The sequence below is a fragment of the Streptomyces sp. NPDC006435 genome, from assembly GCF_040612315.1.
GTDB lineage: Bacteria > Actinomycetota > Actinomycetes > Streptomycetales > Streptomycetaceae > Streptomyces.
Map to the genome: position 1 here is coordinate 1 of NZ_JBEXPY010000003.1, position 115,078 is coordinate 115,078.

92 protein-coding genes and 3 pseudogenes (1 of these 95 cut by a window edge) are annotated in these 115,078 nt (G+C 72.3%); 48 read left to right on the top strand and 47 right to left on the bottom strand.

The features are described from left to right. The 9 genes from ABZZ04_RS04295 to ABZZ04_RS04335 form a co-directional block, all read left to right on the top strand. A partial coding sequence (locus ABZZ04_RS04295) for an ADP-ribosyltransferase (RefSeq protein ID WP_356930669.1) occupies window positions 1-1,437 on the top strand: 1,437 nt, incomplete at its 5' end. Next, a complete protein-coding gene (locus tag ABZZ04_RS04300; protein WP_356930670.1) occupies window positions 1,437-1,838 on the top strand; it encodes a hypothetical protein in 402 nt (133 codons plus the stop codon). The genes ABZZ04_RS04295 and ABZZ04_RS04300, both read left to right, overlap by 1 nt. 2 nt (window positions 1,839-1,840) lie before the next feature. Continuing rightward, on the top strand, window positions 1,841-2,635 hold the full coding sequence (locus tag ABZZ04_RS04305; protein ID WP_356930671.1) for a DUF6508 domain-containing protein: 795 nt from the start codon (window positions 1,841-1,843) through the stop codon (window positions 2,633-2,635). A 191-nt stretch (window positions 2,636-2,826) separates the two neighbouring features. Next, window positions 2,827-3,138, top strand: a complete 312-nt coding sequence (locus tag ABZZ04_RS04310; protein ID WP_148839336.1) for a hypothetical protein — start codon at window positions 2,827-2,829, stop codon at window positions 3,136-3,138. Window positions 3,139-3,240: 102 nt separating this feature from the next. Continuing rightward, the gene (gene eccD, locus ABZZ04_RS04315) at window positions 3,241-4,614 is read left to right on the top strand and encodes a type VII secretion integral membrane protein EccD (RefSeq protein ID WP_356930672.1); all 1,374 of its coding nucleotides are present in this window, start codon (window positions 3,241-3,243) and stop codon (window positions 4,612-4,614) included. Window positions 4,615-4,667: 53 nt separating this feature from the next. Then, a complete protein-coding gene (locus ABZZ04_RS04320) occupies window positions 4,668-6,260 on the top strand; it encodes a MinD/ParA family protein (RefSeq protein ID WP_356930673.1) in 1,593 nt (530 codons plus the stop codon). Between the two features lie 62 nt (window positions 6,261-6,322). Next, window positions 6,323-10,294 carry a type VII secretion protein EccCa gene (eccCa, locus tag ABZZ04_RS04325; RefSeq protein ID WP_356930674.1) on the top strand — a complete coding sequence of 1,324 codons (3,972 nt, stop codon included), beginning with the start codon at window positions 6,323-6,325 and terminating at the stop codon, window positions 10,292-10,294. Window positions 10,295-10,378: 84 nt separating this feature from the next. After that, window positions 10,379-11,797 (top strand): DUF6177 family protein, encoded by a 1,419-nt coding sequence (locus tag ABZZ04_RS04330; protein ID WP_356930675.1) that lies wholly within the window; start codon window positions 10,379-10,381, stop codon window positions 11,795-11,797. 560 nt (window positions 11,798-12,357) lie between these two features. Then, window positions 12,358-13,365, top strand: a complete 1,008-nt coding sequence (locus ABZZ04_RS04335) for a terpene synthase family protein (RefSeq protein WP_356930676.1) — start codon at window positions 12,358-12,360, stop codon at window positions 13,363-13,365. A gap of 106 nt (window positions 13,366-13,471) precedes the next feature. Here the strand turns inward: ABZZ04_RS04335 and ABZZ04_RS04340 are convergent, their stop codons facing one another. Further along, a complete protein-coding gene (locus ABZZ04_RS04340; RefSeq protein ID WP_356930677.1) occupies window positions 13,472-14,746 on the bottom strand; it encodes a helix-turn-helix domain-containing protein in 1,275 nt (424 codons plus the stop codon). Window positions 14,747-14,938: 192 nt separating this feature from the next. Between ABZZ04_RS04340 and ABZZ04_RS04345 the strand changes: the two genes are divergently transcribed. Then, window positions 14,939-16,441 (top strand): long-chain fatty acid--CoA ligase, encoded by a 1,503-nt coding sequence (locus ABZZ04_RS04345; protein WP_356930678.1) that lies wholly within the window; start codon window positions 14,939-14,941, stop codon window positions 16,439-16,441. 66 nt (window positions 16,442-16,507) lie between these two features. Beyond that, window positions 16,508-18,028: a carboxylesterase family protein gene (locus tag ABZZ04_RS04350; RefSeq protein ID WP_356930679.1), complete on the top strand. Its 1,521-nt coding sequence runs from the start codon at window positions 16,508-16,510 to the stop codon at window positions 18,026-18,028. Between the two features lie 67 nt (window positions 18,029-18,095). On the opposite strand, the gene ABZZ04_RS04355 is transcribed toward ABZZ04_RS04350, so the two are convergent. The 11 genes from ABZZ04_RS04355 to ABZZ04_RS04405 all read right to left on the bottom strand — a co-directional run bounded on the left by ABZZ04_RS04355 (window position 18,096) and on the right by ABZZ04_RS04405 (window position 29,406). Further along, on the bottom strand, window positions 18,096-18,311 hold the full coding sequence (locus ABZZ04_RS04355; RefSeq protein WP_283854128.1) for an EF-hand domain-containing protein: 216 nt from the start codon (window positions 18,309-18,311) through the stop codon (window positions 18,096-18,098). A 210-nt stretch (window positions 18,312-18,521) separates the two neighbouring features. Beyond that, on the bottom strand, window positions 18,522-19,715 hold the full coding sequence (locus ABZZ04_RS04360; protein WP_356930680.1) for a hypothetical protein: 1,194 nt from the start codon (window positions 19,713-19,715) through the stop codon (window positions 18,522-18,524). Then, window positions 19,715-20,551, bottom strand: a complete 837-nt coding sequence (locus ABZZ04_RS04365; RefSeq protein WP_356930681.1) for a polysaccharide deacetylase family protein — start codon at window positions 20,549-20,551, stop codon at window positions 19,715-19,717. The genes ABZZ04_RS04360 and ABZZ04_RS04365 overlap by 1 nt, the downstream gene beginning before the upstream one ends. Window positions 20,552-20,915: 364 nt before the next feature. Next, entirely contained in the window at window positions 20,916-21,431 is a 516-nt protein-coding gene (locus ABZZ04_RS04370) for an ATP-binding protein (protein WP_356930682.1), read from the bottom strand. 251 nt (window positions 21,432-21,682) lie between these two features. Beyond that, window positions 21,683-22,450: an enoyl-CoA hydratase-related protein gene (locus ABZZ04_RS04375; protein WP_148839325.1), complete on the bottom strand. Its 768-nt coding sequence runs from the start codon at window positions 22,448-22,450 to the stop codon at window positions 21,683-21,685. Window positions 22,451-22,544: 94 nt separating this feature from the next. Beyond that, on the bottom strand, window positions 22,545-23,789 hold the full coding sequence (locus tag ABZZ04_RS04380; protein WP_356930683.1) for an Ig-like domain-containing protein: 1,245 nt from the start codon (window positions 23,787-23,789) through the stop codon (window positions 22,545-22,547). Between the two features lie 329 nt (window positions 23,790-24,118). Then, a complete protein-coding gene (locus tag ABZZ04_RS04385) occupies window positions 24,119-25,360 on the bottom strand; it encodes an Ig-like domain-containing protein (protein ID WP_356930684.1) in 1,242 nt (413 codons plus the stop codon). A 182-nt stretch (window positions 25,361-25,542) separates the two neighbouring features. Continuing rightward, window positions 25,543-26,193 (bottom strand): response regulator transcription factor, encoded by a 651-nt coding sequence (locus tag ABZZ04_RS04390; protein ID WP_356930685.1) that lies wholly within the window; start codon window positions 26,191-26,193, stop codon window positions 25,543-25,545. An 89-nt stretch (window positions 26,194-26,282) separates the two neighbouring features. Continuing rightward, window positions 26,283-27,647: a sensor histidine kinase gene (locus ABZZ04_RS04395; RefSeq protein ID WP_356930686.1), complete on the bottom strand. Its 1,365-nt coding sequence runs from the start codon at window positions 27,645-27,647 to the stop codon at window positions 26,283-26,285. Between the two features lie 51 nt (window positions 27,648-27,698). Then, complete coding sequence (locus ABZZ04_RS04400; RefSeq protein WP_356930687.1) at window positions 27,699-28,502, bottom strand: ABC transporter permease; 804 nt, start codon at window positions 28,500-28,502, stop codon at window positions 27,699-27,701. A 1-nt stretch (window position 28,503) separates the two neighbouring features. Next, the gene (locus ABZZ04_RS04405; protein WP_356930688.1) at window positions 28,504-29,406 is read right to left on the bottom strand and encodes an ABC transporter ATP-binding protein; all 903 of its coding nucleotides are present in this window, start codon (window positions 29,404-29,406) and stop codon (window positions 28,504-28,506) included. Window positions 29,407-29,580: 174 nt separating this feature from the next. Between ABZZ04_RS04405 and ABZZ04_RS04410 the strand changes: the two genes are divergently transcribed. The 4 genes from ABZZ04_RS04410 (at window position 29,581) to ABZZ04_RS04425 (ending at window position 35,448) form a co-directional block, all read left to right on the top strand. Beyond that, a complete protein-coding gene (locus ABZZ04_RS04410; RefSeq protein WP_356930689.1) occupies window positions 29,581-31,512 on the top strand; it encodes an ABC transporter ATP-binding protein in 1,932 nt (643 codons plus the stop codon). After that, window positions 31,509-33,374, top strand: coding sequence for an ABC transporter ATP-binding protein (locus ABZZ04_RS04415; RefSeq protein ID WP_356930690.1), 1,866 nt, complete (start codon window positions 31,509-31,511; stop codon window positions 33,372-33,374). Before ABZZ04_RS04410 ends, ABZZ04_RS04415 begins: the two co-directional genes overlap by 4 nt. A 182-nt stretch (window positions 33,375-33,556) precedes the next feature. Further along, window positions 33,557-34,963: a serine/threonine-protein kinase gene (locus ABZZ04_RS04420; RefSeq protein ID WP_356930691.1), complete on the top strand. Its 1,407-nt coding sequence runs from the start codon at window positions 33,557-33,559 to the stop codon at window positions 34,961-34,963. Window positions 34,964-35,049: 86 nt separating this feature from the next. Beyond that, window positions 35,050-35,448 (top strand): hypothetical protein, encoded by a 399-nt coding sequence (locus tag ABZZ04_RS04425; protein WP_356930692.1) that lies wholly within the window; start codon window positions 35,050-35,052, stop codon window positions 35,446-35,448. 121 nt (window positions 35,449-35,569) lie between these two features. On the opposite strand, the gene ABZZ04_RS04430 is transcribed toward ABZZ04_RS04425, so the two are convergent. Both ABZZ04_RS04430 and ABZZ04_RS04435 read right to left on the bottom strand, forming a co-directional pair. After that, complete coding sequence (locus ABZZ04_RS04430; protein WP_356930693.1) at window positions 35,570-35,857, bottom strand: ferredoxin; 288 nt, start codon at window positions 35,855-35,857, stop codon at window positions 35,570-35,572. A gap of 3 nt (window positions 35,858-35,860) precedes the next feature. Continuing rightward, window positions 35,861-37,066, bottom strand: a complete 1,206-nt coding sequence (locus tag ABZZ04_RS04435) for a cytochrome P450 (RefSeq protein WP_356930694.1) — start codon at window positions 37,064-37,066, stop codon at window positions 35,861-35,863. Window positions 37,067-37,251: 185 nt separating this feature from the next. Here ABZZ04_RS04435 and ABZZ04_RS04440 point away from each other — a divergent pair. Both ABZZ04_RS04440 and ABZZ04_RS04445 read left to right on the top strand, forming a co-directional pair. Beyond that, a pseudogene (locus ABZZ04_RS04440) lies at window positions 37,252-37,464 on the top strand (helix-turn-helix domain-containing protein); the annotation flags it as partial. Window positions 37,465-37,575: 111 nt separating this feature from the next. Next, window positions 37,576-37,929 (top strand): annotated as a pseudogene (locus tag ABZZ04_RS04445) (helix-turn-helix domain-containing protein); the annotation flags it as partial. 24 nt (window positions 37,930-37,953) lie between these two features. Here ABZZ04_RS04445 and ABZZ04_RS04450 read toward each other — a convergent pair. Then, window positions 37,954-39,315, bottom strand: coding sequence for an MFS transporter (locus tag ABZZ04_RS04450; RefSeq protein ID WP_356930695.1), 1,362 nt, complete (start codon window positions 39,313-39,315; stop codon window positions 37,954-37,956). Window positions 39,316-39,449: 134 nt separating this feature from the next. Here ABZZ04_RS04450 and ABZZ04_RS04455 point away from each other — a divergent pair, with 134 nt between their 5' ends. Continuing rightward, window positions 39,450-40,385, top strand: a complete 936-nt coding sequence (locus ABZZ04_RS04455; RefSeq protein ID WP_356930696.1) for a LysR family transcriptional regulator — start codon at window positions 39,450-39,452, stop codon at window positions 40,383-40,385. 79 nt (window positions 40,386-40,464) lie between these two features. Here the strand turns inward: ABZZ04_RS04455 and ABZZ04_RS04460 are convergent, their stop codons facing one another. Next, window positions 40,465-40,776: a sulfurtransferase TusA family protein gene (locus ABZZ04_RS04460; RefSeq protein WP_356930697.1), complete on the bottom strand. Its 312-nt coding sequence runs from the start codon at window positions 40,774-40,776 to the stop codon at window positions 40,465-40,467. A gap of 242 nt (window positions 40,777-41,018) precedes the next feature. Here ABZZ04_RS04460 and ABZZ04_RS04465 point away from each other — a divergent pair, with 242 nt between their 5' ends. Continuing rightward, window positions 41,019-42,302: an MFS transporter gene (locus tag ABZZ04_RS04465; RefSeq protein WP_356930698.1), complete on the top strand. Its 1,284-nt coding sequence runs from the start codon at window positions 41,019-41,021 to the stop codon at window positions 42,300-42,302. Window positions 42,303-42,368: 66 nt separating this feature from the next. On the opposite strand, the gene ABZZ04_RS04470 is transcribed toward ABZZ04_RS04465, so the two are convergent. Together ABZZ04_RS04470 and ABZZ04_RS04475 are read right to left on the bottom strand one after the other, a co-directional pair. Next, window positions 42,369-42,908 carry a hypothetical protein gene (locus ABZZ04_RS04470; protein ID WP_356930699.1) on the bottom strand — a complete coding sequence of 180 codons (540 nt, stop codon included), beginning with the start codon at window positions 42,906-42,908 and terminating at the stop codon, window positions 42,369-42,371. 314 nt (window positions 42,909-43,222) lie between these two features. Further along, window positions 43,223-44,341 carry an NAD(P)/FAD-dependent oxidoreductase gene (locus ABZZ04_RS04475; RefSeq protein WP_356930700.1) on the bottom strand — a complete coding sequence of 373 codons (1,119 nt, stop codon included), beginning with the start codon at window positions 44,339-44,341 and terminating at the stop codon, window positions 43,223-43,225. 54 nt (window positions 44,342-44,395) lie between these two features. Between ABZZ04_RS04475 and ABZZ04_RS04480 the strand changes: the two genes are divergently transcribed. Further along, window positions 44,396-45,088: a TetR/AcrR family transcriptional regulator C-terminal domain-containing protein gene (locus ABZZ04_RS04480; protein ID WP_356930701.1), complete on the top strand. Its 693-nt coding sequence runs from the start codon at window positions 44,396-44,398 to the stop codon at window positions 45,086-45,088. Between the two features lie 121 nt (window positions 45,089-45,209). Here ABZZ04_RS04480 and ABZZ04_RS04485 read toward each other — a convergent pair whose 3' ends face one another. Next, window positions 45,210-47,363, bottom strand: a complete 2,154-nt coding sequence (locus tag ABZZ04_RS04485; protein ID WP_356930702.1) for an MMPL family transporter — start codon at window positions 47,361-47,363, stop codon at window positions 45,210-45,212. A gap of 75 nt (window positions 47,364-47,438) precedes the next feature. Here ABZZ04_RS04485 and ABZZ04_RS04490 point away from each other — a divergent pair, with 75 nt between their 5' ends. Next, window positions 47,439-47,945, top strand: a complete 507-nt coding sequence (locus ABZZ04_RS04490; RefSeq protein ID WP_356930703.1) for a MarR family transcriptional regulator — start codon at window positions 47,439-47,441, stop codon at window positions 47,943-47,945. Between the two features lie 242 nt (window positions 47,946-48,187). Here the strand turns inward: ABZZ04_RS04490 and ABZZ04_RS04495 are convergent, their stop codons facing one another. Both ABZZ04_RS04495 and ABZZ04_RS04500 read right to left on the bottom strand, forming a co-directional pair. After that, entirely contained in the window at window positions 48,188-48,400 is a 213-nt protein-coding gene (locus tag ABZZ04_RS04495) for a DUF397 domain-containing protein (protein ID WP_356930704.1), read from the bottom strand. Next, window positions 48,400-49,239 (bottom strand): helix-turn-helix transcriptional regulator, encoded by an 840-nt coding sequence (locus tag ABZZ04_RS04500; protein WP_356930705.1) that lies wholly within the window; start codon window positions 49,237-49,239, stop codon window positions 48,400-48,402. Before ABZZ04_RS04500 ends, ABZZ04_RS04495 begins: the two co-directional genes overlap by 1 nt. A 93-nt stretch (window positions 49,240-49,332) precedes the next feature. Here ABZZ04_RS04500 and ABZZ04_RS04505 point away from each other — a divergent pair, with 93 nt between their 5' ends. From ABZZ04_RS04505 to ABZZ04_RS04515, 3 genes are read left to right on the top strand one after another with little or no spacing between them, the layout of a single operon-like run. Further along, window positions 49,333-49,593: a hypothetical protein gene (locus tag ABZZ04_RS04505; RefSeq protein WP_356930706.1), complete on the top strand. Its 261-nt coding sequence runs from the start codon at window positions 49,333-49,335 to the stop codon at window positions 49,591-49,593. Then, window positions 49,590-50,015 (top strand): hypothetical protein, encoded by a 426-nt coding sequence (locus ABZZ04_RS04510; RefSeq protein WP_356930707.1) that lies wholly within the window; start codon window positions 49,590-49,592, stop codon window positions 50,013-50,015. The genes ABZZ04_RS04505 and ABZZ04_RS04510 overlap by 4 nt, the downstream gene beginning before the upstream one ends. A 40-nt stretch (window positions 50,016-50,055) precedes the next feature. Continuing rightward, window positions 50,056-50,682, top strand: a complete 627-nt coding sequence (locus ABZZ04_RS04515) for a helix-turn-helix transcriptional regulator (protein ID WP_356930708.1) — start codon at window positions 50,056-50,058, stop codon at window positions 50,680-50,682. Window positions 50,683-50,777: 95 nt separating this feature from the next. Here the strand turns inward: ABZZ04_RS04515 and ABZZ04_RS04520 are convergent, their stop codons facing one another. The 4 genes from ABZZ04_RS04520 to ABZZ04_RS04535 all read right to left on the bottom strand — a co-directional run bounded on the left by ABZZ04_RS04520 (window position 50,778) and on the right by ABZZ04_RS04535 (window position 54,419). Further along, window positions 50,778-51,125: a YciI family protein gene (locus ABZZ04_RS04520; RefSeq protein ID WP_356930709.1), complete on the bottom strand. Its 348-nt coding sequence runs from the start codon at window positions 51,123-51,125 to the stop codon at window positions 50,778-50,780. Between the two features lie 83 nt (window positions 51,126-51,208). Beyond that, window positions 51,209-52,108 (bottom strand): virginiamycin B lyase, encoded by a 900-nt coding sequence (locus ABZZ04_RS04525; RefSeq protein ID WP_356930710.1) that lies wholly within the window; start codon window positions 52,106-52,108, stop codon window positions 51,209-51,211. A gap of 5 nt (window positions 52,109-52,113) precedes the next feature. Next, on the bottom strand, window positions 52,114-52,770 hold the full coding sequence (locus tag ABZZ04_RS04530; RefSeq protein ID WP_356930711.1) for a CatB-related O-acetyltransferase: 657 nt from the start codon (window positions 52,768-52,770) through the stop codon (window positions 52,114-52,116). A gap of 176 nt (window positions 52,771-52,946) precedes the next feature. Continuing rightward, window positions 52,947-54,419: an MFS transporter gene (locus tag ABZZ04_RS04535; protein WP_356930712.1), complete on the bottom strand. Its 1,473-nt coding sequence runs from the start codon at window positions 54,417-54,419 to the stop codon at window positions 52,947-52,949. A 151-nt stretch (window positions 54,420-54,570) separates the two neighbouring features. On the opposite strand from ABZZ04_RS04535, the gene ABZZ04_RS04540 reads away from it, so the two are divergent. Both ABZZ04_RS04540 and ABZZ04_RS04545 read left to right on the top strand, forming a co-directional pair. Continuing rightward, on the top strand, window positions 54,571-55,137 hold the full coding sequence (locus ABZZ04_RS04540; protein ID WP_356930713.1) for a TetR/AcrR family transcriptional regulator: 567 nt from the start codon (window positions 54,571-54,573) through the stop codon (window positions 55,135-55,137). A gap of 94 nt (window positions 55,138-55,231) precedes the next feature. Continuing rightward, a complete protein-coding gene (locus tag ABZZ04_RS04545; protein ID WP_356930714.1) occupies window positions 55,232-56,071 on the top strand; it encodes an arylamine N-acetyltransferase in 840 nt (279 codons plus the stop codon). A gap of 106 nt (window positions 56,072-56,177) precedes the next feature. On the opposite strand, the gene ABZZ04_RS04550 is transcribed toward ABZZ04_RS04545, so the two are convergent. Next, window positions 56,178-56,678 carry a DinB family protein gene (locus tag ABZZ04_RS04550; protein WP_356930715.1) on the bottom strand — a complete coding sequence of 167 codons (501 nt, stop codon included), beginning with the start codon at window positions 56,676-56,678 and terminating at the stop codon, window positions 56,178-56,180. A 533-nt stretch (window positions 56,679-57,211) separates the two neighbouring features. Here ABZZ04_RS04550 and ABZZ04_RS04555 point away from each other — a divergent pair. Then, on the top strand, window positions 57,212-59,242 hold the full coding sequence (locus ABZZ04_RS04555) for a M4 family metallopeptidase (RefSeq protein WP_356930716.1): 2,031 nt from the start codon (window positions 57,212-57,214) through the stop codon (window positions 59,240-59,242). Between the two features lie 106 nt (window positions 59,243-59,348). On the opposite strand, the gene glgP is transcribed toward ABZZ04_RS04555, so the two are convergent. Next, on the bottom strand, window positions 59,349-61,955 hold the full coding sequence (glgP, locus tag ABZZ04_RS04560) for an alpha-glucan family phosphorylase (RefSeq protein ID WP_356930717.1): 2,607 nt from the start codon (window positions 61,953-61,955) through the stop codon (window positions 59,349-59,351). A gap of 551 nt (window positions 61,956-62,506) precedes the next feature. Between glgP and ABZZ04_RS04565 the strand changes: the two genes are divergently transcribed. The 4 genes from ABZZ04_RS04565 (at window position 62,507) to glgB (ending at window position 70,380) form a co-directional block, all read left to right on the top strand. Continuing rightward, window positions 62,507-64,549: an alpha-1,4-glucan--maltose-1-phosphate maltosyltransferase gene (locus ABZZ04_RS04565; protein ID WP_356930718.1), complete on the top strand. Its 2,043-nt coding sequence runs from the start codon at window positions 62,507-62,509 to the stop codon at window positions 64,547-64,549. Further along, entirely contained in the window at window positions 64,546-66,252 is a 1,707-nt protein-coding gene (treS, locus tag ABZZ04_RS04570; protein WP_356930719.1) for a maltose alpha-D-glucosyltransferase, read from the top strand. The genes ABZZ04_RS04565 and treS overlap by 4 nt, the downstream gene beginning before the upstream one ends. A 232-nt stretch (window positions 66,253-66,484) precedes the next feature. Beyond that, window positions 66,485-67,891, top strand: coding sequence for a maltokinase (locus tag ABZZ04_RS04575; RefSeq protein ID WP_356930720.1), 1,407 nt, complete (start codon window positions 66,485-66,487; stop codon window positions 67,889-67,891). 62 nt (window positions 67,892-67,953) lie between these two features. Beyond that, window positions 67,954-70,380, top strand: a complete 2,427-nt coding sequence (glgB, locus tag ABZZ04_RS04580; RefSeq protein WP_356930721.1) for a 1,4-alpha-glucan branching enzyme — start codon at window positions 67,954-67,956, stop codon at window positions 70,378-70,380. A gap of 18 nt (window positions 70,381-70,398) precedes the next feature. On the opposite strand, the gene ABZZ04_RS04585 is transcribed toward glgB, so the two are convergent. Together ABZZ04_RS04585 and ABZZ04_RS04590 are read right to left on the bottom strand one after the other, a co-directional pair. Further along, complete coding sequence (locus ABZZ04_RS04585) at window positions 70,399-71,454, bottom strand: RICIN domain-containing protein (protein ID WP_356930722.1); 1,056 nt, start codon at window positions 71,452-71,454, stop codon at window positions 70,399-70,401. A 290-nt stretch (window positions 71,455-71,744) separates the two neighbouring features. Further along, window positions 71,745-73,103, bottom strand: a complete 1,359-nt coding sequence (locus tag ABZZ04_RS04590) for a cation:dicarboxylase symporter family transporter (RefSeq protein WP_356930723.1) — start codon at window positions 73,101-73,103, stop codon at window positions 71,745-71,747. Window positions 73,104-73,272: 169 nt separating this feature from the next. Between ABZZ04_RS04590 and ABZZ04_RS04595 the strand changes: the two genes are divergently transcribed. From ABZZ04_RS04595 to ABZZ04_RS04605, 3 genes are all read left to right on the top strand, one after another. Beyond that, on the top strand, window positions 73,273-74,979 hold the full coding sequence (locus ABZZ04_RS04595; protein ID WP_356930724.1) for a sensor histidine kinase: 1,707 nt from the start codon (window positions 73,273-73,275) through the stop codon (window positions 74,977-74,979). Next, the gene (locus ABZZ04_RS04600; RefSeq protein WP_356930725.1) at window positions 74,976-75,650 is read left to right on the top strand and encodes a response regulator; all 675 of its coding nucleotides are present in this window, start codon (window positions 74,976-74,978) and stop codon (window positions 75,648-75,650) included. Before ABZZ04_RS04595 ends, ABZZ04_RS04600 begins: the two co-directional genes overlap by 4 nt. 196 nt (window positions 75,651-75,846) lie before the next feature. Beyond that, window positions 75,847-76,497 carry a helix-turn-helix transcriptional regulator gene (locus ABZZ04_RS04605; protein ID WP_356930958.1) on the top strand — a complete coding sequence of 217 codons (651 nt, stop codon included), beginning with the start codon at window positions 75,847-75,849 and terminating at the stop codon, window positions 76,495-76,497. Window positions 76,498-76,568: 71 nt separating this feature from the next. Here the strand turns inward: ABZZ04_RS04605 and ABZZ04_RS04610 are convergent, their stop codons facing one another. Both ABZZ04_RS04610 and ABZZ04_RS04615 read right to left on the bottom strand, forming a co-directional pair. Beyond that, window positions 76,569-77,573 (bottom strand): XRE family transcriptional regulator, encoded by a 1,005-nt coding sequence (locus ABZZ04_RS04610; RefSeq protein WP_356930726.1) that lies wholly within the window; start codon window positions 77,571-77,573, stop codon window positions 76,569-76,571. Between the two features lie 242 nt (window positions 77,574-77,815). Further along, window positions 77,816-78,841 carry an ATP-dependent 6-phosphofructokinase gene (locus ABZZ04_RS04615; protein WP_356930727.1) on the bottom strand — a complete coding sequence of 342 codons (1,026 nt, stop codon included), beginning with the start codon at window positions 78,839-78,841 and terminating at the stop codon, window positions 77,816-77,818. A gap of 295 nt (window positions 78,842-79,136) precedes the next feature. On the opposite strand from ABZZ04_RS04615, the gene pta reads away from it, so the two are divergent. The 3 genes from pta to pyk all read left to right on the top strand — a co-directional run bounded on the left by pta (window position 79,137) and on the right by pyk (window position 83,969). Further along, the gene (pta, locus tag ABZZ04_RS04620; protein ID WP_356930728.1) at window positions 79,137-81,209 is read left to right on the top strand and encodes a phosphate acetyltransferase; all 2,073 of its coding nucleotides are present in this window, start codon (window positions 79,137-79,139) and stop codon (window positions 81,207-81,209) included. Window positions 81,210-81,213: 4 nt separating this feature from the next. Then, a complete protein-coding gene (locus tag ABZZ04_RS04625) occupies window positions 81,214-82,464 on the top strand; it encodes an acetate kinase (protein WP_356930729.1) in 1,251 nt (416 codons plus the stop codon). Window positions 82,465-82,538: 74 nt separating this feature from the next. Beyond that, a complete protein-coding gene (gene pyk, locus ABZZ04_RS04630; RefSeq protein WP_356930730.1) occupies window positions 82,539-83,969 on the top strand; it encodes a pyruvate kinase in 1,431 nt (476 codons plus the stop codon). 82 nt (window positions 83,970-84,051) lie between these two features. On the opposite strand, the gene ABZZ04_RS04635 is transcribed toward pyk, so the two are convergent. The 4 genes from ABZZ04_RS04635 to ABZZ04_RS04650 all read right to left on the bottom strand — a co-directional run bounded on the left by ABZZ04_RS04635 (window position 84,052) and on the right by ABZZ04_RS04650 (window position 88,170). Then, window positions 84,052-85,299 (bottom strand): hypothetical protein, encoded by a 1,248-nt coding sequence (locus tag ABZZ04_RS04635; RefSeq protein ID WP_356930731.1) that lies wholly within the window; start codon window positions 85,297-85,299, stop codon window positions 84,052-84,054. Next, a complete protein-coding gene (locus ABZZ04_RS04640) occupies window positions 85,289-85,855 on the bottom strand; it encodes a DUF6114 domain-containing protein (RefSeq protein ID WP_356930732.1) in 567 nt (188 codons plus the stop codon). The genes ABZZ04_RS04635 and ABZZ04_RS04640 overlap by 11 nt, the downstream gene beginning before the upstream one ends. A gap of 97 nt (window positions 85,856-85,952) precedes the next feature. Then, entirely contained in the window at window positions 85,953-86,594 is a 642-nt protein-coding gene (locus ABZZ04_RS04645; RefSeq protein WP_356930733.1) for a DUF6230 family protein, read from the bottom strand. Between the two features lie 601 nt (window positions 86,595-87,195). Further along, window positions 87,196-88,170 (bottom strand): tetratricopeptide repeat protein, encoded by a 975-nt coding sequence (locus ABZZ04_RS04650; RefSeq protein WP_356930734.1) that lies wholly within the window; start codon window positions 88,168-88,170, stop codon window positions 87,196-87,198. Window positions 88,171-88,507: 337 nt separating this feature from the next. On the opposite strand from ABZZ04_RS04650, the gene ABZZ04_RS04655 reads away from it, so the two are divergent. Further along, window positions 88,508-89,137 (top strand): TetR/AcrR family transcriptional regulator, encoded by a 630-nt coding sequence (locus tag ABZZ04_RS04655; protein ID WP_356930735.1) that lies wholly within the window; start codon window positions 88,508-88,510, stop codon window positions 89,135-89,137. A 94-nt stretch (window positions 89,138-89,231) separates the two neighbouring features. Here the strand turns inward: ABZZ04_RS04655 and ABZZ04_RS04660 are convergent, their stop codons facing one another. The 4 genes from ABZZ04_RS04660 to ABZZ04_RS04675 all read right to left on the bottom strand — a co-directional run bounded on the left by ABZZ04_RS04660 (window position 89,232) and on the right by ABZZ04_RS04675 (window position 93,423). Continuing rightward, entirely contained in the window at window positions 89,232-90,932 is a 1,701-nt protein-coding gene (locus ABZZ04_RS04660; RefSeq protein ID WP_148839272.1) for a methylmalonyl-CoA mutase family protein, read from the bottom strand. 115 nt (window positions 90,933-91,047) lie between these two features. Further along, window positions 91,048-91,380: a DUF3817 domain-containing protein gene (locus ABZZ04_RS04665; RefSeq protein WP_148839271.1), complete on the bottom strand. Its 333-nt coding sequence runs from the start codon at window positions 91,378-91,380 to the stop codon at window positions 91,048-91,050. 122 nt (window positions 91,381-91,502) lie between these two features. Further along, window positions 91,503-92,012: a MarR family transcriptional regulator gene (locus ABZZ04_RS04670; protein WP_356930959.1), complete on the bottom strand. Its 510-nt coding sequence runs from the start codon at window positions 92,010-92,012 to the stop codon at window positions 91,503-91,505. Window positions 92,013-92,022: 10 nt separating this feature from the next. Then, window positions 92,023-93,423: an MFS transporter gene (locus ABZZ04_RS04675; RefSeq protein WP_356930736.1), complete on the bottom strand. Its 1,401-nt coding sequence runs from the start codon at window positions 93,421-93,423 to the stop codon at window positions 92,023-92,025. A 72-nt stretch (window positions 93,424-93,495) separates the two neighbouring features. Here ABZZ04_RS04675 and ABZZ04_RS04680 point away from each other — a divergent pair, with 72 nt between their 5' ends. Beyond that, window positions 93,496-94,482: a DUF5937 family protein gene (locus tag ABZZ04_RS04680; RefSeq protein WP_356930737.1), complete on the top strand. Its 987-nt coding sequence runs from the start codon at window positions 93,496-93,498 to the stop codon at window positions 94,480-94,482. Between the two features lie 50 nt (window positions 94,483-94,532). On the opposite strand, the pseudogene ABZZ04_RS04685 reads toward ABZZ04_RS04680, so the two are convergent. Next, window positions 94,533-94,863: pseudogene (locus tag ABZZ04_RS04685) on the bottom strand (thiamine-binding protein). After that, a complete protein-coding gene (locus ABZZ04_RS04690) occupies window positions 94,860-95,210 on the bottom strand; it encodes a DUF3817 domain-containing protein (protein ID WP_356930738.1) in 351 nt (116 codons plus the stop codon). The pseudogene ABZZ04_RS04685 and the gene ABZZ04_RS04690 overlap by 4 nt, the downstream one beginning before the upstream one ends. A 305-nt stretch (window positions 95,211-95,515) precedes the next feature. On the opposite strand from ABZZ04_RS04690, the gene ABZZ04_RS04695 reads away from it, so the two are divergent. From ABZZ04_RS04695 to ABZZ04_RS04710, 4 genes are all read left to right on the top strand, one after another. Then, on the top strand, window positions 95,516-96,148 hold the full coding sequence (locus tag ABZZ04_RS04695) for an AIM24 family protein (protein WP_356930960.1): 633 nt from the start codon (window positions 95,516-95,518) through the stop codon (window positions 96,146-96,148). Further along, entirely contained in the window at window positions 96,148-96,798 is a 651-nt protein-coding gene (locus ABZZ04_RS04700; RefSeq protein ID WP_356930739.1) for an AIM24 family protein, read from the top strand. The genes ABZZ04_RS04695 and ABZZ04_RS04700 overlap by 1 nt, the downstream gene beginning before the upstream one ends. Beyond that, window positions 96,795-97,604 (top strand): AIM24 family protein, encoded by an 810-nt coding sequence (locus ABZZ04_RS04705; RefSeq protein ID WP_356930740.1) that lies wholly within the window; start codon window positions 96,795-96,797, stop codon window positions 97,602-97,604. The genes ABZZ04_RS04700 and ABZZ04_RS04705 overlap by 4 nt, the downstream gene beginning before the upstream one ends. A 117-nt stretch (window positions 97,605-97,721) precedes the next feature. Next, on the top strand, window positions 97,722-98,198 hold the full coding sequence (locus ABZZ04_RS04710; RefSeq protein ID WP_148839266.1) for a MarR family transcriptional regulator: 477 nt from the start codon (window positions 97,722-97,724) through the stop codon (window positions 98,196-98,198). Window positions 98,199-98,242: 44 nt separating this feature from the next. On the opposite strand, the gene ABZZ04_RS04715 is transcribed toward ABZZ04_RS04710, so the two are convergent. Beyond that, complete coding sequence (locus tag ABZZ04_RS04715; RefSeq protein WP_356930741.1) at window positions 98,243-99,703, bottom strand: HAMP domain-containing sensor histidine kinase; 1,461 nt, start codon at window positions 99,701-99,703, stop codon at window positions 98,243-98,245. Then, window positions 99,700-100,362, bottom strand: a complete 663-nt coding sequence (locus ABZZ04_RS04720) for a response regulator transcription factor (RefSeq protein WP_356930742.1) — start codon at window positions 100,360-100,362, stop codon at window positions 99,700-99,702. The genes ABZZ04_RS04715 and ABZZ04_RS04720 overlap by 4 nt, the downstream gene beginning before the upstream one ends. A 118-nt stretch (window positions 100,363-100,480) precedes the next feature. On the opposite strand from ABZZ04_RS04720, the gene ABZZ04_RS04725 reads away from it, so the two are divergent. Continuing rightward, window positions 100,481-101,113, top strand: coding sequence for a PepSY domain-containing protein (locus tag ABZZ04_RS04725; protein WP_356930743.1), 633 nt, complete (start codon window positions 100,481-100,483; stop codon window positions 101,111-101,113). A gap of 24 nt (window positions 101,114-101,137) precedes the next feature. On the opposite strand, the gene ABZZ04_RS04730 is transcribed toward ABZZ04_RS04725, so the two are convergent. The 4 genes from ABZZ04_RS04730 to ABZZ04_RS04745 form a co-directional block, all read right to left on the bottom strand. Next, complete coding sequence (locus tag ABZZ04_RS04730) at window positions 101,138-103,471, bottom strand: protein kinase (RefSeq protein WP_356930744.1); 2,334 nt, start codon at window positions 103,469-103,471, stop codon at window positions 101,138-101,140. A 28-nt stretch (window positions 103,472-103,499) separates the two neighbouring features. Continuing rightward, entirely contained in the window at window positions 103,500-105,980 is a 2,481-nt protein-coding gene (locus tag ABZZ04_RS04735) for a serine/threonine-protein kinase (protein WP_356930745.1), read from the bottom strand. 345 nt (window positions 105,981-106,325) lie between these two features. Next, window positions 106,326-107,285 (bottom strand): methylmalonyl Co-A mutase-associated GTPase MeaB, encoded by a 960-nt coding sequence (meaB, locus tag ABZZ04_RS04740; protein ID WP_187438850.1) that lies wholly within the window; start codon window positions 107,283-107,285, stop codon window positions 106,326-106,328. A gap of 80 nt (window positions 107,286-107,365) precedes the next feature. Further along, the gene (locus ABZZ04_RS04745; RefSeq protein ID WP_356930746.1) at window positions 107,366-108,568 is read right to left on the bottom strand and encodes an acetyl-CoA C-acetyltransferase; all 1,203 of its coding nucleotides are present in this window, start codon (window positions 108,566-108,568) and stop codon (window positions 107,366-107,368) included. A gap of 135 nt (window positions 108,569-108,703) precedes the next feature. Between ABZZ04_RS04745 and mce the strand changes: the two genes are divergently transcribed. From mce to ABZZ04_RS04765, 4 genes are all read left to right on the top strand, one after another. Next, entirely contained in the window at window positions 108,704-109,132 is a 429-nt protein-coding gene (gene mce, locus ABZZ04_RS04750; protein ID WP_356930747.1) for a methylmalonyl-CoA epimerase, read from the top strand. Window positions 109,133-109,342: 210 nt separating this feature from the next. Beyond that, a complete protein-coding gene (scy, locus tag ABZZ04_RS04755) occupies window positions 109,343-113,233 on the top strand; it encodes a polarized growth protein Scy (RefSeq protein ID WP_356930748.1) in 3,891 nt (1,296 codons plus the stop codon). A 184-nt stretch (window positions 113,234-113,417) separates the two neighbouring features. Further along, on the top strand, window positions 113,418-114,356 hold the full coding sequence (locus ABZZ04_RS04760; protein WP_356930749.1) for a cellulose-binding protein: 939 nt from the start codon (window positions 113,418-113,420) through the stop codon (window positions 114,354-114,356). Between the two features lie 146 nt (window positions 114,357-114,502). Beyond that, window positions 114,503-115,078, top strand: the 5' portion of a protein-coding gene (locus ABZZ04_RS04765) for an ATP-binding cassette domain-containing protein (RefSeq protein ID WP_356930750.1). The gene runs 429 nt beyond the window's last position; 576 of the gene's 1,005 nt are visible here — the first part of the coding sequence; its start codon is at window positions 114,503-114,505; its stop codon lies off the right edge, out of view.

The following is a 115,078-nucleotide window of genomic DNA, read 5'->3' on the forward strand; positions in this document are numbered from 1 at the left end:
ATGACCTACATCGCCAAGGGCGCAGGCACCGGCCTGTCCAAGATCGGCGACATCACCAAGGGCCTCAAGGGCATCGGCAACATCGAAATCCCCAAACTGCCGGACGGTTCGGTGCAGTTGCCCGACGGCCGTCTCCTGGATCCCAACGGGAACCTGATCGCCCCGAACGGCGTGGTCGACACGACTCCGATCCCGCACGACACCGTCCCCGGCACCTCGGGCCTGCCGACGTCCTGGCAGATCCAGCAGCCGGTACCGGCGGGCGTGCACGCGGGGAACGGCATACCCGACATGCCGTCGTACCCGCCCGGCGGCGGCTTCGACAACGTGTCGTACGGTCCGGGGAGCCACGTCCCGGGCGGCAACCAGGTCCCCGGCGTCAGTGGTCACGTCCCCACCGACCACTTCCCCACCACCCCGGGGCACAACCTGCCGCCCAACGGGTTCCACGGCCCCGGCAACGACCTGCCCGGCAGCACCCCGCACACACCGGACGCCCCGCACACCCCGCACAACGACGGCCCCAACGGCCCGCACGCCGACGGCCCGCACAACGGTGGGCACGACAACCCGTACGGCGGGCACACGGACGACGCGGCCGGTCACACCGACGACGCGGCGCACACGGGCGACCACGGCAACCCCGGCAACCACTTCGACCCGCACGGCACCGCCGACGACATTGCGCACGGCGCCGACGACGGCACCCCGCCCGGCGGCCACCACGACCCGGACGGGGCGGGCAACGGCGGTTCGGGGAGCGACTTCACGTACAAGCCGCACATGTCGGCCGACGACTTCGACGACCTCAGTACGGCCGAGAAGCACCGGGTAGCCGCAGCCGAACTCGCTGACGGCACGGTCCCGTTCTCGAACGATGTCGCGGCGATGCGGTACGGCCAGGACTACTGGAACGACTACGTGGACAATCTGGACCCGTCCGCGAAGCAGGCACTCTGGGACTACACCGGTGAGACGTTCCCGTCGTACCACGACATGAACGGCTACCTGCGCGGCAGTTCGGGGTACGGTCCGCGGCCCGAGGTGCTGCACGACATCGCCGAGATGGACCGGGTCATGTCGACGCGGCCGGTGCCCGACGACATCATGGTCGTCCGGGGCACCGGGCTGGGCCACCTCGACCTGGACTCCCCGTACGACATGCTGGGCGAGACGTATCCGGACAAGGGCTACACCTCCACGTCCCTCGGCAACCACCCGGTGGACAGCTTCGCCGGCAAGGAGGCGATCCTGCACCTCCGTGTGCCGAAGGGGACGCCCGCCCTGTGGCTGGAGAAGGTCTCCAAGTTCGACGCGTCGGAGCGGGAGCTGCTCCTGGCCCGCGGTTCCGAGTTCAAGGTGACCCGCGTCTTTATGGAGAATGGCCAGGTCCAGGTCTACGGCGAGGTCCTGCCGAACAAGGGAGTGGCGCACTGATGAGCAGCGAGCAGCAGCCGAATCCGCGGCTGAACGAGGATCTGTTGTTCAACCGGGCCCCCGGGGGTCCGCCGCGCTACGGCTCCCGGTCCGACAAGCCCGTCCAGTACCTGACGGTGGCGGACCGGTCCGGCGGGGTCATCGGCTACGTATGGGCGAATGACGCGGACGACGCGGCCGGCTGGCTGGTCCGCAAGGCGGGCGGCGACGAGGCGTTCAACAAGGGTGGCCGGTGGGCCCGGAAGCTCCACGACGCGAAGGCCCGGGGGCTGGCCCCGACCGCCGCCCTGGCGGAGATGATCGCGCAGTCGGACCCGGCGAACAGCAGCCACGTCGTGCCCGGCTCCCTGACCGAGGCGCCGAACGCCGATGCGGTCAGGAGCCTCGCCGACACGAGGTGACCATGACGCGCGGATCCGACACACCGCGTTACCGCGGCACGACCGGCGGGCCGGTCCGGTATCTCACCGTTGCCGATGTCCGGGGCGTGGCCATGGGGTATTTGTGGGGCAACGACGAGGACGACGCGGCCGGTTGGTGTCTGCGGCCGGGCGGTGACTCGGCCGGGGTCGGTGACGGGGTCGTGTGGTCCGGGAGGCTCGGGGAGGCCAAGGCGCGGGGGCTCGCTCCCACGGCCGCCCTCGCCGAGCTGGCTGGTGGTACGGGGCCGGGGGCCGTCGGCCGGGTCGTGCCGGGGCCCCTGGTCACGGCTCCTTCCCTGGACGCCCTGAAGGAGCTGGCCCGTGTCGTGACCGGGGCCGACGACCGGCGGCTGCTGGAGCGGCTCGACCGCGAGAACGCCGGTGCGTGGCGCGAGCTGCGGGAGGCGCATGCCGCGCTCACGGACGAGGACCGCGACGTGCGGTGGTCCGAGGGCGGGAAGCAGCCCGACGGCACCTGGCGCATGAGCTACCCGCTGCACGGCGAGCGGCTCCGGCGGCTGGTGGGCGCGCTGTCCGCCGTCGGCGCGGTGACGCCCGCCTACCTGTGGCAGGACAACCCGCCGCCGGTCGCGCCCGCCGACGGCCGGCTGGGTCCGGCCGACGCGGTGCGCGCGGCCACGGCCGTGGTGCGCGGGGAGCGGTTCTGCGACGGGACGATCGCGCGGGCCGCGGGCGACGGCCTGCTCGACGCCGTGGCCGGGTCGTTGTGCGCCTGGTACGAGGCGGCGGGCGACGGTTCCTTCGGCATTCCGTAACGAACACGTAATGCCCGTTCACCGGGCCCGCTCACGCTTCGACCCGGGCTGTACTGCCCGATCGCACATGCTCTATGTTTCAGGAGTTAATCAGGGGGATTCCCGTATGGTGCGCCGTCGGCCGAGCGACCGGGACCGACGCGGCGTATGACCGACGCAACGTACGACTGAGGCAACGGACGACGAGACGAATGGCACGGGATTACGACAGCCAGCTCCTGGAGTCGGTGGCGGTCCGCCGACGCAGGATGCGGGACGCGCTGCTGTTCGGCGCGCAGCGGGCACGACGCACGGCCGACGAGCGGCTCGGGAAGGTGTTCGCGGGGATCGCCATCACCGCCGTGCTGTGCGCGGGGTGCGTGGGATGGTCCTTCATCCAGAACATGATGGAGAAACAGAAGGCCGAGCAGCAGAAGCAGCAGCGCCAGGAACAGCAGTACCAGCAGCCGACGAAAACGGCGCAACCGGATAAAACCGGGGAATCGACGAAGAATCCCCAATGAATCTCTAATTCCGGAAAATAGAGAAAGAGTTCCCCGCAAAGGGGACGGAGAAGGCGCTAGTAGCATGGGCACGCCAAGCTGCCCGACTCCTCAAACGTCGCGATGATAGGTTCCCGTCAAGTGGTGAGCACAGCAACGACTTCCCGAGCGCAGCTCAGCCGGGTGACCCTGGTCGGTGAGCGACGCCGGGCCGATATCGTCCTGCCGTCCGATACCCCGATCGGGCAGCTGCTGCCGGACATTCTGCAGTTGCTGGACGACCGGGCGGCGGCACGCCCGATGACACGGCAGTTGATCACTTCGGACGGTTCCGCGCTGCCGCACGACAGCACGCTGTCCTCGGTGGGGATCGCGGACGGTGCCGTGCTCCGGCTCGTCCGGGCCCACTCCGCACCCCCCGCCCCGGTCGTGCACGACGTCACCGACCTGGTGGCCGACGACCTCGATCTGCAGACCTGGCGCTGGCGCCCCTCCGCGCGCCGGACCAGCGCGGGCGTGGCCTCCGTCGCCTTCGCGGTGGTCGCCGCCCTGCTCGCCCGTCGTGAGTTCGCCCTGGACGCCCTGAGCAGCGTCCTCGCGGCCGCCACGTTCGTCCTGCTGGCGGCCGGTGCGCTGATCGCCAAGATCGGCCGGGGGAACCGGGGGCTGGCGACCGCGCTGCTGCTCGCCTCCGGCAGCCTCGGCATCCTCACCGCCTGGACCGCCGCGGACGCCTACGACTGGTCGGGCACCGCCCGGCTGGCCGCCGTGGCCGGGGCGCTGGCCCTGACGCTGGTGCTCCTCGGCTACTTCTCGCCGCTCGGCCGGGGCGGGCTCATCGGGGCCGCCGCCACCGCCGTGATCACCGTGGTGTGGGAGGTCGTCGCCGCGGTCCAGGGCGATCTGGCCCGGCTCGGCGCGGTGATGGCCGTCTTCTCCGTCGTCCTGCTCGGTCTGCTCCCCCGGCTCGCCCTGGCGGCGTCCGGGCTCACCGCGCTCGACGACCGCCGCTCCGGCGGCACCTCCGTCAGCCGGCACCAGGTGGGCAACGCGCTGGCGGCCACCCACCGCGGCCTCGCCCTCGCGACCGTGGTCACCGCGGTCTCCGCCGTGGCCGGCGGCTGGCTGCTGACCCTGGCCGACAAGCCGTCCGTGTGGACCGTGGCGCTCCCCTCGCTGGTGGCCCTCGTGCTGCTCTCGCGGGCGCGGGCCTTCCCGCTGGTCGCCGAGGTCGTGGCGCTCTTCGCCGCCGCGGCGGTCCTGGTCGTGCGCCTGGTCATGCTGTGGATGCAGCACGCCGGGGGCGCCGGACCGCTCGCCCTGCTGTGCGTGGCCGCGGTGCTGCCGCTGCTCGTCCTGGCGGTGCAGCCGCCCGAGCACGTGCAGGTCCGGCTGCGGCGCATGGCCGATCTGGTCGAATCCATCGGTGTGGTGGGGCTGTTCCCGCTCGCCGTCGGTGTGTTCGGCGTGTACGGACAGCTGCTCAACAAGTTCTGAGTCGACTCGCAGGTGCTCCCGGCGGGGCAGCAGGGCGAAAAAGAAGGGCAGACATGCCGAACGAAGACAACTGGCAGGGCGATGTGCTGCGCGCCATGAGGAGCAACTCCGCCCAGGAGGGCACGCAGGGCTCCGGCGCCCAGGGGTACGGCACCCCCGCACAGGCCCAGGACCAGGGGCAGCAGGCGTACGGCACTCCCGCACAGGGTCAGGTCCAGGGGCAGCAGGCGTACGGCACTCCCGCGCAGAACCAGCAGAACCAGGCGTACGGCGTTCCCGCCCAGGACCCGGCGTACGGCCAGGGCGGTCAGGCGTACGGCACACCCCAGCAGTACGCCGGGTACCAGGAGCAGCAGGCCCCTCAGCAGCCTCAGCAGCCTCAGCAGTACGCCGGGTACCAGGAACAGCAGCAGCACCAACAGCCCCAGCAACACCCCGGCTACCAGGGCCAGCAGCAGGCCGCGTACGCCGGTTACCAGGAGCAGCAGCAGGCCGTCCCGTACGCGGGCCACCAGGAACAGCAGGCCCCTCAGCAGCCTCAGCAGTACGCCGGGTACCAGGAACAGCAGCAGCACCAACAGCCCCAGCAACACCCCGGCTACCAGGAACAGCAGCAGGCGGTGGCCGCGCACGCCGTCGCGCAGCCGCAGCCGAGCCAGGCCCCGGCCCAGACGCAGGCCCAGGAGCAGGCCGCCGCGTACAAGCCGGGCACCCGCTCGCACCACACCCCCGACTCCCGGCCCGTCGTGGACCGGAGCCTGGCCGCCGTCGGGCTCAAGGCCCGGCGCGGGGAGCCGTTCGCCGCGCGGGCCGCGCGCGCCCTGCGGGTGAGCGTGTCCTCGTCGGCCGCGCGCGAGGTGGCCAGGACCACCGCCACCGCCGAGACGCTCCAGCAGCCCGTGACCACCGGCCGGCAGATCGCCGTCACCTCCATCCGGGGCGGCGCGGGCAAGTCCACCGTCGCCGCGCTGCTCGGCACCACCTACGCGCACTACCGCCAGGACCCGGTCCTCCTCGTCGAGGCCGACCCGGCGCTCGGTTCGCTGCCGCTGCGGCTCGGCGCCGAGACGCTGCGCTGGACCACCGGAGACCTCGCGGGCATCATCGAGCCGCAGATGTCGCTGCTCGACATCACCGGCTACCTCGTCCAGCTCCCCGGCAACGCCTGGCTGCTGCCCGGCAGCCAGGGCCAGATCGGCGCGATGCTGGACAGCCGGGCGTACGAGCGGGTCATGGTGTCGCTGCGCCGCTACTTCGGCGTCACCGTCGTCGACTGCGAGACGCTGCCCGCCGAGGTCGCCCGCGTCGCGCTGTCCGCCGCCCAGGCCCGGGTGCTGGCCGCCCCCGCCACGCTGGAGGGCGTCACCAGCACGTACGCGGTGCTCCAGTGGATGCAGTCGCTGCCCCGGCACGTAATCGCCGGCACGGTCGTCGTGCTCAGCGAACTGGTGCCGCACCCCGGGCTCGACCTCGACGAGGCGGCGAAGAAACTGGAGGCCACCGGGGCGGGCGTCCGGGTCCTGCCGTACGACCGGCACCTGGCGGCCGGCGGCGAGATCCGTACCGAACTCCTGGCGCACGCGACCAGGGAGGCCGCCACCCGGCTCGCCGCGGACGTGTTCCGGCTCTCCCAGCAGCAGCACTGATCACCGATCGGCACCACCACCGCTCCCCCGATGCCGAGCCCGACCCCGAGTGACGGACGACGATGAGTACCCGACTGATCCACCGCCCGGCCAGGACCACCCGGCCGCCGGCCGCCTCCGAGGCGCGCACCATCGAGGCGCCGCCGAACCTTCCCGAGGGCAAGTCGGGCAACATCGCGATGTCGTTGTTGCCCGTGGCCGGGGTGATGTCCTCGGTCGTGATGATGACGGTGGTGCGCAACAGCCAGTTCGCCGGGCTCGGGGCGATCATCCTCCTCGTCACCGTCATCGGCTCCCTGGTGCTCGTCTTCTCGCAGCGCGGCAAGGCCCAGCGCACCCGCCGCACCCAGCGCGAGGCCTACCTCGCCTACCTGGAGGACCTGCGCGAGGAGCTGTCGGTCGAGGAGCGCGAGCGGGCGGAGCGGGCCGATGTGCTCAACCCGCCGCCGCACGCCCTGTACGACATAGTCCGCGATCCGGCCCGGCTCTGGGAGCGCCGTCGGCTCGACGGCGACTTCCTGCGGGTGCGCGTCGGCACGGGCGAGATGCCGGTGCGTGACCTGAAGGTGGCCCAGCAGGGCTCCTCGGTCCTCTCGCCGCCCGACACCTTCATGCTCAACGAGGCGTCGGCGCTGATGGACCGCTTCCGCACCGGCACCGAACTCCCGCTCACCGTCCCGCTCGACCGGGTCGGCAACATCAGCGTCATCGGTCCGCGCGAGGACTGCCTGCGCGTCGCGCGCGCCCTGCTCGTCCAGACCGCCGCCACCCACGCCCCCGACGACGTCGCGATGGCGCTCGCCGTGCCCGGTGACCGGCTGGCGGACTGGGAGTGGGCCAAGTGGATGCCGCACCTGCTCGACCCCGAGCAGTTCGACGGCCCGGTCGCCGCCCGCCGGATCGCCCCGTCCCCGCCCCAGCTCGCCCGCCAGATCGGTCCGGAGCTGCGCCGCCGCGCCTCGTACGCGGCCGAGGTGCGGCGCGGTCTGTCCGGCAAGGACGCGCTGTCCATGACGTCCCGGCTGCTCGTCGTGACCGACGGGCACGGCGAGGACGCGGTCGAGCTGCCGCGGCCGGACGACGCGGTCGGGCTGCGCGAGATGGGTGTCAGCGTGCTGCACCTGCTCGAACAGCGCATCCAGGAGCCGGGACACGTCAGTGTCCGGATCACCGTCGACGGCGACGGGGTGGTCATCGAGGACCTGCGCGAGCGGGAGCCGATCAGCGCCCACGGCATCGTGGACGAGGTCGGCATCCCGTTCGCGGAGGGTCTGGCCCGGATGCTGGCGCCGATGCGGCTGTCCGCCGAATCGCTGGTGGACGCCCCGCTGTCCGGCCCCGTCGACTTCGCCGACCTGCTCGGCATCGACGACGTGGCGCGGCTCGACCTGTCGCGTCTGTGGGCGCCGCGCGGCGAACGCGCCTTCCTGCGCGTGCCGATCGGCATCAGCGACTCCCACCAGCCGGTGCTCCTGGACCTGAAGGAGTCCTCCGAACTGGGCATGGGCCCGCACGGGCTGTGCGTCGGCGCCACCGGTTCCGGCAAGTCGGAGCTGCTGCGCACCCTGGTCCTGGCCCTGGTGGCCACGCACCCGCCGGAGGACCTCGCCCTGGTCCTCGTCGACTACAAGGGCGGTGCGACCTTCGCCCCGTTCGCGGAGCTGCCGCACGTGGCCGGTGTCATCACCAACCTGGAGAACCAGGCGGGCCTCGTCGAGCGGGTGCACGCCTCGCTCGCCGGTGAGGTCAAGCGCCGCCAGCAGGTGCTCAAGGACGCGGGCAACGTCGCCGACATCGGTGACTACGCGGCGCTGCGCGCGGACCGGCGGCCCGACCTGGACCCGCTGCCGCACCTGTTCGTGGTGATCGACGAGTTCGGTGAGCTGCTCACCGCGAAGCCGGACTTCATCGACCTGTTCCTCTCCATCGGCCGCATCGGCCGGTCCATCGGTGTGCACCTGCTGCTGTCCAGCCAGCGCATCGAGGGCGGCAAGCTGAAGGGCCTGGACACCTACCTCTCGTACCGGCTCGGGCTGCGCACCTTCTCCGCCGACGAGTCCCGCACCGTCCTGGACACCACGGACGCCTTCCACCTGCCGCCGCTGCCCGGCTTCGGCTACCTCAAGGTGGACACCAGCCACTACGAGCGCTTCAAGGCGAGCTACGTCTCGGGCGCCTACCGGGGCCCCGTGCAGCGGGACGAGGAGCAGGACTCCGGGCCGCTGGCCCTGGAGTACGAGGCGTTCAACACGCTGGCCGAGCCGGAGACCGCGGCCGAGGAGCCGAAGGTGCGGCGCCGGGAGACCGGGCCGACCGAGATGGGCGTCGTCGTCGACCAGCTGCGGGAGGCGGCCGGTCCGGTGCGCCGCATCTGGCTGCCGCCGCTGCCCGGCGCCATCGCCCTGGACAAGGTCGCGGGGCCGCTGGACGTGGGTCCGCGCGGGATGCAACTGGCCCGGCGCAAGGGCCCGTTGCAGGTGCCGCTGGGTCTGCTCGACGACCCGACGAAGCAGTGGCAGGGGCAGTGGTACCTGGACCTGACGGTGGCGGGCGGTCACGTCGCGATCATCGGCGGTCCGCAGTCCGGCAAGACCACGCTGCTGCGTACCCTCGCCCTCTCGCTCTCGCTCACCCACACCCCGCAGGAGGTCGGCGTCTACGGCCTCGACCTGGTCGGCGGCGGGCTCCAGGCGATCTCCGGGCTGCCGCACGTCGGCGGGGTCGCCGGGCGCGCGGACCGGGAGCGCGCGGGCCGCACCGTCGAGGAGGTGCGGGGCATGCTCGCGATCCGCGAGGAGCTCTTCCGCGAGCACAACATCGACTCCGTGGAGCAGCTGCGTTCCCTGCACACGGCGGGCCGGCTGCCGCAGCTGGCCTCGGCCGAGATCGTGCTGATCATCGACGGTTTCGGTGCGCTGCGCGACGACTTCGACGAGCTGGACGACGCCGTCGTCGACATCCTCAAGCGCGGTGGCGGCTACGGCATCCACGTGGTCGCCGGCATGCTCCGCTGGAACGACGTGCGCATCGCCACCCAGTCGAACTTCGGCACCCGGGTCGAGCTGCGGCTGAACGACCCCAGCGAGTCGAGCGTCGACCGCAAGCTCGCCCAGACCCTGTCGCCCGACGAGCCGGGCCGCATCCTCACCGACAACAAGCTCTTCGCGCAGGTGGCGCTGCCCCGTACGGACGGTCTGGCGGACGCCTCGGACCTGGGTTCCGTACTGGAGCACACCGCCCGCACGATCCGGGCCACCTGGAGCGGCGAGGTCGCCCAGCCGGTGCGGATCCTGCCGCACGTCCTGGAGCCGCACCTGCTGCCGGGGCCGGTCGCCGAGCCCAAGCGGGTGCCGATCGGCCTGGACCAGACGGCGCTCGCGCCCGCCCTGCTCGACCTGTTCCACCACGACCAGCACCTGCTGATCCTGGGCGACAGCGAGTGCGGCAAGACCAACCTGCTGAAGACCGTCGCCCGCGGCCTCATCGAGCGCTACGGCGAGGAGGAGCTGGTCTTCGCCGTCATGGACCCGCGTCGCGGGCTGCGCGGCGCGATCCCCGAGGAGTTCCGCGGCGGCTACGCGTACAACCCCAAGATGTGCGCGGGGCTGGCCGCCGGGATCGCCACCGAGCTGGAGAAGCGGCTGCCGGACGACCGGGCGGACACCGAGGACCTGGAGCCCGGCAGCTGGGGCAGCGGTCCGCGGATCGTGATCCTCGTCGACGACTACGACGTGCTGACCACCGCTGGCCAGGCGCCGCTCGACCCGTTCCTGCCGTACATCCCGTCCGCCGTGGACATCGGGCTCCACTTCGTCCTGACCCGCCGGGTCGCGGGCGCCTCGCGCGGCATGTACGACCCGCTGATGCTGGGGCTGCGCGAGTCGGGGGCCTCGGCGCTCCTGATGGCGGGCGACCGCAGCGAGGGGCAGCTGTTCCCCGGTGTGTACGCGACCCAGCAGCCGCCGGGACGCGGTGTGTTCATCCGCAGGGGCCAGCCCAACCGCCTCATCCAGACCGTGTACACCGCGGAGTGACGCACCGGGCGGCGGTCCCGTGCCTACGGGCCGCCGCCCCCATCGCGCCTTCGCACCCCGGAAGAAGAAGGAACGGCCGACCACATGACCAAGGACGTCATCGCCCTCACGCCGCGCATGCCCGACCCGTTGACCGTGCTCGCCGGTCTGCTCTCGGGCGGCCCCGACAAGCTGGTGGGGACGACGGGCGAGGACGCCGTCGTGCAGCTCTGCGACGAGGAGGGCCGGCCGCTCGTCTCCGTCGAGGCGCCGATGCTGGTGCAGGTCGCGGGCGAGGCCGAGCGGCTGCTCGGGACGACCGCGCCCCCGGTCCCGTACTGGTGGACGGAGGCCCGTGCCACCACCGGTGTCCAGGAGGCCGAGCTGCTCGCGGGGACCTTCGCGGCCCGGGTCGCCACCATGGCCGGGGGTTCCGCCTGGCCGCCGGAGGCCACGCGTTCCCTGGCGGTGGTGAAGAGCGAGGGCGTGCGCGCGGTGCCCACGCCCGCCGCCGCGCAGCCCGCCGTCGACGTCCTCACCGACAAGGTGGCCGTCATCATCCAGGACCGTCCGGTGATCGCCATGACGGCCTGGCTGGCGGACGCGTTCCGGGCGGCGGCCAACGCCGAGCTGGGCATCCAGATCGTCACGTCGCCGGGCACCATGCTCTCCCCCGCCGTGCGCAACAGCCTGAGCGGCTGGCCGTCGCGGTGGGTGGTGCAGGACGAGAAGGACGGCTACTACGACGGCCTGTCCGGTGCCGTACTGCGCTGGCAGCACGGCATGTTCGCGCCGGTCGAGTCGCCCGACGCCGGCCCCGACGACCTGCGCACGCCGGTGGCCGCCTCCTACGGGGAGGTCTCGGACACCGGTGAGCGCCAGCTGGCCCTCACGTTCCGCACGGTCCACCCTGCGGACGACCGGCTGGTGCTGGGCGGGGCCCTGGAGGCGGTGTGGCAGGAGCTGACCGGCACGGACCCGGCCGGCTGGGGCACCGCGGAGCCCGCCACCCTGCCCTGGTCGCTGCGGCGGCTGACCGACGTCGCCTTCGAACGGTCGCCCGAGCCGACCTGGTTCGTGGTGGTCGGCGGCCCGGACCGGCCGGGCCTGGCCACGATCCGCGTCAGCCGCACGAAGGGCGGGGTGGAGGAGGAGGTCACGCTGGCGTTCGGTTACGGACCCGGCGAGGAGCCGCCGTTGGAGGCCCTGCCCCGGGCGGCCGAGGTGCTGGCGACCCGTCACCACCTGCAGTCGATGCTGGTCCAGATCCGCAGGGCCCGCCGTGACCTGGCCGTTCCGCCGCGATTCGAGGGGCCGGGCGTACCGGTGGCGTTCGTGCTCGGCGCGGAGGAGGTCCGCGAGATGCCCGGTGACCGCGCCCGGCGCACCCCGCTGTCCGAACCCCCGGTCCAGCTCGGCCCGAAGTCCCGCCCCGCGCTGTACTACCCGCTGCCCGGTGACCCGTCGGACCTGTCGGGCTGGCAGGACTTCGAGCGTCTGATGCGGCATCTGAAGGGCGCCTGAGAGCTCCGGGCGCACCGGCCGGGCGGACTGCCGGGCCGGAGGCGGCCGAGTCGGCGGACTGCCGGGCCGGGCTCGCGGCCGGCAGATCACCGAGTTCGCCCCGAAGGACCTTCGGTACGGGTTTGTCCCGTTCTGAGGGCCCTTTGACATACCTATTTGAGCCAAATATGAAGGCCCCGGCCCGACCGGTGGATGCCCGCCCCGGGAAGACAGGAACCGCTCAAAGCCGTTCACCGGATTCCGGCGATCAAACAATTTCGGTCACAAACGACTTCCCTCCGTCGTCCACACGGGGTTGACTGGGAGTCACGCATGGTGATGCCACCGTCCTGCACCGAGGGCGATTGCCACCGCGGGCCCCGCGGGCCCGACCCCGATGCCCAGGAATCCGGCGGAGGAGAGTGAGCAGGGATGACTGCCGCGTCTCGCACGGTACGTCTTCGGCCGCGGCCGCCGGGAGCGGGCGGCCCGGCCCCGCGGCACTTATCCGGCACAGGCTCCGAATTCGGCCGGATATCAGCCCGCACCCTTCATCCGTACCGTTTCCACGAGGGGCACCAATGAGCCAGATCGCGCTGCCGACGTTTCATATGCCGTTCCAGAGCGCCGGATGCAACCCAGGTATCGAGGAGACCAGGGAGGCCGTGTGGGAATGGGCCGAATCGAACGGTCTCGTGCTCTCCCCCGCGGCCCGGAAGAAGATGATCCGGACCAGGCCCGAGCTCTGGATCTCCCTCATCTTCCCCGAGGTCCCGCAACAGCACCTCGACCTCTTCTGCCAGTGGCTCTTCTGGGCCTTCCTCGTCGACGACGAGTTCGACGACGGACCCGCCGGACGTGATCCGCACATGTGCGAGACGGCGATCGACCGGCTGGTCTCCGTGCTGGACGGCGGACCGCCGCACGGGGCCATGGAACGCGCCCTCGTCGGGCTCAGGGCCAGGACGTACCGGGACCGTTCGGCGCGCTGGATCCGGCAGTTCCGGCGGGACACGGTCGCCTGGCTGTGGACCTATTACGCCGAGGCCGTGCAGCGGGCCGCCGGACAGGTGCCGGGCCGGGACGAGTTCGTGAAGCACCGCCGGGACTCGGTGGCCATGCAGCCCTTCCTCGACCTGCACGAGATCGCCACCGGGATCGACCTCCCGGAGTCGGCCCGGAGCCTTCCCGCGTACATCGCCCTGCGCAACGCCGTGACCGACCACTCGGGGCTGTGCAACGACATCTGCTCCTTCGAGAAGGAGGCGGTGCTCGGCTACGAGCACAACGCGGTGGCCCTCATCCGGCGCGAGCGGGGGCTGACCCTCCAGGAGGCCGTCGACGAGGCCGGGAAGCAGCTCGCGGGAATAGCGGAACGGGTACGGCTCGCCGAGCGGGAGCTGACCGAGCAGATCGCGGCGGCCGGCATCGAGGGCCCCACCCGGATCGCGCTGGAGCGGTGCGTGCGGGACTACCGGGGCCTGGTCCGGGGCGACTTCGACTACCACGCCCGCGCCGAGCGCTACACCCGCCCCGACCTGATGGAGGTCGACGACCGGGACTCCCTGTCGGGGTTCTTCGCCGCCTGACGGCCGGCTGACGGCCGCCCGGCCGGCTGCCCGGGTCCTGCCCGGCCCGGGGGCGTGGCCCGGGGACGCCGTCGACAGACCGGCGCCCCCGGATCACGTCCTCGGATCACGTCCTCGGCGGCAGCGCCCTGAGCGCCAGCGCCCAGCCCAGCCGGGTCTCGCCCGACTCCGCGGAACGGCCGGTGAGTTCGGCGATCCGGCCGATGCGGTTGAGGACGGTGTTGCGGTGGCAGTAGAGCCGCTCGGCGGCCCGCGCCGCCGAGCAGCCGCTGTCGAGCCAGACCCGGAGCGTGCCGAGCAGCGTGTCGCGTTCGGCCGCCGTGTCCAGGACGGCGCCCAGGTACGTGGTGACGATGCGCCCGGCGATCTCCGGGCGGTCGACGAGGAGGATCTCCGCCAGCCGGTCGTCGAACGCCGCCGCCTCGCCGCTCCCGGCGGGGAGGGTGCGCAGGGCCTGTTCGGCCAGGCGCAGGGCCCGGCCCGCGCGGGCGAGCCGGGCGAACTCCGGCGACACGCCCGCGGTGGCGCCGGTGTGCTCGCGCAGCAGGTCGAGCAGTACGTCGTACTCCTCCGCGGCCAGCCGCACGATCCCCTCGTACCGGCCCGATCTCGGCCGCCAGAAGGACCAGATGCCGTGGTTCTCCAGGGCGGCCCCCGGGTTGGGCGCCGCCGCCGGGTCCTGGGCCGCCGCGACGACGACGTACCGGTCCCGGACCGGCACCCCGAGCGCGGCGGAGGCCGCCGACGCGACCGCCGGGTCGTCCCCGCGCCCGTCGAGCAGGGCCTCGAAGAGGGCGGCGCGACGGGTGTCCTGACGGCCCTGCATCTCCAGCCGGGTCAGCCGGTACGACTCCGCCATCGCGAGCGAGTAGCGGTCGATGGTCTCCCACAGGGCTCCCGCCACGTCGAGCTCGGTGTCCCGGCCGGCCGCCGCCGCGGCGGCCACGACGCCCCCGGCCCCGTCGGCGTCCCCCGGCCGTCCGGCGCGCGCCGCCCGCAGGTGCTCGGCCATCACCTGCCACATCACCCGGCCCCCGCGCCGGTAGGCCTGCAGCACGGTGTCCAGCGGCACGTCCTGCTCCGCGCGCCGCCGCCCCGTCTCGCGCGCCGCGTGCTCGAAGTCCTCCCGGCCGGGCGGCAGTCCGCCGAAGTCCTCCAGGGCCCGTCGCAGGTTGTCGCGGCAGATCTCCCACAGGTCGTCCCGGCTGACGGGCGTGCCCGACGCGTACGTGCCGCTGTGCGCGTGGATGTCGGCGACGACCCGCCGCGTCAGGTCGTCGATCCCCGGCAGCAGGGCGTCGGCCAGGGCGCGGCGCAGCTCGTCGTCGGTTCCGTCCCGGCCGTCGGCGCGGGGGCTCCGGGCTCCGGTTTCGTCCAGCATGCGGGAAGGCTAGCGTCGTCCCTGTCAGGTGGCTGTTAGGCGGTTGCCTTGCCATGCCCATCCCCAGGGGGCCACTGCCCAGGTGGACCGGGCACACGGTGGGCACCTGCACATTGTGCCGGGCGGGGCGGCGGCCGATTCTGGGCATCAGCAGCCGTGCAACCACCGTGTTCCCGCCACCTGGAGCTCCTCATGTCCCTCAGCGTCGCCGCCGTACTCGGCGAATCGGTCCACCGGCACCCCGACCGCGTCGCCGTGGTCGATTCCGGCACCCGCGTCACCTACCGGGAGCTGTGGGCCGGGGTGCTGGAGCACGCGGGCGCGCTGCGGGCGGCCGGGGTGCGGCCCGGGGACCGGGTGGCGGTGCTGCTGCCCAACACGGCGGACTTCCTGTACGCGTACTACGGGGCGCTCGCCGCCGGGGCGACGGTCGTACCGGTGCACGGGCTGCTGGTGGCCGAGGAGGTGGCGTACGTGCTGCGGCACAGCGGCTGCGTCCTGCTGATCGGCGGCGGCGCGCTGTGGCCGGTGGCCGAGGAGGGGGCGCGGGCCGCGGGGGTGCGGGCCGTGCGCGGCGTCCCGGCGGGCGGTGCCCCGCTGCCCGAGCCGGAGCCCGCGGCACCGCGGGACGTGGCCGTGATCCTCTACACGAGCGGCACGACCGGACGGCCGAAGGGGGCCCTGCTGACCCACCGCAACATAGTGACGAACGCGTCGGTGGTCTCCGACGACCTGCTGGACCTGGCCCCCGACGACGTGGTCCTGGGCTGTCTTCCGCTGTTCCACAGCTACGGGCAGACCTGTGCGATGAACGCGACGCTGCGGGCGGGGGCCGCGCTCGTGCTCATGCCGCGCTTCACCGGCGCGGGCGCCCTGGAGCTGCTGGCCGCCGAGGGCGTGAGCGTCTTCATGGGCGTGCCGACGATGTACCACGCGCTCGTCGAGGCCGCCGCGGCGGAGGCCGGCACCGCGCCCCGGCCCGTCCTGCGCGCGGCCGTCTCGGGCGGCGCCGCGCTCCCCGTGGCCGTGCTCGAACGCTTCGAGGAGGTCTTCGCGACCCAGGTCCTGGAGGGCTACGGGCTGACCGAGACCTCCCCCGTCGCCACCTTCAACCAGCCCCGGACCGGCCGGCGCCCCGGCACGGTGGGGCATCCGATCCGGGGCGTGGAGGTCGGTGTCGCGGACGCGGCGACGGAGGACGCCGTGGTGCTGCTGCCGGACGGGGAGGTCGGCGAGGTGGTGGTGCGCGGCCACAACGTCTTCGCGGGGTATCTCGACGACCCGGTGGCGACGGCCGCCGCGGTGGTCGACGGCTGGTTCCGCACCGGGGACCTGGGGGTGCGGGACGAGGACGGCTTCCTGAGCATCGTCGACCGGAAGAAGGACCTGATCATCCGGGGCGGCTTCAACATCTACCCGCGCGAGGTGGAGGAGGTGCTCGTACGCCATCCGGCGGTCCTGGAGGTCGCCGTGATCGGTGTGCCGGACGAGACCCGCGGCGAGGAGATCTGCGCGGTCGTCGTGGTGCGTCCGGACGCGGACGGGGTGACGGAGCAGGACGTGATCGCCTGGTCCCGGGAGCGGCTCGGTCGGCACAAGTACCCGCGGATCGTCCGGTTCGCCGAGGCGTTGCCGCTCGGCCCGACCGGGAAGGTCCTCAAGAGGGCGCTGACGGCCGCCGCCACCTCCTCCTGATCCGTCGTGCTCCCCCGCCCGCACCACGCCACCCCGCACCGCACCGCAGAAGGGCCGAAGCCACCCATGACCGCCGTACCCCCTCCCGCCCCAGGTCCCGGTCCCACGTCCGCCCCCGGGGCGTCGCCGCAGGTCGAAACGGTCCACGGAACCGTGCGCGGGACGCTGGAGCGGGGCGTCCGCGTCTTCCGCGGCATCCCGTACGCGGCCGCGCCGGTCGGCGCCCGTCGCTTCCGGGCGCCGGAGCCGCCCGAGCCCTGGGAGGGGGTGCGGGAGGCGGTGGCGTTCGGGCCGACCGCGCCCAAGCGGCCGTACTCCCCGCCACTGGACCGGCTGCTGCCCGACCCCGACGTGCCGGGCGAGGACTGCCTCAACCTCAACGTCTGGGCCCCGGACCCGTCCTCGGACCCGGACCGCACCGGGCTGCCCGTCCTCGTCTGGATCCACGGCGGTTCGCTGCTGCACGGCTCGTCGGCCGTGCCGCTGTACGACGGGGCGGCGTTCGCCCGTGACGGCGTGGTCCTCGTGTCGGTCAACTACCGGCTGGGTGTCGAGGGGTTCGGGGTGTTCCCGGACGCGCCCGCCAACCGGGGGCTGCTCGACCAGCTGGCGGCGCTGGCCTGGGTGCGGGACAACATCGCGGCGTTCGGCGGCGATCCGGAGCTCGTCACGGTGTGCGGCGAGTCGGCGGGGGCCGTCAGCATCGCCGCCCTGCTGGCCGCCCCGCGGGCGAGGGGGCTGTTCCGGCGCGCGGTGCTGCAGAGCGGTGCGCCGACCGCGCTGCGGCCGGACGACGCCCGCCGCACGACGGAGCTGGTCGCGAAGCGGCTCGGGGTCCCGGCGACGGCCGCGGCGCTGGCCGCGGTGGACCCGGCCCTGCTGCTCGACGCCCAGACCGGGGTGACGGCCGGCGGTTCCCCGCTGACCGGCGGGAACTCGTTCCAGATCGTGGTGGACGGCGATCTGCTGCCCCACGACCCGCTGGAGGCGCTGCTGGACGGGGCCGCGGACGACGTCGATCTGCTGATGGGTTCGAACGCCGAGGAGTACCGGCTCTGGTTCGTGCCGAGCGGTCTCACGGAGCGGCTGTCCCGGATCGGGCTGCGGATGGCCCTGCTGAAGTTCGGGGTGCCGCGCGCCACGGAACGCGCCTACCGCGCGAACCGGCCCGGTGCCACCCCGGGCGAGCTGCTGGGCGCGCTGGCCACCGACCTGCTGCTGCGGGTCCCGCTGAACCGGCTGGCCGACGCCCGGACCGGCGCCCCGGGGAGCACCCACGTCTACGAGTTCGGCTGGCCGTCGCCCGTGCTGCGGCTCGGCGCCTGCCACGCGCTGGAGATCGGTTTCGTCTTCGACACCCTGGACCGGCCCGACGCGATCGCCCTGGCCGGTGCGGACGCCCCGCAGGAACTGGCGGACGCGATGCACGCGGCATGGGTGCGGTTCGCGGCCTGCGGCGATCCCGGCTGGCCCGGCTGGGACGCCGGCCGCCCGGTGATGGGTTTCGGTCCCGGCGCGCCCGCCGTGGTGCACGCCCCGCGCGACGAGGAGCTGCGCGGCTGGGCGCCGTACCGGCAGCGGTCCTGACGGACGGCGCGGGCGGCCCCCGGCCCGTGGTCCTTCCGGGCCCGTGGGCCGGGGGGCCTCCGGGCCGTCAGCCCTTGTTCTGCGCCGCCCAGAACTCGTCGAACGTGAGCAGCCCGTCGCCGTTGGCGTCGTGCGAGTTGATGACCGCCTGGGCCACCGTCTCGGTGACGTAGGGGTCGCCGAGCTGAGCCATCACGCTCTTGTACTCGGCGGCCGAGATCAGCCCGTCGTTGTTCAGATCGAACCGCTGGAATGCCGTGCGCGCCGACTCGATGTCCGCCACAGTTCCGCCCCTTCGTAATGCCTGATCGTTGTCCGACCGATTGCCTGACTGACGGAGGTCAGATTAACGGGCGCGACGCCCGGCGGTCGCGTCCGGCCCGTCACCCGGCCCGGACGCGGTGGTCCGGGCCGGGCGGAGAGGCCGTACGGAGGGGCTCGGCGGCGGGTGGCGCGGCGGGCCGGGCGGCGGTGGCGGCGACGGGCCCGGCCGTCAGCGGAAGACGCCGGTGTGGCCGAGGGAGTAGCGGCCGGGCTGCGGGTAGACGGCCAGTCCGTGCGGGCCGCTGCCGACCGGGATGCGGGCGAGCTGCTTGCCGGTGGCGGTGTCGATCGCGTACACCTCGGCGTCGTAGCGTCCGCTCAGCCAGAGGACCTTGCCGTCCGCCGAGACCCCGCCCATGTCGGGACTGCCCCCGCCGGGCAGGCGCCACTTCTTCGTCAGCTCGCGCCGCGCGAAGTCGAAGACCGAGACGGTGCCCTCGCCGCGGTTGGAGATGTACATCTCCCCGGAGTCGCGGCTGACGTAGAGCCCGTGGGTGCCCTTGCCGGTGTGCAGCAGCTTCGGGGTGGTGAAGTTCTTCCCGTCCAGCACCCAGACCCCGTCGGCGATCATGTCCGCGATGTAGAAGGTCCCGCCGTCGGGCGACAGCTTCACGTCCTGCGGCATCGCACCCTTCAGCGGCAGCTTCTGCTGTTCGACGATCTTCATCCCCGCGGTGTCGACCTTGAGGAGTTCGCCGGAGAACTCGCAGGAGACGATGAAGTACCGGCCGTCGGTGGAGAAGTCGGCGTGGTTGACGCCCGCGCAGTCGACCGGGACGGTCTTGACGGTCTTCATGGTGTGGGCGTCGCGGAAGACCAGTTCGCGGTCCATCGAGGCCATCACCACGGCGTATTTGCCGTCCGGGGTGAAGTAGAGGTTGTACGGGTCGGAGACGGGCACCGTGGGCCCGACCTTCCCGGTGGCCGGGTCGATGGCGGTGAGGCTGTCACCGATGTCGTTGTTGACCCAGAGGGTCTTCAGGTCCCAGGACGGGACGACGTGCTGCGGCTGGCGGCCGACCTTGATCGTCTTGATCACCTCGTACGTCGCCGGGTCGATCACGGACACGGTGTCGGAGTTGGTGTTGGGGACGTACACCCGGGAGGGGAAGTCCTTGACGACGGGCGAGAGCCGGCCCGCCCGGTCGGCCGCGTAGACGTCCTTGGCGTCGAGCACCGGGGGCATCCCCGGGAGCCCCGGCGGTACGGGCGGGAGGGCGCGCCCGGACGCGGTGGGCGGTGCGGCGGCCTCGCTGCCGACGGCCTGGACGTTCGACTTTCCGGCCGGTGCGCCGCAGCCGGAGAGTACGGCCAGCAGGACGCCCCCGAGCAGGGCCGCGGTGTGCTTGGTGGAGGGAAGCATCAGGTCAACAGCTCCGTGGTCGTCACCGCGCGCAGTCGGCGGCGGTCGATTTCGGTGAGGAGGAGGGGCAGCGCGGCGACCGTGTCCGCGTAGCCGAAGTGCAGGCTCACCACCGATCCGTTGCGGATCTCCCCGGCCACCTTGCGGGTCACGGCCGCGGCGCCGGGAGAGGTGAAGTCGAGGGAGTCCACGTCGTACGAGAGCACGTGCGGGTAGCCCGCCCGTGCGGCCAGCCGACGGACGAGCGGGGTGGCGTCCCGGGCGCGCGAGGGCCGGAACCAGGTGCCGATGGAGCCGGTGAGCCGGCGCAGCCGCCGGGCGCAGTCGTCGATCTCCGCGTACGCCTCGGCCTCGCCCATCGAGGAGATGTCGGTGTGGTGCTGGGTGTGGTTGCCGAGTTCGTGGCCGCCGTCGAGGATGCGGCGGGCCATGCCGGGGTGTTCGTCGAGCCAGCTGCCGACGGCGAGGACGGTGACCCTGGCGCGGGCCCGTTCGGCCTGGGCGAGCAGGGTCCGGGCGATGGCGGGGTCGCCCTGGCCGTGGAAGGTGAGGGCGACCCGGGCGCGGTCGCGGGGGCCGTGGTCGATCTGCGCCGGCTGCCCGGGGAAGCGGCGCGGTCCCGGTGCGGGGCCCGGGGAAGCGGACCGGGCGGCGGTGCGCGGGTTCTTCGGGCTCGTCCCGTCGGTGACGGGTCCGGCCGGGGTGTCGCCGGTGACGGGTCCGGCGGGGGTGCCGGCGCCACCGCGGCCCGAGCATCCGGTGGCGAGGGCGCCGACGAGGACGGTCCCCGCGCGCAGGGCGCCGCGGCGGCACACCGGGATGTCGGAGGCGTTCATGTACAGACACACTAGGCGCCAAATGCGACAAACATAACAATAAAGGCATATGGATGCAGCGAATGAATCATTCGCCGGATCCCATAGATATTCACGCTTTTACAGGCAAGTGACCCATCACACCTACGATTCAGACCGAAGATGCCCAGTTAAGTCACTAAAAGACCTTTTTGCGCCTTTGGCGGAGAGGTCGCCCGTCTGCCATAGTCGGTGACACGACCTCACCGACCCGAGCCAGGTCGTCACAAGCGGCCGTGAACACACCCCCCATTTCACGGCCCCCACACAGAAGCCCCCGAAGCGCCCCACCAGGGCAGACCGGGGGCTTCTGCGTAGCCGGCCGGTACCGGGGAGAAGGGGAAGGTCAGCGGTCGGAGATCCGCATCTCGAACCAGGTGGTCTTGCCGCGCGGCAGCAGGTCCACGCCCCAGCGGTCGGAGAGCTTGTCGACCAGGAAGAGACCCCGCCCGCTGATGTCCATCTCCTGGACCGGCATCAGACAGGGCAGCCCGCGCGAGGGGTCGCGCACCTCGATCCTGATCCAGCCGCGACGGCGCAGCATCCGCAGCCCGAAGACCCGGGCACCGGTGTGCCGCACGGCGTTGCCCACGAGCTCCGAGACGAGCAGTACGGCGTACTCGGCGATCTGCGGGGAGAGCGCCCACTGGCGCAGCACCACGCACGAGGTGAGCCGGCGCGCGGTGGCCGCGGACTCCGGACGCGAGGGGAGCCGGACCTCGTCCTCCGTCGGATTCCCGAACAACTCCAGCGCCTTGAACGCCTGTTCGTCCTCGATCGTCGGCATCCACCGTGCCGCCGTCGAACCGCTGTGCGGTCGCGGCTGTTCCACACCCTCCAGGCCCGCCATGGACACCATCATGACCTCAACGCGGACGCCCCGGGGCCGTTCCGGAGGAATCCGTACCCCCGGTTGCAACGTTCCGCAACGGCGGGAAGTCATATGCCAGAGACATGAAACACCCGGCTGCACCCACGCTGACCTGCACGGATACCGGGTTCGGACGGGGTTGCCGGAACTTCCGGAAAGCCGGGCCCCGAGGTGTTCCCGGAACCCGGCCGATCCGCCCGCACGGATGAACCCGCGCCGGTCTGTACCCAACTGGCGTTCGGTCAGAGGAACTTGGCCTTGCCCGGGCCCTCTTCCACGAAGCTGCGCATTCCGCGCTCCCGGTCCTCGGTGGCGAACAGTCCGGCGAACCAGTTCCGCTCGATCGTGAGCCCGGTGTCGATGTCCGTCTCCAGCCCGGCGTCGACGGACTCCTTGGCGGCGCGCAGCGCGAGCGCCGGGCCCTTCGCCAGCTTGGCGGCCCAGGCGTACGCCTGCTCGTACACCTCGGCGGCGGGCACCACGCGGTCCACCAGACCGATCGTCAGCGCCTCCTCGGCCTTGACGTGGCGACCGGTGAAGATCAGGTCCTTGGCCCTGGAGGGGCCGATCAGCCGGGCGAGGCGCTGGGTGCCGCCCGCGCCGGGGATGAGGCCGAGCAGGATCTCCGGCTGGCCCAGCTTGGCGTTGTCGGCGGCGATCCGGAAGTCGGCGCAGAGGGCCAGCTCGCAGCCGCCGCCCAGGGCGTAACCGGTGACGGCTGCGACGACGGGCTTGGGGATGCGGGCCACGGCGGTGAAGGAGTCCTGGAGCGCCTTGGACCGCACGACCATCGCCGTGTGGTCCATCGCCTGCATCTCCTTGATGTCCGCGCCAGCCGCGAACACCTTCTCGCCCCCGTAGATCACCACGGCGCGCACGTCGTCGCGCCGGGTCGCCTCCTCGGCGAGCTCGCGCAGCCGGTCCTGGGTGGCGACGTCCAGGGCGTTCATGGGCGGACGGTCCAGGCGGATCGTGCCGACGCCGTCGAGTACTTCGAGATTCGCTGTCATGGGAGGCAGATTAGACGGGCCGGGAACGGCCGAGCGGGCCCGGTGGCGTGGATCACGGCACCGGGCCCGCTCGGCCTCGCGTACGGGAGGGGACCTACTTGGTCCACTCCGCCCAGCTCATGTTCCAGCCGTTGAGGCCGTTGTCGGGCTGGATCGTCTTGTCCTTCGAGTTCTTCACGATCACGACGTCGCCGATGAGCGAGTTGTCGAAGAACCAGGCGGCCGGGGTCTTCTTGCTCCAGGCGCCGCGCACGTCCTGCAGACCGACGCAGCCGTGGCTGGTGTTGGTCGAGCCGAAGATGCTGGGGTCGCCCCAGTAGTTGCCGTGGAGGAAGGTGCCCGAGGTGGACAGGCGCATCGCGTGCGGCACGTCCTTGATGTCGTACTCGCCGCCGAAGCCGACGGTGTCACCGTTCATCCGGGTCACCTTGAGCTTCTCGCTGATGACCATCTGACCGTTGTACGTGGTGGTGGCCGGGGCGCCCGCGGAGATCGGGATGTCCTTGATCTCGCTGTCGTCGCGGACGACCTTCATCCGGTGCGTGCTCGCGTCGACGGTGCTGATCTGCTTGCGGCCGATGGTGAAGGAGATCGTCTTGGCCTGCTTGCCGTACACGCCGGGCCGGCCCTCGACGCCGTCGAGGTTGAGCTTCACGGTCACCTTGGTGCCCGAGGCCCAGTAGTTCTCGGGGCGGAAGTCGAGGCGGTCGTTGCCGAACCAGTGGCCCTTGATGTCCACGGACGGCTCGGCCGTCACCTTGATGGCCTTCTCGACGGCCTCGGGGTCGGTGATGCCCCGGGTGAAGTGGATCGAGACGGGCATCCCGACGCCGACCGTGGCGCCGTCCTCCGGGGTGTACTGCCCGATGAAGGTGTTCTGCGGGACCAGCGTGGTGAAGCTGGTGTCCTTCGCCGACTCACGGCCCTTCGAGTCCTTGGCGATGGCGTGGACCTTGTACTTGGTCGCCGCGGCCAGGTGCTGGTCGGGCGTCCAGCTCGCGCCGTCGGCCGCGATCTTGCCCTCGACCTCGGCGCCCTTGGGGTCGGAGACCTTGACCGTGGTCAGCTTCCCCTGCTCGGCCGAGACCTTCAGCACCCCGCTGGTCGCGACGGAGTCGGCGCCGTCCTTGGGCGCCACGGTCACCACGGCCTGCGAGGCCGAGGTGTCCTCGGCCTTCCCCGCGCCCTTGCCACCCTTGCCGGCGTCGTCTCCCCCGCCGCACGCCGTCACCAGCATCAGCATCGCGCCCAGCACCAGAGCCAGCGGTCCGGTGGCTCCTCGCCTGCCCCGCTTGATGTTCGCCCCGGCCGATGTCCCCGATATCGGCTGCCCGTTCAATGTGGTCGTCTCCCCTCACACGGCCTGGCCCCGCCATGGCCCCGGGAGCCCTCGGGCTCCCTCCCCCGCGCGCTGCATATGCACGCTCAGCGAAAGATAATCACACCGGACATGTGGAAATGACCCCCTGGATGTCACCATTCAGTCCCAAGTTCACCGGGGAGCGGGAGACGGGGCCGAACAGGGACCGGGCAGGGGGCGGAACCGGTCGGGGACAGGGTTCGACGAGGTCCGGGGACGGGGCCCGGCAGGGGCCGGGAACGGGCGGGAGAACGGGCGGGGGAAGGCCGGGGGGACGGGGCCGGGCGGGGATTCGGCGGGGGCGGACCTCAGCGCAGGGCGGAGCCCGCCCTCCAGTGGGCCCAGTCCAGGTTCCAGCCGCCGAGGCCGTTGTCCGGCGCGACCCGCTTGTCCGCGGAGTTGACGACCTCGACCACGTCACCGATGAGCGTCCGGTCGAAGAACCGGCCGGCCGGGGTGTCGTCGCCGCCGCCCTTCACGTCGAGCAGCCCCACGCAGCCGTGGCTGACGTTGTCCGAGCCGAACACGCTCTCGTCCGACCAGTAGTTGCCGTGCAGGAAGGTGCCGGAATCGGTGAGCCGGACGGCGTGCGGGACGTCCGCGATGTCGTACTCGCCGCCGAAGCCGACCGTGCGGCCGTCCATCCGGGTCACCTCGTTCATCTCGCTGACCACCATCTTCCCGTTGTACGTGGCCGTCCCCGGGGAGCCCGCCGTGATCGGGAAGGTGGCGACGGTCCGGCCGTCGCGGCGCACCTCCATGGTGTGCGCGGCCGCGTCGACCACGGACGTCTGGGAACGGCCCACCTCGAAGGTGATCGTCTTGTCCTGGGAGCCGTACACGTGCGGCGCGCCCTCCACGTCACGCAGTCCCACCACGACGGTGACCTCGGTGCCCGGCTTCCAGTACTTCTCCGGGCGGAAGTCGAGGCGGTCGGTGCCGAACCAGTGCCCCACCACCTCGACCGGCGGGTCGGACGTCACCCGGATCGCCCGCTGCACGGCCGCGCGGTCGGTGATCGGGCGGTTGAAGTCGAACGAGACGATCATGCCGGTGCCGACCGTGGCGCGGTTCTCCGGCTCGAAGTAGCCGATGAAGCGGTGTGCGGGCACCGCCGTGGTGAAGGTGGTGTGGCGGGCCGTGCGGTTGCCCGAGCCGTCCACCGCCACCGCGTCGACGCTGTACTTGGCGGCGAGCCCGAGCCTGGCCGCGCCCTTCCCGGGTTCCCAGGACCGGCCGTCGTCCGCGATCCGGCCCGGGACCTCCCGGCGCTGCGCGTCCTCGATCCGGGTGACCCGGACGCTCTGCAGCCGCCCGTCCGGGACCCTCACCTCCACCCGGTCGTCCGGGCCGACGTCCTTCGCCCGGTCCTTCGGGGTGATCAGGATCGCCTCCTGCGGCGGGCGGGCCTTCCCGCTGAAGATCGATCCGACGCCTGAACAGCCGGTCAGCAGGGCCAGCACGGCCAGTACGGCGAGCAGTCCCGCCCGGGCCGGCACGGCGGCCGAGCCCGCCGCCGCCCTCTTCGCTCTCTTCGCTACGTGGTTCACGTCCCCCCAAACGACCGGGACCGGCCGGGGAAACGTGGGGTACGGCCTCCCGGGTGCACGGACGGCGGGACACGCCGTGCCGAAGGCTGAGCCGGGGGCCGGTGCCGGGGACAGGCGCCGGTGCCGCGCCCGGAGCGGGGTGAGTGGGGCCGGGGTGAAGCCGGGGGGCGGGCCGCGCGGGGTCAGCCGAGGATGCCCCGGTCGTAGCCGACCGCGACGGCGGCGGCCCGGTCCTTGGCGCCCAGCTTGGCGAAGATGTGCGTCAGGTGGGTCTTCACGGTGGCCTCGCTGATGAACAGTTCGGCGGCGATCTCCCGGTTCGACGTGCCCCGCGCGACCAGTTCGAGCACCTCGCGCTCGCGGCCGGAGAGCGACTCGCCGCCCGGGGCCGCCGGGGTGCGGACCCGTGAGACGAGCCGGGTCGCGACGGCGGGCGAGAGCACGGTACGGCCGTCGGCGGCGGCCCGGACGGCGGTGAACAGCTCGTCGCGGGGCGCGTCCTTGAGGAGGTATCCGGTGGCTCCGGCCTCGATCGCGGGCAGGGTGTCGGTGTCCGTGTCGTACGTGGTGAGGACGAGCACCCGGGAACGGGCGCCGCGGGCGGTCAGCTCGGTGATGGCGGCGACCCCGCCGCCGCCCGGCATCCGCAGGTCCATCAGGACGACGTCGGGATCGAGCCGGGCCACCAGCTCGACCCCCTCCACCCCGTTCGACGCCTCCCCCAGCACCTCGAAGCCCGGGGCCGAGTCGAACATGCCGCGCAGACCGTCCCGTACGACGGGGTGGTCGTCGACGACGACGAGCGTGATGACGCGTGCGGTTTCCTCTGGCATGGCAGGCCAACCGTACTGGTCACCGGCGGTTCGGGACCAGGGCCTTCGTCCGGCCCGGCCCTGAACGGACGTGGCCCGGACGAAAGGCCCTAGAGGGGCACCCGGACGCTGACCGCGGTGCCGCGGCCCGGTTCGCTCTCCACCTCGACGGTGCCCGCGACACGTTCGGCGCGGGCCCGCATGCCGCCGAGGCCGAATCCGCCCGCGCCCCGGTACGGCGGCAGCGCGTCCGGGACGAAGCCGCGGCCGTCGTCCCTTACGTCCAGGGTGAGTTCGTCGCCCATGAAGGACAGCGTGACGCCGACCCTGGACGCCCCGGCGTGGCGGCCGGCGTTGGCGAGGGCCTCCTGCGCGATCCGGAGCAGGGTGGCGGCCATCTCGTCGTGGACCGGCTCGACGGTGCCGGTGACGGTGAACCCGGCCCGTACGGCGTGGTGTTCCGCCCAGTCGGTGACGGTCTTCTCCAGGGCGCCGGTCAGGTCGTCGTGTTCCAGCGCGACGGGGACCAGGTTGTGGACGGATCGGCGGGCCTCGCCGAGGCTGTGCCGGGCGAGGTCGGCGGCGCGGTCGAGGTGCCGGCGGGCCAGTTCCGGGTCGTTGTCGCCGACCGAGGTCACCACCTGGAGCTGGGCGATGATGCCGATCAGCCCCTGGGCGAGGGTGTCGTGGATCTCGGCGGCGAGCCTGCGGCGCTCGTCGGCGACGCCCGCCTCGCGCGCCTGGAGCAGGAGTTGGGCGTGCAGTCCGGCGTTCTCCGCCAGGGCCTGTTCGAGGCGGGCGTTGGCCGACTCCAGTTCGGCGATGGTGTCGGTCTGGGTGCGGGCGTGGTCGGCCTCGTGGTCGCCGATCTTGGCGAAGACCATGGTGAGGGTTCCGTGCAGGGCGAACAGGACGACGAAGGCGACCCAGTTCATGAGGGAGGCCGGCGGCAGTTCGCCGCCGCTCTGCGAGCCCGCCATGATCGCGGCGACGGCCAGCAGCCCGGCGCGGAAGGCACGTTGCGGAAGCAGCCGGCCCGCGTCGAAGTAGCCGAGGACGGCGTACATCGAGAAGAACGGGTTGCACCAGGTCAGCCCGAGGGCGAACAGGGTGCGGACGACGAAGTAGCACTGGGCCGCCCGTGACCTCGGGGGGCGGGACCGCCGGGCCCTCCCCCACCAGAGCTGGAGGACGAGCGCGCACAGGACCAGCGCCGCGGCGGCGTACACCTTCGGGCGGGACATGATGAGTTCGGCGGTGACGGCGGAGACGGCGCCGCCCAGGCCGAGCAGACCGTACGGCCCGTAGGCGAAGAACCGTTCCCACCACTGTTCGGCGGTCGTCGGGCCGCCCGCGGCCGTCCCCGTCGCGGCTGTCGCGGACGCCGGTGCCGCCGCCTCCACGGCCTCCGCGTCCGTCACGGCCGCCGCGTGCCCCGTGTCCCCCACCATGTCCCCCGCGTCCCCCGTGTTCATGGCGACAGTGTCCCCGAACCGCGCCTCACGGCAACCGGGCCCGCGGCGGTCTCACTCCCACCGGAACAGACGGGTCGCGAGCAGCGTCACCAGGCCCGTCCACAGCACCATCGCGCCGAGGGACACCCAGCCGGGCCAGCCGCCGGACATCGCCCGGTCCAGCGCCTGGGAGGCCGCCCCGAGCGGGGTGAGCTGGACGATGTGCCGGAGGGTGTCGGGCATGGACTGCACCGGGATCCAGACCCCGGCGGTGAACATCATCACGAGATAGACGATCGAGCTGATCGCGGTGGACGCCTTGACGGTCCGGGTGAGGGCGCAGAGCAGCGAGCCGAGGGCGAGGACGCTCGCCGTCGCCAGCAGCAGCGCCAGGACGTAGCCGAGGGGCTGTCCGGGCAGGCGTACGCCGAAGGCGACCCGGCCGACGCCCATGACCAGCGCGGCGGAGCCGAGCGAGGCGGCACCGTGCAGGGCGATCTGCGCGGTGAGCAGCGCGGACGGGCGTACCGGCGTGGTGGACATCCGGCGCAGGATGCCTCGTTCGCGGTAGCCGGTGAGGACCGGCGGCATGGCTTGGAGCCCGGCCATGATCATGCCGAGCAGCACCGCCACCGGTACGTACAGGTCGATGACCCGGCGTCCGCCGAGCGCTTCGTCGGGGTCCCTGAAGGACGGGATCAGGCCGAGGATCGTCATCAGGGCGGTCGGGAAGACGAGGATCCAGAACAGGTTGCCGGGTTCGCGGAGGAAGAGCCGCGTCTCGGCCCGGAGGACCGCCCTGCGCGCGGAGGCGGGTGCGGGCATCGGTACGGATGCCGGTGCGGGCGTGGTTCCGGCCGGGTTCGCCGTGGTCATCTCAGGCCGCCTGTTCTGTGAGGTCGAGGAAGGCGTCGTCCAGCGTCGCCTCGGAGACGCGGAGCTGGTGTGCGGTGATGCCGCGGCGGGCCAGCAGCGAGATCACCGCGTTGACCGTCTCGTCGGTGCCGTCGATGGTGATCCGCCCGTCCTTCCGCGTCACGTGGACCGCGCCGGGCAGCGGGGTCAGTTCGGCGTCGGCGAGCGGCTGCGAGGGGGTGAAGGCGATGACGGTGGAGCCGGCCGCCCTGCTGATCAGGCCGGACGGGGTGTCGAGGGCGACGACCCGGCCCTTGTCGATCACGGCGATCCGGTCGCAGAGCCGGTTGGCCTCCTCCATGAAGTGCGTGACCAGGAGGACGGTGACGCCGCTGTCGCGCACGTCCTCGATCAGCTTCCAGGTGTCCCGGCGGGCCCGCGGGTCCAGGCCGGTGGTCAGTTCGTCCAGGACCACCACCCGGGGGTTGCCGATCAGGGCGAGCGCGATGGACAGCCGCTGTTTCTGGCCGCCGGACAGCGCGGCGAACCGGGTGCCGTACTTGGTGTGCAGCCCGAGCCGCTCGGCGAGTTCGTGGCGGTCGGCGGGGTCCGGGTGGAAGGAGCTGTACAGTTCCAGCGCCTCGGCCACGGTGATCTTGGGCTGCAGTTCGCTCTCCTGGAGCTGGGCGCCGAGCAGCCGGGTGACCCGGTCGTGGTCGGTGACGGGGTCGAGCCCGGCCACCCGGACCGTCCCCCCGTCGGGGACCCGCAGTCCCTCGACGCATTCGACGGTGGTGGTCTTGCCCGCGCCGTTGGGCCCGAGGATGCCGAAGATCTCGCCCTCCTCGACGGTGAAGCTCACCCCGTCGACCACCCGGCGCCCGGCGTACGCCTTGTGCACCCCGTCCACTTCGATGATTGCCATGTGCACGAGAATCCCGGCGCGGGGGCCGGCGCACCATCGGCCATCACGCTCGAAGCGGCATCAGCCGATCGGTTGATACGGGGTACGACCAGGCAGGTTCCACGACCCCGGCGCTTACGGACGGCCGGAAAACCACATGAGCGATGTCAGGGGTGAACCGTAGGCTCGCCTGTGATGCCCGAAAAAAACGTAGAGCCCGAGAAACGGTCCGCCACCCGTACCCTGCTGCGGCTGTGGCCGTATGTGAAGCCGGTGCGCGTCCGCCTGTTCAGCGCCGCCGCGGTGGCGATCGTCGCGTCCTGCATCGGCCTGGTGATCCCGCTCGTACTGAAGTGGATCGTCGACGGCCCGGTGGCGGACCGTGACCCCGGGGGAGTCTGGCTCGGCGCGCTGTACCTGCTGTTGCTGGGCATCGCGGAGGCCGGGCTCTTCGGGGTGCGCCGGTGGCTGGTGGCCCGTCCGCTGGCCGGGGTGGAGGCGACCATGCGGGCCGATCTGTACCGGCATCTGCAACGGCTGCCGATCGCCTTCCACGACCGTTGGGCGTCGGGGCAGTTGCTCTCGCGCGGTACGACGGACCTGATGCTGCTGCGGCTGTTCCTGGCGTTCCCGCTGACCTTCCTCCTGGTCAACGGGACGACGATCCTGGTCGGTTTCGTCATCCTGCTGAGCCAGCAGTGGACGCTGGGGCTGGTGCTGCTCGCCCCGCTGGTGCCGCTGGTGTTCCTCTGCTCGCTCTTCCAGACGAAGTACGCGAACGTGGCGCGCAGGGCGCAGGACCAGGTCGGCGATCTGACGACGGTCGTCGAGGAGAGCGTGCTCGGCATCCGCATCATCAAGGGCTTCGGCCGGCACCGCAGCCAGGCGCTCGCCTTCCGCGCCCTGTCGGAGCGGCTGCGCACCACGGAGCTGGGCAAGGCCCGTCTCCTCGCGGGCATCTGGGCCAGCATGACCATGATTCCCGAGCTGGCCATCGGCGCGGCGCTGGTCCTCGGCACGGTCCAGGTCGCGGACGGCGGGCTCTCCGCGGGCACCCTGGTCGCCTTCCTCTCGACGGCGCTCGCGCTGCGCTGGCCGATCGAGTCGATCGGCTTCCTGCTGGCGATGAGCCAGGAGTCGGCGACGGCGACCGAGCGGTACTTCGAGGTGATGGACGCGACCGGGGAGGACGGGGCGGTCGCGCCCGCCGACGGCGGCGACCGTTCCCGGCAGGACGCCCCGGACCGGGGCGAAATGGTCTTCGAGGGCGTGGAGTTCCGCTATCCCGACGCGGAGGCCGGTGCCGCGCCCGTGCTGGAACGGATCGATCTGCGGGTCCGGCCCGGCGAGACGATGGCGCTGGTGGGGACCACCGGTTCGGGCAAGACGACCCTCACCGCCCTGGTGCCGCGGCTGCACGAGGTCACGGCGGGGCGCATCCTGCTGGACGGTACGGACATCACCGCCATGCCCCGCGAACGGCTGCGCGAGCTGGTGTCGGTGGCCTTCGAGGAGCCGACGCTCTTCTCGGCGAGCGTCGGGGAGAACGTCCTGATGGGCGCCGAGGGTGCCGGGGAGGACGAGTTGCGCCGGGCCCTGTCGGTGGCCCAGGCCGATTTCGTCCACGAGCTGCCCGAGGGCATCGACACCCAGGTCGGCGAACAGGGGCTCAGTCTCTCCGGCGGGCAGCGCCAGCGGCTCGCGCTGGCGCGTGCCGTGGTCGGCCGGCCGCGCTTCCTGGTGCTCGACGACCCGCTCTCCGCGCTGGACGTGCACACGGAGGCGCTGGTGGAGGCCGCCCTGCGCCGGGTGCTGGCCCGGACCACGGCGATCGTGGTGGCGCACCGGCCCTCCACGGTGATGCTCGCGGACCGGGTGGCGCTGCTGTCGCGGGGCCGGATCGCCGCCGTCGGCACGCACCAGGAACTGCTGCGCGACAACGCGGAGTACGCCTGGCTGATGTCGGGCGCCGGAACCGGGACCGCACCGGGAACCGACCGGCGGCCGTCCGCACCGGACCCCGGCCGGCAGCCGCCCGCACCCGACGCCCCCGCGCCCGACGAGGGCCGGCCCGCGCCCGACGCCCCCACTCCCGCCTCCTCCGCCGAGAAGGGCAGCACCCGATGACCACGACGACGACGGGACGCACCGACCGGCCCGCGCCCGACGAGCCCGAGGAGCTGTCCCCCGCCGACGACGGGGACCTGTTCGACCGGGACGATCTGCCCACCCCGCCGGGAGCGACCCGGGCCCTGCTGGGGTCGCTGCTGCGGCCGCTCAGGGCACGGGTGGTGGTGGCCGCGCTGTTGCTGCTGGTCCAGCAGGCCGCGATCCAGGCGGGCCCGCTGCTCGTGGCGTACGCCATCGACCGCGGCGTGCCCGCCTTCCGGAACGAGGACTACGGGCCGCTGATCGCGGTGGCCGTCGGGTACGCGCTGTGCTCGGTGACGGCCGGGGCCATGGAGTACACGTTCATCCGGGCCTCCGCCCGGGTCAACCAGGACGTGCTGCTCGATCTGCGCGGGCGCATCTTCCGCCACTCGCAGGCGCTGAGCGTGGACTTCCACGAGCGCTACACCTCGGGCCGGCTGATCTCCCGTTCCACGACGGACGTGGAGTCGCTGCGCGAGCTGCTCAGCGAGGGGCTCCAGGAGCTCGTCATGGTCGTCCTGTCCTTCGTCTCCATCTCGGTGACGCTGCTCTGGCTGGACTTCGGCCTCGGCGCGGTCGCGGTGCTGTCCTTCGTACCCCTGTACCTGCTGGTGCGGGTCTTCCAGCGGCGGGCCGGGGTGCTGTACGCGGAGCGGTCGACGGCGATCGCCGCGGTCATCGTGAAGTTCGCGGAGACGATGAACGGCATCCGTCCCGTCCGGGCGTTCCGCCGCGAGGCCGCCAACGACGGGCACTTCGAGAAGCTCAACGAGACGCACCAGTGGTCCAACGGCAGCGCGATGCTGGAGATGGCGCGCTATGTCGTCGGCTCCCGGCTGGTCGCCAACACGGCGGTCGCCGGGATCGTGCTGTGGGGCGCGTACCGGGTGGCGTCGGGCACCCTGGCGCTCGGTGTGCTGGCCGCGGCCGTGCTCTACCTGCGCCGGCTGTACGACCCGATCGACCGGCTCGGGATGTTCCTCAACTCCTACCAGTCGGCCGCGGCCTCGCTGGAGAAGATCGCGGGCCTGCTGGCCCAGGTCCCGTCCGTCCCCGAGGCCGCCGAGCCGCGCGAGCTGCCCGCCCTCCCGGGCGAGCACCCGGGCCGCGAGGTCGTCTTCGACGGGGTGAGCTTCGCCTACCGCACGGGCGGCGAGGTGCTGCCCCGCTTCGACCTGAAGATCCCGGCCGGTCAGACGGTCGCCGTGGTCGGTTCGACGGGGGCGGGCAAGTCGACGCTCGCCAAGCTGCTGGCCCGTTTCTACGACCCGACCGACGGCCGGGTGCTGCTGGACGGGACGGACCTGCGGGACCTGGCCGTGCCGGAGCTGCGCCGGGGCGTGGTGATGGTGACGCAGGAGGCGTTCCTGTTCTCCGGGACGGTCGCCGAGAACATCGCGGTCGGCAGCCCGGATGCGACCCGCGAGGAGATCGAGCAGGCGGCGAGGGCGATCGGCGCGCACGACTTCATCGCGGGTCTGCCCGAGGGGTACGACACGGACGTGCGCAAGAGGGGCGGCCGGATCTCGGCCGGCCAGCGCCAGCTGGTCGCGTTCGCCCGGGCCCTGCTCGCGAACCCGGCCGTGCTGATCCTCGACGAGGCGACGAGTTCCCTGGACGTCCCCGGTGAGCGCGCGGTGCAGCGGGCCATGGACACGGTGCTGCACGGCCGTACCGCGGTGGTGATCGCCCACCGCCTGTCGACCGTGGAGATCGCGGACCGGGTCCTGGTGATGGAGCACGGCCGCATCGTGGAGGACGGCACCCCCGCCGCCCTCGTCGCCGGAACCGGCCGCTTCGCGGGACTGCACCGGGCGTGGCGGGAGAGCCTGGCGTAGGAAATCCCCGCCGCCCCGCACGGTAATTGACGGAACGTCACGTACCGGAACGGTCGCCCCGCCCGCCCCGTCCGCACGCTCTCCGGCCGTCGCCCGCCGGGGGCCGGCGGGCCCGGTGGCGACCCCGCTCACATGCCCGAACACCCCCTTCTCCCATGGGGAGTTCGCGCTAGGGTTGGCCCGTGGAAGCGACGGGCGGGGCACTGATCGGGGGCCGGTACCAGCTTGTGGAGCTGATCGGTCAGGGCGGCATGGGCCGGGTGTGGCGGGGGCGGGACACCGCGCTCGAACGGGACGTGGCGGTGAAGGAGGTGCTGCTTCCCCAGGGGCTCACCAGTGACGGCCGGGACCATTTCCTCCAGCGCGTGGTGCGTGAGGCCCGTGCTGCCGCACGGCTCAACCACCCCGGGATCATCACGGTGCACGACGTGGTCGAGCACGACGGCGCGCCCGTCGTCGTCATGGAGCTCGTCACCGGCGTGTCGCTGGCGACCCTGATCGAGCGGGACGGCGCGCTGCCGGCCCGGCGCGTCGCCGAGATCGGGGTGGCGATGCTGAAGGCCCTCCGGCCGGCCCATGCGTCGGGCATCGTCCATCGCGACCTCAAGCCGGACAACGTCCTGCTGATGGACGACCGGGTGATCATCACCGACTTCGGCATCGCGCACATGGCCGACGCGACGACGGCCCTCACCCGCACCGGCTCGGTGATGGGCACCCCGGCCTACATGGCTCCCGAGCAGTTGGAGGGGAGACCTCCGACGCCCGCCAACGACCTGTGGTCGCTGGGCGCGACGCTCTACTGCGCCGTCGAGGGCGTGCCCGCGTTCAACGGGGACACGTTCGGGGCGCTCTGCATCGCCGTCGCCACCAAGGAGCCGCGTCCGCCCGCGCGGGCGGACGTGCTGGAACCGCTGCTGGCCGCACTGCTGGCCAAGGACCCGGCCCTGCGCCCCACGGCCGAGCAGGCGCTCGCCGCGCTGGACCAGGTGGCACGTACGGGGACCGCGGCACCCGTCCCGACCCCGACCGTGGTCGTGCCCCCGGCGCCGGGGTCCTCCGGGGCCCCCGGAGGGGCGGGGCACCCGCAGCCCGGAATCGCCGGATGGTCCACACGCCCCTCCCCCTCCGCTCCTTCCCCCTCCCCGGTCACGTCGCCCGTCGGCCCCGACCGCTCCTTCCGGCCGCCGGGCGGGGCAGCCGCGCAGATCACTCCCCTCGGCGCGGTGGCGATCCGGTTCATCGGCTGCATGGCCCTGTTGTGGGGCTTCGGCACCGTCCTGCCGTGGAACTACCTCGACCAGGTGCGGTCGGAGTTCGTACCGACCGTTCTCCTGATCACTGCCGTGCTCTCCCTCGTCCAGGCCGTGCCCCGGCCCCGCTGGCACCCGGCGGTGGCCTGGCCCGTCTTCGTCGTGTTCGACCTGGTGCTGTACTTCGTCACCAAGGAACTGGTCCTGCCCGAGGTGTTCGGGCAGATGAGCACCGGCTTCGGCGAGGCCCCGGCCCACGTGATCGCCAACATGTTCCTCCTCGGCACGGGCGCCTGGCTCCTGTGGTGGAAGGTCCCCGGCAGCCGCCCCGCCTGACCGCGCCCCGGCGCACGACACCCCGGACCCCCGGAAGCCGTACCCGGTGGCGGTGGGGGGTGCGGGCGGTCAATAGAGTCGCCCGTATGACAGCACCAGTGATCCGGGCGGTCGAGGCGGACGACACCGCCTGGGACGACCCGTCCGAGGAGAAGCTGCACGACCTGCTGGCCGACATGAGCCTCAGCCATCGGTTCGTCGTCGTGAACCGGCTCGACGCGGAGCCCGAGGGTCAGCACTACATACAGGTGTACCTCGAGGACGACCTGAGCTATCAGGTGGAGTACCGCGAGGGCGGGCCGGACCGGCACTTCCAGGCGTGGGTGCCCCGTGACCGGGGGGACTTCTCGGTGGAGCCGGTGGCCGAGGTGGTTCAGGACTGGGCCGCCGGGCGGCCCGGCTGGCGTGAGGCGCTCGTCTGGCTCCCGTGGTCGCCCGAGGAGTCGTCCGCCCGCGACCACCCCCTCGCGCCCCCGCGGCCGTAGGCTGAATTCCGTACGCGACGGGCAGGAGGCCGCGGTGGCCGGTACGACGTCGGCCGAGGTGATGGCCGAGCCGGCCGGGCTGGAGGACCCGAAGGTCCGCTGATCACCCCCCTCTCAGTGATCACCCGGGAAACCCAGCCGCCCGGGGGAACCCGGTCACCCCGGGAGAGCCGGTCGCCCCGGGAAACCCGGTCGGCCGCGGAGCGGGGGTGCCCGGGTCCGCCAGGGTGATCGCCCCGGCGGGGCACAGGCCGGCCGCCTCGCGGACCAGGTCCCGCTCCCCGTCGGACGGTTCGGGCCGCAGCACGACCACCTTGCCGTCGTGCTCCCCCTGGTCGAACACCTCACCGGCCGTCAGTGCACACATCCCGGAGCCGACGCAGCGTCCGGTGTCCGCGGTGATCCTCATCGGTCACACGTCCCAGGCGACCGGGAGGCTCTTCACCCCGTAGATGTCCGCGAGCTCCGGACGCAGGGCCACCTCCTCCGGCGGTACGGCCAGGCGCAGTGTGGGGAAGCGGTCGAGCAGCGCGGGGAACGCGACCCGCAGCTCGACGCGGGCCAGTTGCTGCCCCAGGCACTGGTGGATGCCGTGGCCGAAGGCGAGGTGTCCGCCGTTCTGCCTGCCGAGGTCGAGCGCGTGGGGGGCGGTGAAGCGCCCGGGGTCGCGGTTGGCGGTGTTGTACGACAGGATCACCGGCGAACCGGCCTCGATGAGCCGCCCGCCCACCTCGACGTCCTCCAGTGCCGTCCTCATGAACGTCTTGGCAACGCTGAGGTACCGCAGCAGTTCCTCCACGGCCCGGTCGGTGAGCCCGGGATCGGTGCGCAGCGCGGCCAGTTGCTCCGGGTGGCGCAGCAGCGCGAAGGTGCCGAGGGCCAGCATGTTCGCGGTGGTGTCGATCCCGGCCGCCAGCAGGATCAGGGCCATCCCCCGCAGTTCCTCGTCGGTCAGGTCGCTGTCGGTGAGGTCGCTGAGCACGTCGTCGGTGGGGTTCGCGCGCTTGGCCGCCACCAGCTCCGCGAGGTAGTGCTGGGTCGCGGTGTAGGCCGCGATCAGCTCCTCGTCGCTCGTCTCCCCGTCCATGAACGAGCGGACCTGTTCCTGGAAGGAACCCCGGTCCTCGTACGGCACCCCCAGCAGCTCGCAGATCATGACGGCGGGGATGGGGTTGGCGAACGCGGTCACCAGGTCCGTCGGCGGCCCGGCCTCCTCCATGGCGTCCAGGTGCTCGGCGGTGATCTGCTCGACGCGCTCGGTCAGCAGCCGCATCCGCCGTACGGTGAACTTGCCCATCAGCGGCTTGCGGTAGCGGCTGTGCCGGGGCTCGTCCATGAGGAGGAACTCGCCGGGCGGCGCCTCGGGCGCCTCGATGTCCCCGTAGTCGATGGTCGGGTGGAGCAGCAGCTCCTTGCGCGAGCTGAACCGCTGATCGGCCAGGACCGCCCTGACCTCGTCGTATCCGGTGACCAGCCAGCCGGGCCGTCCGCCGGGAAAGGTGTAGCGGCTGATCGGGCCGTGCCCCTGGGCCTCGACCAGCTCCGCCGGCGGGTCGAAGGGGCAGCCGGGCCGGCGTGCCGCCGGCATCGTCGCGACGGTGTGCAGTGACTCGCTCATGACCGTTCCCCCATCTCGCGATACTACGCGTTTTACGATGCCTGAAAGCTACGGCGGAAACGGAAGGGCTGTCAATTACAGAAAACTCATTCATGCAGGTCAGATGCGAGAAATTGATGCAATGACGCTGAGCACGAACGCAATATCGCGTTGCAATGAATGACGGCGAAGGCAATACTGACGGCATGCCAGGAGGACGGTTGACCCAGCAGGACCGCCAGCGCATCGCGGCCGGAATCGCCGACGGACTCTCCTACGCCGAGATCGCGAGGCGGCTCGACCGGCCGACCTCGACGATCAGCCGGGAGATCGGACGCAACGGCGGCCCCCACGACTACCGGCCCCAGCAGGCCCAGCGGGCGACGGCCCGGCGGGCGCGGCGCGGCACCCCGAAGCCCCCGCGCACGGGCGGGCCGCCGGACGGCGGCGGGGCGGAGGAGGAGATCGTCGAGATGGCGGTCCGGGCGGGGCTGCCGAGGATCACGGCGCGCGTGCATCTCGACCTGTTGCAGTCCGAGGACGGCAGACGCACCGCGGCCGAGCTGACCCGCAGGCTGAAGGTCAGCCCCGCCTCCGTCTCCGTGGCCGTGAACTACCTCGTACAGCACGGCTACGTCCGGCGCGAGCGCGATCCGCAGCGGCGCCGCGACGTCTATGTGATCGACGACGAGGCCTGGTACCGCTCCGTCGTGCTCAGCGCGCGGCAGACGCTGGATACGGCGCGGGCCGCGCTGGCCTCGGCGGAGGGGGTCGGCCCCGACGACCTCGTGGGGCAGCGGATGGCCCGGACGGGGGCGTTCCTGGAGCGGATCAGCCTGGACCTGCTGGAGTCGGCCGACCGCTGGCGCACGCTTCTGAAGTGAGGGCCACGGATACATCGACTCGGTTCATCGCAAAGGTTTCTGAGTTTTCATCAGATTCGATTCCAGGTCCGGTTCCGGCACTGACTCCTGTTCTTGTTCCTGTTCTTGTTCTTGTTCCTGCTCCGGTCCCGGTCCCGGTCCCGGTCCCGGTCCCGGCTCAGGGTCCGGCTCGCCGGGATGCGCCTCCGCGCGGCGGGGCAGCAGCAGCGGGGTCGCCAGCAGGAGCACTCCGGCCAGGCCGATCGCCGTACGCGGGCCGAGCAGTGCGCCCAGTACGCCCCAGAGGGCCGTCAGGAGCGCGGTCGCACCCTTGGTCGTCACCGCCCAGGCGGTCAGCGTGCGGGCGACCCGGTCGGCCGCGGTGCGCCGGAGGCGGCAGGTGGACTGGACCGGGTTGAAGACCCCGCAGCAGAGGATGAGCCCGAACTCGACGCCGATGACCAGCAGCAGCCCTCCCGTGCCCGGCCCCAGGAGGACCAGACCCACCGGCCAGATCGCGCGCAGCGCCCCGCTCCCGATCAGGACCCGGTGCTGCCCGAACCGGGTGACGAGCGGCCTGGCCAGCCGCGACCCGAGCAGTCCGCCGAGCGCGGGCGCGGCGAAGGCGAGGCCGTACTGCCACGGCTCGAACCCGAGCCGGCCGAGCATCAGGACGGCCAGCAGTGGCTGAGCGGCCATCACCAGGCCGTTGAACAAAGCAGTGTTGAGGAACAGCGGGCGCAGCGTCGCGTCGGCGAGGATGTACCGCCACCCGTCGAGCAGGTCCCCGGCCCTCATGCGCGCGGCCTTCCGGTGCTCGGGCCGCGGCTCGTCCCCGCCCGCCGCGCGGATGCCCAGGGCCGAGAGCAGATGGCTGACCGCGTCGGCCACCACCGTCGCCACCGGCCCGAGGAGCCCGATCGCCGCACCGCCGAGCGGCGGCCCGATGATCGTGGTCGTCCAGGACGTGGACTCGAACCGGGCGTTCGCGACGAGCAGGTCCTCGGCCGGCAGCAGGGTCTTCAGGTACGCGCCGGAGGCGGCGCGGAAGGCGATGTCGGCCGCCGAGACGACGACCGAGACCAGCAGGAGCTGGAGGAAGGTGAGCACGCCGAGCGCGAACGCGGCGGGGATCGTCAGCAGCGCCGCGAACCGCACCAGGTCCGTCGCGATCAGTACCTGCCGCTTGCGGCGGAACTCCACCCACGGGCCGAGCGGCACCGCCACGGCCGCGCCCACCGCCGCCCCCGCGGAGGAGAGCGCGGCGACCTCGGCCGGCCCCGCGTGCAGCACCTGGACGGCGATCAGCGGGAACGCGCCGAAGGCGAGCCACGTGCCGAGCGCACTGGTCCCGTACGCTCCCCAGAGCCATCCGAACCGCCGCCCCAGCCGGTGCCCGCTCCTCATGCCCGATGCCCCTCGCCACTCATCCGTACAACCGATCCGCGACCAGAAGCATCAAAGCGAGCGCCTCACCCGGGGATCAAACAACCGAAAGACCGCCCGGCCACAACCAGTGGTTGTGTCAGTAGGGTGTCGGCATGGACATCGAAGCCGTCCGGACCTTCGTCGCCGCCGCCGACGCGGGACAGTTCCAGGAGGCCGCCGCCGAGCTGGCGGTCACCCAGCAGGCCGTCTCCAAGCGCATCGCCGCGCTGGAGCGCGATCTCGGGGTGCGGCTGTTCACCCGCACCCCGCGCGGCTCCGGGCTCACCATCGACGGGCAGGCGTTCCTGCCCCACGCGCGCGAGCTGCTGCGCACCGCGGAACGCGCGGTCGCGTCCGTGGGCACCGGCCGCCGTCCGCTGCGCGTCGACGTGATCGCCTCGCGCGGCGCGGCGACGGGCCTGATGCGCGACTTCCACCGCGCCCGGCCCGACATCGACCTCGACGTGGTGATGCTGTTCGACATCGAGACGGCCGTCGCCGCCGTCCGCTCCGGCACGATCGACGCGTCCTTCCGCGCCGTCGCCGCGCCCGGCCGGCCCCTGCCCGAGGACATCGAGTCGGTCCGGGTGCTCGACGAGCCGCTCCAGCTCCTCACCGGCCCCGCCCACGCGCTGGCGGGCGCCCGCTCGGTGACCGTCGGGCAGCTCGTTGGGCACCGGATCTGGATGCCCGGCATCGTTCCCGGTACCGAGTGGGGCGCCTACTACGACGACCTCGTCGCCGAGTTCGGCCTCACCATCGAGGCGACCGGCCCCAACTTCGGTTCCGACGCGCTCCTCGACACCATCGCCGACACCCCGGCCCTGGCCACCTTCATGGGCGGGAGCACCCGCCTCGTCTGGCCCACCGGCCACGGCCTGCGCCTCATCCCGGTCACCGACCCGATGCCGGTCTACCCGCACTCGCTCATCTGGCACCGCGACAACCCCCACCCGGCACTCGCCGCCCTCCGCGCCCACCTGGCCGCCACGACGACCGGCCACGGCGCCGCCGGGACCTGGACACCGGACTGGGTGACCCCGCGCTGAACGGGGCGGGCGCGGCGGCGGACCCCCCGGCCCGACGGGTGGGCCGCGCCCGTCACATGCCGGCCCCGCCCGGGCGGCGTCACAAGGCCGGCGGGGCGGCCGGATGCCAGGGCGCGTCGGCCCGGGTGGACAGCGCGTCGGCGACCAGCCGGAGCGCGAACACGGGCTGCTCGGCGCCGGGGACGGGGCCGAGGTAGTGGTGGCCGGTCATGTGGCACCAGGCGGGCAGGTCGAGCGGGGCGGCCGGGTCGGTGGCGATGACGTGGACGACGGTGCCCGGCTCCGCACCGTCGATCTGCTTGCGCAGCCGCAGCAGGAGGGTGACGCAGAGCAGACCGGTGCCGTCGACGGTGAGGTCCGGCGCGGGGACCTCGGGAACCTCGGGGTTCATAGGACTCATGGAACTCGTGGGACTCATGGGGTTCATGGGCTCATCGGCAATGAGCGGCGATGGACTGAAGGACGGGGGACGAATACCACCGGCGGGGGAAAACGGGTGACCGGTGGTGGCAACCATGATGCCGAAGGCCCACGCCCCTCGGCGGCTCGGCCCCCTCCCGACAGCCCCGCCCCCGCCACCTGACGGTCCGTCACTGGCCCTCGACCAGGTCGAGGGCCCTACGGTCGGCGGCCATGACCTCACTCGGCGCCGCGAAGACCGCTGCCCCCTCTTCCCCGCGAACCGCTCTCCCCCGGTCGTACCTGTACTGGCTCACGGGGACCCGGCTCTCCCTGGTCGGTGACGCGGCCCTCCACTTCGCGCTCGGCTGGGCGGCCAGTGCCCACGGCGGCCGGACGGCCGCCCTGGTGCTGACCGCGATCACACTGCCGCGGACCGTGCTCCTGTTGCTGGGCGGGGCGGTGGGCGACCGCTTCGGCGCCCGGCGCATGATGATCACCGGCGATGTGGCGATGCTCGCGACCGTACTCGCCCTGGCCGTGGCGGCCCGGCTCTGCGGGACGCCGCCCTGGATGCTGATCGGGTTCGCCGTCGTGGTCGGGACCGTCGACGCGTTCTATCTCCCCGCGACGGGGTCCATGCCGCGCCGCCTGGTGAGCAAGGAGCAGCTTCCCCGGGCAATGGCCCTGCAACAGGCCGGTGGCCAGGTGGCCGCCCTGCTCGGGGCCCCGCTGGGGGCGGTGCTGGTGGCGAGTGCGGGCCTGAGCGGTACGGCCCTGGTCGACGCGGTCAGCTTCGCCGCGGTCCTGGCCGTCATGTTGTGGGTGCGGCCGACGGCCGGGGCGGAACGGTCCCCCCGCACCGAGAGCCTGCTCGCGGGAATCGCCGACGGGGTGAGGACCGCCGCGACGGACCCCGTCCTTCGGGCCGCACTGCTGTTGACGGCGGCGGCCGCGGCGGGGCTGCTGCCCGCGATTGCCCTGCTCGGCCCGCTGCTGGCCCGCTCCAGCGGCTGGGGGCCGGGCCCGGCGGGCCTGGTCGCTGCGGGCCAGGGCGCCGGAATGCTCCTGACCGCGCTGGTGGCCGCCCGGCTGGGGCCCATGCGCCGGATCGGCGTGGGCGCGAGCCTGGGCCCGGCGCTCGCCGCGGCGGGACTGGCCGGACTCGCGGCGGCCCCGACTCCCGCCGCGGCCGTCGCCGCGGCAGGGGTCGTCGGTGCGGGGTCGGGCATGTTCGCGTGCCACATCGGCCCGCTGGTCCTGGCCGGCACCCCGGACACGCACCTGTCCCGGATCCAGTCGCTGCTGACGCTCGTGCAGAGCCTGGCGCTGGTGGTGGCGAACAACGTACTGGGCTGGTTCGCGCACGAGGCCGGGGTCAGGAACGCGCTCGCGTCGTGCGCCGTCCTCGGCTGTGCGGCCGGGGTCACCGGTCTGGCCTCGCCCTCCCTGCGGGGTCTGCGTCGGGCCCCGGAGAAGGACCGGACCGGATTTCACCGGAAGAAACCACGCCACTGAGGTTTTCGGTTCGGGGCGACGGCGATCCTGGTGGTGGACGTGTCCCGGTGGGGTGAGGCCGGGTCCTCAATCGGCCGATGCCGGACGCCGTGCGGCACGGTGGCGGCGGTAGTAGGAGATGGCGACGGCCGCGGTGAGCGGTCCCCAGACGACCAGCGGCTGATAGAGGATCCCGATGACGATGTGTCCGGTGGGTGTCATGTCGCTGTGCGGGTGTGTCCACCACAGGGGCATGGTGCCCCAGAGCGCCGTCAGGACCGCCGAGCCGAGGAGGGCGGGGACGACGGCGGCCAGGGGACGGACCCGTTTCCCGCCGATCAGCGGTATCCAGCGCGGCACGAGGCTGCCCCAGGGCCGTACCAGGCCGATCGTCAGGACGGCGACCAGTTCCGAGACCACGCTGAGCGTCAGCATCCACACCTTGGCAAAGGGAGTTTCGAACTCCACGAAGCCCGCGTCCGTGTAGCCGGCCGGGAACCCCAGCACCCAGACAAGGCGCAGGATCCCGCTCGGCAGGACCACCAGCGCGGTCAGATGCGCCGCCCAAACCGCCCAACGGGGCGGTGGTGCGGCGGAGATGACGGGGGAGGCCGTATGGATGCTCATGCGATTCATCATCGAGCGGTCCCAGGCACGTTCCATCGGCCTGATCGGCTGTCCGGGACGCCCCGCCGGAAGGAGAGCCTCGCCCCGCGCTCCGCCGCGCGGCGGAGCCGCCCTCATCCCCGGGACGAGGCGCCCCCACCACTTGAGAACGTCGGTTCGGGATGCCGTGACGGCAGCGGGACGAGCCCTGCACCGCGAAGCCCGTCCGATGCAGGATCCGGTCCGGCCGCGCGATGCCGAAGCGCACGTGGAAGCGGCGTACGACCGGTACGCCCGCCCGCGCGAGGGTCCGTCGCTGATCCTCCGCCCGACCGTCAGGACGGCTGGACCTGGTCGAACAGGGCGAGGGCTTCGGCGGGATCCGGGCTCACGAGGCGCTCCAGACCGGCCGTCGTGATCTCCGCCCACCGGCCGGCCCGTGCCCACATCCGTTCCTCGAAGGCGCGGACGGTCTCGTCCGGATCTCCGCGGCCGGTGGCGATGGACTCGGCGAGTTCGGCGCCTTCCAGCATCGCGAGGTTCGCGCCCGCCCCCAGCGGGGGCATCAGATGGGCGGCGTCGCCCAGCAGTGTCACCCCGGGGACATGGGTCCAGGTGTGGGACACGGGCAGGACGTAAAGGGGACGGTGGACGAAGGCGGTGCCGTGGCGGAGGAGTTCGAGGACGGGAGCGGCCCAGCCGTCGAACAGCGCCAGCAGGCTCGACCGTACGGCTTCGGCGTCGGCCGGGGCCAGGTCCGCGTGCCGGTCCAGCGGCGCGCGGAACTGGGCGTACACCTTGACGTGGCCGCCGCTGTTGCGCTGGGCGACGAGAGCCCGGTTCACCCCGTACACGGCCATGGAGCCGTCGCCGATCAGCCGGGCGAGGTCGGGATGGCGGATGTCGACGTCGTCGAGGGAGGTTTCGACGTAGGTGACGCCGGTGTAGTGCGGTGTCACCGGGGAGACTGCCGGGCGGGTCCGGGACCAGGCGCCGTCCGCGCCGACCACGAGGTCGAACGTCTCCCGTCGCCCGTCCTCGAAATGGACCGCCGTACCCTCCCGGGTCCCCGGCACCACCTGCGTCACGCTCCGCCCCCACCCGATGTCGAGAGGGCCGAGCAGCAGGTCACGGAGTTGCCCGCGGTCGATCTCGGGGTTGGCCCGGTCGTCCGGACGGGGCCGCCAGTCGCGCAGGACGGTGCCGTTCGTGTCCAGGATGCGCATGGCCTGCCCCTCGGGGCGGGACAGCGCCCGGAACTCCGTCAACAGCCCCGCCTTGTCCAGCGCGAGCTGGCCCAGCCCCTCGTGCAGGTCCAGCGCGCCGCCCGGGGGCCGGGCGTCGGGGCCGGGATCGCGTTCGAGGACGGTGACGGGGTGGCCGTGGCGGTGCAGGACACGGGCAAGGGCAAGACCTCCGGGGCCGCCCCCGATCACGGCGATACGATGCCTCATGGCGATACACTGTATTCCATCAATACGATGTATCGCAGCAGAACGGTGTGAACCATGAGTGTGTGGGACCGGCCGGAGCCGCCGGCTCGCCCCGTGCCGCTCGACCGGGAGCGGATCGTTGCGGCAGCCATCGCGCTGGCCGACGAGGGCGGACTGGACGAGGTGTCGTTCCGCAAGGTCGCCGCGCGGCTGAACGCGGGCCCGATGCGGCTGTACGGATACGTCTCCACCAAGCAGGAGCTGTTCGACCTCATGCTGGACGAGGTCTACGCCGAGATCCTCCCCCGGGAACAGCCCGATGACTGGCGCGAGGCGCTGCGCGCCCTCGCCCACCGCACCAGACACGCCGCGCTCCGGCACGAATGGCTGGCCGACCTGCTCGGCGGCCGCCCGGCCCTGGGCCCGAACGCCCTCGCCGTGGGCGAGGCCACGCTGTCCGCCCTGGACGGCCTCGCCGACATCGACACCGCCATGCGCGCGGTGGAGACCGTCGGCGCCTACTTCACCGGCGCGATCAGGCGCGAGATCGCGAACCTGCGGGCCGAGCGCGCCACGGGCCTGTCGAAGCACGACTGGCAGCGCGCCGCCGGCCCGCAGCTGACGAGGATGCTGGCCACCGGCCGCTTCCCGGCGCTGGCCAGGGCCGTGCACGACGGCGCGGACGTGGACGCCGGGACGTCCTTCGCGACCGGCCTGGACTGGGTCCTGGACGCCGTGGCCGCCAGGCTCACCCGACCACCGGCATGACGCCCGGCCCCCGCCCGGGGCGAGCGGGCCGGGAGCCCGGTGGCGGGCCCGTTCAACTCCGGCATGACGCCCGGCCCCCGCCCGGCGGCTCCGCCCCGGGACGGAGCCGCGCCGCCTCCCGTCACGCCACCGGCACCCCCTCCTCGGCGGGCCCCGCCATCACGTCCTTGCGGGCCAGGACGCCGGGCCACCAGGCCCGGGCACCGATGTCGAGCACCAGAGCCGGGACGAGGAGCGACCGGACCACGAGGGTGTCGAGCAGGACGCCGAAGGCCACGATGAAGGCGATCTGCACCAGGAAGGCCAGCGGGATCACCATCAGGGCCGCGAAGGTGGCGGCGAGCACCACCCCGGCCGAGGTGATCACGCCCCCGGTCGTGGTCAGCCCGCGCAGCACCCCTTGCCGGTTGCCGTGCGCCAACGCCTCCTCCCGTACCCGGGACATGAGGAAGATGTTGTAGTCCACGCCGAGCGCCACCAGGAACACGAATCCGTACAACGGCACGGAGGCGTCCGTTCCGCTGAAGCCGAGAAGGTGCTCGAAGACGAGGTTCGACACCCCCAGCGTCGCCAGGAAGTTGAGCGCGACGGTCGCCACGAGCAGGACCGGGACGAGCAGGGAGCGCAGCAGCAGAACCAGGATGAGCAGGATGATGCCGAGGACGACGGGCACGATGAGCGTGCGGTCGCGGGCGGCCGTCTGCTGGGTGTCGTACTGCTGTGCCGTGTACCCGCCGACCAGCGCGTCGGCCCCCGCCACGGCGTGCGTGTCCGCGCGCAGCCGGGCCACGGTCTTCTTGGCTGCGTCGCTGTCAGCCGCGGCTTCGAGGGTGGCGTCGATGCGGACCCGTCCGTCGACGACCAGGGGTTCACCGGCCCCCGGGCGCCCGGACGCGGAGACCGCGCCGGCCGACGCCACGCCCTCGGTCCCCCTCGCCGCCGCCAGCACCCGGCCGGCGTGGTCGGCGTCGGCGATGATGACGGCGGGGCTGCCGGAGCCGCCGGGAAAGTGCTCCCCGAGCGTCTTCTGGGCGGAGACCGAGGGCGCGTCGTTCACGAAGATCTCGTCGAGGGGAACGCCCTTCGCCGACAGGGAGGGCGAGAAGGCCGCGAGGACGCCGAGCACGATCGCGGTCGTCACCCAGATGCGGCGGGGCCGGGCGTCGACGACGGCCGCCACCCGACGCCACACACCTTGCCCCTTGCCCGACGGGTCCGACGGGCCCGACACGTTCGACGCCTCCGACGCCTCCGACGCCTTCGGCCGGGAGGGCCAGTACGCGGTCCTGCCCAGCAGCGCCAGCGCGGCGGGCAGGAAGGTCAGGCTGGAGAGGGCCGCGCACACGATCCCGATGGCCCCGACCGGTCCGAGCGCGCGGTTGTTGGTGAGGTCGCTCGCGAGCAGGGCCAGCAGCGCGAGGGCCACGGTGGCCGCGCTCGCGGTGATCGCGCCGAACGACCGGCGTACGGCGGCCAGCGCGGCCGACGCCCGGTCCTCCCGCAGAACGAGTTCCTCGCGGAACCGCGCGGCCAGCAGCAGCGCGTAGTCCGTCGCGGCGCCGATGACGAGGATGGAGAGGATTCCCTGCACCTGGCCGTCCACCCGGACCACGTCGTGGTCGGCCAGGACGTAGACGATCCCGCAGGCGAGGCCCAGCGCGAAGACGGACCCGAGGATGATCAGCAACGGCAGCAGGACGCTCCGGTAGACCAGCAGCAGGATCAGCAGCACGGCGGCCAGCGCCACGCCGAGCAGCAGACCGTCGATGCCCGAGAAGGCGTCCGACAGATCGGCCTGGCTCGCCGCCGGTCCCGCGATCCGCGCCGCGGTGCCCGGGACGCTTCGGGCGGCCTCGTCCACCTCCCCCAGGACGTCCGGCAGCGCGTCGCCGAGGCCGGGTTCCAACTGGACGACGGCCTGCAACGCCTGCCCGTCCTCGGAGGGCAGGGCGGGCGACGGGTCGCCGACCACTCCCGGCCGCCCGGCAAGTCCTCCGACCGAGCGGGTGGCCGTGGACCGCTGTGCGTCGGTGATCCGGTCACCGTCCGCCGTCCACACGACGATCGCGGGAAGGGTCTCCGACTGGTCGAACGCCTCGCGGGCCTTGAGCACCTTGGTCGACTCCGCGCTCTGCGGCAGGAACGCGGCCTGGTCGTTGGTCGCGACCTCTCCGAGCCTGCCCGCGTACGGCCCGAGCGCCCCGCCGACCCCCAGCCATACGACGAGCAGGACGAGCGGAACGAGCCACCGGGCCCGGCGCGGTGTGGTTCTCATGACAGCCCCAAGCTTCGCGATCAAAAAAGTCGATCACAAAGTATCTCAATGATTGAGAGATCTTATACTTGGACCATGCACGGGACCAGCGACCCCACACCACCCCCTCCGCCCGGGAACGACCCGGCGGGGCTGCAGTCCTTCGCGGTTCTCCTGCGGCGGATGAACAGCGAGTTCAACCGCATCTCCCACGAGTTCGCCCAGTCCCAGGGACTGCACCTCACCGACATGCAGGCCCTCGTCGCGCTGCTCGACGCCGACCCCGACGAGGGGCCCATGACTCCCGGACGGCTGCGTCGGCAGCTCGACCTCACCTCCGGCGCGGTGACCGCGTGCCTCGACCGGCTGGAGAAGGCGGGGCACATCCGGCGCGTTCGCGCCGAGGACGACCGCCGCGTCGTGCATCTGCACTACGAGGAGGCGGCGAAAAGCATCGCCCGGGACTACTTCCGTCCCCTGGCCCGCGGCACCGAGGCCGCCCGCGCGGGCTTCCGCCCCGAGGAGTTGACGGTGGTCGCCCGGTTCCTCGCCGAGTTGAACGGCGAACTGGCGATGCTGCGGAGCGACTCCCCGCGGCAGTGAAGGCGTGTGCCGTGCGCCGTGTTCCGGCGTGACGCTTCACGGGAACGAGATCCCGGCGGGCGAGGCGCCAGCCCGGTCGCCGCTGGGGGCACAGTGCCCGGAGTGGGCCGACCCTCCGTTGTCGCCTGCGGGCACGGCGCCGGGCAATCCTCACCGACGCCGCCACACATCGAAGAGGGAACGCCTCACCATGCGTCGCACGGTGAGGCGTTCCCAGGTCACACGCTCTGAACCTGTCGGTGTCAGACGGCGCCGAACTCTCCGGCCTTGACGCCCGCCACGAAGGAGGCGAACGAGGCGGCGGGGACGGCCAGCACCGGGCCGTGCGGGTTCTTCGAGTCACGGACGGGGACTATGCCGGTGACGGACGCGTGGGTCGGGGCCCACTCGACACAGGAACCACCACCGCCGCTGTAGGAGGACTTGGCCCAGAGGAGGGAGGAGGAATCGGTCATCAGGGGGTGCCCTTTCGTACCTCGTTGATCATGGCCACGGATTCCGCCTGGGAGAGCGCCGCGGCCTGTAGCTGATGGTAGGACGTCACCAGCGGCAGCACGGAAGTCAATTCCCTGTCCAGGTAGCCATTGGTCTCGGACTCCACGTAGGACATCACGGAGCGGTCGGGCATGGTCAGCAGATTCACCAGCCTCTTGAACGGACGGTGCTCACCCATGCTATAAGGGGCCAACTGGAGCACGGTGTGCGGTTGTTCGGCGAACTCGACCAGATGGGCCAACTGGCGTGCCATGACATCGGGTCCACCGATCGGGCGCCGGATACAGCTCTCGTCCAGGACCGCGATCAGCATGGGCGGGGTGCGTCGCGCCAGGGCCGCCTGCCGTTCCACCAGGGCCTCGACCCGTTCCGCCGCCTGCTCGGGGGTGATCGTGCCCCGCTTCACGTAACCCTCTTCGATGGCCGCCGCATACTCCGGCGTCTGGAGCAGGCCGGGAATCACCCCCACGTCGAACATCCGGATCTCCGCCGCGCGGCTCTCCTGCCCCAGGTACTCCGGGAAGCCTTCCAGCAGGCTGCCGTGCCGGAGCTCGCCCCACGCACGTTCGAACGATTCCACGGTCCCGATGAACCCGAAGACGGTGTCAAGACTGCGCGAGAAACGGAGCGTTGGCGGTTTGCGACCAGTTTCGACGGCTGAGACATGCCTGCCCGAGTAGCCCACCAGGTCCGCGAGTTCATCCTGCTTCCAGCAGCGCGCCTCGCGCGAGCTGCGCAGACGTGCGCCGAAGGCCGCTTGCGGGCTCGCCTCGGGGTTCAACGCCTTGATGTTTACCAACGTGCCCTCCGTTTACGGAACGTTGAAGCCGACTCGACCCTAGGCCACGCTGAGTCCCCTTGGTAGCGGAACCATTACGGAGAGGAGTCGTCCGTGCCCGAAGAGAATACCGCCGCAGATCGGCAAGAACCCACACAAGTCCCTTTCCCTGGAACGCTCTTGGTGGACACTGGCCATCGTGACCGGGTGGGTGAGTTCCGTGGGGTGTCCGGGCCGTACTGGTCGTTGCGGCCGGTGTGCGGCGGTACGGAGTGGGAGGCGGAGCCGGCAAAGGTGCGGGTTCCGGAGCCCATGGAGCGGTTGCGGGCCGAGACCGCCCGGTGCAATGCCCGTAGCGCGGGGCGGATCCTGTGAACGAGCCCCGGCAGCCCGGCAGTTACCTGTGCGAGGCCGTCGCCGAAGGGCCGGTGCACGGCACCGGGGACACCGCGCGGTACGTGCTGGGCACCTTCCGGACCATCTCGCCCGTACTCGCCCTGCGCTGGCTGGGCGGGCAGGCGTTGCGGATCGTGGACCGGCTCGACCCCGACCCCCGCCACTCCGCCTGGGTGACGCCCTCCATGCGCCTGCCCGGAGCCCCCAACACCCTCGGACCCGACCACTCCGCCGAGCTCCGCGCCTGGTACCAGGACCGCAACGGCCAGCGCGCCGCCCACGCCCACCTCAAGAACGGCAACCCGCTCCTCGTCGTCGTTCCGGACGCAGGCTGCACGTACACCCTCTCCGTACGGCCCGAACAACGGGGCCGGGACCCGCGTCGGGCAACATCCGCCTGACGCGGGAGACCGCTCTGCCGACCGGTGGGAGAGTGTGACCGTGGAGATTGCCAACCGCACGCTGACGGCGGACGTGATAGCGGCACTGACGTACTGGCCCGGTGTCATTTGGGGAGGTCGGAAGAGTCCTCCGGACCCGGTGGATCTCACGGTTCTGCCCCGTTTCTTCAACGAGGTGCTGCAGGAGCTTCCCTGGTGGAACCGCGACTGGAAGGTCAGCCACGTCGAGCCGGGTCTTCCTCTGGAGATCGAGAGCGATCACCACGGTCACCCTTCGAGGTTCACCGAGGTGTCAGTGCCTGGCACGGTCGGTTCCGGCAGTGGCGAAAGTCTGCCCTTCGTCGCGAAGGTCGGGTTCGCGGGTGAGCAACTGGTCCGCTTCCAGGCCAAGATCGGCGACGTGGTCCTCGGTCCTGCCGTCACGCCTGCCGGGCGGCTGGAGCCGCATCCGTTCGCAAAGGTGCTCACCGGGTTGATGGACCTGCGCGGGATTCCGGTCAAGGTGATGGCGAGGGAAACCGCACGGTCGATGTCCACCATCCACATGCTCCGCAACGGCAGGCACAACCCGGAGCCGCTTCTCGTCCAGGAGATCGCCAGGGTTCTGGGCATGTCCGAAGCGGACGTCGAAGTCATCGCCGGACTCGACGGCGGCAGCACGCAGTAGCCGGCAGGCGGTGTGCGGGCCGACCCGGCCGTCACGCCCGCATCAGGGATGAGGCGGGCGTGACGGCCGCTCCGGCGATCCGGTCCCCGTGTCGTTCAGGCGGATTCGAGGATCGGGCGGACCTCGACGGTCTCCGGGGTGGGGAGGCTCTTGGCCAGTTCAAGGGCTTCCGCGCGGTCGGCCACCTCGACGACGAACCAGCCTCCGAGGGTCTCCTCACCGGCGTGCGCGGGCCCGTCGGTCACCGTCGATGTCCCGTCGGCCGTGGTGCGCACCGTCGCGGGAGCGGTGTGCTCGGTCTCCAGGGCCTCGCCGCCGACCAGCTTCCCGGCCGCGGCGAGGCCGCCGATCCAGCCTTCGTACTCCTTGCGGTATGCGGCCCGGTCGGCCTGGATGCGGCGGCGGGACTCGTCCGTCTCGAAGATCACGAGTGCGTATTTCATGGGTTTTCCTCTCCGGTCGCCGTACGGGCGACCGCTGTTGACGGTATGTGGAAGAAGGGGCGGGTCCGTTGGGACGGGCCTGTTCAGGTGGGGCTGTCCGCCGGGGCGATACGGGCGAGCGCGCCGATCTCCAGCGCCGTCCACAGCGCGCCGTCGGGGCCGAGGGCGATGCCGTGCGGTTCGGAACCGGGGGTGGGCAGGTCGTGGACGGTGATGGTGCCGTCGGGGGTGATCGTGCCGACGCGGTTGCCGCCCCATTCGGTGAACCACGCGGTGCCGTCGCCGTCGATGGTGACGGCGTGCGGCCGGGCGGCGCGGTCGGGCAGCGGGAACTCGGTGATCTTCCCGTCGGGCGTGATCCGGCCGATCTGTCCGGCGGCGATCTCGACGAACCACAGCGCGCCGTCGCGGCCCGCGGCGATCCCCACCGGCGCCGCCGCCTCCGTCGGCAGGGGGTGCAGGGTGACCTCGCCGTCCATGCCGATCCGCCCGATGGCGTTTGCCTGGTTGAGGGTGAACCACATCCCGCCGTCGTCACCGGCGACGATCGCGGAGGGGAACGCGCCCGTGACCGGGAGCGGGAACTCGGTGATGCTCCCGTCGACGGTGATACGGCCGATCCGGTCGGCGGCGGTCTCGGTGAACCACAACGCGCCGTCGGGGCCCGCCGCGATGCCGAACGGTCCGCAGCCGGGGGTGGGCACGTCGAATTCGTCGACGACGCCGTCGGTGGTGATCCGCCCGATCCGGTCCGCCCGGTACTCGGTGAACCACAACGCGCCGTCGGGGCCGGGGGTGATGACGGTCGGCCCGCAGTCGGGGTCGAGGCGGTGGCTCGTCGGCTCCTCGCCGGGGACCAGCCGGCCGATCCGGCCGCCGTGGACGAGGGTGAACCACAACGCGCCGTCCGGCCCTGTGGTGAGGGCGTAGGGCCCGGCCGTGCCGTCGGCCACGGTGTGCTCTTCGATGGTCACATGGGTCATGCGGGTCACAGGGTCCTCCCCAGGCCGTGCTCGGTGGCGATGCGTTCGATGTCGGCCGGGGTTCCGGCCATGATGGTGCGGGTGTGCTCGGTGACGAGGTCGACGGGCCAGTCCCACCAGGCGGCGCGCAGCAGCCGCTCGACGTCGGCGTCGTCGAAGCGCCGGCGGATCGGCCGGGCCGGGTTGCCGCCGACGATCGTGTACGGCGGGACGTCGGCGGTGACCACCGCTCCGGCCGCGACGATGGCACCGTCACCGATCCGTACGCCGGGCATGACGGTCGCCCGGTGGCCGAACCAGACGTCGTTGCCGACGACCGTGTCGCCGCGGCTGGGCATGGCGGTGACGATGTCCAGGGTCCGCTCGGCCCATCGGCCGCCGAACATGGTGAACGGGTAGGTGGACGCCCCCATCGTCGGATGATCGGCACCGGCCATCAGGAACGTGGTCCCCGAGGCGATCGCGCAGTACCTGCCGATGGTCAGACGCTCCGGACCGTAGGCGTACAGGACGTTGCGGCGCTCGAAGTCCGTGGCACCGTCCGGGTCGTCGTAGTACGTGTAATCGCCCACGTCGATGTTCGGCGAGGTGACCAGTGCTCCGAGGAACACCACGCGCTCGTGCGCGGGCAGCGGGTGGACGGTGGTCGGATCAGGCGACAAGGTGCGTTCCTTTGCTGGGGGCGGGCCCCGGATTCGGTTTCGTGTGTCGGGTTGTCAGGTGTTCTCGGGGCCGGACGGGATGACCTGGGTATGACGGGATCGGGCCCGGGGATGGTTCCGGTCCGGTGCCCCTCCCGGCAAGCTTCGCCCCGGGGCAAACTTTGCCGGTCACGGCACTAGTTCGGGCTGTTCGCGAGCGTCTCGTCCGAGGCTGCGACCGTGTCCGGACCGGTGGGGCGTCGCGGGGTCGCGGGGCCTTCCGCGGGCCCGGACCTCGCCAGCCACAGACCGGTGAACACGGCGGTGGCCAGGGTGACGGCGCCGGCGGCGAGGAAGGCGCTGTCGAGGCCGGCCCCGAAGGAGGCGCCGCCGGACTGCCGGGCGCGGACGACGGCTCCGAGCGCCGCCACGCCGAGCACCGCGCCGATCTGCCGGGTGGTGCTGCTGATGCCCGACGCGAGGCCGCCCTCCTGCGGGCCGACCGCCTGGATCGCGGCCCCCGTCAGCGGTGACATGGCCAGGGCGAAGCCGACGCCGGCGAGTCCCAGCCGCCACCACACGTTCCCGTAGCCGGTGTCGGCGTGCACCGTGCCGAGCGCCAGCAGTCCCAGGCCGGCCAGGGCCAGGCCGGCGGTGACCACGACGCGGAAGCCGTACCGGGCGGCGAGCCGGCCCGCGTACGGGCTGACGACCACCATGGCGAGGGAGAGGGGGAGGGTCTGCAGGCCGGCGCGCAGGATCGAGCTGCCCTGGACGTACACGAAGAACTGGGAGAAGAAGAACGACGAGCCCATGAGTGCGAACCCCACCACGGTCATGGCGGTGTTGGACACGGTGAACAGCCGCTGCCGGAACAGTCCCAGCGGCAGCATCGGGGCGGAACTGCGCGCTTCGACGGCGACGAAGGCGGTGACGAGGACCGCCGCGGCGGCGAGGCTCCCCAGGATCACCGGCGACGTCCAGCCGCGGGCACCGCCCTCGATCAGCCCGTAGGTCAGTGCCCCCACCGCCGACACGGACAGCACCGTGCCCGGGACGTCGATCGCGGGGGCGCCGGGGTTGCGGGACTCGTCGAGGTGGCGCAGGCCGATCAGCAGCAGGACCGCGCCGATGGGCAGGTTGACCAGGAAGATGGCGGGCCAGCCGAAGGCCTCCGTCAGCACGCCGCCGGCCACGGGGCCCGCAGCGAGGCCGATTCCGCTGAGTCCGGCCCACAGCCCGATCGCCTTGACCCGTTCCTGCGGTACGGGATGGGCGGCGGCGAGCAGGGCCAGCGAGGCGGGGCTCAGCGCCGCGGCCCCGATGCCCTGCAGCACCCGGCCGACGACCAGCCAGCCGACCGAGGGCGCGAGGCTGCACAGCACCGACGCGGCCGTGAACACCGCCACGCCGGTCAGGTACACCCGCTTGCGGCCGAACCGGTCGGCGAAGATGCCGCCGGACAGCAGCAGCATCGCGACCAGCAGCACGTACGCGTCGACGATCCATTGCAGACCGGTCAGTTGGGTGTGCAGCCGCTGCTGCATGTCGGGCAGCGCCGCCCCGACGATCGTGTTGTCGAGCAGGACCATGAACTGGCCCAGGCAGGTCACCGTGAGCAGCACGGCCCGGTTCGACCGACCGCCTGCGACCGCACGCGATGCAGCCATGGGAACTCCTCTCAGTCGTTGGTCGCGCCCGGCCACGGCCGACACGGATGGCGATACACCCGAGCGCTTTAAAGCAGTCGGCGACTGCGTTAGGAGACTGTAGGGAGGGTTGCCCACAAACGCAAGTCTTAGCTGCGTTAAGGTGGAGGGCATGAACGAGCAACAGCGAGCCCGGCGACCCGGCGGGCGCAGCGCCCGCATCGGCGCGGAGGTGCACCAGGCCGTCACCGACCTGATCAGCGAGCGCGGCTACGGCAACTTCACCGTCGGCGAGGTGGCGGCCCGCGCGGGCGTGGCCGACAGCAGCATCTACCGGCGGTGGGGCAGCCTGGAGAAGCTGCTCACCGACGTGGCGCTCACCCGCCTCAACACACAGTCGCCGATGCCCGACACCGGGAGCCTGGAAGGCGATCTGCGCACCTACGCGGCCAATGTGGCCCGCGAGATCACCGGACCCGACGGGGTGGCGGTGGTGCGCCTGGCCGTCGCCCTGTCGGGCAACGACCGGCAGGCCGTGCAGGCCAGTGACGACCTCCGCACCGAACGCATGCGGCAACTCCAGTCCATGCTCGACCGCTCCCGCGAACGCGGCGAGGACGCACCCGACGCGCTCGGCGTGCTGGACCACGTCCTGGCCCCGATGTACATCCGCGTCCTGTTCGGCATGGGCCCGCTCACCCCGGAGTACGTCGACGGACTGGTCGACCGCCTGCTGTGACCCCGGCCCGGCCCGGCCCCCGCGAACCGCCGCGGGGGCCGGGCGGCGGCGCCCGCGATTATGCTGATCACCCGTTCGAATAGCGGGGGGAAGCATGATCGACATCGATGGATATCTGGCCGCGCTGGGGGCGACCCGGCCGACGGCCCCGACCGCCGATGCGCTGTGGGCGCTGCACCGGGCGCAGGTGGAGCGGGTCGCCTACGAGAACCTCGACATCCATCTGGGGCGGTCGACGGGCATCGGCGCCGCGGAGTCCGCGGCCCGGATCGCGCGCGGGCGCGGCGGCTACTGCTTCCACCTCAACGGGGCCTTCGGCGCGCTGCTGGCGGCCCTCGGCTACGACGTCACCCTGCACCGGGCCGGTGTGCAGCCCACCCCCGAGGCCCCCGCGGGCGCGTCCTGCAACCATCTCGCGCTCACCGTGCGGCTCGACGGCGAGCGGTGGCTGGTCGACACCGGACTCGGCGACGGGCTGCACGAACCGCTGCCGCTGCGCGAGGGCAGCCACGTCCAGGGGCCGTTCACCTACACGTTGACCCCGTCGGTGGCGGAGCCCGGCGGCTGGCGGTTCGTCCACGACCCCCGCGGCTCGTTCACGGCGATGGACTTCGCGATGGACCCCGCGGAACTGTCCTCGTTCACCGCGGAGCACATCCGGCTGTCCACCTCGCCCGACTCCGGCTTCGTCCGGGTCCTCACCGCCCAGCGCCGCGACGCCGGGGGTGTGGACCTGCTGCGCGGCCTGGTACTGCGCCGGCTCCACGCCGGGGGCACGGACGAGCGGACCATCGAATCGGCCGACGAGTGGTACGACGTGCTGACCGGCCTCTTCCGGCTGGACCTGACCGACGTCGACGCCCTCGCGCGGGCGGAGTTGTGGCACCGCGTGCACAGCGCGCACCAGGCGCGGGAGGCCGCGAAACAGGGCTGAAGGACGCCCGGTCCCACCGACGGGACGCCCGGCCCCGTCGGCGAACCGGCCGGTGGATCGACCGGCTTCACCGGCGGGTCACCGACCGGATGCCCGTCGCGTCGGATCACCGGCCGACGGAGCCGTCGATCTGCTCGCGGAGGATGTCGGCGTGGCCCGCGTGCCGGGCGGTTTCCTCGATCATGTGCACCAGGACCCAGCGCATCGACGGCGGAGGGGTCTCCCGGAGCGACCGGGCGCCCGGCCGGTCCAGGTCGTCGCAGGCGGCGACGATCCCGTTGCTCCGTTCGACCGCCCGGCGGTAGGCGGCGACCAGGCTCTCGGCCGTCTCGTCCCCGGTGGGCGGGCAGTCGTCGCCGAGCTCGACGTCGGCACCGGCGTAGGACCAGGCGAACCAGCCGAGTTCGACCGCGGTCAGGTGCTTGACGAGGCCGAGGACGCTGGTGCCCGACGGCACCCCGGCGGTGCGGGCCTCCTCGTCGGAGAGGCCGTGCGCCTTGGCGACGACCGCCTCCCTCAGATAGTCGAGGAAGGCCGACAGCGTCGTCTTCTCGTCGGCGTCGAGGGTCGGCGGGCGCAGGTCGCTCCGCGGTTCGGCGTTCGTCACGCCGCAACCCTACGCATCCCCCGCACCGGCCGACGAGGGTTCCGGCGGACGCACTTCGCCCGCCCCCGAGCGCCTTCGCCGTCCGTCGGCCGGGCTTGAAGTCGCCGCCCGCGGCCCCGGACGGTGTAGGCGGAGGGAGCCGGGAACGAACCCGGAAGCGGAGGCGGCAGGTCCGGGCCGCACCTCCCGGCTCCGATGGAAAGAAATCAGCCACATTCCTATGTCATCTCGGCCAGTTGGGAACGACCCCCCACCCGCCCTCCGTTCGAACACGAGGGGCCGGGGCCCGACCTCGCCCCACTCCTTGAATTCCGCCGGTGACGGACGCCCTACGGCATCCCGGTGATGACTCGTGAAACGTCCGCTTAACGAACATGACCTTTCCGGCAACGAACGAATTCCGGCCAAGTTGTTGACGCGCTCCTGACAGGACCGCCCTCCGGCTGACAACCTTCACCCCGTTCTGCGCACTTCTCGCTCTCCATACGGACGGCCCATCAGCCGCCGTTACCCCCCTCGCAGAAGGAGTCCGCGTGAGATCCACGCCTCGCCGCCGCGCCACCTCGACCGGCGCCCTGATAGCCGCAGCAGCCCTCATCGCCGTCGGCGTCCAGGCCGGTACGGCCACTGCCACCCCCGGCAGCGACAACTCGGCGGTACCGGCGTACGCCGGTGTCGACCAGGGTTCCCTGGCCAAGCAGCTCTCCCCGTCCCAGCGCGCCGAGTTGATCCGCGAGGCCGATGCGACCAAGGCTGCCACGGCCAAGGACCTCGGTCTCGGCTCCCAGGAGAAGCTCGTCGTCCGGGACGTCATCCAGGACAACGACGGAACCACGCACACGCGTTACGAGCGCACCTTCGCCGGTCTCCCGGTGCTCGGTGGCGACCTGATCGTCAAGGAGTCCAAGGCCGGGGCGACCCAGGCCGTCACCAAGGCCTCCAAGGTGACCAGCGGTCAGCTGAAGGCCGTGGACCTGAAGGCGGACATCGCGCCCGCCAAGGCCGAGCAGCAGGCCCTCGGCCTCGCCAAGGCCGACGGTTCGAAGAAGACCGAGGCCGACCGGGCGCCCCGCAAGGTCGTCTGGATGGCGCAGGGCCAGCCGAAGCTCGCCTTCGAGACCGTCGTCGGCGGCCTCCAGCACGACGGCACCCCCAACGAGCTGCACGTCGTCACGGACGCGGCCACCGGCGCGAAGCTGTACGAGTGGCAGGGCGTCGAGAACGGCACCGGCAACACCCAGTACAACGGCCAGGTCACCCTGGGCACCGCCCCGTCGTACACGCTGACCGACACGGGCCGCGGCAACCACAAGACCTACAACCTGAACCACGGGTCGTCGGGCACCGGGACGCTGTTCACCAACTCCACCGACGTGTGGGGCAACGGCAACCCGTCGAACGCCGAGACGGCCGGCGCGGACGCCCACTACGGTGCGGCCGAGACCTGGGACTACTACAAGAACGTGCACGGCCGCACCGGCATCCGCGGTGACGGCGTCGGCGCGTACTCCCGCGTCCACTACGGCAACGCCTACGTCAACGCGTTCTGGCAGGACAGCTGCTTCTGCATGACGTACGGCGACGGCGAGGGCAACGTCAAGCCGCTCACCTCGCTCGACGTGGCCGCCCACGAGATGTCGCACGGTGTCACCGCCGCCACGGCCAACCTGGTCTACAGCGGTGAGTCCGGCGGTCTGAACGAGGCCACCTCCGACATCTTCGCCGCGGGCGTGGAGTTCTACTCCAACACCTCCGAGGACCCGGGCGACTACCTCGTCGGCGAGAAGATCGACATCAACGGCGACGGCACCCCGCTGCGCTACATGGACAAGCCGAGCAAGGACGGCGCGTCCAAGGACGCGTGGTACTCGGGCATCGGCAACATCGACGTCCACTACTCCTCGGGCCCGGCGAACCACTTCTTCTACCTGCTCTCCGAGGGCAGCGGCGCCAAGGTCATCAACGGGGTCTCCTACGACTCCCCGACCTCCGACGGCCTGCCGGTGACCGGCATCGGCCGTGCCAAGGCCGAGCAGATCTGGTTCAAGGCGCTCAGCACCAAGTTCACCTCCACCACGAACTACGCGGCGGCCCGCACCGGCACCCTCGCCGTGGCCGGTGAGCTGTACGGCACGACCAGCGCCGAGTACAAGGCCGTCGGAGACGCCTGGGCGGCCATCAACGTCGGCACCCGTGACGGCGGCACCCCCAACCCGGGCGGCAAGGTCTTCGAGAACAAGACCACGGTCAACATCCCGGACGCCGGTGCGGCCGTCACCAGCTCGGTCAACGTCACCGGTGTCACCGGCAAGGCGCCCAGCACCCTCCAGGTCGGCGTGGACATCACCCACACCTACCGCGGTGACCTGGTCATCGACCTCGTCGCCCCGGACGGCACCTCGTACCGCCTGAAGAACTCGGGCTTCGACTCCGCGGACGACGTCAAGGAGACCTACACGGTCGACGCCTCGTCCGAGACGGCCAACGGCACCTGGAAGCTCAAGGTCCAGGACGTCTACTCGGGCGACACGGGCAAGATCAACAGCGTCAAGCTGACCTTCTGAGCCCTTCGCACCACCTGAACCATCAGCACCCCCCACCGGGGTCTCCCCGGTGACCACTGCCCGGCAGGGAGCTCACACCCCTGCCGGGCAGTTCCACGTCCGGGCCTCAGCGCATCAGCACGCCCGCACCGTCCCCCGCCACCTCCGCGGGCAGCGCCACCAGGCCGAGTTCCGCGCCGGTCGCCAGCAGCGGATGGGCGGGCAGCACCCGCACCGTGTAGCCGTACGGCCCGGTGCGGTCCAGGGCGAGCGGGCCCTCGTAGAGCCAGCGGCCCTCCAGGTCCTGGCCCCCGGCCGGCTTCAGCGGGAAGGTCCGGGCGTCCGAGATCCCGTCGGCGGCGTCCACCCGGCCGGCCACCGCCTGCACCTCGACGTCGGCCGGTTCCAGCACGCCGAGGGCCACCCTGACCCGCAGCGTCAGCGACGAACCCAGCTCGGCCGAACCGTCCGCGGCGGTGGGCGCCGCCGCCTCCACGTGATCGACGGCGACCCGCGGCCAGGCCGCCCGGACCCGGGCCTTCCAGTCGGCGAGCCGGCGCGCCGCGGCGGGGTCGTCCAGCGCCCGCCGGGCACACGCGGCCGGCGCGTACAGCCGCTCCACGTACTCGCCCACCATCCGGTCCGCCAGCACCTTGGGGCCCAGCGTGCCCAGGGTGCGGCGGACCATCTCGATCCAGCGCCCCGGCAGCCCGGCGCCGTCCCGGTCGTAGAAGCGCGGCGCGATCCGGTCCTCGATCAGCCCGTAGAGTGCGCCCGCCTCCAGGTCGTCGCGGCGGTCCTCGTCCTGGGCCGCCCCGTCGGCGGTCGGGATCGCCCAGCCGAAGTCCGGCTCGTACCACTCGTCCCACCAGCCGTCCAGGACCGAGAGGTTGAGGCAGCCGTTGAGCGCGGCCTTCATGCCGCTCGTGCCGCACGCCTCCAGCGGGCGCAGCGGATTGTTCAGCCAGACGTCGCAGCCCGGGTAGAGCTTCTGCGCCATGGCCATCCCGTAGTCCGGCAGGAACACGATGCGGTGGCGCACCCTGGGGTCGTCGGAGAACCGCACCAGCTCCTGCACCAGCCGCTTCCCGCCGTCGTCGGCGGGGTGGGCCTTGCCCGCGACGACGATCTGTACCGGGCGGGCCGGATGGAGCAGCAGTTCCCGCAGCCGGTCGCGGTCGCGCATCATCAGCGTCAGCCGCTTGTACGAGGGAACCCGGCGGGCGAAGCCGATCGTCAGCACGTCCGGGTCCAGCACGTCGTCGATCCAGCCGAGTTCGGCCGGTTCCGCGCCCCGGCTCCGCCACGAGGCGCGCAGCCGTTCGCGGACCTCGGTGACCAGCCGGGCGCGCAGGGTCCGCCGCAGGTCCCAGAGTTCGCGGTCCGGGACGCCGGTGGCCGGGTCGCGGTGTCCGGGCGCGTTGCCGCCGGGGTCGCACAGCCGGAGGATCTCCGGCGCGACCCAGGTGGGGGCGTGGACTCCGTTGGTCACCGAGGTGATGGGCACCTCGGCCGGGTCGAAGCCCGGCCACAGTCCGGCGAACATCTCCCGGCTGACCGCGCCGTGGAGGGTGGAGACGCCGTTGGCCCGCTGGGCGAGCCGCAGCCCCATCACCGCCATGTTGAAGAGTCCGGGTTCGCCGCCCGGGTAGGTCTCCGTGCCCAGCTGCAGGACGCGTTCGACGGCCACGCCCGGCAGTTCGCCGTCGTCGCCGAAGTGCCGGGCGACGAGTTCGCGGTCGAAGCGGTCGATCCCGGCGGGCACCGGGGTGTGGGTGGTGAAGACCGTGCCCGCCCGCACGGACTCCACCGCGGAGTCGAAGTCCAGTCCGGTGCCGGAGAGTTCACGGATGCGTTCGAGTCCGAGGAAACCGGCGTGCCCCTCGTTGGTGTGGAACACCTCGGGCTCCGGGTGTCCGGTGAGCCGGCAGTACGTCCGCACCGCCCGCACGCCGCCGATGCCCAGGAGCATCTCCTGGAGCAGCCGGTGCTCGCTGCCGCCGCCGTAGAGCCGGTCGGTCACCTCGCGTTCGCCCGGCGCGTTCTCCTCCACGTCGGAGTCGAGCATCAGCAGCGGTACGCGGCCCACCCGGGCCTGCCAGATGTGGGCGTGCAGCGACCGGCCGCCCGGCAGGGCCAGCACCACCCGGCTGGGGGTGCCGTCGGCCTCGCGCAGCAGGGTGACCGGCAGTTCGTTGGGGTCGAGCACCGGATAGTGCTCCTGCTGCCAGCCGTCGCGCGACAGGCTCTGGCGGAAGTAGCCGTGCCGGTAGAGCAGGCCGACGCCGACGAGGGGGACGCCGAGGTCGCTGGCGGCCTTGAGGTGGTCGCCGGCCAGGATGCCGAGCCCGCCGGAGTACTGGGGCAGGGCCGCGGTGACCCCGAACTCGGGCGAGAAGTAGGCGACGGCGGACGGGAGCCGGGCTCCCCGCTCCAGCCGTTCCTGGTACCACCTGGGGCCCTCCAGGTAGTCGCGGAGGTCCTCGGACGCCTCCGTCAGCCGGTGCAGGAACTGTTCGTCCCGGGCCAGCTCGGCGAGCCGGCCGGCGGACACGGCACCGAGCATCCGCACGGGGTCGCACTCCGCCGTTCGCCGGGTCTCCGGGTCGACGGCCTGGAAGAGCTCGCGGGTCTCGGCGTGCCAGGACCAGCGCAGGTTGCGGGCGAGGTCGCTGAGCGGTCGAAGGGGGTCGGGGAGGACGGGGCGCACGGTGAAACGACGGATGGCCTTCACGTGTCCCACCTTTACAGGGCACATGCGGATACCGGCGGACGCACCACGGTGTGCGGCGCTCCGTCACCCCCGGCGGCGGTGGCGGCCGGGCAGCCTTGCGGCGCACGGGGCGCGCCCGGCGCATTCAGGTCGTCACACATACGCCCGAGCCGTTCACGAATCACCGGATCGGCCCATCGGGAACCGCGGGAGGGCTCCTCGGGAACGCGTCCCGGGCCGCACCCCGGGCACCCGGTGAACGCTCCCCGAATACCGCCCGAATGCAGCACGAATGCAGTGGGGACACGGCGGGGCCCGACGGAAGGTCTTCGGTTGTTCGGGGCGTCCGCGATTTCGGCGTCCACCCTTTTCGCCTCCGCTGAGCACATCCGCTCCCCCGCCTTTCGAGTGCCATTCGGGTGAATGCGGGCGGGGGCGGCCACGCCCACGCACCGTCAGCCGTCCGCAGAACGGTTAGAAAGGACGGAAACCAGTCGGTCGCGGTGCGCGTATTCCGCCCTCCGCCACTGTGTCGCGCCCCGTTCGGTCCGAACCCAGCCCCAGGTGATTCCATGATCGGTCGCATTCCCGTCCTCGACGTCGGCCCTGTCGTCGATTGCGGCAGAAGGCCCGCCAAGGCCGTTGCCGGTGAGACCTTCCGGGTCACCGCGACCGTCTTCCGCGAGGGCCATGACGCCGTCGCCGCCAATGCGGTGCTGCTGGACCCGAGCGGGCGTCCGGGGCCGTGGACGCCGATGCGCGAACTGGCGCCCGGCACGGACCGCTGGGGCGCCGACGTCACCCCCGGCTCCGAGGGCCGCTGGACGTACGCGGTCGAGGCCTGGAGCGATCCGGTCACCACCTGGCGGCAGCTGGCCGGGATCAAGATCCCGGCGGGGATCGACACCGCGCTCGTCCTCGCGGAGGGTGCCGAGCTGTACGAGCGGGCCGCCTCCGGCGTGCCCAAGCGGGACGGGCGCGAGGCGGTGCTGGCCGCCGTCGACGCGCTGCGCGACACCTCCCGGCCGGCCGCCGCCCGGCTGGCCGCGGCACTCGCCCCCGAGGCACGGGCCGCGCTCGACCGCCATCCGCTGCGCGAGCTGGTCAGCACCTCGCCCCCGCTCCCGCTGCTGGTCGAGCGCAGGCGGGCCCTGTTCGGCTCCTGGTACGAGCTGTTCCCCCGCTCGGAGGGCGCCAGGACCGAACCGGCCCCGGCCACGGCAGCGAAGGACGGGGCGGCGGAGGACCGGACCGGGGCGCCGCGGGAGCGGATCGTCAGCGGCACCTTCCGCACCGCCGCCGAACGGCTGCCCGCGGTCGCCGCGATGGGCTTCGACGTGGTGTACCTCCCGCCCGTCCACCCCATCGGCACCACCCACCGCAAGGGTCCCAACAACTCGCTCTCGGCCGCCCCCCACGACGTGGGCGTGCCGTGGGCCATCGGCTCGGCCGAGGGCGGCCACGACGCCGTCCACCCCGATCTGGGCACGCTCGACGACTTCGACCATTTCGTCGCGACCGCCCGTCGGCTGCGCATGGAGATCGCACTCGATTTCGCGCTGCAGTGTTCTCCCGATCATCCCTGGGTGGAGAAACACCCGGAGTGGTTCCACCACCGCGTGGACGGCTCGATCGCCTACGCCGAGAACCCTCCGAAGAAATACCAGGACATCTATCCGATCGCCTTCGACAAGGACCTGGGCGGACTGGTCGAGGAGACCGTGCGCATCCTCCGTTTCTGGATGGACCACGGAATCCGGATCTTCCGCGTCGACAATCCGCACACCAAACCGGTGGTCTTCTGGGAGAAGGTCATCGCCGAGATCAACGGGGCCGACCCGGACGTCATCTTCCTGGCCGAGGCGTTCACCCGCCCCGCGATGATGAAGACGCTCGCCGCCGTCGGATTCCAGCAGTCGTACACGTATTTCACCTGGCGCACCACCAAGCAGGAAATCACCGATTACGTCACGGAGTTGTCGGGGGAAACCGCCGCCTTCATGCGGCCCAACTTCTTCGTGAACACCCCGGACATCCTGCCGGGCCACCTCCAGGACGGGGGCCGTCCGGCCTTCGAGGCGCGCGCCGTACTCGCGGCGACGCTCTCCCCGTCCTGGGGGATGTACGCGGGGTACGAGCTGTGCGAGAACACCCCGCTGCGGCCCGGCGGCGAGGAGTACCTGGACTCGGAGAAGTACCAGATCCGGGTCAGGGACTGGGAGTCGGCGGAGCGCGAGGGCCGTTCGCTGGCCCCGCTGATCACCTCGCTCAACCGCATCAGGCGCCGCAACCCGGCGCTGCAGCAACTGCGCGACGTGCACTTCCACTCCACCGACAACGACTCGTTGATCGCGTACAGCAAGCGTTCGGGTTCGAACACCGTTCTGGTGGTCGTCAACCTCGACCCGCACCACACCCACGAGGCCACGGTCTCGTTGGACATGCCGCGACTCGGCCTCGACCGGCACGAGCGCGTGCCGGTGCGCGACGAGCTCACCGGCGACACCTATCACTGGGGCAGGACCTTCTACGTGCGTCTGGAGCCCGGCGTCACGCCCGCGCACGTCGTCGTCCTGCGACCGTCCCCGCCGACCGGAGGGTCACCCACACCATGATCGTCAATGAGCCCGTCCCCGACATGTTCGAGGACACCCCGGCCAAGGACCGCGATCCCGACTGGTTCAAGCGCGCCGTCTTCTACGAGGTTCTCGTCCGGTCCTTCCAGGACTCCAACGGCGACGGCATCGGCGACCTCAAGGGCATCACCGCCAAGCTGGACTACCTGCAGTGGCTGGGCGTCGACTGCCTCTGGCTGCCGCCGTTCTTCAAGTCTCCGCTGCGCGACGGCGGTTACGACGTGTCCGACTACACGGCCGTGCTGCCGGAGTTCGGCGACCTGGCCGACTTCGTCGAGTTCGTCGACGCCGCGCACCAGCGCGGGATGCGCGTGATCATCGACTTCGTCATGAACCACACGAGCGACCAGCACGAGTGGTTCCAGCAGTCCCGCACCGACCCGGACGGTCCGTACGGCGACTACTACGTCTGGGCCGACGACGACAAGCAGTTCCCGGACGCCCGGATCATCTTCGTGGACACGGAGACGTCCAACTGGACCTTCGACCCGGTGCGCAAGCAGTACTACTGGCACCGGTTCTTCTCCCACCAGCCCGATCTCAACTACGAGAACCCGGCGGTGCAGGAGGAGATCCTCGCCGCGCTGCGCTTCTGGCTGGACCTCGGCATCGACGGCTTCCGGGTGGACGCCGTGCCGTACCTGTACCAGCGGGAGGGCACCAACTGCGAGAACCTCCCGGAGACGCACGCCTTCCTCAAGCGGGTCCGCAAGGAGATCGACGCGCACTACCCGGACACCGTGCTGCTGGCCGAGGCCAACCAGTGGCCGGAGGACGTCGTCGACTACTTCGGCGACTTCCGCTCCGGGGGCGACGAGTGCCACATGGCGTTCCACTTCCCGGTGATGCCGCGGATCTTCATGGCCGTGCGGCGCGAGAGCCGTTACCCGGTCTCCGAGATCCTGGCGAAGACGCCGGAGATCCCGCAGAACTGTCAGTGGGGCATCTTCCTGCGCAACCACGACGAGCTCACCCTCGAAATGGTCACGGACGAAGAGCGCGACTACATGTACGCGGAGTACGCCAAGGACCCGCGGATGCGGGCCAACATCGGCATCCGCCGCCGGCTCGCCCCCCTGCTGGACAACGACCGCAACCAGATCGAGCTGTTCACCGCGCTGCTGCTGTCGCTGCCCGGCTCCCCGATCCTCTACTACGGGGACGAGATCGGGATGGGCGACAACATCTGGCTGGGCGACCGCGACGCCGTGCGCACCCCGATGCAGTGGACGCCCGACCGCAACGCCGGTTTCTCCTCCAGCGATCCGGGGCGGCTCTACCTCCCCACGATCATGGACCCGGTCTACGGCTACCAGGTCACCAACGTCGAGGCGTCGATGGCGTCGCCGTCGTCGCTGCTGCACTGGACGCGGCGGATGATCGAGATCCGCAAGCAGAACCCCGCCTTCGGCCTCGGTTCGTACAACGAGCTGCCGTCGTCGAACCCGGCCGTGCTCGCCTTCACCCGTGAGCACGGGGACGACCTGGTGCTGTGCGTGCACAACTTCTCGCGGTTCGCGCAGCCGACGGAGCTCGATCTGCGGTCGTTCGACGGGCGTCATCCGGTGGAACTGATCGGCGGGGTGCGCTTCCCCGCCGTCGGGCAGCTGCCCTATCTGCTGACGCTCGCGGGACACGGCTTCTACTGGTTCCGGCTGCGCAAGGACGCGCCGCCGAGCTGATCCGCCACCGCGACCGCGGGGCGGTTCCCGCCGCCCCGCACCGGGCGCTCCCCGTACCGGAGCCCCCGCCGGACCCCACCGGACCCTGCCGGGCCCCGTCCGCCGCTTCGCCCCGGGTCGGGTCCGTACGGACCATCCTGACCCGACACGTCCCGCGCAGCCGGACAGCAAATGCCGCAATCCGGGACACTCTCCGCATTCCATGGGGTGCCTGGGGAAAGGACGCGACGTCATGTCGGAGGCTGTATCCACCCGGGTCGCCCCGGCCCACAGCACGGACCTCCTCCCGTCACTCGCCCCCCTGCTGCACGAATGGCTGCCCCGGCAGCGCTGGTTCGCGGGCAAGGGACGGCCGGTCACCGGCTTCTCGCTGGTGTCGGCGACCGAGATACTGCCGGTGGGCACCGGCCCCGACGCCGCCGAATCCGGTACCGGGCTGCTCCACCTGCTGGTCCGGGCCCATCAGCCGACCATGCCGGCGCAGTCGCCGGACGACTGCTACCAACTGCTGCTCGGGGTGCGGTCCGTGCTGCCGCCCCGGCTGGCGCCCGCGCTGGTCGGGCACGTGACGACCGGCCCGCTCGCCGGCCGCACCGTGTACGAGGGGCTGCGCGACCCGCGCCTGGCCGAACTCCTGCTGGAACGGTTCCGTACCCCCGGCACCCTCGGCGCCCTGCGCTTCGACCGGGGCGGCTCCCCCATCGCCGCCGGGCTGGCGCCGCGGTTCCTGGACACCGAGCAGTCCAACACCTCGCTCGTCTACGGCGACGCCTTCATCCTCAAGATCTTCCGCCGGGTCTTCCCCGGCACCAACCCCGACCTGGAGCTGCCGCTCGCGCTCGCGCGCCAGGGCTGCGGGCGGGTGCCCGCCCCCGTCGCCTGGTTCGAGGCCGCGGGCCCCGAACCGCTCACCCTCGGCGTGCTCCAGCCGTTCCTGAGCGGCGCGCAGGACGGCTGGCAGCTCGCCCTGCGGGCCCTCGCCGAGGGCCGCGACTTCACCGACGAGGCCCACGCCCTGGGCCGGGCCACCGCCGAGGTGCACACCGCGCTCGCCGCCGCCCTGCCGACGCCCGCCCTGCACCGGTCCCAGAGCGAGCACCTGGCCGCCGCGATGGTGCGGCGCCTGGAGGCCGCGGCCCAGTCGGTACCGGCGCTCGTGCCGTACGTCCCGGGGCTGCGCGACGCCTTCGACGCGATGGCCGCGTCGGGGCACCGGGGGCGCGACCGGGCGGTCCAGCGGGTGCACGGCGACCTCCACCTCGGCCAGACCCTGTGCGCCGCGGACGGCTTCTGGTCACTGATCGACTTCGAGGGCGAACCGGCCAGGCCGCTGCCCGAGCGCCGCCGGCCGCAGCTCCCGGTGCGCGACGTCGCCGGCATGCTCCGCTCCTTCGACTACGCGGCCCGCTCGCACCGCCCGTGGAACGACGAGTGGGCGGCCCGCTGCCGGACCGCCTACTGCGAGGGGTACGCCCGGGCCTCGGGCACCGACCCGCGCGGCGAACCGGAACTGCTGCGCGCCCACGAGACCGACAAAGCGGTGTACGAGGTGCTGTACGAGGCGCACCACCGGCCCGACTGGCTGCCGGTCCCGATGGCCGCGATCCACCGGCTGGCCGCCGGCGCCGACAGGCTCTGAGCGCCCGGCGCCCCCTCTCCTTCCGTCCCGCACCGACCACACCCTTCGAGGAGGCCGTCCCCGTGACCGCCCGCAAGCCGTCCCGCAAGACGCCCGCCCACACCGACGCCGCCCCGCCCCCGCCGCTGCCGCCGGCCGGGACCGCGCCGCCCGGGGCACCGGCCGGAACGGCTCCCCCGGGGTCCCCTTCGGCGGAACCGGCCGCCCGGCCCCGGCGGAAGAGGCCGGCCGCCGCACACGCCGGTGACGGGCCGCCGCACCCCCGCCAGGAGCCCGGCACCCACGGGGTGCGGCCGGCGCTCCCCCTCGACCCCGACGACCGGGCCCGGCTGCTGGCCGGTGCGCACCACGCCCCGCACGATCTGCTCGGCGCCCACCCGGTCCGGGGCGGGGTGGTCTTCCGGGTGCTGCGTCCGTACGCGCGCGGTGTGACGGTGCTCGGCAAGGGGCTGCGGGCGCGGTTGCACGACGACGGGGACGGGCTCTTCTCCGGGCTGCTGCCGATGCCCGCGCTGCCCGAGTACCGGCTCCTGGTCGCCTACGAGGACACCGAGATCGAGACGCAGGACCCGTACCGCTTCCTGCCCGCGCTCGGGGAGCTCGATCTGCACCTGATCGGTGAGGGGCGGCACGAGGAGCTGTGGACCGCCCTGGGTGCCCGGCCCATGGAGCACCAGGGGGTGGTGGGCACCCGGTTCACCGTCTGGGCGCCCGATGCCCGCGGGGTGCGGGTCACCGGGGACTTCAACTACTGGGACGGCGCCGGTTTCCCGATGCGGTCGCTCGGTTCCTCCGGGGTGTGGGAGCTGTTCCTGCCCGGGATCGGCGAGGGCGCGCTCTACAAGTTCGACATCTGCCGCCCGGACGGTTCGCACACGGTGCGCGCCGACCCCATGGCCCGGCGGACCGAGGTGCCGCCGTCCACCGCGTCGATCGTGACGGACCGGCACCACGTGTGGCAGGACGGGGAGTGGATGGCGCACCGCGGGGACGTGCCGGTGCACGAGGCGCCGTTCTCCGTGTACGAGGTGCATCTGCCGTCCTGGCGACCGGGGCTGACATATCGTCAACTCGCTTCCCAGCTCCCCGCGTACGTGAAGGAGCTGGGGTTCACGCACGTGGAGCTGATGCCGGTCGCCGAGCATCCCTTCGGCGGTTCCTGGGGCTACCAGGTCACCGGTTTCTACGCCCCGACCTCCCGGCTGGGCTCCCCCGACGACTTCCGCTTCCTGGTCGACTCGCTGCACCGGGCCGGCATCGGGGTCCTCATGGACTGGGTGCCCGCGCACTTCCCGCGCGACGACTGGGCGCTGGCGGAGTTCGACGGCCGGCCGCTGTACGAGCACCCGGATCCCGCCCGTGCGGCGCACCCCGACTGGGGCACGCTGGAGTTCGACTACGGGCGCAAGGAGGTCCGCAACTTCCTGGTCTCCAACGCCACCTACTGGTGCGAGGAGTTCCACGTCGACGGACTGCGGGTGGACGCGGTCGCCTCGATGCTCTACCTCGACTACTCGCGCGAGGACGGGCAGTGGACGCCGAACGAGCACGGCGGCCGGGAGAACCCGGACGCGGTGGCCTTCCTCCAGGAGATGAACGCCACCGTCTACCGGCGCAACCCCGGCGTCGTCACCATCGCCGAGGAGTCCACCGCCTGGGACGGGGTCACCCGCGCCACCCACCACGTCGGACCGGGCGGCTTCGGGGGGCTGGGCTTCGGGCTGAAGTGGAACATGGGCTGGATGCACGACTCCCTGCAGTACATGTCGAAGGAGCCGGTGCACCGCAAGTACCACCACCACGAGATGACCTTCTCGATGGTGTACGCGTACAGCGAGAACTACGTGCTGCCGATCTCGCACGACGAGGTGGTGCACGGCAAGCAGTCGCTGGTCTCCAAGATGCCGGGCGACTGGTGGCAGCAGCGTGCCGACCACCGGGCCTACCTCGGCTTCATGTGGGCCCACCCGGGCAAGCAACTCCTCTTCATGGGACAGGAGTTCGCCCAGGGCGCGGAGTGGTCGGAGGGGCACGGCCCGGACTGGTGGCTGCTCGACCCCTCGTACGGGGCGGAGGCCGATCACCGGGGCGTGCGCACCCTGGTGGGCGACCTGAACGCGGTGTACGCCGCCACGCCCGCGCTGTGGCAGCGCGACACGGTCCCGGAGGGTTTCGACTGGGTGGACGGCGGGGCGGCCGAGGACAACGTCTTCGCGTTCCTGCGCTTCGACGCGCAGGGCTCGCCGCTGCTGGCCGTCAGCAACTTCTCCCCGGTGGTGCGGCACGACTACCGCATCGGGGTCCCGACGGTGCCCGGCGACCGGGTGGTGTGGGCGGAGGTCCTCAACACGGACGCGGCGCGGTACGGCGGCGGCGACGTGTGCCATCCCGGTCCGCTGGAGCCGGAGGCGGTGCCGTCCCACGGCAGGAGCGTCAGCGTGTCGCTGACGCTCCCGCCGCTGGCGACGGTGTGGCTGCGGCCGGTGTGATCGCGACCGCGTCCGGGGTCAGCCGCAGGTGGTGAACTCGGGCGCGGTCTTCGCCAGGTAGATGCTGGCGTGGCCCTGGTCGTCACTGGTCAGGGGCACCGTGACGGTGTCCTGCGCCTTCCACGGGTATCCGTTCGCGTCGAAGGTCCACTCGCCGGTCACCTTCGTGGCCAGCTTCGACAGCGCCACCCAGCCGTACTGCTGCTGCGGGACGGTGATGGTCAGGCTGTTGCCCAGCGTCTCGCTCAGGTTGTACGTCACGTTGCCGCTGATGGTGAGGGAGACGCTCGCCTGGACGGGGCTCGCCGCGCCCGCGCCGATGCCCGACGTGAAGGACACGCCGAGCGTGCTCGACCATCCGCTGGTGGTGGTCAGCGAGAACGTCCACGGCACGGGCGCGCCGGTGCCGTTGTACCAGACCGGCGAGACGCACTCGACGGGCAGCGGCTCGGCGGGGGCCTGGACCCCCTTCGTCCACGAGCAGGTGGTCGCGTCCTTCTGGCAGCGCTTGGAGGCGTACTCCACGGCAGCGGCCATGGCGTCGCCCGAGGCGGCGGCGGGGATCCGCCACTGCTGCGCGGCGGAGCCGTTGCAGCCGTAGGTCTGGGTCCACGCGTCGTCGTACTGGGCGTTCAGGACGATGTCGACGCACTTGTTGTCACCGGCGTTGCGGATCATGAAGGTGTTGGCGGCGCCGGTGACGGGCTGGAAGTACCAGCGCTGGGAGGCGGCCCCGGAGCACGACTGCTGTCGCAGCGGAAGGCCGGTCGCCACGCACTTCCCGGTGAAGTCGTTGGCCAGGGTGAACGACCCGTCGGCCTGCTTGTTGGCGGTCCACTGCTGGTGGTGGCCGGGCGCGGAGTTGGTGACGACGTAGACGCCGTCCCCCGTGTTGCCGTTCTGCACGTCCAGGTTCCGGCCGTTGCCGGCCGCGGTGAACGTCAGTCCGCCGAGACCGGCCGCCTCGGCCGCCCGTGCCGTTCCGGTCTGTGCGGTCAGGCCGAGCATGACGGCCAGCGCGGCCACGAGCGCGGCCAGCGCCCTGGGCAGGGCGCGGCTTGCACGCGAGTTCATGACGGTTCCCCCTGTGTGATCGTCGGATTGCCCGCAGTGATGACGCCCGTCACGCTAGCGCCGTCCGCCCGCCCGCGAGGGGCGCCCCGATGACAATGGCCGACACACGAGGTGTCGGCCGGAAGGCGCCGCTGCGGCGCGGGGTCCGCGGGGGCGGGGCGGGGCGTGCGGCCGGTGTCGTGATCCGTACGTCCCCGACGGCGGACGCCGGGGCAAGGGGCCCGGAACGCGTACGGAGCCGTCGCGGATGTGCCCGCGACGGCCCCGTCGTCCCGCGTTCCGGAAGGTTGCTACGCCTTCGTCATGGCGCGCTCGTCGTCGCCCTCGCGCGGCTCGGGAACGTCCGTGACCTCGCCGTCCTGGTTGAGCATCCGCTCGTCCCAGGGGAGCGCGCCGGACAGGACCCGGTCGACCCGCTCCTTGTCGATCTCCTTGGTCCAGGTGCCGACCAGGACGGTGGCCACGGCGTTGCCCGCGAAGTTCGTCAGGGCGCGGGCCTCGCTCATGAAGCGGTCGATGCCGACGATCAGGCCGACGCCGTCGACCAGGCCGGGGCGGTGCGACTGGAGGCCGCCCGCGAGGGTGGCGAGGCCGGCGCCGGTGACCCCGGCCGCGCCCTTGGAGGCGACGATCATGAAGAGCAGCAGGGAGATCTGCTCACCGGCGCTCAGCGGGTCGCCCATCGCGTTGGCGATGAAGAGCGAGGACATCGTGAGGTAGATCGCGGTGCCGTCGAGGTTGAAGGAGTAGCCGGTCGGCACGGTGATGCCGACGACCGGCCGGCTGACGCCCAGGTGCTCCATCTTCGCGATGAGCCGCGGCAGGGCGGACTCCGAGGAGGAGGTGGAGAGGATCAGCAGGAACTCGCGGCCCAGGTACTTCAGCAGGGCGATCAGGTTGACCCCGGCGACCAGGCGCAGGATCGTGCCGAGCACCACGAAGACGAAGATCGCGCAGGTGATGTAGAAGCCGACCATGATGATCGCGAGCGACTTCAGCGCGTCGATGCCGGTCTCGCCGACCACCGCGGCCATCGCGCCGAACGCGCCGACCGGGGCCGCCCACATGATCATGGCGAGGATGCGGAAGACGAGGCGCTGGATGTGGCCGATGCCGCGCAGGACCGGTTCGCCCGCCGCGCCCATGGCCTGGAGCGCGAAGCCCGCGAGCAGCGCGATCAGCAGGGTCTGGAGCACCTCGCCCTCGGTGAAGGCGGAGACCATCGTGGTCGGGATGATGCCGAGCAGGAAGTCCACGGTGGACTCGCTGGCGCCCGCCGCCTGCTTCTCCCCGGCGGCCCGCGCCGCCTCGGTGAGGTGCAGGCCCTGGCCGGGCTCCAGGAGGTTGCCGACGAGCAGGCCGATGGCGAGCGCGACGGTCGACATCACCAGGAAGTAGCCGAGGGCGAGGCCGCCGACCGCGCCGACCTTGGCGGCCTTGCGCACCGAGCCGACGCCCAGCACGATCGTGCAGAAGATGATGGGCGAGATCATCATCTTGATCAGGTTCACGAAGCCGGTGCCGATCGGCTTGAGCTCGACGGCGACGTCCGGGGCGACGAAGCCCACGAGGATGCCGAGCCCGACCGCCGCGATCACGGCGAGATACAGATAGTGCGTGCGGTCCCGCTTGGCGGCTGCCACTCCCACGGGGGTTCTCCTCGGCTCGTCCGGGTCACTCCCCCGTCCCTGGGGGCGCAAGGGCCTGCCCGGCGCGTCCGGCCGGAAAAAACCCTTGGCGAATATCTCGCTCCCTGTGACACCGGTCACCGTTGCGTGCATTTCGTTCACATGTTTCCGGCCGGGCACACTGGTGGCCATGCGTCTGCCCCGTACCCGACCCCGCAGCCTGGCCGGCCAGCTCTTCGCCATGCAGGTGGTGCTGGTGGCCGCCGTGGTGGCGGGATGCGCGTTCTTCGCCTATGTCTCCGGCAGCGAGCAGGCGGAGGAGACCGCGACCCGGCAGGTGCGGACGGCCGCGCTGGCGATCGCCGGTTCGCCGTCCGTGCGGGAGGCGATCGGCACCCCCGATCCGTCGGCCGTGCTCCAGCCGTACGCGGAGCGGGTGCGCAGGGACACCGGGATCGCCTTCGTCACGATCATGTCCCCGGACCGGGTCCGCTGGACGCATCCGGACGCCGACCGGATCGGGGAGGAGTTCCTCGGGCACACCGCGCGGGCGCTGCGCGGCGAGACGTTCTCGGAGACGTACACCGGCACGCTCGGCCCCTCGATCCGGGTCGTCACCCCGGTCCGCGACGGCGGCCGGATCGTCGGCCTGGTCAGCGCGGGCATCACGGTCGACCGGGTCTCCTCGCAGGTGCGGGAGCAGCTCGGGGCGCTGGGGCTGGCGGCGGGCGGGGCGCTGGCGCTCGGCGGCATCGGCACCTATGTGATCAACGCCCGGCTGCGGCGGCACACGCACGGCATGAACGCCGCCGAGCTGAGCCGGTTGCACGACTACCACCAGGCCACGCTGCACGCGGTGCGCGAGGGGCTGCTGATGCTCGACGGGCGGCGCAGGATCGCGCTCATCAACGACGCGGGCCGGGAGCTGCTGGGTCTGGAGCCGGGCGCGGTCGGGCGCCGGGTCGACGAGCTGGAGCTGCCGGCCCCGCTGACCGGTGCGCTGCTCGCCTCCGAGGAGCGGGTCGACGAGCTGCATCTGACGGCGGACCGGGTGATCGTGGTCAACACCCGCCCGGTGGTGGGCGGCGAGCAGTGCGGCACCGTGGTGACCCTGCGCGACCACACGGAACTCCAGGCGCTCTCGGGCGAGTTGGACTCGGAGCGGGGCTTCACCCAGGCGTTGCGCTCGCAGGCGCACGAGGCGGCGAACCGGCTGCACACCGTCGTCTCGCTGATCGAGCTGGGCCGGGCCGACGAGGCGGTGGGCTTCGCCACCGCCGAGCTGGAGCTGGCCCAGGCGCTCACCGACCGGGTGGTGGGCGCGGTCGCCGAACCGGTGCTGGCCGCGCTGCTGCTCGGCAAGGCGGCGCAGGCCAACGAGCGGGGCGTGGAGCTGGTGCTCGCGGAGGACAGCCTGATCGACGACGGTTCCCTGCCCCCGACCCTGTCGCACCGGGACCTGGTGACGATCCTCGGCAATCTGATCGACAACGCGGTGGACGCGGCGTCGGAGGCGGCGGCCGGTGCGCCGGGCTCCGGACCCGGTCGGCTGGAGTCGGCGGGGCGTGCGGGCGGCCGGGCCCGGGTCACCGTCACCGCGCTCGCCGGGGAGGACGGGCTGCTGCTGCGGGTGGCCGACACCGGGGCCGGGATCGACCCGGGCGCCGCCTCGGAGGTGTTCGCCCGCGGCTGGTCGACGCACGGCGCGGGCCGGGGCATCGGGCTCGCCCTCGTCCAACAGGCGGTGCACCGCAACGGCGGGTCGGTGGCGCTGGACCGCGGGGCGGACGGCGGCGCGGAGTTCACGGTGCGGCTGCCCCCGGCCGCCGTGCCCGCCCCGGCCCCGGCGCCCGCCGCCGCGCCCGCGCCCGTCACCGGCAAGGAGGCCCTCGCATGATCCGGGTGCTGGTCGTCGAGGACGACCCCGTCGCGGCCGACGCCCATCGGCTGTACGTGGAGCGGGTGCCGGGATTCGCGGTGGCGGCCGTCGCCCACTCGCGGGCCCAGGCGGTGCGGGCGCTGGAGCGCACCCCGGTCGATCTGCTGCTGCTGGACCTGTACCTGCCCGACGGCCACGGCCTGCAACTGCTGCGTTCGCTGCGCGCGGCCGGGCACTCGGCCGATGTCATCGCGGTGACGTCGGCGCGCGATCTGGCCGTCGTCCGGGAGGGGGTGTCGCTCGGTGTCGTCCAGTACGTGCTGAAGCCGTTCACCTTCGCCACCCTGCGCGACCGGCTCGTGCGCTACGCCGAGTTCCGGGCGGCGGCCGGGGAGGCGAGCGGCCAGGACGAGGTGGACCGGGCGCTCGGCGCCCTGCGCGCACCGCAGCCGGCGCAGCTGCCGAAGGGGCTGAGCGGTCCGACGCTGGAGGCCGTCACCCGCGCCCTGCGGTCCGCGCCGGACGGGGTGACGGCGGCGGCGGCCGGTGAGGCGCTGGGGATCTCGCGGATCACCGCACGCCGCTATCTGGAACACCTGGTGACGGTGGGGCGGGCGGTGCGCAGCCCCCAGTACGGCCAGATCGGGCGTCCGGAGCTGCACTACCGCTGGGTGGCCGAGAACCGCTGACCGGCACGGTCGTGGAACGGCCCGACCGCACGACCGGGGTGTTCCTCCGGGCCGTCCTCTCGGACCTTCCTACGAGCCGCGATATCGGCGGAACGCACCGTGGCCGTACCGCCGCCCGGCTTCCTACGGTGGGGCCGTGCGCCCCTCACCCCCCTTCGACGCCCCCGCCGCCCGCCGGCTCCGCGAGGCCCTGGGGATGCTGCCGGGCCATGTCGCGTACGGGCTCGGCGCCCAGTACGGGCTGCGGGTCGCCACCGACACGGTGATCGCCTGGGAGCGGGGCACCGCCGTGCCGAGCGAGTACGAACTCACGGCGCTGGCCGGGGTGTTGTGGTGCTCCCCGGGCGAACTGCTCACCGGGGCCCGCACCCTGCGGGAGCACCGGATGGCCAAGGGCCTGGACCCGGCGGAGTTCGCCCGGCTGCTGGGGCTGACCGGGGACGCGTACCGGCGGATGGAGGAGTCCGGGCGCTGGCGCGGCAACGACCGGCAGTCGGCGCTGCTCAACAAGGTGCTGGGGCTGACGGCCGCCGGGTTCGTGACGGTGTCCGGCCGGGACGAGGAGCTGACCGGGCTGCTGCGCGAAGCGGTGACGACGCGCTGGCAGGCCCGGGTCCGGCCGATAGCGAAGCTGGTGCCGCTGGAGCACGGGGTGGTCCAGGACGTGCTGGAGCAACTGCACGCCGATTACCAGGCGTTGATGGTCCCGACGCTGAGCTGGAGCGGTACGGGCGCGGGCCGGGGCACGGAGCGGGCCGGGACGGCGGGCGACGCGGGGCGGGCCTTCCTGGCCGAGGTCCTGGAGCGGTTCTGGCGGACGGCCGGGGTGCGCGGGCCGCGCGTCTGAGCCCCGCGGCCCGCGCCCGGACCGGACGGCGGCCCGGTCCCGGCCGACCGCCGTCGCGTCCGCGGCCGCTCTCAGCCGCCGGCCGTCCCCGTCGCCACCGGGTCGAAGGAGAACAGGCTCTTCCTCTCCCCCGCGCAGTTCGTCTGCACCAGCTCGGCGCCGAGCTTCTCGCTGTACCTCTCGGCGCCGACGCACAGGCGGGTGTGGACGGGGCGGATCCGGTAGCCCTCGACGGGGCTTCCCACGGGCTCGATCCGGAACTTCTCCGCCTCGCCGCGCTTGCCGCACTCCTGGTCCTGGAGCGGGGCCCCGTTCTCCCGCGTCCCGTCCCAGATCCCGGTGCAGCCCTTCTCGTAGACCGGGTGGTCGGTAACGATCCGCCAGACGCCCTCGCCCAGCGGCTGGAGGGAGAAGCTCGGGATCGTCTCCTCCTCGCACCGCACCTGGTACAGCCGCCCGCTTTCGCTGCCCTGTTCCTCGGAGAGGCAGAACCCGGAGTGCACAGACCGTATCTGCACCGTCCGCCCCGCCACGGGTCCGGTCGCCGAGCGGGGGTCCGGCCGGCCCCCGTCCCCTCCGAGCAGGACGACGGCCGTCGCGACGGCGGCGAGCGCGACCGCCAGGAGGACCGCCGTCAGGACGATGCGGACCCTCCGGCGGCGGGCGGGGTCCGGACCGGCGGCCGGGGCGGACAGCAGCCGCTCCGGCCCGTCCGCGGGATCGCCCCCGGTCGCCCCGTCCTCCTCCGCCCGGTCGTCGCTCCCGCTCCCGGCCGTCCCGCTCCGCCGGCCGTGCACGGCGAGTTCCTTGCGCACCGCGAGCCACTCCCCGACCTCCGCGGGCCCGCATCCGCAGGCCCGTACGAACGCGGCGAGGAGCTCCTCGCGCGGGACCGACGTGCGCCCGAGCATGTTGGCGATCGTGGACCTCGGCAGGACGTCCCCGACCGCGTCGGCCCGCTGGCTCAGTTCGCGGAACGTCAGCCCCGACGCGTCCTTGAGCACCCGCAGGAGGGCCACGAACTCGTCCGCGCTCCGCGCCTCTTGAGGATCCGGGGCTCTGCCCTCGACCACCATGCTTCTGTGCCTCTCCCCTGGAATCCGTGTCCGGACAGAGTTGGGACATGTCCCGGACAGGGACAAGCCTTGTTGATCCGGGCCCCGGGCTCAAGAGTTGATTCCGGCACCGGAGTCGTCCGGTTCCGGTGCCTCCGTACGGCCACGGGCCGGAGGAACGGCGAGCGGCCCTGACCGTCCACGGGGGGACAGTCAGGGCCGCCGGGTGCCGGGGCGCGTCGGCGCCGTCGCGCGGGCGCGGGTCAGAAGACCGATTCCGCCTCGTCCATCCGGTCCTTGGGAACCGTCTTGAGCTGGGTGATGGCGTCGGCGAGCGGAACCATCCTGATGTCGTTGCCGCGCAGCGCCGTCATCCGCCCGAAGTCGCCCCGGTGGGCCGCCTCCACCGCGTGCCAGCCGAAGCGGGTGGCGAGCACCCGGTCGTACGCGGTCGGCGTGCCGCCGCGCTGGACATGGCCGAGAATGACCGGTCGGGCCTCCTTGCCGAGCCGGGTCTCCAGCTCGATGGCCAGCCGGTTGCCGATGCCCTGGAAGCGTTCGTGTCCGTACTGGTCGATCTCGCCCTTGGCGTACGGCATGGAGCCCTCGGCCGGGTGCGCGCCCTCGGCGACGCAGATGACCGCGAACTTCTTGCCGCGCGCGAAGCGTTCCTCGACCATCTTGACCAGGTCGTCGACCTCGAAGCGACGCTCGGGGAGGCAGATGCCGTGCGCGCCGCCGGCCATGCCGGACTCCAGCGCGATCCAGCCCGCGTGGCGGCCCATCACCTCGACGACCATGACCCGCTGGTGCGATTCGGCGGTGGTCTTGAGACGGTCTATGGCCTCGGTCGCGACGCCCACCGCGGTGTCGAAGCCGAAGGTGCGGTCGGTGGCGGAGATGTCGTTGTCGATGGTCTTGGGCACGCCGACGACGGGCATCCCGGCGTCCGACAGCATCCGGGCGGCGGTCAGGGTGCCCTCGCCGCCGATCGGGATGAGGGCGTCCATGCCGTAACGGCGGCTCAGCTCGGCGCAGTTCTCGGCGGCCTCGCGCAGCCGGTCGCGCTCCAGCCGGGCCGAGCCGAGGATGGTGCCGCCGCGGGCGAGGATGCCGCTGACCGCGTTGAGGTCGAGGGGGCGGAAGTGGCCGTCGAGGAGTCCCTTGAACCCGTCCTCGAAGCCGATCACCTCATCGCCGTGACCCACCACGGCTCGGTGGACGACCGACCGGATCACTGCGTTCAGCCCTGGGCAGTCGCCGCCTGCGGTGAGAACTCCGATGCGCATCGTGCTGTGTCTCCTGCTCGTCCGTGCCGGGCGCCTGGGGTCGGTCGCCGACGTTCCCCGTACCGTGGCCACGGCAATTGTTCCACGCTGGTACGGACCTGGCGCTCCCGGCGGGTCGGGGACCCCCGCACGGGTGGCCCCGCCGGTGCGTCGCGGCGCACCGGTGACGGGGCCGGGGAAGGCCCCCGCGGGCCCCGGCGCAGGGCCGTCCGCCCGGCGGGCGGCGCCTCGCCACCCACGGGTATCGTCAACATGTCAATACCATCCCAAACCGCAATCGGACGGGAGAGCACGCGTGACGCGCAGCGTGTACGTGACCGGGATCGACCGGGGAGACGGCCGTCAGGTCGTCGATCTGGGAGTCATGGAACTCCTGACGCGTCAGGTGGACCGGGTCGGGGTGTTCCGGCCCCTCGTCCACGACGGGCCCGATCGACTGTTCGAACTGCTGCGGGCCCGCTACCGGCTCTCCCAGGACCCCGGTTCGGCCTACGGCCTGGACTACCACGAGGCGTCCGCGCTCCAGGCGGAACAGGGCACGGACGAGTTGCTGACCCGGCTCGTCGAAAGGTTTCACCAGGTCGCCCGGAAGTACGAGGTCGTGCTGGTGCTCGGCACCGACTTCGCCGAGACCCAGCTGCCCGACGAGCTGGCGCTCAACGCGCGCCTGGCCAACGAGTTCGGCGCCTCGGTGATCGTGGTGGTCGGCGGGAAGGGCCAGGACGCCCGGTCCGTGCGGGCCGAGGCCCGCAACGCCCACCGCGCCTACGCCGGGCTGGGCTGCGACGTCGTCGCGCTGGTCGTGAACCGGGTGGCGGCCGAGGACCGCGACGCCATCGCGGACCGGCTGGCGGCCCGGCTGCCCGTCCCCTGCTCGGTCCTGCCCGACGACCCGGCGCTCTCCGCGCCGACCGTCGCCCAGATCACCGCGGCGCTCGACGGCACGGTGCTGCTCGGCGACGACTCCGGCCTGGCCAGGGACGCGCTGGACTTCGTCTTCGGCGGCGCGATGCTGCCGAACATGCTGAACGCGCTGACGCCGGGCTGCCTGGTGGTCACCCCCGGGGACCGGGCGGACCTGGTGGTCGGCTCGCTGGCCGCGCACAGTGCCGGGACGCCGCCCATAGCCGGTGTGCTGCTGACCCTGGACGAGCGTCCCGGCGAGGAGATACTCAAGCTGGCCGCGCGACTCGCACCGGGCACCCCGGTCGTGTCGGTGGCCGGCGGCTCCTTCCCCACCGCGGCCCGGCTCTTCGCGCTGGAGGGCAAGCTGAACGCGGCGACGCCCCGCAAGGCGGAGACCGCGCTGGGCCTGTTCGAACGCCACGTGGACACCGGCGCCCTGCTGGAGCGGATCTCGGTGGCCCGCAGCGACCGCGTCACCCCGATGATGTTCGAGCACGAACTGCTGGAGCAGGCCCGTGCCGACCGGCGCCGGGTGGTCCTGCCGGAGGGCACCGAGGAACGGGTGCTGCGCGCCGCCGACGTGCTGATGCGCCGCGACGTCTGCGACCTCACCCTGCTCGGCGATCCCGACCTCATCCGCAAGAAGGCGGCCGACCTCGGCATCGACCTCGCCGAGACCCGGATCGTCGACCCGCAGACCTCCGAACTGCGCCAGGTGTTCGCCGAGCGGTACGCACAGCTGCGGGCGCACCGCGGGGTCACGGTGGAGCTGGCGTACGACGTCGTCGCGGACGTCAACTACTTCGGCACCCTGATGGTCCAGGAGGGCCTGGCGGACGGCATGGTCTCCGGCGCCGTGCACTCCACCGCGGCGACGATCCGCCCGGCGTTCGAGATCATCAAGACGAAGGAGGACGCCTCGATCGTCTCCTCCGTCTTCTTCATGTGCCTGGCCGACAAGGTGCTGGTGTACGGCGACTGCGCGGTCAATCCGGACCCGGACGCGGAGCAGCTCGCCGACATCGCGGTGCAGTCGGCCGCCACCGCCGCCCGCTTCGGCGTGGAGCCGCGGATCGCGATGCTGTCGTACTCGACGGGCACCTCGGGTTCGGGCGCCGACGTCGACAAGGTGCGCGCGGCGACGGACCGGGTCCGGGCGAGCCGGCCGGACCTCATGATCGAGGGCCCGATCCAGTACGACGCCGCGGTGGAGCCGAGCGTCGCCGCGACGAAGCTGCCCGGTTCCGAGGTGGCGGGGCAGGCGACGGTGCTGGTCTTCCCGGACCTGAACACCGGCAACAACACCTACAAGGCCGTGCAGCGCTCGGCGGGCGCGGTGGCCGTCGGACCGGTCCTCCAGGGGCTGCGCAAGCCCGTCAACGACCTGTCCCGCGGCGCGCTCGTGCAGGACATCGTCAACACCGTGGCCATCACGGCGATCCAGGCGCAGGGCGAGGAGTGAACGGATGACCACCCCGACCACAGAGGGTTCCGGCACCGCGGGCGCGTACCGCGTGCTGGTCCTCAACTCCGGCTCCTCGTCGGTGAAGTACCAGCTGCTGGACATGAACGACCGCTCCCGGCTCGCGGTGGGGCTGGTCGAGCGGATCGGCGAGGAGACCTCCCGGCTGGTGCACACCCCGCTGCTCGGCGGGGGCGCCGAGCAGCGCGAGCGCATCGGTCCGATCGCCGACCACGAGGCGGCGCTGAAGGCGGCGGCCGAGGAGCTGGCGGCCGACGGGCTGGGCCTGGACTCCCCGGAGCTGGCGGCGATCGGCCACCGGGTGGTGCACGGCGGGCTGCGGTTCACCGAGCCCGTGGTGATCGACGACGAGGTGCTGGAGGAGATCGAGCGCCTGGTGCCGGTGGCCCCGCTGCACAATCCGGCGAACCTCACCGGCATCCGCACCGCGCGGGCCCTGCGGCCGGACCTCCCGCAGGTGGCGGTCTTCGACACGGCCTTCCACACGACGATGCCGGAGTACGCGGCGCGGTACGCGATCGACACGGAGACCGCCGACGCGCACCGCATCCGGCGCTACGGCTTCCACGGCACCTCGCACGCGTACGTCTCGCGCAGGGCGGCCGAGCTGCTGGGGCGCGCGCCCGAGGAGGTCAACGTCATCGTGCTGCACCTGGGCAACGGCGCCTCGGCGTCGGCGGTGGCCGGGGGCCGGTGCGTGGAGACCTCGATGGGGCTGACCCCGCTGGAGGGGCTGGTGATGGGGACCCGTTCCGGGGACGTCGATCCCGCCGTCACCTTCCACCTCAAGCGGGTCGCGGGCATGTCGACGGACGAGATCGACGTCCTGCTCAACAAGAGGAGCGGTCTGGTCGGGCTCTGCGGCGACAACGACATGCGGGAGATCCGGCGCCGGGTCGACGAGGGCGACGAGCGGGCGGCGCTGGCGTTCGACATCTACGTGCACCGGCTGAAGAAGTACATCGGCGCCTATTCGGCGGTCCTCGGCCGGGTGGACGCGGTGGTGTTCACGGCGGGGGTCGGGGAGAACTCGGCGCCGGTGCGACAGGCTGCCATCGCCGGTCTGGAGGAGCTCGGGCTGGTGGTGGACGCGGATCTGAACGAGGTGCGGTCCGGCGAGCCCCGGCTGATCTCGCCGGACTACGCGCGGGTCGCGGTCGCCGTGGTGCCGACGGACGAGGAGCTGGAGATCGCCGACCAGACCTTCGCGCTCGTCGGACAGGTCCACAACTGAGCGCACCCGCGCCCCTTTGTACCTTCCACCAGACGGAATATTCCGCAGCGAAACAAACCGATAGGATCCGCCCCATGCGCCGTTCCAAAATCGTCTGCACACTCGGTCCCGCCGTCGACTCCCACGAGCAGCTGGTCGCTCTGATCGAAGCCGGCATGAGCGTGGCCCGCTTCAACTTCAGTCACGGCACCCACGAGGAGCACCAGGGTCGTTACGACCGGGTCCGCAGGGCCGCCGCCGAGACCGGCCGGGCGATCGGCGTGCTCGCCGACCTCCAGGGTCCGAAGATCCGCCTGGCGAAGTTCGCCGAGGGCCCCGTCGAGCTGGTCCGCGGGGACGAGTTCACCATCACCGCGGAGGACGTCCCCGGTGACAAGTCGATCTGCGGCACGACCTACAAGGGGCTGCCCGGCGACGTCGCCAAGGGCGACCCGATCCTGATCAACGACGGCAACGTCGAGCTGAAGGTCGTCGCGGTCGAGGGTCCCCGGGTGCGGACGATCGTCATCGAGGGCGGCGTCATCTCCGACCACAAGGGCATCAACCTGCCCGGCGCGGCGGTCAACGTCCCGGCCCTGTCCGAGAAGGACGTCGACGACCTGCGGTTCGCCCTGCGGATGGGCTGCGACCTGGTGGCGCTGTCCTTCGTGCGGGACGCCGACGACATCAAGGACGTCCACAAGGTGATGGACGAGGAGGGCCGCCGGGTCCCCGTCATCGCCAAGGTCGAGAAGCCGCAGGCCGTCGAGCACATGCAGGAGGTCGTCATGGCCTTCGACGGTGTGATGGTGGCCCGTGGCGACCTGGCCGTGGAGTATCCGCTGGAGAAGGTCCCGATGGTGCAGAAGCGCCTGGTGGAGCTCTGCCGGCGGAACGCCAAGCCGGTGATCGTGGCGACCCAGATGATGGAGTCGATGATCACCAACTCGCGGCCGACCCGCGCCGAGGCGTCCGACGTCGCCAACGCGATCCTGGACGGCGCGGACGCGGTCATGCTGTCGGCCGAGTCCAGCGTGGGCGCGTACCCGATCGAGACGGTCAAGACGATGTCGAAGATCGTCGTCGCCGCCGAGGAGGAGCTGCTCTCCAAGGGCCTGCAGCCGCTGGTGCCGGGCAAGAAGCCGCGCACCCAGGGCGGTTCGGTGGCCCGCGCGGCCTGCGAGATCGCGGACTTCCTGAACGGCAAGGCGCTGGTCGCCTTCACCAAGTCCGGCGACACGGCCCGCCGGCTCTCCCGCTACCGCGCGGAGCAGCCCATCCTGGCCTTCACCACGGACGAGTCCACCCGCAACCAGCTCGCGCTGAGCTGGGGCGTCGAGGCCCATGTGGTGCCGCACGTGGACAACACGGACGCGATGGTCGACCTGGTCGACGGCGAGCTGCTGAAGCTGGGCCGCTACAACGCGGGCGACACCATGGTCATCACGGCCGGTTCGCCCCCCGGCATCCCCGGCACGACGAACATGGTCCGGGTGCACCACGTCGGCGGCGGCGAGCGCGACTGACCCGGCCCGTATCCCCGTACGGCGCGGCTGTGGGCCGCACTCCCCCGAGGAGTGCGGCCCACAGTGCCGTGCGGATCCGGCTCTAGCCGTTGCCGCCGGTGAAGTAGTTGTGCAGCCCGGGGACCTTGAGCGAGCCGCCGAACTGGCCCGCCTGGGTCACCGTGACCTTGGTGAAGAAGGCGAAGGGAACGTTCAGCGGAGGCGGTGTCTCCGGGCTGAACGTCACCGGGATGAGGCCGAAGAGGTTGCCCTTCAGCTTCTCCGTGTACATCGTCACCGTGCCGTTGCGGATGGTGGACTTGGAGCCCTTCCGCGCCTCGACGTGGGCCGTCGTGCCGTTCGGGCCGACGGTCTTCTGGTGGAGGTTGTCGATGTCGATGGAGCTCGCGGTGAACTTCAGCACCTTCTTGACGGTGCCGCCGTACGTCTTCACCTCGACGATGCCCTTGTAGTCGAGCCCGTTGAGGGTGAGCATCGAGCTCTCCAGGATCCACGGGTCGTCCGGGAGCAGCGGGACGCCGGTCTCCAGGTCGGCCGCGGCCAGCGCCTCGGGGTCGGCGGTCGGACACGGGAAGCGCTCCTTGGCGCCGTCCGGGATGTCCTCGTCCTTCTTGGCGTCGAGCCCCTTGACGCTCTCGTCGAGCTCCTCGACCGACTTGCCCGCCTTGCCTGCGGCCTCGCGGATGGCGTCGGCGGTCTTGTCGGCCGCCTCGTCCGCCGTCTTCTTCGCGGTGTCGGTGGCCTTCTCGGCGGGCTTCTCGGCGGTCTGCGACGGCTTCGGGGACTCGGTGGTCGGGGACGGGCTCGCCGTCTCCTCCTTGTCCGGTCCGTCGAAGAGGTCCCGCAGCGCGTCGCCGACGCCCAGCGGGTCGAGCGGGTTCCTCGACTGCGTCGGGGTGGGCGAGGCGCTGGGCGTGGCGGCGGGCGCCTCGGCCTTCGTCTCCGGCTTCGCCGCCTCGCCCGCGGACGGGGTGGCCGAGGGCTTCGGGGCCGTCGTGTCGTCCTTCCCGTCACCGGAGTCGGTGGCGGACGGGGACGGCGACTTGGTCTGGGAGGCGGACGGGGACGGCGACTCGCTCGGCTCGTCGGAGCGGGTCACGCAGGGGCCGGGAGCGAACGGGATGTCCGAACTGTCGTCGGCCATCGCGAGCTTGGGGGTGAGACCCATGCCCACGAAGACGGCCGTCGGCATCGCGGCGAGCGCGAACGCCTTGCCGGCCGGTATGTGCAGCTTCGTCAGCAACGACTTCCTGGGGGCCGCGTGACGCGGTCCGCTCTTCGGCCGGAGGTCCTCCCCGGTCGAGTTCAGCTGCGTCTCGTCACCCCGCACGATGCCTCCCGCCGTCGACCTCAACTGTCGTGTCGTACTGCTCCGGCTGCTGGGACACCGCCGCCGTGGTGTGGAACTCGGAGCCGGGCTCCTGCGCGTCCCGGCCGTTGCCGACCGCCGCGGAGTCCACCGCACCGGCGGGCTCGGGGTCGGGCTTCGGCTCGCCCGGGGCCCAGGAGACGGAGAGCGCTCCGCCGAGCATGGCGAACAGGAAACCGATGAGGAATCCGCCGATGTTGGCGACCGGGATGGAGATCAGCGCCAGCAGGATCGCGGCGACCCCGGCGAACACCCGCACGATGTGGTGGAACCACATCGTGAGGCCCAGCGTGATCAGCAGGATCCCGATGATCAGCGACCCCGCGCCGGCGGTCGTGGACATCGCCAGCGTGATGTTGCCGAGATGCATGTTGGCGTACGGGAAGTACGCGATGGGTAGACCACCCACCATGGTGAACAGGCCCGCCCAGAACGGCCGGTTACCCCGCCAGGTGCGGAATCCGCGCAAGAAGACGCGGAGGTAGTGCTCGTTCTGCCCTGTGGACTCGGGGCTCATGGAAAACAGCTCCCTGGAACCGGTACTGCTTGAAGAAGAGAAGAGGTCGGGCGGCCGGAGACCCCCGAAGGAGTGCTCCGGCCACCCTGGCGGGTGCTTAGTAGCACTCCTTGACGCCACTGTGCAGGCGCAGGCTCAGGTTGCTGAGCTTGAAGGTGCCCGCGGTGGTCGCCCATGCCGTCTGCTTCACGTTGGTCAGCGTCGCCTTCCTGGCGCGCTGCGCGAAGCCGTTCGGGTTCACCTTCTTCTCGGTGCCCGCCTGGATGCCGGGGGCGCCGACATCACCGGCGGCGACGCCGATGTCGATGTTCTCGAAGTACGCGTCGGCGTCGAGCTCGGCGACATCGAGGTACAGGTTGGTCGCCTTGACCGGCTTCTTCGGGTCCGTACCCGCGTTCAGCTGCAGCGTGACGTTGCCGAGGCCGAACGGCAGGTTCGGCGTGACCACCGACTGGCACATGTTGGTGATCGTGGCCTTGCTGAAGCCGGACACGGCCACAGCGTGCGCCGCGTCGTCACCCTTGAGGTCCTTGCCGGTGGCGACGCTGCCGTACTGGACGAAGTTCTCACCGACGAGCTTGTCGGTGCTCACCTTGAAGCTCTGGCCGGACACGCTGAACGACGCCGCGAGGGCGCCCTGCGCGAGACCGACACCCACCGCCGCGGTCGCGACGACGCTCGGCACCATGACCAGAGCGAAACGCTTCCATCTGGTGCCGCCACGAACCTGGGAACTCATATTTTTCCTCCTTCTCGGACGTACATCTCCGGTCCGGGCCTCGGCCCGTCCTGGGATGGGAGAAGTGCTACGTCCTCGGGAAGGAGAGCGCCTGCGTACGGAGGCACGAACCGCGCCCGAATCACCGGCGATCACCCCCGAGCGACAACCACTGGTCACGCATGCGCGCAACCCGTATCGGACAGGCCCTGCCGGACGGCAGGAACCCCCCTGTCCGGAGCCGGCCACCACTGCCGCCGACCCACTCGGTGGGGACCCAACGGGGCCGCCGCACCGACTGGCGGTCGGGCTGACGTTATTGGACCGAGCCCGGCCGATCGTGGTGCATTCCCGCCCGCGACACAAGGGGGTTCGTTACTCGCTAGTAACGGCCTGATAACCAACGCTCGACCGACCGAGACCGGGCCACCACGCAGGGTGGCCCCGAATCGGCGGACGAAAGGGCGGATCGACACCTCAAAGGGGACAGACCCCGGGTCGTGATTTACTCCGAGTAACAGGCTCTACCTTTATCAAGATTTGGTAAAGCGGAGGTGTCTCTTATCGCCCGATCGCGAAAACGGCCGCGGCAACCGGCGGGCGCCGCGGCCGTGTTGTCACATCAGAACAAGACCCGCGCCAGCGCCGTACGCGCGGCCACGACCCGCGGGTCGTCCGGGCCGATCACCTCGAACAGCTCCAGCAGCCGCACCCGCGCGGCGTCCCGGTCGTCGCCGAAGGTGCGGCGCACCGTCTCGACGAGCCGGCCGAAGGCGTCCTCGACATGACCGCCGACCAGATCCAGGTCGGCCGCCGCGAGCTGCGCGGCGACGTCGGCCGGTCCCTCGGCCGCGTCCTTGCGGACCTGCTGCGCGTCCATCTCCTTGACCCGGGAGAGGAGTTCGGCCTGGGCGAGGCCGAGCTTGGCCTCCGTGTTGGCCGGGTCGTCGGACAGGACGTCGCGGTACGCCTGGACGGCACCGGCGAAGTCATTGGCGTCCAGCGCCCGCGCGGCGGTTTCGAGCAGGGCGTCGTACGGTCCGGCGGGCACCTCGGCCGGGGCTTGGCCGGCGCCTTCGGCGGCGTCCTGGTCGACCACGATCCCGGTGAGCCCGAACCGCTCCTCGCCGACCTGGATCAGCTGGTCCAGCGTCTGCCGGATCTGGGCCTCCGGGGTCACGCCCTGGAAGAGCGGGAGGGCCTGCCCCGCGACGACGGCGAAGACCGCCGGAATGCCCTGGATGCCGAACTGCTGCATCAGCATCTGGTTGGCGTCGACATCGATCTTGGCCAGCACGAAGCGGCCGTTGTACTCGTGGGCCAGGCGCTCCAGGAGCGGACCCAGCTGCTTGCACGGCTCGCACCACTCGGCCCAGAAGTCGATGACGACCGGGACTTCGGCGGAACGCTGCAGGACATCGCTCTCGAAGCCCGCCTCGTCGACGTCGATCACCAGGGCGGAGGGGGGAACGGCACCGCCACCGCCGTGCCGGGCGGCCTCGGCGCGGGCCTGCTCCGCTTTCGCCTTGGCCTCACCGGCCGCCTTCACCGCGGCGAGGTCGACGACGCCGCTCATGGACATGTTCCTAGGCTGCATGCGTACATCCTCCCCCCTTGGCACGCCGATCCGAAAAGCGAGACGGGAACCGTGTCCGTCCGCAGCCCCCGCCGGTGTGCGGGACGCACGGACAGACACGGTCCGAGGGCCCCTGAAAGACCCGTCGAGCCCCTGAAAGGCCCGTTTCGGCACCGGGTCCCCACCCGGTGCCTGTGGTTGTCATTCGGTCGCGGCGTCACGACGGCACGACCGTCGCTCTTACGCTACGACCCGTAGCGTAACTTCCCCGTACCCCTCGCGCACAAGTGCGCCCGGTGATCTGTCTCACGGCTCCGGGGACCGGCCGGTTCTACTTACTGACCGGTATGGTCGCGGCATGCCGAGCCGCCCCCACCCCAAACCCCCACGAACGGGACGCCCGCGCAGCGTCGCGGCCGACGAGGCCATCCTGGAGGCGACCAGGGCCTCCCTGGTCGACCTCGGCTGGTCGAAACTGACGATGAGCGACGTGGCGACGCGGGCCGGGGTCGCCAAGACGACCCTGTACCGGCGGTGGGCGGGCAAGAACGAACTGGTCGTGGACGCCGTCGCGGTCCTCTTCGACGAACTGGAGCTGCCCGACCTGGGCAGCCTGTCGGCCGACGTGCAGTCGGTGGTGCTGCAGTTCGCCGCGCTGCTGGAGCGGCCGGAGACCCGGACGGCGCTGATGGCGGTGGTCGCGGAGTCGACCCGCGACGAGGCGCTGCGGGCCCGGATACGCGACTCGATCGTGGACCGGCAGAAGCGGCTGGTGCTCCAGGGGCGCCGACGGGCCCAGGAGCGCGGGGAGCTGCCCCGGGAGCAGGACGAGGACGTGGCGGCGGCGACCGCCGACCTGATCTTCGACGTGATCGCCGGTGCGGTGGTGCACCGGGTCCTGGTGAGCGCGGAGCCCGTGGACGCGGACTGGGCCCGCCGCTTCACCGTGCTGCTGCTCGCGGGACTGGGGGCGGCGGCCGCCGTCTGAGGGCCGCCCCGGCGGTGCGCGGTACGGACGAAACGGTGCGGGTTCCCGGGAGCGGGGCCGTGCCGCCCGCCGCTCCCGGGAACCCGTCCGTCCGTCAGAAGCCGGGCGGCTCCGTGTAGATGCCCCACTCGTCGCGCAGGACGCCGCAGATCTCGCCGAGCGTGGCCTCGGCCCGCACCGCGTCGAGCATCGGCGCGATCATGTTGGAGCCGTCGCGGGCGGCGGCCAGCATCGCGTCCAGGGCCGCCTTCACCCGGGCGTCGTCGCGGGCGTCCTTGCGGCCGCCCAGCACCCGGACCTGCTCGCGCTCGACCTCGTGGCTGACCCGGAGGATCTCCAGGTCGCCGGTGACCGAGCCGTGGTGGACATTGACGCCGACGACCCGCTTCTCGCCCTTCTCCAGCGCCTGCTGGTAGCGGAAGGCGGACTCGGCGATCTCGCCGGTGAACCAGCCGTCCTCGATGCCGCGCAGGATGCCGGAGGTGATGGGCCCGATCGGGTGCTGCCCGTCCGGGTGGGCCCGGGTGCCGCGCTCCTTGATCTGCTCGAAGATCTTCTCGGCGTCGGCCTCGATCCGGTCGGTGAGCTGCTCGACGTACCAGGAACCGCCCAGCGGGTCGGCCACGTTGGCGACGCCGGTCTCCTCCATCAGTACCTGCTGGGTGCGCAGCGCGATCTCGGCGGCCTGCTCGGAGGGGAGCGCGAGGGTCTCGTCGAGGGCGTTGGTGTGCAGCGAGTTGGTGCCGCCGAGGACCGCGGAGAGCGCCTCGACGGCGGTCCGCACGACGTTGTTGTACGGCTGCTGGGCGGTGAGCGAGACGCCTGCGGTCTGGGTGTGGAAACGGAGCCACTGCGCCTTGTCGGTCTTCGCCCCGTAGACCTCCTTCATCCAGCGGGCCCAGATCCGGCGGGCGGCGCGGAACTTGGCGATCTCCTCGAAGAAGTCGAGGTGCGCGTCGAAGAAGAAGGAGAGGCCGGGCGCGAAGGTGTCGACGTCGAGGCCGCGGGAGAGGCCGAGCTCCACGTAGCCGAAGCCGTCGGCCAGGGTGTACGCGAGCTCCTGCGCGGCCGTCGCACCGGCCTCGCGGATGTGGTAGCCGGAGACCGAGAGCGGCTTGTAGGCGGGGATGTCGCGGGCGCAGTGCTCCATCAGGTCGCCGATGAGGCGCAGATGGGGCTCGGGCTGGAAGAGCCACTCCTTCTGCGCGATGTACTCCTTGAAGATGTCGGTCTGGAGCGTGCCGTTGAGCACCCCCGGATCGACGCCCTGGCGCTCGGCGGCGACCAGGTACATGCAGAAGACCGGGACGGCGGGGCCGCTGATCGTCATGGACGTGGTGACGTCGCCGAGCGGGATGTCCTTGAAGAGGATCTCCATGTCGGCGGCGGAGTCGATGGCCACGCCGCAGTGCCCGACCTCGCCGAGCGAGCGGGGGTCGTCGGAGTCGCGGCCCATCAGGGTCGGCATGTCGAAGGCGACGCTGAGCCCGCCGCCGCCGGCGGCCAGGATCATCTTGTAGCGCTCGTTGGTCTGCTCGGCGTTGCCGAAGCCGGCGAACTGGCGGATGGTCCAGGTGCGGCCCCGGTAGCCGGTCGGGTGCAGTCCCCGGGTGAAGGGGTACTCGCCGGGCCAGCCGATCCGCTCGAACCCCTCGTACGCGTCGCCGGGGCGGGGCCCGTAGACGGGCTCCACCGGGTCCCCGGAGAGCGTGGTGAAGTCCGCGTCGCGCTTGCGGGCCTTGTCGTAACGGGCCTGCCAGCGGCGGCGGCCCTCCTCGATCGCGTCAGCGTCCATGTCTTCGAATTTACTAGGACGTCCTAGTAAATGTCGATGGCAAACCGCCCGGTGCTCGGCACGGGGCGGTTCGGGTGGTGCGGGCGGCCCGGTCGCGGACCGGCGGCCGGCCTGCTCAGGCCTTGGCGGTCGCCGGGGCGGCGGTGGCGAGCAGCGGCTCGACCTCGCGGACGACCTTGCGCTCGACGAAGAACGCGGCCGTCGGGATGGTGCCGGAGATCAGGACCCAGAGCAGCTTGCCCATCGGCCACTTCGCCTTGGAACCGAGGTCGAAGGCGAAGATCAGGTAGACGATGTAGAGCACACCGTGGACCTGGGAGACGACGAGGGTCAGGCCCTCGCCCTTGTCGAAGCCGTATTTGAAGATCATGCAGACGCAGAGGACGAGCAGCATGACGGCGGTGACGTAGGCCATCACCCGATAGCGGGTCAGCACGCTGGGTTTCATGGAACCGAGCGTAACCGCACGTCCGGGGCGATCTTGCAGCGGGCCGGGCCCTCGAAACGCCGTTCCATTTCCCGCCCCGGCGCCCCCTTTCCCGCGCCCGCCGGGGGATTGCGGGACAGCCCTCACGCCTCTTCGAAGTCGTGGGCCGCGACTCGCAGCGGGCGCAGCATGGCGAAGATCTCGGCGCACTCCTCGGCGTCGTACGCCCCGAGTCCGAACTCCATGTCGACGAGGTCCTTCGTCGCCGCCTCGACGACCTCGCGCCCCTTGTCCGTGATGGAGGCGAGCGTTCCGCGGCCGTCGTTGGGGTTGGGGCGCTTGGCGACCAGTCCGGAGCGCACCAGCCGGTCCACGGTGTTCGTGACGGAGGTGGGGTGGACCATCAGCCGCTCCCCGATCTTGGACATCGGCAGCTCGCCGGCCTTGGAGAAGGTGAGCAGCACCAGCGCCTCGTACCGGGCGAAGGTCAGTCCGTACGGCTTGACGACCGCGTCGACCTCTGCGAGCAGGATCTGCTGGGCGCGCATGATCGAGGTGATCGCCCCCATCGAGGGCACCGGACCCCAGCGCTGCTGCCAGAGTTCGTCGGCGCGGGCGATGGGGTCGAAGGGGAGACTGAGCGGCTTCGGCACGGCATCGACCTTACCCATTGGTCACATGCTGGTCAGCCCCGTCTCGGACTTCGGTATCGAGCTCCTGTTCCCCGGATCGCGGGCGGGTGGCGCGGACCTCCCGGACCACCAGCAGCGTGCACAGGGTGCCCACCGCCCCCGAGGCGGCGACGACCTGGTGCACCGGGAAGAACTCCGCGGCCAGACCGGCGAGGGCCATCCCCAGGCCCTGGACCGTCATCAGCCCGGCGGTGAGCAGGGTCATCGCCCGGCCCCGCAGCGCCTCGGGCACCGCGTCGAGGAACCACTGGTCGAGCCCGATGATGTACGCCGCGCCCACCCCGGTCAGCACCAGGGAGACGAGGGTGAGCGCCATGCCGGGACGGGGCGCGTACAGCAGCAGGGGAAGCAGTCCGAGGGCGGCCGCGGGCAGCACGGTCCGGGAGCGGGCACGGGGGCTGAGCGCGGACCCCGCCCAGAGCTCCGCCCCGATGTGGCCGACGGCCATCGCGCACATCAGCAGCCCCAGCGCCGCGGGCCCGGCGCCGATGGCGTCGGCGTAGGGCGCGGCCAGGGCCTCCGGCGCGACCACGAAGAAGGCGGGCACCCAGAAGAGCAGCAGCAGCGCCCGGATCCGGCGGTCGGCGAGAACCGTCCGGGCGCCGGAGAGGGAATCCCCCAGCAGCGTCCCGCCGCCCTCCCCCGCCGCGGCCAGCCGGGCCGGCCGGGCCCGGGTGCCGAAGCGGAGCAGCAGCGCCGAGCAGCAGAACGTGCCGACGGCGACCGTGATCGCCCCGCGCGGCGACAGGGCGGTCAGCAGCAGTCCGCCGGCCCCGAAGCCGATGAGCAGGGCGGACTGGGAGACGATCCGCAGCAGCGAGCGGCCCAGGACGTAGAGGTCGCCCTCGCCGAGGATGTCGGTGAGCGCCGCGGTCCGGGTCCCGGTGAACACCGGAGCGACCGCCGCCACGACGCACCGCAGTGCGAGGAGCCCTCCGACGGGGGTGCCGGGCAGCACCATGACGGCGACGCAGCAGGCGCAGACCAGGTCGCAGACGACGAGGACGCGACGGGCGGGGTACCGGTCGGCGACCCCGGCGAAGAGGGTGCCGCCGACGGCGTAGGGGAGGAAGCCCAGCGCGAAGGTGAGGGCGGAGAGCAGCGGTGAGCCGGTGAGGTCGTAGACGAGGACGGTGAGGGCCAGTTCGCTGACGGTGACGCCGAGCAGCGAGAGCAGGTGCGCCGCGAACACGGCCCGGAACTCCCGCACCCGGAACACGGCCCGGTACCCGCCGCCCGCCTCGTCCCCGGAGCCGCGCGCCCGGCTCGGGTCGTGCGGGGCGCGGGGCTCCGGGGCGGGTGCCGGGGGCGTCGGCCCGGGGGCGGGAGGGATGCGGGGTGTACCCGCCTGTGTGCGGTCGTCGCTCGGCATGGACGCAGCGTGTCCGAGGGCCCCGCCTCCTCCGTAGACTTTCGGGCCAGGCCGAATCTTCCCGGAGCCCTTGTGCCCTTCCATCTGCATTTCGACGAGAACGACCTGCTCCGCTGCCGTTTCGCGCTCTCCCCGCTCTGGGAGACGCAGGAGGCCGTGCGCACGCTCGCCCGGCCGGGCCGGCACGGCTACCACCTGCCGTGGCTGCGGCGGATCGAGGAGACCGCCGCCGGGCTGGACCTGGGACCGCTGTGGCGGCTGATGCCCGACGGCGGGCACAACCCCGACTTCCTCTGCCCGCCCCCGATCGGCCCGCTGGCCACCTTCGAGGAGGAGATCGCCGCCGTCCGCGCGGTCGACCCGTCGGTGGCCGCGGACGACATGGCCCTGGCCCTCGCCGACATGCCCGGCGGCCCCGGTTCACCGGCCGGGCGCCGGATGCTGGCCGATCCGGCGCGTACCGTCCAGGAGCTGGCGGATCTGCTGGAACGGGCCTGGCGGTCGATGATCGAGCCGCACTGGCCGCGTCTGCGCGCCCTGCTGGAGGCCGACATCGCCTACCACTCGCGGCGGCTGGCCGAGGTCGGCTTCGAGCGGCTGCTGGGCGAGCTGAGCCCGCAACTGCACTGGGCCGGTTCGACGCTCACGGTGACCGGCACCCGCGGGAACCACACCCGGGTGCTCGGCGGGGAGGGGCTGGTCCTGATGCCCAGCGTCTTCGTCTGGCCCGATGTCGTCGGCGGCTACGAGCCGCCCTGGCTGCCCGCGGTGATCTACCCGGCCCGTGGCATCGGCGGCCTCTGGACTGAGGCCGCGGACCGCACCCCCGACGCGCTGGCCCGGCTGCTCGGGCGGGCCCGCGCCGACGTCCTGTGCGCGCTCGACGAACCGGCCGGGACCACGGCACTGGCGCACCGGCTCTCGCTCGCACCCTCGTCCGTGTCGGAGCACCTGTCGGTGCTGCGCGCGGCGGGTCTGCTCACCTCACGCCGGTACGGCCACCAGGTGCTGTACGAGCGCACTCCCCTGGGCATCGCGCTGACGGCCGGGGCCCCGTGAACGGCCCGCGCGCGTGCGCGGGTTCACGGGGCCCCGGGAACCGGACCGGTTCACTGCGCCAGGTATCGCTCGACCGTCTCGACCTTGGAGGTCAGGCCGTCGGTGACGCCGGGGCGGATGTCGGCCTTCAGCACGAGGGAGACGCGCCCGGCGCGGGCCTCGACGGCGGCGACGGCCCGCTCACCACATCCTTCCCCAAGCTCTCAACTACGTTCGAGCAGGGGAGACCCCACCCTCGTCCCATTCACCCTCGATGGAGGTGAACATGGCGTCCGTGCGGTTGGGCAGCCCGGATTCGCGGACGACGCGGACGGCGTCGGCGACGTACTCGCCGACGTCCTCACCGACGCCCAGCGGGCTGACCGAGAACGCGACGATCATGCGCTGACCACGCCTTCGCGGCGGGCGCGGGCGGCGATGACGCCGTCGGCCTCGTAGCGCTTGAGCAGCTTGTCGCCGTACAGGCCGCCGAAGGGCAGCACCGCCAGCAGGAAGAAGAGCGCGACGCGCTTCAGCGGCCACTTGGTCTTGGCCCAGACGTCGAGCAGCAGGACGGCGTAGATCACGAAGAGCACGCCGTGCAGGATGCCGAGCGGCATCATCAGGAAGTCGATGTCCGAGACCCGGCTGAGGACCGAGCCGAAGATGATCAGTGCCGGGAAGGAGAGCGCCTCGGGAATCGAGATGAGGCGCAGCCGGTGCAGGGCGGTAGCGGTCTTGATGTCCACGGGGGCACCTTCGGTGGGAGGGTCGTGACAGCTTGTGAACGCGGGCACAAGCTCGCCCCATTGTGGCATCGCCGCGGACGGCGCCCGGCAGCGGGGGCGGCCCGGGGCGGATGTGCGGTCCGGGGCGTCCCCGGGCGGGGCGCGGCGGCCGGTACCCCCGTCGCGGGGCCGGCGTCCCGGCCCGTGACGTCCCGATCGCGTACGGATACCGTCCCGGATGCGTATCAGGGGCCTGTCGGGGGGCCGGATCGTGCCTGGGGCCCTGTTTTGGTCGGGGCCCGCCGGTTAACGTCGGGTCCGTGGCAATGTTCCGACTCCAAGGCAGCAGAACGCTCGCCGTCGACCTGGCCGGTGACGCCGTCAAGGCGAAGAACGGCTCGATGGTCGCCTACGACGGTCAGATGACGTTCAAGAAGATGACCGGCGGCGGCGACGGCCTGCGCGGGATGGTGACCCGGCGGCTGACCGGTGAACAGATGGCCGTGATGCAGGTGACCGGCCAAGGCACCTGCTATTTCGCGGACCGGGCGAGCGAGATCACCCTCGTCCCGCTGCACGGCGACAAGCTCCACGTCGAGGCGAGCAACCTGCTGTGCACCGACTCCTCGCTGCGCACCGGCACCACCTTCACCGGGCTGCGCGGCGGGGCGAGCGGCAACGGCCTGTTCACCACCACCGTCGAGGGCACCGGCCAGGTGGCGATCATGTCGGACGGCGCGGCGGTGGCGCTGCGGGTCTCCGAGCAGTACCCGCTGTGCGTCGACCCCGGCGCGTACGTCGCCCACCAGGGCAACCTGCGCCAGCAGTTCCAGGCGGGAGTCAGTTTCCGGACGTTGATCGGCGAGAGCTCCGGGGAGTCCTTCCAGATCCGGTTCGAGGGCGAGGGCGTCGTCTACGTCCAGCCGAGCGAGCGGAACACCATCGGGGGCGATGTCTGATGCCGTTCCGCGAGATCAACTCGAGGATGGTCGAGGCGACGGTGGTCCCCGGCCAGAAGCTTTACAGCCAGCGCGGGGCGATGCTCGCCCACCGCGGCGAGGTGTCGTTCACCCCGAACATCCAGGGCGGCCAGGGCGGGCTGATGTCGATGATCGGCCGGCGGGTGGCGGGTGAGGCGACCCCGCTGATGACGGTCGAGGGCAACGGCACGGTGATGTTCGGCCACGGCGGCCACCACATCCAGGTGATCGAGCTGTCCGGCGACACCCTGTACGTGGAGTCCGACCGGCTGCTCGCCTTCGACGGGACGCTCCAGCAGGGCACCATGTTCATGGGTTCGCAGGGCGGCGTGATGGGCATGGTGCGCGGCCAGGTGACCGGCCAGGGCCTGTTCACCACCACCCTGAAGGGGCACGGCTCGGTCGCCGTGATGGCCCACGGCGGGGTGATCGAGCTGCCGATCGTCCCGGGCCGCTCGGTGCACGTGGACCCGCAGGCGTACGTCGCGCACCACGGCGACGTGCGCAACAAGCTCTCCACCGCGCTCGGCTGGCGCGACATGGTGGGGCGCGGCTCCGGCGAGGCGTTCCAGCTGGAGCTGAGCGGCAGCGGCGCGGTGTACGTCCAGGCCTCGGAGGAGAAGCTGTGAGCACGCCCGTGATCTTCGACCCGATGACGCTGCCGTCGGACGACAACGTCAACTCGTACACCTTCTGCGTGGAGCTCAAGGGGAGCCAGTGGTTCCTGCAGAAGGGCAAGATGATCGCCTACTACGGGCGGATCGATTTCGACGGCGTGGGCAACGGCCGCTTCGACCGGCTGCTCCGTACGAGCTTCCACTCGCCGCTGCACGCGGGCGACTGGGTGGTGGCCGAGGGCAGCGGCAAGATGCTGCTCGCGGACCGGGCCTTCGACGTGAACTCCTACGACCTGGACGACGGGAACCTGACGATCCGGTCCGGCAACCTGCTCGCCTACCAGCCGACGCTGGCGCTGAAGCAGTCGATCGTGCCGGGCTTCCTGACCCTGATCGGCACGGGGAAGTTCGTGGCCGCCTCCAACGGTCCGGTGGTCTTCATGGAGCCGCCGCTGCGGGTCGATCCGCAGGCCCTGGTGGGCTGGGCGGACTGTCCCTCGCCGTGCCACCACTACGACCACGGCTACATGACGGGCGTGATCGGCGGGCTGCGGGCGCTGACCGGCATCGGGGGCACCTCGGGCGAGGAGCACCAGTTCGAGTTCGTCGGGGCGGGCACGGTGCTGCTCCAGTCGACCGAGGTCCTGATGGCCGAGCAGGCGACGGGAGCGGTGCCGGGCGAGGCCGGGGTGCCCGGCGGCGGGGGCTCGGGCCGTCCCGGCGTACCGCCCCGGGCGCCCGGCGGCTCGGGTCAACCTGGCGCCTCACCCCGATTGCCCGGTCAGCTGGGGGATCTCCAGCGTCGCTTCGGTTTGTGAACGGTAGTCTGCGGAGCGTGACGTCGAACGTCTGCGCCCCGGCCCCCCTCCGGCGGGTACCGACCGTCACACCCCTCACTTCGTCCGGCTTTCAACTTCTTAGGTAGAATCCACATTATGGAGACCGAGACGGCCACCCGTTGGCTGAGCGATGCGGAGCAGTGCGCCTGGCGCACCCACCTGGACGTCAGCAGACTGCTGATGCACCAGCTGGAGAAGGACCTCCAGCCGTTCGGACTGACCAACAACGACTACGAGATCCTGGTCAACCTCTCGGAGTCGGAGGACCAGCGCATGCGGATGAGCGATCTCGCCGCCGCGACGCTGCAGTCCAAGAGCAGGCTCTCGCACCAGATCACCCGGATGGAGAACGCCGGGCTGGTCCGCCGGGAGAACTGCGAGTCCGACCGGCGCGGTCTGTTCGCGGTCCTGACCGAGGACGGCGCGGAGACGATGCGGAAGGTGGCCCCGCACCACGTGGCCTCCGTCCGCAAGCACTTCATGGACCTGCTGACGCCGGAGGCGCTGGCGAACCTGCACGCGGCGCTGACACCGGTCGCGGAACACCTGCGCGGACGCCGCGGCAAGATCTGACCGCACCGGCCCCGCACCGGGGCCGGTGCGGCAGTGCGCGGTGCTCAGCCGGCGGCCGGCAGCCGGAGCGTGAACCGGGCGCCGCCCTCCGGCGCGCCGTCCGCCGTCAGCCCGCCGCCGTGCCGGACGGCGACGTCCCGGGCGATGGCCAGGCCGAGGCCCGCGCCGCCGTCGTCCCGGGTGCGGGCGTCGTCGAGGCGGACGAAGCGCTCGAAGATCCGCTCGCGCTCGTCCGCGGGCACCCCCGCCCCGTCGTCGGTGACCTCGACGAGCACGTCGCCCCGCTCCGCCGTCCGCACCGAGACCGTCACCGAGTCCCGTGCGTGGCGTTCGGCGTTGTCCAGCAGATTGCCGATCACCCGCGCCAACTGCCCGCGCGATCCGGTCACTTCGAAGTCGCCGGAGTCCGGCACGGACACCCTCACCGGGATGCGGTCGCCGACCCGCTGGGAGACCTCCTCACGCACCAGCGCGCCCAGGTCCAGCGTCGTGCGCCCCGGCCGCTCCCCCGCGTCCAGCCGGGCCAGCAGCAGCAGATCCGCGGCCAGCGCCTGGAGCCGTACGGTGTCGGCGACCGCGCCCGGCACGTCCAGCAGCTCCGGATGGGCCGCGCCCACCTCCAACTGGGTGCGCAGGGAGGCGATCGGGCTGCGCAGTTCGTGCGAGGCGTCCGCGACGAACCGGCGCTGGCGGTCCACCGACGCCTCCAGGGCCGTCAGGGTCTCGTTGGTGGTGCGGGCCAGCCGGGCGATCTCGTCGCGCGAGTCGGGCTCCGGCACCCGGCGGCTCAGGTCCTCGGACGCGGTGATCGCGGCCATCTCGCGCCGGATGTCCTCGACCGGGCGCAGCGCCCGCCGGGTCACCAGCCAGGTCACCCCGGCGACGACGAGCAGCAGCACCGGCAGCCCGACCAGCATCGCGCCGCGCACGGTGCCCACGGCCTCCTGCTCGGCGGCCAGCGGGGCGCCCGCGTGGACGGTCAGGGTCACCCCCTGGGACGTGGTCGCCCGGACGGACGCGAAGCGGTAGTCGGCGCTCTCGCCGTCGACGGTGGCGGTGCCGTCGGTGAAGTCCGGGTCGTCCGGGTCGACTTCACCGCGGGCCGGGGTGCCCCCGTCGTCGTCCGCCAGGTCGTCGTCCCCGTCGTCCCCGTCGTCGGAGCCGGAACCGGAGCCCTGCCCCGGGGCGGCGGACGGGGCCGGCACGACCCGGTCCGTACCGGTCCCGGAGATCGCCTCCAGGTCCTTGGAGACGGCGACCACGCGCCCGTCCTCGTCGACCACCTGGACCGGGTACTCGTCCTCGTCGCGCGTCTCCAGCCGGTCGTAGGGCACGTCGAGGGCCAGTTGGCCGGCCACCTCGCGGGCCACCACCTCGGCCCGGAGCTCCGCCTGTCCGGTGAGGTTGGCGCGCAGCACCAGGAGCACGGAGATCCCGGCGCCGATCAGCGCGAGGGCCACCACCACCGTGGCGCCCAGCGCGGCCCTGGCCCGTACCGACCTCACGGCGCCTCCAGCCGGTAGCCCGCCCCGCGCACGGTGCGGATGGCGGACGCGCCGAGCTTGCGCCGCAGCGTGCTCACGTACACCTCGACGATGTTCGGGTCGCCGTCGTAGGCGAAGTCCCAGACGTGCTCCAGGATGTCCGCCTTGCTCACCACCTGCCCGGACCGCAGCACGAGCTGTTCCAGCACCGCGAACTCCTTGGTGGTGAGGGCGATCTCGGTGCCGTCGAGGTGGACGCGGCGGGCCGCGGTGTCCATGCGCAGGGAACCGGCCTCGATCACCGGGGAGGCGCCGCGCCCGCCCCGGCGCCGCAGCAGCGCCCGGATCCTCGCCACGAGCACGACGTACGAGAACGGCTTGGTCAGGTAGTCGTCGGCCCCGGTGTCCAGGCCCTCCGCCTCGTCGTACTCCCCGTCCTTCGCGGTCAGCATCAGGATCGGCGTCTCGTGGCCGGCGGCGCGCAGGGCGGCGCAGACCCGGTAGCCGTTCATCCCGGGCAGCATGATGTCGAGGACGACGAGGTCGTACACCCCCTCGGAGGCCCGGTGCAGTCCTTCGAGGCCGTCGTGCACGACGTCCACGGCGAAACCCTCGGCGGTGAGCCCGGCGGCCAGGGACGTCGCCAGCCGCTTCTCGTCCTCCACGATCAACAGACGCATGGACCCAGGGTCGCAAACCGAACCTGAAGAAGGCTTCAGGTGGCTTCAGGCTGCGTTCAGCATCACCCCGGCAGTGTGGTTCCCGTCGAGACCGGAGCACCCGATCGGGAGGAACCCCATGAAGCGCAGGATCGTCATCGCCGCAGTCGCCGCCGCAGTGCTGGTCGGCGGCGGGACCGCCACCGCAGTCGCCTTCGGTGACGACGACGACCGCGACCGCGAGGTCCGCAGCAGCGTGGCGGGCGACGGCGCCGCCCGCGTCTCCGTGCAGGACGCCGTCGCCGCCGCCCTGAAGGCCGTCCCGGGCACGGTCACCGGGGCCGAGCTGGACGACGAGGACGGCGGGCTGGTCTGGGAGGTCGACGTGTACGGCTCCGACAAGGCCTGGCACGACGTGACGGTGGACGCGGGCAACGGCAAGGTGCTCGACGAGCACACCGACGACGACGGCGACGACCGCGACCGGCACGCGCCCCGGTCGGCCGCCGTGTCGCTGGACTCGGCGGCCGGCACCGCGCTGAGGACCGCCCCCGGGACCGTGACCTCGGTCGACCTGGACGGCGACCGCGACGACCGCGGCGCGACGCACTGGGAGGTCGAAGTCCGGGGCAAGGACGGCAAGGAGCACGAGCTGGACGTCGACGCGAGGACCGGCAAGGTCACCGCGGACCGGTCGGACGACGACGGGCACGACGGCTCCGACGACAAGCGGAGCGACAGGCACGACGACCGCGACGGCGACGACGACTGACGGGCCCCGCCCGCCGGGGGAACGTCAGGGCACCAGGCCCGACAGGACCGTGCCGTCCTCGAAGGACAGGAAGACGGCGTTCCCCCGCACGACGAGCGAGACGCTCGCCGGATCGACCTCGTCCGGCCATCCGGTCATCGGGTCGCTGGTCCAGTCCGGCTCCCCCTCGGTGGCCATGTCGATGCCGTCCAGCTTCGACTCGCCCACGACGAGGGCCCGGTCCCCGACCAGGACCGACGGACCCACCATCTCCAGGCCGTCGCCGCCCTCGTAGGTCGCCCAGTACTGCCGCCCGTCGGCCACGCCGAACGCGTAGGTCCGGGTCGGGCTGCCCACCACGGCCTTGCCGTCGTCCGAGAGCGCGGGCCGGTAGACGAGGTCCACCCCGGCGGCGACCGAGCGGCGGCTTCGCGGGTCGGCCGCGTCGATCACCGTCAGCCCGCCGGAACCGGCGCACAGCAGCAGCTTCCCCTTCAGGACCGGCATGCGGCAGGAGACGTCCCCGGGCCCGACGGTGCCCAGCCGGCTGCCGTCCGCGCCCTTCAGCACGGTGACACCGTCCCCGGCCACGACGAGCCGGCCGTCGGAGAAGGCCAGGGCGGCCCCGTCGGCCGGGTCGTCCCACTCCTCGTCCCACTTGACCGCGTGCCCGCCGGTGAGTTCCCGGGCGACGATCCGGACGCCGCCCCCTCCGGCGGCCTTCATGGCGTAGTAGAGGACCTTGCCGGACGGGACGGAGTCGGTCACCCGGGCGCCGTCCGGCAGCGGCTCCCGCCACCGCTCGGCCCCGTCGGACAGGGCGCGCGCCACCAGGGCGCCGTCCTCGAAGGCGTACACGGTGGCGCCGACGACGGCGGCCACCGAGGCCGGGGCGGCTCCCGCCCTCCCCTGCGGGGACTGCCAGCGCCGCTTCCCGTTCGCCGCGTCCAGCACGGTGACGCGCGGCGAGCCGCCGCAGACCAGGGCCGTGTCCGCGAGGACGCACTTGGCCGGGCCGCCCTTGATCCGGGTCTTCCACGGCTTCCAGCCCGCCGGGCGGGCGGCGAGCTCCGTGGCCGTCCTCCCGAAGTCCCCGGTGCGCCCGGCGTCCCCACCGGGGTAGACGGCCGGGTACGCCGCGGTCCGCACGGTGCCGGACGCGGAGGCGGTCGGCCCGCTCGTGCCCCCGGTGCCGCCCGCGCCGTCGTCGCCCCCGCCGCCGTCGAGGAGCCCCGGCAGCAGCACCGCGCCGAGCGCCACGCACACCACGGCGGCAGCCGCCGCGAGGCCGGTGCGCAGCCCCCTCCTCTGCCGCCCCTCGCCCGGCACGGCCACCGGCACGACGGGGGTGGGGGCGAGCGCCGGGTCACCGGGGGCCGGGGGGCCGGACGGCGGTGCGGCGACCGGGACCACCGCGGCCCCGGCGGCGGTACGTGCCTGCGCCGCGTACCCGGCGAGCTGTCCGCGTACCGCGTCCGTCCAGGGGAACGGTCCCGCCGCGCCCCCGGCCCCCTCGCCCCCCGGGCCGTCGTTCCTCGGGTCGTCCGGCAGCAGCATCCCGGCGAGCTGCTGCGGGGTCGGGCGGGCCCCGGCGTCGCTGCGCAGGCACTCCTCGATCACCGCCCGCAACCTCGGTGGCACGCCGGACAGTTCGGCCTCGCCCTGCGCGATCCGGAAGATCACGGCCGCCATGTCGGAGTCGTCGAACGGGCCCCGTCCGGTCGCCGCGAACGCGAGCACCGCCCCGAGGCAGAACACGTCGGAGGCCGGCACCAGCGAGCGCGATCCGTTGACGTGCTCGGGCGAGATGTAGCCGGGGCTGCCCACGACCACGCCGGTCCGGGTGAGCTGGGTGGCGTCGAAGGCCTGGGCGATCCCGAAGTCGATCACCTTGGGCCCGTCGGCGCCGAGCAGCACGTTGCCGGGCTTGAGGTCGCGGTGCAGCACCCGCACCGCGTGCATGTCGGCGAGCGCGCGGGCCAGCCCGGCGCCCATCGCGCGGACCACCGGCTCGGGCAGCGGTCCGCCGCGGGTCACCGCCTCGGCCAGCGAGGGGCCGGGGACGTACTCGGTCGCCAGCCAGGGCGGCCGGCCGTTCGCGTCGCCGCCGACCAGGGCCGCGGTGTGCGCGCTGCGCACGGCGCCCGCCGCGTCGATCTCGCGGCGGAAGCGGGTCCGGAAGCCCTCGTCGAGGTCGAGGTCGGCGCGGATGGTCTTCAGCGCGACCAGGCCGTCCGGCATCCCCGTGCCGTCCGGCATCCCCGTGCCGCCCGCGGGCCTGGCCAGGTACACCTCGCCCATGCCGCCCGCGCCCAGCAGCCCGAGCAGTTGGTACGGGCCGATCAGCCGGGCCCGGCCGGCCGGAAGCGGCTCGATCACTGTGCGATCCCCTCGTCCGTGCGGTGGTTCACCCGGGCAGCGGCACGGAGACCGTGGTGCCGTCGTCGTACACGACGTGCACGACGCCGCCGACCGGCAGCATCTGCGGGTCGTTCAGTTCCTTGTCCAGCTGGATGCCGTCGGCCATGTCGTACTCCGGCGTGGGGCTCGGGCCCGGGGCGCCCGGCAGCCGGGTCCCGGTCAGCTCGCCCAGCGTGCCGTCGGGGCGGATCGGGACGGTGTACAGCTTCGTGGTGTCCGCCCAGACCAGGGTGTCGGCGACGATCGACGCGCCGGAGGCCGGGTTGCTCATGCCCTCCTCCTTCGCTCCGGGCAGCGGGAACCGGCCGAGGAGCCGGCCGGTGTCGCGGCCGACGACGACGAACTCGTCGGGCACGTCGGAGGCGTGCTCGCTGCTCCGGCGGAGAACCATCACCCGGTCGTCGACCGCTGCGGGGGTCGACTCGGCGACGAGCTCGGAGTCCAGCGGCACCTTCCCCCGCGTCTTGAGCGTCCCCACCTCCAGCCGCAGCACGCTCATGTCGGTGCCGAAGCCCGAATCGCTGCCGTTGGAGGTGTAGGCGGAGCAGTAGACGGATTCGCCCCGCAGCCGGAGGCCGCCGCACTCCTGGCTCGTGCCCAGCAGCGTGCCGTCCTTCGGCCGGAACGCCTTCGGCCCGTCCTCACTGGCCGCGTAGACCACGTCGCCGCCGATGGCGACCGGCCAGAAATTGCCCTGCTGACCTTTGGAGAGACCCTCCGACGCCAGCGGCTCGCGCCACTTCTCGGTGCCGGTCCCCAGGTCGTACGCGGCGAGCTGCGAGCCGTCGGACATCGACGTGGTGGCGGCGAAGACCAGGTCGTCCAGGACCATCGGGGCGCTGCCCAGGGTGTGCGCGCCGCCGCCCCGGGTCTCCCAGCGCACCGCCCCGGTCCTGGCGTCCAGGGACCGCAACTGACCACCCGCGGCGAGCAGGACGGAGTCGTCGTGCACGGTGGGGCGGGTGGCGCTGGCCGGCATGAAGAACTGGCCGGTGGGCCCCCAGCCCGCGTTCCGTGACGTCTGCCCGGTGTCGAACGTCCACAACTGGTGGCCGTCGGCCGCCGACAGTCCCTCGTACGTGCCGTCGGTGAGCCGGCAGGCGATCACGTCGCGGCCCGCGGAGCAGCCGATCGGTTTGCCGGAGAACTTGCCCTTCCAGGACTTCTTCCACCCCGCCGGGCGGACGTCGCGGCCGTAGGGGACGGTGCCCGAGGCGTCCGGGCCGCCGTTCTCGTCCACGCCCGCCACGATCCGGGGGCCCTCGGCCCGGCCGCCGTCCCGGGACGGACCGCCGCCGGAGGACGAACCACCGCCGGGAGCCGCCGCGTTGGGGGTGTTGTTCCTGTCCCGCCAGGCCAGGACGCCCCCGGTGGCCGCGCCCAGCACGATCAGCGCGGCCAGCGCGATGGCCAGGGTGCGCCGGGAGCGGCGCCGGGGCGGGGTGGTGAGGCCGGGGCCCTGGGTGGGTGCGGCGTGCAGGCCGGGGACGAAGTCCGTGCCCCGGGTGGGCAGTTGATGGGGCGCCGGACCGCTTCCCGCGGCCACCTCGGTCGGGGTGTATCCCGGCAGCAGCGGGCCGCCGAGGGCCACGACCCGGGCCAGTTCGCGCTCGTGCTCGGCGATCTGCCGCGCCACTTCCCCCGGCCACCGGTCGGCGGCTCCGGGGTCGAGCAGTTCCGCGAGTTCGGCGGCGCCCGGCCGGTCGGCGGGTTCGGCCACCAGGCAGCGTTCCAGTACGGCCCGCAGCGTGTCCGGAACGCCGTCGAGGTCGGTCTCGACGTACTTGACCCGGTAGAGCACGGCGGCGACCGGGCCGTCCCCGAAGGGCTCGCGGCCCGTGACGGCGAAGCAGAGCAGGGAGGCGAGGCAGAAGACGTCGGAGGCGGACACGACGCGTCCGCTGCCCGCCACGTGCTCCGGGGACATGAAGGAGGGGCTGCCGACCATGCGGCTGGTGGTGGTGAGCGCGGTCGCGCCGGCGTCCCGGGCGATCCCGAAGTCGATGAGGCGCGGCCCGTCCGCCGCGAGCATCACGTTGCCGGGCTTCACGTCGCGGTGGACGATCCCGGCGCCGTGGACGGCGGCCAGCGCGCGGGCCAGCCCGGCGCCGAGCATCCGCACCTCGGCCTCGGCCATGGCGCCGGCCCCGCGGACGGCGGCGGACAGGGTGGGGCCCGCCACGTACTCGGTGGCGAGCCAGGGGACCTCGGCCTCGGCGTCCCCGTCGAGCAGCGGGGCGAGGTGGGGGTCGGCGACGGAGCGGGCGACGTCGATCTCGCGGCGGAAGCGGGTGCGGAAGCCGGGGTTCTGGGCCACGTCGCGGCGGACCGTCTTGACGGCGACGGGCTCGCCGCCGTCGTCCCGGACGCCGAGGAAGACCTCCCCCATGCCGCCCGCGCCGAGCCGGGCCCGTATCCCGTACGGCCCGATCCGTTCCGGCGAGTCCTCCCGCAGCGGACCCAGCATGCGCCACTCCCCCCGTCGCAGGCATGAACCATCGGACGCCCCGTGCGCGCATCCGGCGGTCATCCTGCCACGGGCATGTCACCAGTCACAGCGTCGGGCGCCGGGAGACGCCCTCCGCCCGACGCACGACCGGCAATCGCCCGGGAATCACACCGGACACGCCGTTCCGCGCGGTCACGCGGAACGATCCCGGTCGCGGAACGGTCCTGGCAGCGGGACGGTCCCGGTCGCGGCCCGCACGCCGCGACCGGGACCGTCCGCCCGGTTCGCATCCTGGTTCGTCCACCGGTCCGCGCCCGGTTCCGCGTCCCGGCCGACCCCGGTCCGCCTTCCCGTGCGCGCCGGTCACGCCCCGCCGGTGAGTCCCGCCACCAGCTCGTCCGCCGCCGCGTACGGGTCGAGGCCGCCCGCCACGATCCGCTCGGCGAGCGCGCCGATGTGGCGGTCGCCGTGCAGGTCGCCGATGCGCTCGCGCAGCCGGGTGACGGCGATCGTCTCGACCTCGCGGGCCGCACGGGCCGTGCGGCGCTCGGCGAGCACCCCGTGCTCCTCCATCCACGCCCGGTGCTTCTCCAGCGCCTCGACGACCTCGTCGATGCCCTCGCCCCGGGCGGCGACCGTCTTCACGATCGGCGGCCGCCAGTCGCCGGGACCGCGCGCCTCGCCGAGGCCCAGCATGTGGTTGAGCTCGCGCGCGGTGGCGTCCGCGCCGTCCCGGTCGGCCTTGTTGACCACGTACACGTCGCCGATCTCCAGGATTCCGGCCTTCGCCGCCTGGATGCCGTCGCCCATGCCGGGCGCCAGCAGGACGACGGAGGTGTCGGCCTGGGAGGCGATCTCCACCTCCGACTGGCCGACGCCGACCGTCTCCACCAGGATCACGTCGCAGCCCGCCGCGTCCAGCACCCGGATCGCCTGCGGCGCCGACCAGGCGAGGCCGCCCAGATGGCCGCGGGTGGCCATGGAGCGGATGTAGACGCCCGGGTCGGAGGCGTGCTCCGACATCCGGACCCGGTCGCCGAGCAGCGCCCCGCCGGAGAACGGCGAGGACGGGTCGACGGCCAGGACGCCGACCCGCTTGCCGGCCCGCCGGTACGCCGCGACGAGCGCCGACGTCGACGTCGACTTGCCGACACCGGGCGAACCGGTCAGCCCGACGACGTACGCGTTGCCCGTCAGCGGCGCCAGGGCCGCCATCACCTCGCGCAGCTGCGGCGACGCCCCCTCGACCAGGGAGATGAGCCGGGCCACGGCCCGCGGCCGACCCGCGCGTGCCTGCTCGACCAGGGTGGGGACGTCCACCATCACCGCTCCGTTCACTCGCTGCGTGCTCTACGTGTACCGCGTCCTGCTCGCCCGGAGTACCGGCGGGGCGCCGCCGGGTGCTACTTGCCCGGGACCCGGATGATCAGCGCGTCGCCCTGACCGCCGCCGCCGCACAGCGCCGCCGCGCCGGTGCCGCCGCCGCGCCGCTTCAGCTCCAGCGCCAGGTGCAGCACCAGACGGGCGCCGGACATGCCGATCGGGTGGCCGAGCGCGATGGCGCCGCCGTTGACGTTCACCTTGTCCGGGGTGACGCCCAGGTCCTTCATGGACTGGACGGCGACGGCGGCGAACGCCTCGTTGATCTCGATCAGGTCGAGGTCCTCGACCTGGATGCCCGCCTTCTTCACGGCGTGCGCGATCGCGTTGGACGGCTGCGACTGGAGCGAGTTGTCCGGGCCGGCCACGTTGCCGTGGGCGCCGATCTCGGCGATCCAGTCCAGGCCCAGTTCCTCGGCCTTGGCCCTGCTCATCACGACGACCGCGGCCGCGCCGTCGGAGATCTGCGAGGAGGTGCCCGCGGTGATCGTGCCGTCCTTGGCGAACGCCGGGCGCAGCTTGCCGAGGGACTCGACCGTGGTCTCCGGGCGGATGCCCTCGTCCTTGGCGAAGAGGACCGGCTCGCCCTTGCGCTGCGGGATCTCGACCGGGGTGATCTCGGCCTCGAAGATGCCGTTCTTCTGGGCGGCGGCGGCGCGCTGGTGGGAGAGCGCGGCGATCTCGTCCTGGTCGGCGCGGGTCAGGCCCAGGCGGGCGTTGTGCTTCTCGGTGGACTCGCCCATCGCGATGTTCTCGAAGGCGTCGGTCAGGCCGTCGTGCGCCATCGCGTCGAGCATCTCGATCGCGCCGTACTTGTGGCCCTCGCGGGACTTCGGGAGCAGGTGCGGGGCGTTCGTCATGGACTCCTGGCCGCCGGCGACGACGACCTCGAACTCCCCGGCGCGGATCAGCTGGTCGGCGAGCGCGATCGCGTCGAGACCGGACAGGCACACCTTGTTGACGGTGAGCGCGGGGACGTTCATCGGGATGCCGGCCTTGACCGCGGCCTGGCGGGCCGGGATCTGGCCCGCTCCGGCCTGGAGCACCTGGCCCATGATCACGTAGTCGACCTGGTCGCCGCCGATGCCGGCCCGGTCCAGCGCGGCCTTGATGGCGATGCCGCCCAGGTCGGCCCCGGAGAAGCTCTTCAGCGAGCCGAGCAGCCGGCCCATGGGCGTACGCGCGCCCGCGACGATCACTGAGGTGGTACCGGTCGTTCCAGACATGAGGCGCAGCCCCTTGGGATGAGAAGTGAACGAGGGTTTACTCGAATGTACTGAGCGGTACCGCGCCCGTCATCCGGCAGCGGGTGTGATGGCGCGCACGTTGCGTAACCATCCGTGTGGCGCTGCACTGGTGGCATGCTGACGCGAATCGACCACATCGGGATCGCCTGTTTCAACCTTGACGAGACCGTCGAGTTCTACCGCTCGACCTACGGCTTCGAGGTGTACCACTCCGAGGTCAACGAGGAGCAGGGCGTGCGCGAGGCCATGCTCAGGATCAACGGTACGTCCGACGGCGGCGCCTCCTACCTCCAGCTCCTGGAGCCCACCCGGGAGGACTCCGCCGTGGGCAAATGGCTGGCCAAGAACGGGGAAGGGGTCCATCACATCGCCTTCGGGACCGAGGACGTCGACGCCGACTCGGCGGACATCCGGGAGAAGGGCGTCCGGGTGCTGTACGACGAGCCCAGGAAGGGTTCCATGGGGTCCAGGATCACCTTCCTGCACCCCAAGGACTGCCACGGTGTCCTCACCGAACTGGTCACGTCCGCAGCGGAGCACTGACCTCCGGATACCCGGCCCGGTAGAGTGGGCGGTTCCGGGCCGGGGCCGGGTCGGGGCCGCGCCGCGTCCTCAGCCGTTGATCTGTCACCATTCCCCGGGAGGCCGTTCACCGGCGAACGGTACTCGTAACTTGCAGGAGAGTTGCGACCAGGGTTGGGGTCTCCCCCGCTCGAACGAGGTTGAGAGCTCGGGGAAGGATGGGACCGCGCAGTGCGGGGCTACGAACGCCAGGAGAGCCACCGGGCTGAAGACGACCATCTCTCGCGGTTCGAGGCCGAGATGGACCGGCTGAAGACCGACCGTGAGAAGGCCGTCCAGCACGCCGAGGACCTCGGTTACCAGGTCGAGGTCTTGCGCGCCAAGCTGCACGAGGCTCGGCGCAATCTCGCGACCCGTCCCGCCTATGACAGCGCGGACATCGGCTACCAGGCCGAGCAGTTGCTCCGTAACGCCCAGATCCAGGCCGAGCAGTTGCGGACCGACGCCGAGCGGGAACTGCGGGACGCCCGCGCGCAGACCCAGCGCATCCTGCAGGAACACGCCGAGCACCAGGCACGGCTCCAGGCCGAGCTGCACAACGAGGCGGTGCAGCGGCGCCAGCAGCTCGACCAGGAACTGGCGGAGCGCCGCCGGACCGTCGAGTCCCACGTCAACGAGAACGTCGCCTGGGCCGAGCAGCTCAGGGCCCGGACGGAGTCCCAGGCCCGCCGGCTGCTGGAGGAGTCGCGGGCCGAGGCCGAGCAGGCCCTGACGACCGCGCGCGCCGAGGCGGAGCGGGTGGCGGAGGAGACCCGGCAGCGGCTCGGCTCCGAGGCGGAGTCGGCCCGTACCGAGGCCGAGGCGCTCCTGCTGCGCGCCCGCAAGGACGCCGAGCGGATGCTGAACGCGGCCTCCAGCCAGGCGCAGGAGGCCACCAGCCACGCCGAGCGGCTGCGCACGACCACGACGGCCGAGACCGAGCAGGCCCGCCAGCAGACCGCCGAACTGAACCGGGCCGCCGAGCAGCGCATGCAGGAGGCCGAGACCCAGCTGCGCGAGGCCCGGCTGGCGGCCGAGAAGGTCACCTCCGAGGCGAAGGAGGCCGCGTCCAAGCGGCTGGCCTCCGCCGAGTCGGAGAACGAACAGCGCACCCGTACGGCCAGGTCCGAGATCGCGCGGCTGGTCGGCGAGGCCACCAAGGAGGCCGAGGTCCTGAAGGCGGAGGCCGAGCAGGCCCTCGCCGACGCCCGTGCCGAGGCGGACCGGCTGAAGTCCGAGGCGACCGAGAAGGCCCGCACGGCCGCCGCCGAGGACACCGCGGCCCAGCTCGCCAAGGCCGCCAGGACCGCCGAGGAGGTGCTGTCCAAGGCGTCCGAGGACGCGAAGTCCACCACCCGGTCGGCCACCGAGGAGGCCGAGCGGATCCGCCGCGAGGCGGAGGCCGAGGCGGACCGGCTGCGCGGCGAGGCCGCCGAGCAGGCCGACCAGCTCAAGGGCGCGGCCAAGGACGACACCAAGGAGTACCGCGCCAAGACGGTCGAGCTGCAGGAGGAGGCGCGCAGGCTGCGCGGCGAGGCCGAGCAGCTGCGTTCCGAGGCGGTCGCCGAGGGCGAGCGGATCCGGGGCGAGGCGCGCCGCGAGGCCGTCCAGCAGCTGGAGGAGGGCGCGAAGACCGCCGAGGAGCTGCTCGCCAAGGCGAAGGCCGACGCGGAGGAGCTGCGCGGCGCCGCGGGCACCGAGAGCGAGCGGGTGCGCACCGAGGCGACCGAGCGCGCCACCGCGCTGCGCAAGCAGGCCGAGGAGGCGCTGGAGCGCGCCCGTGCCGAGGCCGAGCAGTTGCGCGCCGAGGCCGAGGAGCAGGCCGGTTCGACCACCGGGGCGGCCGAGCGGGCGGCGGCGGAGCTGCGCGAGGAGACCGAGCGCGCGGTCGCGGCCCGGCAGGCGGAGGCGGCCGAGGAGCTGTCCCGGCTGCACACGGAGGCCGAGACCAGGGTCACCACCGCCGAGCAGGAGCTCACGGACGCGCGCGCCGAGGCGGAGCGCATCCGGCGCGAGACGAACGAGGAGTCCGAGCGGCTGCGCACGGAGGCCGCCGAGCGGCTGCGGGTGCTGCGGGAGCAGGCCGAGACCGAGGCGGAGCGGCTGCGCGACGAGGCCGCGGCGGACGCCTCGCAGTCGCGGGCCGAGGGCGAGTCGGTGGCCGTGCGGCTGCGCACGGAGGCCGCCGCCGAGGCGGAGCGGCTCAAGTCGGAGGCGCAGGAGAGCGCCGACCGGCTGCGTTCCGAGGCCGCCGCCGCCGCGGAGCGGGTGGGCACGGAGGCCGCGGAGGCGCTGGCCGCCGCCCAGGAGGAGGCCAACCGGCGCCGCCGGGAGTCGGAGGAGACCCTCGACGCGGCGCGCGCCGAGGCGAACCAGGAGCGCGAGCGGGCCCGCGAGCAGAGCGAGGATCTCCTCGCCTCCGCCCGCAAGCGGGTCGAGGAGGCCCAGGCCGAGGCCCAGCGGCTGGTCGAGGAGGCGGACGGCCGGGCGACCGAGCTGGTCTCCGCGGCCGAGCAGACCGCCCAGCAGGTGCGGGATTCGGTCAGCGGGCTCCAGGAGCAGGCCGAGGCGGAGATCGCCGGGCTGCGCTCGACCGCCGAGCACGTCGCGGAGCGCACGAAGACCGAGGCGCAGGAGGAGGCGGACCGGGTCCGCACCGACGCGTACGCGGAGCGGGAGCGGGCCGGCGAGGACGCGGCGCGGGCCCGTCAGGAGGCGCAGGAGGCGTCCGAGGCCGCGAAGGAGCTGGCCGAGCGGACCGTCGCCGACGCGACCGCCGAGGCGGAGCGGCTGCGCGCGGACACCGCGGAGTACGTCCAGCGGATGCGCACCGAGGCGTCCGACGCGCTGGCGTCGGCGGAACAGGACGCGGCACGCAGCCGTGCCGAGGCCCGCGAGGACGCCAACCGGATGCGTTCGGATGCCGCGACCCAGGCCGACCGGCTGGTGGGCGAGGCCACGGACGAGGCCGAGCGGGTCCGTACGGAGTCGACGCAGCAGGCCACCACGCTGGTCGAGGAGGCCACCCGGCAGGCGACCTCGCTGACCGAGGAAGCCACCCAGCGGGCGGCCTCCCTGGTCGAGGAGGCCACGCAGCAGGCGGCCCGGGTGACGGGCGAGGCCGCGGACGAGGCCGAGCGGCTGCGGGCCGAGGCGGCGACCGTCGTCGGTTCGGCGCAGGAGCACGCGGCCCGTACCCGTGAGGAGTCCGAGCGGGTGCGCTCGGAGGCCGAGGCGGCGGCCGAGCAGATGCGCGCGGAGGCCCGCGAGGAGGCGGACCGGCTGCTCGACGAGGCGCGGGAGGCCGCGGCCAAGCGCCGGGCCGACGCGGCGGAGCAGGCCGACCAGCTCATCGACAAGGCCCGGGAGGAGGCACTGCGCACCGCCACCGAGGCCGAGAAGCAGGCCGACACGATGGTCGGCGCGGCCCGCAAGGAGGCCACGCGGATCGCCTCGGAGGCGACCGTCGAGGGCAATTCCCTGGTCGAGCGGGCCCGTACGGACGCGGACGAGCTGCTGGTCGGCGCGCGCCGGGACGCCACGGCGATCCGGGAGCGGGCCGAGGAGCTGCGGGCCCGGATCGAGGGCGAGATCGAGGAGCTGCACGACCGGGCCCGGCGGGAGACCGCCGAGCAGATGAAGACGGCGGGCGAGCGCGTCGACAACCTGATGAAGGCTGCGACCGAGCAGCGCGACGAGGCGGAGGCCAAGGCCAAGGAGCTGCTGGCGGACGCCAACTCGGAGGCGAGCAAGGTCCGGATCGCCGCGGTGAAGCGGGCCGAGTCGCTGCTGAAGGAGGCCGAGCAGAAGAAGGCCACGGTGGTCCGCGAGGCCGAGAAGCTGCGGACCGAGGCCGAGGCCGAGGCGAAGCGCATGGTGGACGAGGGCCAGCGCGAGCTCGATCTGCTGGTGCGGCGCCGCGCGGACATCAACACCGAGATCTCCCGTGTCCAGGACGTGCTGGAGGCGCTGGAGTCCTTCGAGACGCCGGCGAGCGGCAAGGGCGGGGGCAGCTCCTCGGGCGGCGTCAAAGCCGGGGCCTCCGCAGGCACTCGATCGGGTGGCAAGTCGTCCGAGGGGTAGTCGCCCTGCCGTGTCCCGTGCTTCGTCAGGAACGTTCCACCCTCCGAGTGGCAAGAGTTGCGGGGGTTAGCCACTCAAAAGGAGGGTCATTCTCCAGATCAAAAGGGCATCCACTCGATGACACGCCGTCCGGGCCCCTAGGATTCCCTCTAACACCTCACCGGTCTCATTCGACAGGAACCCCATGAGCGACCCTTCCTCCCCCTTCGGCTTCGAGCTCGTGCGACGTGGATACGACCGCGGTCAGGTGGATGACCGCATTACCAAGCTCGTCGCCGACCGTGATAGTGCTCTCGCCCGCATCACGTCCCTGGAAAAGCGCATCGAGGAGCTCCACCTCGAAACCCAGAACGCCCAGGCCCAGGTGAACGACGCGGAGCCGTCGTACGCCGGTCTCGGCGCGCGGGTGGAGAAGATTCTCCGCCTGGCCGAGGAGGAGGCGAAGGACCTGCGCGAGGAGGCCCGTCGCGCCGCCGAGCAGCACCGCGAGCTGGCCGAGTCGGCCGCCCAGCAGGTGCGCAACGACGCCGAGACCTTCGCCGCCGACCGCAAGGCGAAGGCCGAGGACGAGGGCGTCCGCATCATCGAGAAGGCCAAGGGGGAGGCCGGCTCGCTGCGTACGGATGCCCAGAAGGACGCCGCGCAGAAGCGCGAGGAGGCCGACGCCCTCTTCGAGGAGACCCGCGCCAAGGCCGCCCAGGCCGCCGCGGACTTCGAGACCAACCTGGCCAAGCGCCGCGACCAGTCGGAGCGCGACCTCGCGTCCCGTCAGGCCAAGGCCGAGAAGCGCCTCGCCGAGATCGAGCACCGCGCCGAGCAGCTCCGCCTGGAGGCCGAGAAGCTCCGTACGGACGCCGAGCGCCGGGCCCGTCAGACGGTGGAGACCGCGCAGCGCCAGTCCGAGGACATCGTGGCCGACGCGAACGCGAAGGCCGACCGGATCCGCAGCGAATCGGAGCGCGAGCTGGCGGCGCTCACCAACCGCCGCGACTCGATCAACGCCCAGCTCACCAACGTCCGCGAGATGCTGGCGACGCTGACCGGCGCCGCGGTGGCCGCCGCCGGCTCCCCCGCCGACGACGAGCCGGTCACCCGTGGTGTCCCGGCCCAGCAGACCCACTGACCCGGACGCCCCGGCGGCAGGTCCGCACTCGCGAGTGAGGGCGTCGAGGATCCCGGCCGGCCCTCGGCCGGGATCCTCGGCGCCCTCTTCGTGTGCCCGGTGCCGCCCCTGTGGCGCCGGGCGCGCGGCCGTTCTAGCGTGAATGCATGATCGAGCTCGACGGCCTCACCAAGCGCTTCGGCAACAAGGTTGCCGTCGACCGGCTCTCGTTCCGGGTCAGGCCCGGGATGGTGACGGGTTTTCTGGGGCCCAACGGGGCGGGCAAGTCCACGACGATGCGGATGATGCTCGGTCTCGACAACCCGACCGGTGGTTCGGTCCGCATCGACGGCAAGCACTACCGCGAGCTGGAGGAGCCCCTCAAGTACATCGGGGCGCTGCTGGACGCGAAGTCGATGCACGGCGGGCGCAGCGCGTACAACAACCTGCTCTGTCTCGCGCAGAGCAACCGCATCCCGGAGAGCCGGGTGGCGGAGGTGCTGGACACCGTGGGTCTGACCGCGGTGGCGCGGAAGAAGTCGAAGGGCTTCTCGCTCGGCATGAGCCAGCGGCTCGGCATCGCGGCGGCGCTGCTCGGCGACCCGCAGGTGCTGCTCTTCGACGAGCCCGTCAACGGCCTCGACCCCGAGGGCATCCACTGGATCCGCAACCTGATGAAGACGCTGGCCGTGGAGGGCCGCACGGTCTTCGTCTCCAGCCACCTGATGAGCGAGATGGCGCTC

What these genes read in the sequence shown, in the direction of transcription:
- ABZZ04_RS04735 (WP_356930745.1), bottom strand. Translation starts at nt 105,980, where the DNA reads ATGCTGGGTCCGCTGCGGGAGGACTCGCCGGAACGGATCGGGCCGTAC.
- treS (WP_356930719.1), top strand. Translation starts at nt 64,546, where the DNA reads ATGATCGTCAATGAGCCCGTCCCCGACATGTTCGAGGACACCCCGGCC.
- ABZZ04_RS04345 (WP_356930678.1), top strand. Translation starts at nt 14,939, where the DNA reads ATGTCCCTCAGCGTCGCCGCCGTACTCGGCGAATCGGTCCACCGGCAC.
- meaB (WP_187438850.1), bottom strand. Translation starts at nt 107,285, where the DNA reads ATGGTGGACGTCCCCACCCTGGTCGAGCAGGCACGCGCGGGTCGGCCG.
- eccCa (WP_356930674.1), top strand. Translation starts at nt 6,323, where the DNA reads ATGAGTACCCGACTGATCCACCGCCCGGCCAGGACCACCCGGCCGCCG.
- ABZZ04_RS04725 (WP_356930743.1), top strand. Translation starts at nt 100,481, where the DNA reads ATGAAGCGCAGGATCGTCATCGCCGCAGTCGCCGCCGCAGTGCTGGTC.
- ABZZ04_RS04665 (WP_148839271.1), bottom strand. Translation starts at nt 91,380, where the DNA reads ATGAAACCCAGCGTGCTGACCCGCTATCGGGTGATGGCCTACGTCACC.
- ABZZ04_RS04650 (WP_356930734.1), bottom strand. Translation starts at nt 88,170, where the DNA reads ATGCAGCCTAGGAACATGTCCATGAGCGGCGTCGTCGACCTCGCCGCG.
- ABZZ04_RS04710 (WP_148839266.1), top strand. Translation starts at nt 97,722, where the DNA reads ATGGAGACCGAGACGGCCACCCGTTGGCTGAGCGATGCGGAGCAGTGC.
- ABZZ04_RS04615 (WP_356930727.1), bottom strand. Translation starts at nt 78,841, where the DNA reads ATGCGCATCGGAGTTCTCACCGCAGGCGGCGACTGCCCAGGGCTGAAC.
- ABZZ04_RS04700 (WP_356930739.1), top strand. Translation starts at nt 96,148, where the DNA reads ATGCCGTTCCGCGAGATCAACTCGAGGATGGTCGAGGCGACGGTGGTC.
- ABZZ04_RS04600 (WP_356930725.1), top strand. Translation starts at nt 74,976, where the DNA reads ATGATCCGGGTGCTGGTCGTCGAGGACGACCCCGTCGCGGCCGACGCC.
- ABZZ04_RS04330 (WP_356930675.1), top strand. Translation starts at nt 10,379, where the DNA reads ATGACCAAGGACGTCATCGCCCTCACGCCGCGCATGCCCGACCCGTTG.
- ABZZ04_RS04475 (WP_356930700.1), bottom strand. Translation starts at nt 44,341, where the DNA reads ATGAGGCATCGTATCGCCGTGATCGGGGGCGGCCCCGGAGGTCTTGCC.
- ABZZ04_RS04745 (WP_356930746.1), bottom strand. Translation starts at nt 108,568, where the DNA reads ATGTCTGGAACGACCGGTACCACCTCAGTGATCGTCGCGGGCGCGCGT.
- ABZZ04_RS04535 (WP_356930712.1), bottom strand. Translation starts at nt 54,419, where the DNA reads ATGGCTGCATCGCGTGCGGTCGCAGGCGGTCGGTCGAACCGGGCCGTG.
- ABZZ04_RS04375 (WP_148839325.1), bottom strand. Translation starts at nt 22,450, where the DNA reads ATGACAGCGAATCTCGAAGTACTCGACGGCGTCGGCACGATCCGCCTG.
- ABZZ04_RS04490 (WP_356930703.1), top strand. Translation starts at nt 47,439, where the DNA reads ATGCACGGGACCAGCGACCCCACACCACCCCCTCCGCCCGGGAACGAC.
- ABZZ04_RS04480 (WP_356930701.1), top strand. Translation starts at nt 44,396, where the DNA reads ATGAGTGTGTGGGACCGGCCGGAGCCGCCGGCTCGCCCCGTGCCGCTC.
- ABZZ04_RS04430 (WP_356930693.1), bottom strand. Translation starts at nt 35,857, where the DNA reads ATGAGGATCACCGCGGACACCGGACGCTGCGTCGGCTCCGGGATGTGT.
- ABZZ04_RS04645 (WP_356930733.1), bottom strand. Translation starts at nt 86,594, where the DNA reads ATGAGTTCCCAGGTTCGTGGCGGCACCAGATGGAAGCGTTTCGCTCTG.
- ABZZ04_RS04495 (WP_356930704.1), bottom strand. Translation starts at nt 48,400, where the DNA reads ATGACCGATTCCTCCTCCCTCCTCTGGGCCAAGTCCTCCTACAGCGGC.
- ABZZ04_RS04625 (WP_356930729.1), top strand. Translation starts at nt 81,214, where the DNA reads ATGACCACCCCGACCACAGAGGGTTCCGGCACCGCGGGCGCGTACCGC.
- ABZZ04_RS04425 (WP_356930692.1), top strand. Translation starts at nt 35,050, where the DNA reads ATGACAGCACCAGTGATCCGGGCGGTCGAGGCGGACGACACCGCCTGG.
- ABZZ04_RS04695 (WP_356930960.1), top strand. Translation starts at nt 95,516, where the DNA reads ATGTTCCGACTCCAAGGCAGCAGAACGCTCGCCGTCGACCTGGCCGGT.
- ABZZ04_RS04660 (WP_148839272.1), bottom strand. Translation starts at nt 90,932, where the DNA reads ATGGACGCTGACGCGATCGAGGAGGGCCGCCGCCGCTGGCAGGCCCGT.
- ABZZ04_RS04460 (WP_356930697.1), bottom strand. Translation starts at nt 40,776, where the DNA reads ATGAACCCCGAGGTTCCCGAGGTCCCCGCGCCGGACCTCACCGTCGAC.
- ABZZ04_RS04585 (WP_356930722.1), bottom strand. Translation starts at nt 71,454, where the DNA reads ATGAACTCGCGTGCAAGCCGCGCCCTGCCCAGGGCGCTGGCCGCGCTC.
- ABZZ04_RS04415 (WP_356930690.1), top strand. Translation starts at nt 31,509, where the DNA reads ATGACCACGACGACGACGGGACGCACCGACCGGCCCGCGCCCGACGAG.
- ABZZ04_RS04540 (WP_356930713.1), top strand. Translation starts at nt 54,571, where the DNA reads ATGAACGAGCAACAGCGAGCCCGGCGACCCGGCGGGCGCAGCGCCCGC.
- ABZZ04_RS04455 (WP_356930696.1), top strand. Translation starts at nt 39,450, where the DNA reads ATGGACATCGAAGCCGTCCGGACCTTCGTCGCCGCCGCCGACGCGGGA.
- ABZZ04_RS04545 (WP_356930714.1), top strand. Translation starts at nt 55,232, where the DNA reads ATGATCGACATCGATGGATATCTGGCCGCGCTGGGGGCGACCCGGCCG.
- ABZZ04_RS04595 (WP_356930724.1), top strand. Translation starts at nt 73,273, where the DNA reads ATGCGTCTGCCCCGTACCCGACCCCGCAGCCTGGCCGGCCAGCTCTTC.
- ABZZ04_RS04350 (WP_356930679.1), top strand. Translation starts at nt 16,508, where the DNA reads ATGACCGCCGTACCCCCTCCCGCCCCAGGTCCCGGTCCCACGTCCGCC.
- pyk (WP_356930730.1), top strand. Translation starts at nt 82,539, where the DNA reads ATGCGCCGTTCCAAAATCGTCTGCACACTCGGTCCCGCCGTCGACTCC.
- ABZZ04_RS04410 (WP_356930689.1), top strand. Translation starts at nt 29,581, where the DNA reads ATGCCCGAAAAAAACGTAGAGCCCGAGAAACGGTCCGCCACCCGTACC.
- ABZZ04_RS04320 (WP_356930673.1), top strand. Translation starts at nt 4,668, where the DNA reads ATGCCGAACGAAGACAACTGGCAGGGCGATGTGCTGCGCGCCATGAGG.
- ABZZ04_RS04370 (WP_356930682.1), bottom strand. Translation starts at nt 21,431, where the DNA reads ATGATGGTGTCCATGGCGGGCCTGGAGGGTGTGGAACAGCCGCGACCG.
- mce (WP_356930747.1), top strand. Translation starts at nt 108,704, where the DNA reads ATGCTGACGCGAATCGACCACATCGGGATCGCCTGTTTCAACCTTGAC.
- ABZZ04_RS04465 (WP_356930698.1), top strand. Translation starts at nt 41,019, where the DNA reads ATGACCTCACTCGGCGCCGCGAAGACCGCTGCCCCCTCTTCCCCGCGA.
- ABZZ04_RS04300 (WP_356930670.1), top strand. Translation starts at nt 1,437, where the DNA reads ATGAGCAGCGAGCAGCAGCCGAATCCGCGGCTGAACGAGGATCTGTTG.
- ABZZ04_RS04640 (WP_356930732.1), bottom strand. Translation starts at nt 85,855, where the DNA reads ATGAGCCCCGAGTCCACAGGGCAGAACGAGCACTACCTCCGCGTCTTC.
- ABZZ04_RS04335 (WP_356930676.1), top strand. Translation starts at nt 12,358, where the DNA reads ATGAGCCAGATCGCGCTGCCGACGTTTCATATGCCGTTCCAGAGCGCC.
- ABZZ04_RS04310 (WP_148839336.1), top strand. Translation starts at nt 2,827, where the DNA reads ATGGCACGGGATTACGACAGCCAGCTCCTGGAGTCGGTGGCGGTCCGC.
- ABZZ04_RS04525 (WP_356930710.1), bottom strand. Translation starts at nt 52,108, where the DNA reads ATGACCCATGTGACCATCGAAGAGCACACCGTGGCCGACGGCACGGCC.
- ABZZ04_RS04435 (WP_356930694.1), bottom strand. Translation starts at nt 37,066, where the DNA reads ATGAGCGAGTCACTGCACACCGTCGCGACGATGCCGGCGGCACGCCGG.
- ABZZ04_RS04390 (WP_356930685.1), bottom strand. Translation starts at nt 26,193, where the DNA reads ATGCCAGAGGAAACCGCACGCGTCATCACGCTCGTCGTCGTCGACGAC.
- ABZZ04_RS04405 (WP_356930688.1), bottom strand. Translation starts at nt 29,406, where the DNA reads ATGGCAATCATCGAAGTGGACGGGGTGCACAAGGCGTACGCCGGGCGC.
- ABZZ04_RS04485 (WP_356930702.1), bottom strand. Translation starts at nt 47,363, where the DNA reads ATGAGAACCACACCGCGCCGGGCCCGGTGGCTCGTTCCGCTCGTCCTG.
- ABZZ04_RS04305 (WP_356930671.1), top strand. Translation starts at nt 1,841, where the DNA reads ATGACGCGCGGATCCGACACACCGCGTTACCGCGGCACGACCGGCGGG.
- ABZZ04_RS04605 (WP_356930958.1), top strand. Translation starts at nt 75,847, where the DNA reads ATGCTGCCGGGCCATGTCGCGTACGGGCTCGGCGCCCAGTACGGGCTG.
- ABZZ04_RS04450 (WP_356930695.1), bottom strand. Translation starts at nt 39,315, where the DNA reads ATGAGGAGCGGGCACCGGCTGGGGCGGCGGTTCGGATGGCTCTGGGGA.
- ABZZ04_RS04655 (WP_356930735.1), top strand. Translation starts at nt 88,508, where the DNA reads ATGCCGAGCCGCCCCCACCCCAAACCCCCACGAACGGGACGCCCGCGC.
- ABZZ04_RS04760 (WP_356930749.1), top strand. Translation starts at nt 113,418, where the DNA reads ATGAGCGACCCTTCCTCCCCCTTCGGCTTCGAGCTCGTGCGACGTGGA.
- eccD (WP_356930672.1), top strand. Translation starts at nt 3,241, where the DNA reads ATGATAGGTTCCCGTCAAGTGGTGAGCACAGCAACGACTTCCCGAGCG.
- ABZZ04_RS04720 (WP_356930742.1), bottom strand. Translation starts at nt 100,362, where the DNA reads ATGCGTCTGTTGATCGTGGAGGACGAGAAGCGGCTGGCGACGTCCCTG.
- ABZZ04_RS04575 (WP_356930720.1), top strand. Translation starts at nt 66,485, where the DNA reads ATGTCGGAGGCTGTATCCACCCGGGTCGCCCCGGCCCACAGCACGGAC.
- ABZZ04_RS04675 (WP_356930736.1), bottom strand. Translation starts at nt 93,423, where the DNA reads ATGCCGAGCGACGACCGCACACAGGCGGGTACACCCCGCATCCCTCCC.
- ABZZ04_RS04520 (WP_356930709.1), bottom strand. Translation starts at nt 51,125, where the DNA reads ATGAAATACGCACTCGTGATCTTCGAGACGGACGAGTCCCGCCGCCGC.
- ABZZ04_RS04360 (WP_356930680.1), bottom strand. Translation starts at nt 19,715, where the DNA reads ATGCTTCCCTCCACCAAGCACACCGCGGCCCTGCTCGGGGGCGTCCTG.
- ABZZ04_RS04610 (WP_356930726.1), bottom strand. Translation starts at nt 77,573, where the DNA reads ATGGTGGTCGAGGGCAGAGCCCCGGATCCTCAAGAGGCGCGGAGCGCG.
- ABZZ04_RS04395 (WP_356930686.1), bottom strand. Translation starts at nt 27,647, where the DNA reads ATGAACACGGGGGACGCGGGGGACATGGTGGGGGACACGGGGCACGCG.
- ABZZ04_RS04470 (WP_356930699.1), bottom strand. Translation starts at nt 42,908, where the DNA reads ATGAGCATCCATACGGCCTCCCCCGTCATCTCCGCCGCACCACCGCCC.
- ABZZ04_RS04400 (WP_356930687.1), bottom strand. Translation starts at nt 28,502, where the DNA reads ATGACCACGGCGAACCCGGCCGGAACCACGCCCGCACCGGCATCCGTA.
- ABZZ04_RS04340 (WP_356930677.1), bottom strand. Translation starts at nt 14,746, where the DNA reads ATGCTGGACGAAACCGGAGCCCGGAGCCCCCGCGCCGACGGCCGGGAC.
- ABZZ04_RS04365 (WP_356930681.1), bottom strand. Translation starts at nt 20,551, where the DNA reads ATGAACGCCTCCGACATCCCGGTGTGCCGCCGCGGCGCCCTGCGCGCG.
- ABZZ04_RS04565 (WP_356930718.1), top strand. Translation starts at nt 62,507, where the DNA reads ATGATCGGTCGCATTCCCGTCCTCGACGTCGGCCCTGTCGTCGATTGC.